Annotated in this window: 106 protein-coding genes (2 of these 106 cut by a window edge); 47 read left to right on the top strand and 59 right to left on the bottom strand. The window is 59.6% G+C overall.

Annotation, left to right across the window (positions count from 1 at the left end; all coding sequences use genetic code 11):
• Positions 1-1359: the 3' portion of a transketolase gene (gene tkt, locus HEP89_RS28115; protein WP_168693641.1), read on the top strand. 657 nt of this gene lie to the left of the window's left edge; 1359 of the gene's 2016 nt are visible here — the last part of the coding sequence; its start codon lies beyond the left edge, outside the window; its stop codon occupies positions 1357-1359.
• A 26-nt stretch (positions 1360-1385) separates the two neighbouring features.
• Here tkt and HEP89_RS28110 read toward each other — a convergent pair whose 3' ends face one another.
• From HEP89_RS28110 to HEP89_RS28095, 4 genes are all read right to left on the bottom strand, one after another.
• On the bottom strand, positions 1386-2321 hold the full coding sequence (locus tag HEP89_RS28110) for a sugar-binding transcriptional regulator (protein WP_055661105.1): 936 nt from the start codon (positions 2319-2321) through the stop codon (positions 1386-1388).
• Between the two features lie 146 nt (positions 2322-2467).
• Entirely contained in the window at positions 2468-3400 is a 933-nt protein-coding gene (locus HEP89_RS28105) for a TIM barrel protein (protein ID WP_055660940.1), read from the bottom strand.
• A 46-nt stretch (positions 3401-3446) separates the two neighbouring features.
• A complete protein-coding gene (locus HEP89_RS28100) occupies positions 3447-4964 on the bottom strand; it encodes a glycerol-3-phosphate dehydrogenase (RefSeq protein WP_168693640.1) in 1518 nt (505 codons plus the stop codon).
• 1 nt (position 4965) lies between these two features.
• Entirely contained in the window at positions 4966-6570 is a 1605-nt protein-coding gene (locus HEP89_RS28095) for an FGGY-family carbohydrate kinase (RefSeq protein WP_353622322.1), read from the bottom strand.
• 540 nt (positions 6571-7110) lie between these two features.
• Between HEP89_RS28095 and HEP89_RS28090 the strand changes: the two genes are divergently transcribed.
• The 6 genes from HEP89_RS28090 to HEP89_RS28065 all read left to right on the top strand — a co-directional run bounded on the left by HEP89_RS28090 (position 7111) and on the right by HEP89_RS28065 (position 13541).
• Positions 7111-7785, top strand: coding sequence for a DUF2291 domain-containing protein (locus tag HEP89_RS28090; protein WP_286201087.1), 675 nt, complete (start codon positions 7111-7113; stop codon positions 7783-7785).
• Entirely contained in the window at positions 7782-9323 is a 1542-nt protein-coding gene (locus HEP89_RS28085; RefSeq protein ID WP_023001435.1) for a sugar ABC transporter ATP-binding protein, read from the top strand. Before HEP89_RS28090 ends, HEP89_RS28085 begins: the two co-directional genes overlap by 4 nt.
• A gap of 13 nt (positions 9324-9336) precedes the next feature.
• Positions 9337-10386 (top strand): ABC transporter permease, encoded by a 1050-nt coding sequence (locus HEP89_RS28080; protein ID WP_075281775.1) that lies wholly within the window; start codon positions 9337-9339, stop codon positions 10384-10386.
• Between the two features lie 98 nt (positions 10387-10484).
• Positions 10485-11432 carry a D-ribose ABC transporter substrate-binding protein gene (locus HEP89_RS28075; RefSeq protein WP_023001437.1) on the top strand — a complete coding sequence of 316 codons (948 nt, stop codon included), beginning with the start codon at positions 10485-10487 and terminating at the stop codon, positions 11430-11432.
• A 101-nt stretch (positions 11433-11533) separates the two neighbouring features.
• Positions 11534-12391, top strand: a complete 858-nt coding sequence (locus tag HEP89_RS28070) for a DeoR/GlpR family DNA-binding transcription regulator (RefSeq protein ID WP_168693638.1) — start codon at positions 11534-11536, stop codon at positions 12389-12391.
• 169 nt (positions 12392-12560) lie between these two features.
• Complete coding sequence (locus HEP89_RS28065; protein ID WP_023014444.1) at positions 12561-13541, top strand: sugar-binding transcriptional regulator; 981 nt, start codon at positions 12561-12563, stop codon at positions 13539-13541.
• Between the two features lie 19 nt (positions 13542-13560).
• On the opposite strand, the gene HEP89_RS28060 is transcribed toward HEP89_RS28065, so the two are convergent.
• The 12 genes from HEP89_RS28060 to HEP89_RS28005 form a co-directional block, all read right to left on the bottom strand.
• A complete protein-coding gene (locus HEP89_RS28060) occupies positions 13561-14505 on the bottom strand; it encodes a sugar kinase (protein WP_168693637.1) in 945 nt (314 codons plus the stop codon).
• Positions 14506-14528: 23 nt separating this feature from the next.
• Positions 14529-15488, bottom strand: coding sequence for an ABC transporter permease (locus HEP89_RS28055; protein ID WP_228148166.1), 960 nt, complete (start codon positions 15486-15488; stop codon positions 14529-14531).
• Between the two features lie 56 nt (positions 15489-15544).
• Positions 15545-17149 (bottom strand): sugar ABC transporter ATP-binding protein, encoded by a 1605-nt coding sequence (locus HEP89_RS28050; protein WP_075281778.1) that lies wholly within the window; start codon positions 17147-17149, stop codon positions 15545-15547.
• A gap of 78 nt (positions 17150-17227) precedes the next feature.
• On the bottom strand, positions 17228-18229 hold the full coding sequence (locus HEP89_RS28045) for a substrate-binding domain-containing protein (protein ID WP_023001443.1): 1002 nt from the start codon (positions 18227-18229) through the stop codon (positions 17228-17230).
• A gap of 80 nt (positions 18230-18309) precedes the next feature.
• Positions 18310-19290, bottom strand: coding sequence for an ABC transporter permease (locus HEP89_RS28040; protein WP_077294620.1), 981 nt, complete (start codon positions 19288-19290; stop codon positions 18310-18312).
• A gap of 131 nt (positions 19291-19421) precedes the next feature.
• On the bottom strand, positions 19422-21509 hold the full coding sequence (locus tag HEP89_RS28035; protein ID WP_168693636.1) for a bifunctional sugar-binding transcriptional regulator/dihydroxyacetone kinase subunit DhaK: 2088 nt from the start codon (positions 21507-21509) through the stop codon (positions 19422-19424).
• Positions 21509-22171 (bottom strand): dihydroxyacetone kinase subunit DhaL, encoded by a 663-nt coding sequence (dhaL, locus tag HEP89_RS28030; protein ID WP_023014445.1) that lies wholly within the window; start codon positions 22169-22171, stop codon positions 21509-21511. The genes HEP89_RS28035 and dhaL (HEP89_RS28030) overlap by 1 nt, the downstream gene beginning before the upstream one ends.
• A 19-nt stretch (positions 22172-22190) precedes the next feature.
• Positions 22191-23927 carry a dihydroxyacetone kinase subunit DhaL gene (gene dhaL, locus HEP89_RS28025; protein WP_168693635.1) on the bottom strand — a complete coding sequence of 579 codons (1737 nt, stop codon included), beginning with the start codon at positions 23925-23927 and terminating at the stop codon, positions 22191-22193.
• A 585-nt stretch (positions 23928-24512) separates the two neighbouring features.
• Positions 24513-26894 (bottom strand): ferrous iron transport protein B, encoded by a 2382-nt coding sequence (gene feoB / locus HEP89_RS28020; protein WP_168693634.1) that lies wholly within the window; start codon positions 26892-26894, stop codon positions 24513-24515.
• Entirely contained in the window at positions 26894-27262 is a 369-nt protein-coding gene (locus HEP89_RS28015; protein ID WP_168693633.1) for a ferrous iron transport protein A, read from the bottom strand. Before HEP89_RS28015 ends, feoB begins: the two co-directional genes overlap by 1 nt.
• A 139-nt stretch (positions 27263-27401) precedes the next feature.
• Complete coding sequence (locus HEP89_RS28010) at positions 27402-27983, bottom strand: UbiX family flavin prenyltransferase (RefSeq protein ID WP_077294252.1); 582 nt, start codon at positions 27981-27983, stop codon at positions 27402-27404.
• Positions 27980-29494 carry a UbiD family decarboxylase gene (locus tag HEP89_RS28005; RefSeq protein WP_228148151.1) on the bottom strand — a complete coding sequence of 505 codons (1515 nt, stop codon included), beginning with the start codon at positions 29492-29494 and terminating at the stop codon, positions 27980-27982. The genes HEP89_RS28010 and HEP89_RS28005 overlap by 4 nt, the downstream gene beginning before the upstream one ends.
• Before the next feature lie 149 nt (positions 29495-29643).
• Between HEP89_RS28005 and HEP89_RS28000 the strand changes: the two genes are divergently transcribed.
• Genes HEP89_RS28000 through HEP89_RS27985 form a run of 4 tightly spaced genes read left to right on the top strand, consistent with a single transcriptional unit; the run spans position 29644 to position 32482 of the window.
• A complete protein-coding gene (locus HEP89_RS28000) occupies positions 29644-30201 on the top strand; it encodes an SCP2 sterol-binding domain-containing protein (RefSeq protein WP_075281785.1) in 558 nt (185 codons plus the stop codon).
• Positions 30198-31208 (top strand): peptidase U32 family protein, encoded by a 1011-nt coding sequence (locus HEP89_RS27995; RefSeq protein WP_077294246.1) that lies wholly within the window; start codon positions 30198-30200, stop codon positions 31206-31208. Before HEP89_RS28000 ends, HEP89_RS27995 begins: the two co-directional genes overlap by 4 nt.
• Positions 31209-32123, top strand: a complete 915-nt coding sequence (locus HEP89_RS27990) for a U32 family peptidase (protein ID WP_322853569.1) — start codon at positions 31209-31211, stop codon at positions 32121-32123. It abuts the gene before it with no gap.
• The gene (locus HEP89_RS27985; RefSeq protein WP_077294243.1) at positions 32096-32482 is read left to right on the top strand and encodes a hypothetical protein; all 387 of its coding nucleotides are present in this window, start codon (positions 32096-32098) and stop codon (positions 32480-32482) included. Before HEP89_RS27990 ends, HEP89_RS27985 begins: the two co-directional genes overlap by 28 nt.
• An 11-nt stretch (positions 32483-32493) precedes the next feature.
• Here the strand turns inward: HEP89_RS27985 and HEP89_RS27980 are convergent, their stop codons facing one another.
• Positions 32494-33255 carry an NnrU family protein gene (locus HEP89_RS27980; protein ID WP_228148150.1) on the bottom strand — a complete coding sequence of 254 codons (762 nt, stop codon included), beginning with the start codon at positions 33253-33255 and terminating at the stop codon, positions 32494-32496.
• A gap of 136 nt (positions 33256-33391) precedes the next feature.
• Between HEP89_RS27980 and HEP89_RS27975 the strand changes: the two genes are divergently transcribed.
• From HEP89_RS27975 to HEP89_RS27940, 8 genes are all read left to right on the top strand, one after another.
• Positions 33392-34612 (top strand): NnrS family protein, encoded by a 1221-nt coding sequence (locus tag HEP89_RS27975; protein WP_353622321.1) that lies wholly within the window; start codon positions 33392-33394, stop codon positions 34610-34612.
• Between the two features lie 154 nt (positions 34613-34766).
• Positions 34767-36980: a NosR/NirI family protein gene (locus HEP89_RS27970; RefSeq protein WP_168693632.1), complete on the top strand. Its 2214-nt coding sequence runs from the start codon at positions 34767-34769 to the stop codon at positions 36978-36980.
• Positions 36981-37010: 30 nt separating this feature from the next.
• Complete coding sequence (gene nosZ / locus HEP89_RS27965; RefSeq protein WP_055660829.1) at positions 37011-38921, top strand: TAT-dependent nitrous-oxide reductase; 1911 nt, start codon at positions 37011-37013, stop codon at positions 38919-38921.
• 3 nt (positions 38922-38924) lie between these two features.
• Entirely contained in the window at positions 38925-40208 is a 1284-nt protein-coding gene (locus HEP89_RS27960; protein ID WP_197923319.1) for a nitrous oxide reductase family maturation protein NosD, read from the top strand.
• Entirely contained in the window at positions 40205-41125 is a 921-nt protein-coding gene (locus HEP89_RS27955) for an ABC transporter ATP-binding protein (RefSeq protein WP_168693631.1), read from the top strand. The genes HEP89_RS27960 and HEP89_RS27955 overlap by 4 nt, the downstream gene beginning before the upstream one ends.
• Before the next feature lie 3 nt (positions 41126-41128).
• Positions 41129-41959, top strand: coding sequence for an ABC transporter permease subunit (locus HEP89_RS27950; RefSeq protein ID WP_168693630.1), 831 nt, complete (start codon positions 41129-41131; stop codon positions 41957-41959).
• Entirely contained in the window at positions 41956-42504 is a 549-nt protein-coding gene (locus tag HEP89_RS27945) for a nitrous oxide reductase accessory protein NosL (RefSeq protein WP_168693629.1), read from the top strand. Before HEP89_RS27950 ends, HEP89_RS27945 begins: the two co-directional genes overlap by 4 nt.
• The gene (locus tag HEP89_RS27940; RefSeq protein WP_286201086.1) at positions 42501-43526 is read left to right on the top strand and encodes an FAD:protein FMN transferase; all 1026 of its coding nucleotides are present in this window, start codon (positions 42501-42503) and stop codon (positions 43524-43526) included. Before HEP89_RS27945 ends, HEP89_RS27940 begins: the two co-directional genes overlap by 4 nt.
• 12 nt (positions 43527-43538) lie before the next feature.
• Here the strand turns inward: HEP89_RS27940 and HEP89_RS27935 are convergent, their stop codons facing one another.
• The 12 genes from HEP89_RS27935 to HEP89_RS27880 all read right to left on the bottom strand — a co-directional run bounded on the left by HEP89_RS27935 (position 43539) and on the right by HEP89_RS27880 (position 53634).
• Positions 43539-43940, bottom strand: a complete 402-nt coding sequence (locus HEP89_RS27935) for a hypothetical protein (RefSeq protein ID WP_286201085.1) — start codon at positions 43938-43940, stop codon at positions 43539-43541.
• Between the two features lie 25 nt (positions 43941-43965).
• Entirely contained in the window at positions 43966-44217 is a 252-nt protein-coding gene (locus HEP89_RS27930) for a hypothetical protein (RefSeq protein ID WP_023001466.1), read from the bottom strand.
• Complete coding sequence (locus HEP89_RS27925) at positions 44214-44957, bottom strand: CbiX/SirB N-terminal domain-containing protein (protein WP_168693627.1); 744 nt, start codon at positions 44955-44957, stop codon at positions 44214-44216. Before HEP89_RS27925 ends, HEP89_RS27930 begins: the two co-directional genes overlap by 4 nt.
• On the bottom strand, positions 44914-46461 hold the full coding sequence (locus HEP89_RS27920) for a nitrite reductase (RefSeq protein WP_168693626.1): 1548 nt from the start codon (positions 46459-46461) through the stop codon (positions 44914-44916). The genes HEP89_RS27925 and HEP89_RS27920 overlap by 44 nt, the downstream gene beginning before the upstream one ends.
• Positions 46436-47656 carry a heme d1 biosynthesis radical SAM protein NirJ gene (gene nirJ / locus HEP89_RS27915; RefSeq protein ID WP_168693625.1) on the bottom strand — a complete coding sequence of 407 codons (1221 nt, stop codon included), beginning with the start codon at positions 47654-47656 and terminating at the stop codon, positions 46436-46438. The genes HEP89_RS27920 and nirJ overlap by 26 nt, the downstream gene beginning before the upstream one ends.
• Positions 47657-47659: 3 nt before the next feature.
• Positions 47660-48148 (bottom strand): Lrp/AsnC family transcriptional regulator, encoded by a 489-nt coding sequence (locus tag HEP89_RS27910; RefSeq protein ID WP_023001470.1) that lies wholly within the window; start codon positions 48146-48148, stop codon positions 47660-47662.
• A complete protein-coding gene (locus HEP89_RS27905; RefSeq protein WP_023001471.1) occupies positions 48145-48600 on the bottom strand; it encodes an Lrp/AsnC family transcriptional regulator in 456 nt (151 codons plus the stop codon). The genes HEP89_RS27910 and HEP89_RS27905 overlap by 4 nt, the downstream gene beginning before the upstream one ends.
• A complete protein-coding gene (locus tag HEP89_RS27900) occupies positions 48597-49586 on the bottom strand; it encodes an Lrp/AsnC family transcriptional regulator (RefSeq protein ID WP_168693624.1) in 990 nt (329 codons plus the stop codon). The genes HEP89_RS27905 and HEP89_RS27900 overlap by 4 nt, the downstream gene beginning before the upstream one ends.
• Positions 49587-49589: 3 nt before the next feature.
• Positions 49590-50705, bottom strand: coding sequence for a cytochrome D1 domain-containing protein (locus tag HEP89_RS27895; protein ID WP_286201096.1), 1116 nt, complete (start codon positions 50703-50705; stop codon positions 49590-49592).
• 29 nt (positions 50706-50734) lie between these two features.
• Positions 50735-51052, bottom strand: a complete 318-nt coding sequence (locus HEP89_RS27890; protein WP_023001474.1) for a cytochrome c — start codon at positions 51050-51052, stop codon at positions 50735-50737.
• Positions 51045-51848 (bottom strand): uroporphyrinogen-III C-methyltransferase, encoded by an 804-nt coding sequence (gene cobA, locus HEP89_RS27885; RefSeq protein WP_168693622.1) that lies wholly within the window; start codon positions 51846-51848, stop codon positions 51045-51047. Before cobA ends, HEP89_RS27890 begins: the two co-directional genes overlap by 8 nt.
• A 70-nt stretch (positions 51849-51918) precedes the next feature.
• Complete coding sequence (locus HEP89_RS27880; protein ID WP_023001476.1) at positions 51919-53634, bottom strand: nitrite reductase; 1716 nt, start codon at positions 53632-53634, stop codon at positions 51919-51921.
• Between the two features lie 409 nt (positions 53635-54043).
• On the opposite strand from HEP89_RS27880, the gene HEP89_RS27875 reads away from it, so the two are divergent.
• The 6 genes from HEP89_RS27875 to HEP89_RS27850 are packed head-to-tail and all read left to right on the top strand — an operon-like array spanning position 54044 to position 59520.
• Positions 54044-54496: a cytochrome c gene (locus tag HEP89_RS27875; RefSeq protein WP_023001477.1), complete on the top strand. Its 453-nt coding sequence runs from the start codon at positions 54044-54046 to the stop codon at positions 54494-54496.
• A 24-nt stretch (positions 54497-54520) separates the two neighbouring features.
• Positions 54521-55891 carry a cbb3-type cytochrome c oxidase subunit I gene (locus HEP89_RS27870; RefSeq protein ID WP_168693621.1) on the top strand — a complete coding sequence of 457 codons (1371 nt, stop codon included), beginning with the start codon at positions 54521-54523 and terminating at the stop codon, positions 55889-55891.
• On the top strand, positions 55891-56706 hold the full coding sequence (locus HEP89_RS27865; RefSeq protein WP_077294195.1) for a CbbQ/NirQ/NorQ/GpvN family protein: 816 nt from the start codon (positions 55891-55893) through the stop codon (positions 56704-56706). Before HEP89_RS27870 ends, HEP89_RS27865 begins: the two co-directional genes overlap by 1 nt.
• A gap of 10 nt (positions 56707-56716) precedes the next feature.
• Positions 56717-58654, top strand: coding sequence for a VWA domain-containing protein (locus tag HEP89_RS27860; RefSeq protein WP_168693620.1), 1938 nt, complete (start codon positions 56717-56719; stop codon positions 58652-58654).
• 8 nt (positions 58655-58662) lie between these two features.
• Positions 58663-59241, top strand: coding sequence for a cytochrome c oxidase subunit 3 family protein (locus tag HEP89_RS27855; RefSeq protein ID WP_077294189.1), 579 nt, complete (start codon positions 58663-58665; stop codon positions 59239-59241).
• A 6-nt stretch (positions 59242-59247) separates the two neighbouring features.
• Positions 59248-59520, top strand: coding sequence for a hypothetical protein (locus HEP89_RS27850; RefSeq protein WP_077294186.1), 273 nt, complete (start codon positions 59248-59250; stop codon positions 59518-59520).
• Here HEP89_RS27850 and HEP89_RS27845 read toward each other — a convergent pair.
• Positions 59510-60067, bottom strand: coding sequence for a DUF4202 domain-containing protein (locus tag HEP89_RS27845; protein ID WP_077294599.1), 558 nt, complete (start codon positions 60065-60067; stop codon positions 59510-59512). The genes HEP89_RS27850 and HEP89_RS27845 overlap by 11 nt on opposite strands.
• A gap of 5 nt (positions 60068-60072) precedes the next feature.
• Entirely contained in the window at positions 60073-60777 is a 705-nt protein-coding gene (locus HEP89_RS27840) for a Crp/Fnr family transcriptional regulator (protein ID WP_023001484.1), read from the bottom strand.
• 171 nt (positions 60778-60948) lie between these two features.
• Between HEP89_RS27840 and hemA the strand changes: the two genes are divergently transcribed.
• Both hemA and HEP89_RS27830 read left to right on the top strand, forming a co-directional pair.
• On the top strand, positions 60949-62172 hold the full coding sequence (hemA, locus tag HEP89_RS27835; RefSeq protein ID WP_152507807.1) for a 5-aminolevulinate synthase: 1224 nt from the start codon (positions 60949-60951) through the stop codon (positions 62170-62172).
• 216 nt (positions 62173-62388) lie between these two features.
• The gene (locus HEP89_RS27830) at positions 62389-62772 is read left to right on the top strand and encodes a cytochrome c family protein (RefSeq protein WP_023001486.1); all 384 of its coding nucleotides are present in this window, start codon (positions 62389-62391) and stop codon (positions 62770-62772) included.
• A gap of 83 nt (positions 62773-62855) precedes the next feature.
• Here HEP89_RS27830 and HEP89_RS27825 read toward each other — a convergent pair whose 3' ends face one another.
• Both HEP89_RS27825 and HEP89_RS27820 read right to left on the bottom strand, forming a co-directional pair.
• Positions 62856-63476, bottom strand: coding sequence for a gamma carbonic anhydrase family protein (locus HEP89_RS27825; protein WP_168693619.1), 621 nt, complete (start codon positions 63474-63476; stop codon positions 62856-62858).
• Positions 63473-63991 (bottom strand): MarR family transcriptional regulator, encoded by a 519-nt coding sequence (locus HEP89_RS27820; RefSeq protein WP_168693618.1) that lies wholly within the window; start codon positions 63989-63991, stop codon positions 63473-63475. Before HEP89_RS27820 ends, HEP89_RS27825 begins: the two co-directional genes overlap by 4 nt.
• A 1610-nt stretch (positions 63992-65601) precedes the next feature.
• Between HEP89_RS27820 and HEP89_RS27815 the strand changes: the two genes are divergently transcribed.
• Positions 65602-66708, top strand: coding sequence for a glycosyltransferase family 4 protein (locus tag HEP89_RS27815; RefSeq protein ID WP_077294174.1), 1107 nt, complete (start codon positions 65602-65604; stop codon positions 66706-66708).
• Between the two features lie 135 nt (positions 66709-66843).
• Here the strand turns inward: HEP89_RS27815 and HEP89_RS27810 are convergent, their stop codons facing one another.
• Entirely contained in the window at positions 66844-67416 is a 573-nt protein-coding gene (locus tag HEP89_RS27810) for a TetR/AcrR family transcriptional regulator (protein WP_168693617.1), read from the bottom strand.
• A 111-nt stretch (positions 67417-67527) separates the two neighbouring features.
• Between HEP89_RS27810 and HEP89_RS27805 the strand changes: the two genes are divergently transcribed.
• Complete coding sequence (locus HEP89_RS27805; protein WP_168693616.1) at positions 67528-68718, top strand: acetyl-CoA C-acyltransferase; 1191 nt, start codon at positions 67528-67530, stop codon at positions 68716-68718.
• A gap of 69 nt (positions 68719-68787) precedes the next feature.
• Positions 68788-69360, top strand: a complete 573-nt coding sequence (locus HEP89_RS27800; RefSeq protein ID WP_168693615.1) for a carboxymuconolactone decarboxylase family protein — start codon at positions 68788-68790, stop codon at positions 69358-69360.
• Between the two features lie 73 nt (positions 69361-69433).
• Here HEP89_RS27800 and HEP89_RS27795 read toward each other — a convergent pair whose 3' ends face one another.
• The 7 genes from HEP89_RS27795 to HEP89_RS27765 all read right to left on the bottom strand — a co-directional run bounded on the left by HEP89_RS27795 (position 69434) and on the right by HEP89_RS27765 (position 76257).
• On the bottom strand, positions 69434-69952 hold the full coding sequence (locus HEP89_RS27795; RefSeq protein ID WP_168693614.1) for a nucleoside-diphosphate kinase: 519 nt from the start codon (positions 69950-69952) through the stop codon (positions 69434-69436).
• A gap of 183 nt (positions 69953-70135) precedes the next feature.
• Positions 70136-70582, bottom strand: coding sequence for a nucleoside diphosphate kinase regulator (rnk, locus tag HEP89_RS27790; protein ID WP_168693613.1), 447 nt, complete (start codon positions 70580-70582; stop codon positions 70136-70138).
• A gap of 352 nt (positions 70583-70934) precedes the next feature.
• Positions 70935-71615, bottom strand: a complete 681-nt coding sequence (locus tag HEP89_RS27785) for an SGNH/GDSL hydrolase family protein (protein WP_168693612.1) — start codon at positions 71613-71615, stop codon at positions 70935-70937.
• Positions 71616-71644: 29 nt separating this feature from the next.
• Positions 71645-72601, bottom strand: coding sequence for an ABC transporter permease (locus tag HEP89_RS27780; RefSeq protein ID WP_168693611.1), 957 nt, complete (start codon positions 72599-72601; stop codon positions 71645-71647).
• Positions 72602-72603: 2 nt separating this feature from the next.
• Positions 72604-73566: an ABC transporter permease gene (locus HEP89_RS27775; protein WP_168693610.1), complete on the bottom strand. Its 963-nt coding sequence runs from the start codon at positions 73564-73566 to the stop codon at positions 72604-72606.
• 25 nt (positions 73567-73591) lie between these two features.
• Positions 73592-75085, bottom strand: a complete 1494-nt coding sequence (locus HEP89_RS27770) for a sugar ABC transporter ATP-binding protein (protein WP_168693609.1) — start codon at positions 75083-75085, stop codon at positions 73592-73594.
• A 98-nt stretch (positions 75086-75183) separates the two neighbouring features.
• A complete protein-coding gene (locus HEP89_RS27765) occupies positions 75184-76257 on the bottom strand; it encodes a substrate-binding domain-containing protein (RefSeq protein WP_168693608.1) in 1074 nt (357 codons plus the stop codon).
• 377 nt (positions 76258-76634) lie between these two features.
• Between HEP89_RS27765 and HEP89_RS27760 the strand changes: the two genes are divergently transcribed.
• The 4 genes from HEP89_RS27760 (at position 76635) to HEP89_RS27745 (ending at position 80667) form a co-directional block, all read left to right on the top strand.
• On the top strand, positions 76635-77276 hold the full coding sequence (locus tag HEP89_RS27760) for an SGNH/GDSL hydrolase family protein (protein ID WP_023001501.1): 642 nt from the start codon (positions 76635-76637) through the stop codon (positions 77274-77276).
• Positions 77277-77336: 60 nt separating this feature from the next.
• On the top strand, positions 77337-78434 hold the full coding sequence (locus HEP89_RS27755; protein ID WP_145903866.1) for an ROK family transcriptional regulator: 1098 nt from the start codon (positions 77337-77339) through the stop codon (positions 78432-78434).
• Between the two features lie 113 nt (positions 78435-78547).
• Entirely contained in the window at positions 78548-79669 is a 1122-nt protein-coding gene (locus HEP89_RS27750; protein ID WP_168693607.1) for a mannitol dehydrogenase family protein, read from the top strand.
• Entirely contained in the window at positions 79666-80667 is a 1002-nt protein-coding gene (locus HEP89_RS27745; protein WP_168693606.1) for an aldo/keto reductase, read from the top strand. The genes HEP89_RS27750 and HEP89_RS27745 overlap by 4 nt, the downstream gene beginning before the upstream one ends.
• Here HEP89_RS27745 and HEP89_RS27740 read toward each other — a convergent pair.
• Entirely contained in the window at positions 80652-81554 is a 903-nt protein-coding gene (locus tag HEP89_RS27740) for a GntR family transcriptional regulator (protein WP_209018140.1), read from the bottom strand. The genes HEP89_RS27745 and HEP89_RS27740 overlap by 16 nt on opposite strands.
• A 138-nt stretch (positions 81555-81692) precedes the next feature.
• On the opposite strand from HEP89_RS27740, the gene HEP89_RS27735 reads away from it, so the two are divergent.
• The 4 genes from HEP89_RS27735 to HEP89_RS27720 all read left to right on the top strand — a co-directional run bounded on the left by HEP89_RS27735 (position 81693) and on the right by HEP89_RS27720 (position 85604).
• The gene (locus tag HEP89_RS27735; protein WP_152507791.1) at positions 81693-82715 is read left to right on the top strand and encodes an ABC transporter permease; all 1023 of its coding nucleotides are present in this window, start codon (positions 81693-81695) and stop codon (positions 82713-82715) included.
• Positions 82716-82761: 46 nt separating this feature from the next.
• Complete coding sequence (locus tag HEP89_RS27730; protein WP_152507790.1) at positions 82762-83703, top strand: ABC transporter substrate-binding protein; 942 nt, start codon at positions 82762-82764, stop codon at positions 83701-83703.
• A 75-nt stretch (positions 83704-83778) separates the two neighbouring features.
• Positions 83779-84570: an ATP-binding cassette domain-containing protein gene (locus HEP89_RS27725; protein ID WP_152512199.1), complete on the top strand. Its 792-nt coding sequence runs from the start codon at positions 83779-83781 to the stop codon at positions 84568-84570.
• Between the two features lie 38 nt (positions 84571-84608).
• Positions 84609-85604, top strand: a complete 996-nt coding sequence (locus tag HEP89_RS27720; protein WP_286201095.1) for a zinc-binding alcohol dehydrogenase family protein — start codon at positions 84609-84611, stop codon at positions 85602-85604.
• 74 nt (positions 85605-85678) lie between these two features.
• Here HEP89_RS27720 and HEP89_RS27715 read toward each other — a convergent pair whose 3' ends face one another.
• From HEP89_RS27715 to HEP89_RS27695, 5 genes are all read right to left on the bottom strand, one after another.
• Entirely contained in the window at positions 85679-86689 is a 1011-nt protein-coding gene (locus tag HEP89_RS27715; RefSeq protein WP_055660753.1) for an ABC transporter permease, read from the bottom strand.
• Positions 86690-86707: 18 nt separating this feature from the next.
• On the bottom strand, positions 86708-88210 hold the full coding sequence (locus tag HEP89_RS27710) for a sugar ABC transporter ATP-binding protein (RefSeq protein WP_168693604.1): 1503 nt from the start codon (positions 88208-88210) through the stop codon (positions 86708-86710).
• A 93-nt stretch (positions 88211-88303) separates the two neighbouring features.
• A complete protein-coding gene (locus HEP89_RS27705; protein ID WP_077294132.1) occupies positions 88304-89251 on the bottom strand; it encodes a sugar-binding protein in 948 nt (315 codons plus the stop codon).
• A gap of 269 nt (positions 89252-89520) precedes the next feature.
• Positions 89521-90513: a substrate-binding domain-containing protein gene (locus tag HEP89_RS27700; RefSeq protein WP_075281822.1), complete on the bottom strand. Its 993-nt coding sequence runs from the start codon at positions 90511-90513 to the stop codon at positions 89521-89523.
• Between the two features lie 39 nt (positions 90514-90552).
• Positions 90553-91533, bottom strand: a complete 981-nt coding sequence (locus HEP89_RS27695; protein WP_168693603.1) for an NAD(P)-dependent oxidoreductase — start codon at positions 91531-91533, stop codon at positions 90553-90555.
• A gap of 180 nt (positions 91534-91713) precedes the next feature.
• Between HEP89_RS27695 and HEP89_RS27690 the strand changes: the two genes are divergently transcribed.
• The 3 genes from HEP89_RS27690 to HEP89_RS27680 all read left to right on the top strand — a co-directional run bounded on the left by HEP89_RS27690 (position 91714) and on the right by HEP89_RS27680 (position 94663).
• Entirely contained in the window at positions 91714-92454 is a 741-nt protein-coding gene (locus HEP89_RS27690) for an ATP-binding cassette domain-containing protein (RefSeq protein WP_168693602.1), read from the top strand.
• 13 nt (positions 92455-92467) lie between these two features.
• Positions 92468-93463 (top strand): ABC transporter permease, encoded by a 996-nt coding sequence (locus HEP89_RS27685; protein ID WP_168693601.1) that lies wholly within the window; start codon positions 92468-92470, stop codon positions 93461-93463.
• A gap of 189 nt (positions 93464-93652) precedes the next feature.
• Positions 93653-94663, top strand: coding sequence for a LacI family DNA-binding transcriptional regulator (locus HEP89_RS27680; RefSeq protein ID WP_230057685.1), 1011 nt, complete (start codon positions 93653-93655; stop codon positions 94661-94663).
• A gap of 101 nt (positions 94664-94764) precedes the next feature.
• On the opposite strand, the gene HEP89_RS27675 is transcribed toward HEP89_RS27680, so the two are convergent.
• From HEP89_RS27675 to HEP89_RS27655, 5 genes are read right to left on the bottom strand one after another with little or no spacing between them, the layout of a single operon-like run.
• Positions 94765-95676: an SMP-30/gluconolactonase/LRE family protein gene (locus tag HEP89_RS27675; RefSeq protein WP_152507788.1), complete on the bottom strand. Its 912-nt coding sequence runs from the start codon at positions 95674-95676 to the stop codon at positions 94765-94767.
• Entirely contained in the window at positions 95673-96635 is a 963-nt protein-coding gene (locus HEP89_RS27670) for an ABC transporter permease (protein ID WP_168693600.1), read from the bottom strand. Before HEP89_RS27670 ends, HEP89_RS27675 begins: the two co-directional genes overlap by 4 nt.
• The gene (locus HEP89_RS27665; protein ID WP_168693599.1) at positions 96628-97569 is read right to left on the bottom strand and encodes an ABC transporter permease; all 942 of its coding nucleotides are present in this window, start codon (positions 97567-97569) and stop codon (positions 96628-96630) included. Before HEP89_RS27665 ends, HEP89_RS27670 begins: the two co-directional genes overlap by 8 nt.
• Positions 97566-99047, bottom strand: a complete 1482-nt coding sequence (locus HEP89_RS27660; protein WP_286201084.1) for a sugar ABC transporter ATP-binding protein — start codon at positions 99045-99047, stop codon at positions 97566-97568. Before HEP89_RS27660 ends, HEP89_RS27665 begins: the two co-directional genes overlap by 4 nt.
• Before the next feature lie 13 nt (positions 99048-99060).
• Complete coding sequence (locus HEP89_RS27655; RefSeq protein WP_075281827.1) at positions 99061-100077, bottom strand: ABC transporter substrate-binding protein; 1017 nt, start codon at positions 100075-100077, stop codon at positions 99061-99063.
• Between the two features lie 227 nt (positions 100078-100304).
• Here HEP89_RS27655 and HEP89_RS27650 point away from each other — a divergent pair, with 227 nt between their 5' ends.
• Complete coding sequence (locus HEP89_RS27650) at positions 100305-101573, top strand: sensor histidine kinase (RefSeq protein WP_286201083.1); 1269 nt, start codon at positions 100305-100307, stop codon at positions 101571-101573.
• Entirely contained in the window at positions 101570-102313 is a 744-nt protein-coding gene (locus HEP89_RS27645; protein ID WP_055660733.1) for a response regulator transcription factor, read from the top strand. Before HEP89_RS27650 ends, HEP89_RS27645 begins: the two co-directional genes overlap by 4 nt.
• Positions 102314-102356: 43 nt before the next feature.
• Here HEP89_RS27645 and HEP89_RS27640 read toward each other — a convergent pair whose 3' ends face one another.
• Complete coding sequence (locus tag HEP89_RS27640) at positions 102357-102839, bottom strand: GNAT family N-acetyltransferase (protein ID WP_168693597.1); 483 nt, start codon at positions 102837-102839, stop codon at positions 102357-102359.
• Between the two features lie 290 nt (positions 102840-103129).
• Positions 103130-104062: a LysR family transcriptional regulator gene (locus tag HEP89_RS27635; protein WP_168693596.1), complete on the bottom strand. Its 933-nt coding sequence runs from the start codon at positions 104060-104062 to the stop codon at positions 103130-103132.
• An 85-nt stretch (positions 104063-104147) separates the two neighbouring features.
• On the opposite strand from HEP89_RS27635, the gene HEP89_RS27630 reads away from it, so the two are divergent.
• Positions 104148-105062: a PhzF family phenazine biosynthesis protein gene (locus tag HEP89_RS27630; RefSeq protein WP_168693595.1), complete on the top strand. Its 915-nt coding sequence runs from the start codon at positions 104148-104150 to the stop codon at positions 105060-105062.
• A gap of 68 nt (positions 105063-105130) precedes the next feature.
• Here the strand turns inward: HEP89_RS27630 and HEP89_RS27625 are convergent, their stop codons facing one another.
• From HEP89_RS27625 to HEP89_RS27615, 3 genes are all read right to left on the bottom strand, one after another.
• Complete coding sequence (locus tag HEP89_RS27625) at positions 105131-106309, bottom strand: PAS domain-containing protein (RefSeq protein ID WP_081713180.1); 1179 nt, start codon at positions 106307-106309, stop codon at positions 105131-105133.
• 163 nt (positions 106310-106472) lie between these two features.
• Positions 106473-106814, bottom strand: coding sequence for a GNAT family N-acetyltransferase (locus HEP89_RS27620; protein WP_168693594.1), 342 nt, complete (start codon positions 106812-106814; stop codon positions 106473-106475).
• 825 nt (positions 106815-107639) lie between these two features.
• On the bottom strand, positions 107640-108017 hold the full coding sequence (locus tag HEP89_RS27615; protein WP_168693593.1) for a metalloregulator ArsR/SmtB family transcription factor: 378 nt from the start codon (positions 108015-108017) through the stop codon (positions 107640-107642).
• A 49-nt stretch (positions 108018-108066) separates the two neighbouring features.
• Here HEP89_RS27615 and HEP89_RS27610 point away from each other — a divergent pair, with 49 nt between their 5' ends.
• Together HEP89_RS27610 and HEP89_RS27605 are read left to right on the top strand one after the other, a co-directional pair.
• A complete protein-coding gene (locus HEP89_RS27610) occupies positions 108067-108513 on the top strand; it encodes an SRPBCC family protein (RefSeq protein WP_075281832.1) in 447 nt (148 codons plus the stop codon).
• 27 nt (positions 108514-108540) lie between these two features.
• Positions 108541-108873 (top strand): VOC family protein, encoded by a 333-nt coding sequence (locus tag HEP89_RS27605; RefSeq protein ID WP_023001524.1) that lies wholly within the window; start codon positions 108541-108543, stop codon positions 108871-108873.
• Positions 108874-108947: 74 nt separating this feature from the next.
• On the opposite strand, the gene HEP89_RS27600 is transcribed toward HEP89_RS27605, so the two are convergent.
• Positions 108948-109694 carry a LytTR family DNA-binding domain-containing protein gene (locus tag HEP89_RS27600; protein WP_168693592.1) on the bottom strand — a complete coding sequence of 249 codons (747 nt, stop codon included), beginning with the start codon at positions 109692-109694 and terminating at the stop codon, positions 108948-108950.
• The gene (locus HEP89_RS27595; protein WP_168693591.1) at positions 109682-110824 is read right to left on the bottom strand and encodes a histidine kinase; all 1143 of its coding nucleotides are present in this window, start codon (positions 110822-110824) and stop codon (positions 109682-109684) included. Before HEP89_RS27595 ends, HEP89_RS27600 begins: the two co-directional genes overlap by 13 nt.
• A gap of 204 nt (positions 110825-111028) precedes the next feature.
• Here HEP89_RS27595 and HEP89_RS27590 point away from each other — a divergent pair, with 204 nt between their 5' ends.
• Positions 111029-115343 carry the 5' portion of an autotransporter outer membrane beta-barrel domain-containing protein gene (locus tag HEP89_RS27590; RefSeq protein WP_168693590.1) on the top strand. The gene runs 2402 nt beyond the window's last position, so only the first 4315 of its 6717 coding nucleotides appear in the window; the start codon lies at positions 111029-111031; its stop codon lies off the right edge, out of view.

The raw sequence follows: 115343 nt of genomic DNA, 5'->3' as shown, positions 1-115343 counted from the left end.
GGCTGGCATGTGCAAACGTGCGACGGACATGACGGTTCTGCAGTCGACGCCGCACTGACCGCCGCCAAGGCAGCCACCGACAAACCCTCGATGATCGCCCTGAAAACGGTGATCGGCTTTGGCTCCCCCAACAAGGCAGGCACTGCCGGCGTACATGGCGCGGCACTTGGCAAGGACGAAGCGGACGCGACCAAGAAGGCTCTCGGATGGACGGCCCCTGCTTTCACCATTCCGGATGAACTCGCAGAAAGCTGGAAGAAGATCGGGACAGTTGGCCAGGACAGCCGAAAGGCCTGGGAAGACCGGCTGGCAGCTGCGCCTGAAGACAAGCGCCGCGAATTCGAACGACGCGTGAGCGGCACCTTGCCGGCAGGCTATGAGGCAGCAGTCTCCAGCGCGCGTGACAGCCTCTTTTCAGAGCCCAGGTCCGCGGCCACCCGCAAGGCAAGCCAGATGGCCCTGGAAGCCCTTGCCCCGGCTCTGCCGGAAATGATCGGGGGATCAGCCGATCTGACAGGATCGAACTTGACCCGCGTTCCTGCGGTCAACAGCCAGTTTTCGCGCGAAGCGTCCGGCCGTTATATCGGTTACGGAGTTCGTGAATTTGCCATGGCGGCAGCCATGAACGGCCTCGCGCTGCATGGTGGCTTTCTGCCCTACGGCGGCACTTTCCTTGTCTTTTCCGACTATGCAAGGAACGCCATTCGCCTCTCGGCCCTGATGGGGCTGCGCTCCATCTATGTCATGACACATGATTCCATCGGTCTTGGCGAAGACGGCCCGACCCATCAGCCGGTCGAACATCTCCTCTCGCTGAGGGCAATCCCCAACCTGAAGGTGTTCCGACCGGCAGACACGGTTGAAACGCTGGAAGCCTGGGACTGTGCCATTCGCTCCAAGAATGCACCGAGCCTTCTGGCCCTTTCCCGTCAGGCTGTCCCGCAACTGCGCCTGGAGCGGACAGAGGAAAACCTGACGGCACGCGGTGCCTATGTCATCCGCCAGTTCGGAGAAGGCCGCGACATCACGCTGATCGCGACCGGAACCGAAGTCGCACTGGCGGTCGAGGCAGCGGAAGGCCTGGCAGCCGATGGATTGGCCGTTGCGGTCGTATCGATGCCGTCGTGGGAACTGTTCGACGCCCAGCCGGACGCCTACCGCGCCGACGTTCTCGGCACCGCCCCGCGCATTGCCATCGAGGCCGCGGGAAAACTTGGCTGGGCCCGTTATGTCGGCAGTGAAGACAATGTCATCGGCCTGAGTGGTTTCGGAGCTTCTGCGCCGGCAGAACGTCTCTACGAGGAATTCGGCATTACGAAAGAGGGGATTGCCCGCAAGGCGAAGTCTCTGGCCGGCTGATCAAGCCGTCTGCGCATCCTGACCGGTCACGCTCCGGTCAGGGCATGCGCGGTGGTCTCGTCGGTGATGAGGCCACGCAGGCGTCCGCTGCGCAAGATGGCGCGAATGGCCTCGATCTTTTCAGGGCCACCTGCAATCGCGATGATCTGACTGTCGGCCCGTTCGTCCAGCGTGGCCGCAAGCGTGCGGGCAGTCAGGGTCGTTTCGAGTGTCCGTCCACTGGCATCGAAGAAGTGGCCGAGCATTTCACCGACGCCGCCACCGGCCTTGATTTCCTGGATCTCACTGAGTTCGATCATGCCGGACGAGACCAGCTGCGCCTGCGGCTCGACGGTGCCAATCCCGACGAGCTTGATATCGGCTGCGTTCGCCATGTCGAACACGTCCTGAACCCCGCGCTGCGCGAGCAGCACCTCCCGGTCTTCCGACGAATTGGCAAAGAAGGGCACCGGCATGACAAAGGCGCTCGCCGCCGTCTTTTCGGCCAGGCGATGCATGACGTCGTATGGATTGGCGGAAAAGTTGCGGGTCAATCCGCCGAGCAGGGACACGAACTGGACACCGCCTGCGTCCATGCGGCTCATCAGACGAACAGCGTTGGAAAGCGTCCTGCCATGGCCAAGGCCAATGACCTTGTGCTCCTTGCGCTCGATTTCCCGGCGGATGAAATCCGCACCGGCCTGGCCCAGAGCCCGCAGCGGCATGCCGGGCTCGCCCAGATCCGGTGCGACATCACAGAATTCGAGGCCAAAACGGTCGCAGAGGCTGTCCTCCAACTCGACGCATTCGATGATCGCACCATCAATGGAGACCTTCACCACCCCTTCGGCAGCCGCCTTTGCGATCAGCCGGTGCGCCTTGACCGAGGCAACCCCGAGCCGCTTTGCCACGGCCGCCTGTGTCAGTCCACCGGCGTAATGCAGCCAGGCAGCCCGCGTCGCGAGCGATTCCTCCGGGTCGATATCCCTCACCTTGCGTACCTTCCCAATATTTCGCAATGCCGCTTGCCGCCGCCAGCCGAGCCGCGACGGTCACCTGATTTCAATAGCTTAGATATCGGGGCCTTGCTACCGCAAGCCCGTTGGCAAATAGCCGAAGACCCGATCAGCTAGATGTTGAGATCCTGCTGGCCCGTATCGATATGAGGTGCCCAGAAGGCAACACTCTCGGCAATCTGCGGAATGACCTGGCGGTCATTTGGCTCGCGCTCCTTGAAGCTGAGTTCCAGGCAGATCTCATTGTCCTCGGCGCCGCCTTTCGCCAAAGCTTCCAGGAGCGGCTCCGGATGGATCTGGCCACGGGCGTTGAATTCCGCCGTGAAAGGCCGATGGCCGCTCTTGTCCAGAAGGCTCTGCTTGATGTGAATGATCGGCGATACCCGGGGAACGGCTTCGGCCCAGGCAAAGGGGTTGAAATCGTCCGGATTTGAGCTGGTCACGTCACCGTGGTCGATATCGGCCATCATCCACATCGGAATGGCCATCGGCGTGGCTGAAATTCGCTCCTGAAGGGCAAGGCAGGTCGCTATGGTCTCACCGAATTCCCGGCCAATGCTCATCGGCTCCCAGAAAACATATTCCAGGCCCGCCCCCTTCGCGTGTTCGGCAACCTCCGCCCAGCAATCGATGGCGATCCTGATCAGGTCGTCCCGCCGGACCGGATCGTCGTAATCCTTGTAGGTGAAAATCGCGAACTGGGTGCCGACGGAAACGCCTCCGAGATCGCCGATGATGTCGGCGAAGGTCTTGAACCAGTCTACATAATAACGCCGCACATCGGCATCTGGATGACCGAAATGATTGAGACGGCCGTAGGGGCCCGTCATACCGCTGGTCACCCGCACACCTGTCCTGGCAAGTGACGCCGACATCTCGCGCGTCAACCTCCGGATAAGGGGCGCCGGCCAGCTGGGGTTGATGAACTCGTGCGTCAACTGCAGGTCGCGGATCTTCAGGTCGCGTGCGACCGTCTCGATCAGATCCGCGGGATCCGCGTAGCGATTGACCAGCGGGTTTGTGTTGAGCGAAAGCGTCAGGGGCATGAAGTGTCCAGTCGTCGGGGGAAATGGCAGGCGTCCGAGCCGGATATCAGGCGGCGCGTGCGGCGTATTCGGCGTTAAACCAGTTCGAGAAGGCCGCTTTTTCATCCGCGCTCAGGTGCAAGCCGTGTTTGGTCCGCCGGGTCAGGATGTCATCGGCGGTCTGCGCCCATTCCTCATTGACGAGATGGCGCACCTCGGCCTCATAGAGTTGCGCTCCGAAGTGTCTGCCAAGCCCGTCCAGTGCGGTGGCCGAGCCGACTATCCGGCTGGTTCTTGCTCCGTAGCAGCGCCCGTAGTGTTTCAAAAGGGCGCGCGGCATCCACGGATAGGCCTGCCGCATCGTTTCCGAAAAGCTCTCGAAATCCGCATTCGGAATTTCGCCGCCAGGCAACGTGGCGGTTTCCGTCCAGTCGCCGCCCATCTGCGGGAAGATCCGGTCCAGCTTGTGCATCGCGCGTTCTGCAAGCTCGCGGAATGTCGTGATCTTGCCGCCGAAGACATTCAAAAGCGGGACATTGTCCGTCATGTCGAGATCGAACACATAGTCGCGCGTTACGGCGGACGGATTGCCCTTGCCGTCGTCGAACAATGGACGCACACCCGAGAAGGAGGTCAGGACATCCGACCGGCGCAGCTTTGCCTTGAAGTACCTGTTCACGGCCTTGATCAGGTATTCGATCTCGAATTCTTCGGCCTGCACGTCCTCGGCCCGGCCTTCATAAGCGATATCCGTGGTTCCGATCAGGGCCTTGTCGCCCTCATAGGGGTTGATGAAGATCACCCGTTTGTCGTCGTTCTGAACCAGATAGGCCTGTTGCCCCTGCCAGAACTTCGGCACAACGATATGGCTTCCCTTGACCAGCCGCACGTTCCGGCTGGAATTCGATCCGGCTACGTTCAAGATGACATCGGATACCCAGGGACCTGCCGCATTGACGATGCATCTGGCCCGAACTGTTGACGTTTCGCCGGTTTCGCTGTTGCGCAATGTTGCCAGCCAGACGCCGTTGTCGCGGCGCGCGCTGGCAACAGCCGTACGCGTGAGAACCCGAGCCCCTTTCTCGAAGGCATCCAATGCGTTGATGACAACAAGGCGGGCATCGTCGACCCAGCAGTCGGAATATTCGAAACCGCGTTTGTAACTGTCGAGGATCGGCGCACCTTCCGGATCCCTGTGCAGATCGAGCGTCCGGGTGCCCGGCAGCTTCTTGCGGCCTCCCAGGTGATCGTAGAGAAACAAGCCGAGACGCACGAGCCAGGCCGGGCGGTCTGCCGGGCTGTGTGGCAGCACGAAGCGCATGGGCCAGATGATATGGCTGGCGGAATTCATGAGCACTTCCCGCTCGATCAGCGCTTCGCGCACCAGCCGGAATTCATAATATTCCAGATACCGCAGACCACCGTGAACCAGTTTGCCCGACCGGGATGACGTTCCTTGCGCAAGGTCGTCCTTTTCGCAGAGCCAGACGGACAGTCCCCGGCCGGCAGCGTCGCGCGCAATGCCGGCGCCATTGATGCCGGCACCAATCACCAAAAGATCGATCGTCTGCGTTTTGCTCGTCATTTCATGCTCCTGTGGTGACACTGCTGGCAGGTTCCGTCTCGTCGCGGCTCTCGGTGCGCAGTTTCGCAAGCAGGTCCCATGTGCCTGCAAGATCCCTGCGAAGACCTGCAAAGACCGGGAAAATAGTCTCGTAGGACCGGACCAGGCCGGGATCGGGTGCTTCCGCCTGTCCAAGCAAGGGCGTGACCCACTCGCTGATGCAGCTGCGCATGTCCGGATAAACGCCGGTAGCAACCGCCGCCATCATTGCGGCACCCGCCGCTCCGGCCTCGTCCCGCGCCGAGACGCGAACCGGTGCGTTCACCGCGGCTGCCAGTATCTGGCGCAGTGCCGGGGAGCGTGCCGCGCCTCCGGTCAACCGAAGTTCGGAAGGAAGTGCTCCCATTGCGGCGTAGCAATCACGGGCGGCCATACCGAGACCTTCCGCCACCGCACGCACCAGATCCGCGTAGCCATTTGCGGCGGAAAGCCCGGTAAATCCGGCGCGGGCGTTGGCATTGACGAAGGGACCACGTTCGCCGGCTTCAGAGATGTAGGGGTGATAGAGGATGGCGCCCGGCTTGCCGGCGGCAAGCCAGCCCTCGATGTGGGACACCAGATCGCGGTGAGAGACATCCTGTCCCATGCCGCGCATCACGTCCGCGGCAATGTTGAGAACCCAGTCGAGATTGAGCGTGGCCGCCATGTTGGTCTGCACCTGGGTGACGATGCCCGGCACCGGCAACGCAATCACATAACCTGTGCCTTCAGCATTGAGGTGCACTTCTTCGGCTGGCTTGGCATGCATGTGCACACCGGTGGAGCCAATCGTCGAACAGGCGGCATCCGCTTCGCCCGTGTAGACACCGGCGCCAAGTGCCGTCATCACCATGTCGACGTAGCCGAGCGAAACCGGTGTCCCTGTCCGAAGGCCTGTCGCCTGCGCGGCCGCATCGCTCAAGCCGTGGGTTGTTTCCGTTCCCTCGACGATCTCCGGCAGCAGATGCCGCCGGTGCCTGAGGCCGAGCGCTTCGATAGCCACATCATTATATTGCCGGGTCCGGAAGTTGCCGAAGGTGAAACTTGCCTCGGACGGGTCCGTTGCCCGGACGCCCGTGAGGTTCAGGTAGAGCCAGTCCTTGCAATGAAGCGCGACTTCCGCGCGGTCCAGGCTTGCCGGATCAAACCGGTCCATATGTGCAAGCTGGGCGCCTTGCTGACAGGTATTCAGCCCTGTTCCCGTTGCCTCGAACCGGGCCCGGTTCAGCGCATTTCCTTCCAGCCGGCTGACAGTAGGTGCGGCACGGGCATCAAGCCAAAGCCAGGCGTCACCGACCGGAACATTGTCCCGCCCCACCAGCCAGGTTCCGTCTCCCTGCGCGGTCACGCCGATCGCGACAGTGCGCCCGCTCAGGCCATCGACCAGATTACCAAGCTGTTTCAGGGCTGTGACACAGTCCTGCCAGGTTCGGCTCATGCACTGGGTCGCGGCACCTCCGGCGCCGGTGTCATAGGCATTCGTGACCGAAGCCACCGCAATCTGGGTGCCTGAAAGGTCGAACGCCACCGCTTTCACCACGGACGTGCCGGAGTCGATTCCGATAAGAATGTCGCCCTTATGCATGATGGCGTCCACCGCCCAAGCCATGCTGAAGAGCCGCTATTTCGGCTTGCATTTCATTCCTCCCAGAAAGCTTCAACTGACCGGACTCTCGCAGATCCTGACTGTTTGCACAGCCCTGCATGCGCCGTTCGGGACGAAGCTTCTGCAGTCTATATATAACACTATTATCTCATATGCATGTATTTTTTTACTGACAAAGTAATTTATTTCATCTAGGGTGATTGTCATTGGGAGGCATGCAGCAGGCATTTCTCCCGGTGCGAGGGTGGGAGCAACGTTCGCAGGAACGGGACCCTCAAACGAAAAAGCCGCGCAAGCGCGGACTGGGAGGAGAACAATGGTTTTCACGTTAGAAATGACGGTCACCCGGAAGCGCATCGCGGATCAATGCCGCACTCGGCACCGGGCATTTGCGCATCCAGTTGCGCATAGCCGCTAAGAACGTGCTGAACGGGCGCGATTAACGGGCGCCCGACACATCCAGCTCCTGACACGAGAAGAACATGCCGGCCGCAAGCCTTGTCGCGGCCGAACGAGAATTGCATGCCGGAGGAAGATATGGCCAAGGTCGAAACAGCAGTCGGCGGCGCATCATTCGTGAAGCCCAGCTATGGAAAGTGGATCGCGGTCGCGATCGCCGCTGTAGTGGTCGGCGCCATAGTCCTGGACACCAAGGTCGTGCGTGTCGGCTCCGAGAGCGACATTCGGCAACAGGCTTTTTCACCTGACGTCTACGGCGTGGACACTTTCCCGCGTATTCGCGACTTCGTTGCGCAGAAGGCTGTCGAAGCTAGCGAGATCGGAGCCCTGGCGCTTTCCGACCAAGCAAAGCTGGCCGAAACCTACGGCACGGCTTCGTCTACCGGCTCGATCATTCCGGTGAAGTTCGAAGGTGTCGTCGGCGAAGGAAAGTCGGGACTTTACAACGTCACGATTGACGGTGTGCCGTCGGAAATCCGGGTTCGCGTCCAGACAGGTCCTGCCATCAACGGCACGGATCTTCGCGATGTCCCGGGGGATATCGCCTTCGGCGATTTCAAGAACCAGATCGAGTATCAGAACGCCGCTTCAGCCATCAACCGGGCAATGAAGCAGGTGGTGCTTGAAGACATCGACACGAGCGCCCTCACCGGCAAGACCATTCAGGTCACCGGCGCGTTCCGCCTGATCAATCCCAAGAACTGGCTGGTAACACCGACGGAGGTCACCGTTCGATGAACGCGATCCATCCCGTTGCCGCAGTTGAAGACGAAGTCGTGCTCGCCGCGCGTAATGTCGCCAAGTCCTACGGTGCGATCCAGGCTCTGAAGGGCGTCAACTTCGACATTCACCGTGGCCAGGTCACCACCCTTTTCGGTGAAAACGGCGCCGGCAAGTCGACCTTGATGCGCATCCTGTCCGGCATCACGACGCCGACGACGGGTGAAATCATCCTGGATGGCGCACCGATCACCTTTGCCTCGGCCACCGAAGCCCGGGACAGAGGCATCTCCATCATCCACCAGGAGCTGAGCCTGGCGCCGAACCTTTCCGTGCGGGACAACATCTTCATGGGCCGTGAAATTCGCGGGCCGATGGGGGTCGACTTCGCGGAGGAAGAACGCCAGACGCGAGCGCTGATGGTGGAGCTGGAAGAGGATATCGACCCGCTGACACCGGTTGAGGATCTGCGCCTCGGCCAGCAGCAAATCGTCGAAATTGCCCGTGCGCTTTCATATGACAGCCGCATCCTGATCATGGATGAGCCAACCTCTGCCCTTTCTGCCTCGGAAGTGGAAGTGCTGTTCAAGGTCATTCGCGATCTGACGAGCCGCGGCGTTTCCATCGTCTATATTTCCCATCACCTGGAAGAAGCGCTCCAGATCACCGATCATGCGGTTGTCCTGCGGGACGGCGTTATGACCGCCTATGCGCCACGCAGCGACATCGATCTGGAATGGATCGTCCGCAACATGGTGGGCGAGAACTATGATCTCGGCTCACCACCGACCGGTTACGAGTTTGGCGAAACCGCCCTTTCCATTCGCAATCTGACCGTCGCCGACCCGTCAGGCGCGGATTACAACGTGGTCGACGACCTGTCGCTTGACGTGAAAGCCGGCGAGATCGTCTGCATCTACGGATTGATGGGCGCCGGACGCACCGAACTTCTGGAAACCGTCGCCGGGCGGTTGAAGCAGGAGACGGGAGACATCCTCCTGAACGGCGGCAATGTCTCGCCACTCTCGATCGGCCAGAGAATTGCCAACGGTCTCGCGCTTGTTCCCGAGGACCGGCAGAAGGACGGCCTCGTCCAGACAATGACGGTCGGGCAGAACCTGTCGCTTGCCTCCATCATGGATTTCACGCGCGGCATCTTCACGTCCAGAAAGCTGGAATCCGATCTCATCGAAACCAGCATCCGCAAGGTCACGGTCAAGACCTCCGGACCGGACGCGGCGATTGGCTCGTTGTCTGGCGGCAACCAGCAGAAGGTCGTGATCGGCAAGATCCTGGCCACCGAGCCGAAGGTGATCATGCTCGACGAGCCAAGCCGCGGCATCGATATCGGCGCCAAGGCGGAAGTGTTCCGGCTCCTGGCCGAACGTGCCCGCGAAGGTCTGGCTGTCATCTACTCGACCTCGGAAGTCGGCGAATGCCTGTCCATCGCCCACCGCATCATCGTCATGCACCGGGGCCGGATCTCGGCGGAATTCGATTCAACCATCAGCAAGGAAAAGATCATGGCCGCCTCCGGCGAAGCCGTGGTCGCCTGACGGAGATCAGATCATGAGCGTTACGAGCGCCAACACGCAACCGGTCGCCAAGAACCGCCAGTCCCGCGAGCACAATATAGGACGGCTGCTTCTCGAAGGCCGCGCTTTCTTCGCCCTTATCGCGATCATTGCCGTTTTCTCGTTCCTGTCGCCGCATTATTTCACGGTCGGGAACTTCCTGATCATGTCCTCGCATGTGGCGATCTACGGCATTCTGGCCATCGGCATGCTGCTGGTGATCCTGAACGGCGGCATCGACCTTTCGGTCGGCTCCATTCTGGCCCTGTCCGGTGTCATTGCCGGCTTCCAGATGCAGGGCATCGTTCTGGATGCCTTCGGCGTCATCGTCTATCCGCCGGTCTGGGCGGTGGTCGTCATTACTTGTGTCGTCGGGGCGCTGGTTGGCGCGGTCAACGGGATCCTGATCGCCTGGTTCCGCGTTCCGGCTTTCGTGGCAACGCTCGGCGTCATGTATGTCGCCCGCGGCATCGCCCTGTTGATGACCAACGGCCTCACCTACAACAACCTGTCAGGCGATCCTTCGCTTGGAAACACCGGTTTCGACTGGCTTGGTTTCAACCGTCTGTTCGGCGTGCCGATCAGTGTTCTGGTGCTGGCGGCACTTGCGATCGTTGCCGGCCTGATGCTCAGCCGTTCCGCCTTCGGTCGCTGGCTCTACGCTTCCGGCGGCAATGCCCACGCGGCCGATCTTTCCGGCGTTCCTGTCAAGAAGGTGCAAGTTGCGGTCTATACGCTCTCCGGCATTCTTGCGGCCATCGCAGGTCTAGTTCTCTCGTCCCAGCTGACATCCGCTGGCCCGACCGCGGGAACGACCTACGAGCTGACCGCAATTGCTGCTGTGGTGATCGGCGGTGCAGCCCTGACCGGTGGCCGAGGCACCGTCCGAGGCACCATGCTGGGTGCCTTCGTCATCGGCTTCCTGTCCGACGGCCTCGTGATCATCGGCGTCTCGTCCTACTGGCAGACCGTCTTCACCGGTGCCGTGATCGTGCTCGCCGTCCTGATGAACTCCATCCAATACGGCAGCGCGCGGAAGAAATAGCCACTGCTTCGAACAGATTTCGCCGCTCCCGGAGGACTTAGGGAGCGGGAATACCCGCCAATTGGCGACCCCCATTCACGCTAAGGGAGGAATACTCGATGTTGAAATTTACCAGACGGACCCTGCTTGCCGCTGCCGCCGTCCTGCCGATGATTGCAAGCCCGGCTCTTGCCGACGGCCTGATCTCGATCATCGTCAACGATCCGGCCAACCCCTACTGGTACACCGAAGGCCATGTGGCAAAGGCGACTGCGGAAGAGCTCGGTTACGAGGCCCAGGTCAGCGCCCATAAGGGTGACACCAACACCGAAAGCACCCTGATCGACACCGCGATCACCAACCAGTCCAAGGCAATCATTCTCGACCCGGCCAATGCAGACGGTTCTGTCGGCGCGGTGAAGAAGGCCGTGGCCGCCGGCATTCCGGTGTTCCTCATCAACGCTGAAATCAACCAGGAAGGCCTTGCCCAGGCACAGCTCGTTTCCAACAACGCCCAAGGCGCTGCAATCGGTGCGCAGCAGTGGGTGGAAGCCGTTGGTGAAGAGGGCAAATACGTCGAGCTTTTCGGTGCGCCCTCCGACAACAACGCAGCAACCCGTTCCAACGGTTTCGAAACCGTGCTGACCCAGTACCCGGATCTGGAAAAGGCAGCACAGGAAGTCGCCAACTGGGACCGTACCCAAGGCTATCAGAAGATGCAGTCCATGCTTCAGGCCAATCCGGACATCATCGGCGTCATTTCCGGCAACGATGAAATGGCTCTCGGCGCCATCGCCGCCTTGAAGGAAGCCGGCAAGCTTGACCAGGTGAAGGTCGGCGGCTTTGACGGTTCGCCGGACGCTGTTGCTGCCATCCGTGCTGGCGAACTTCAGTACACAGTACTGCAGCCGGTTGCTGTCTTCTCCGCTGAAGCAATCCGCCAGGCCGACAAGTACATCAAGACCGGCTCCACCGGCGCGGAAAGCGAAAAGCAGCTCTTCGATTGCGTGCTGATCACGGCCGACAACGTCGACAAGGTCACGGCAGCCTTCACCCTGACCCAATAATACCTCCCCACCTGACGGAGGCATCGCAAGGTGCCTCCGCTTTTTTCCGGGCAACCGGACCGCAACGCTGCCACTTTGCCAAATTCAGACTTTGACGTTAAGTGAAGCTGATCGAGCAGCAGCAGAAGCGACACAGCGTGGCATCGGACAACACCAGTTCCCCCGGAAACCGGCCCCACCTTCCCACCGACAGCCGACAGGCGCGCCAGATTGCGCGCAGGCGTTTGATCGCCGACTACGTCAACAGCCGCCAGAGTGCGCGCATCGACGAGATTTCGAAACGCTTCGGCATCAGCCTGATGACGGTCCATCGCGATATCGACACGCTGGTCGAGGACGGGCTTGTCTCGAAGTCCCGCGGTGTGATCACCTCCAGAACCAGCGCTGCTGGTTTAGCTGAACCGGCTGATACCGCGGCAACTGACGCCGGAGACTATCAGGCGATCGCAGCGGCCGCTGCGGATCTGATCCAGCCCGGCCAGACCGTTTTTCTCGCAGGTTCCCCGATCCTGAGGCACGCAGCCAGGTACCTCGCCAGCAAGGTGCCGCTCACAATCGTGACCAACTCCCTCGATCTGATGAACGATTTCCGCGAACTTCCCGATATTTCTCTCATCGGGCTCGGCGGGACTTTCAAATCCTGGTCTGGCTGTTTCCATGGTCCGCAAACGATCCGGGAAATCAAAGACATCGATGCGGATGCGGCGATTGTCTCTGCGGATGCGATCTTCGAGGAAAAGACCTTCTACGACACCGAAGAAGACCTGGCCTTTCGGAATGCGATGCAGGAAAAGGCCAAAAGGAACATCCTGGTTGCCAGCCATGGGATGTTCGACAAGAAGGCCTTTTACGGTGGCAACGATCTTCATGACTACGACGCGGTTGTCGTGAATTCCGCCGTTCCCCCGCTGCTTGTCGACCGAATGCTGTCCAGAAAAATCGACGTCCGACTTGCCTGAGATCCTCTCGACAATTCTTGTCTCCAGACAATCGTGACATTGTCGTCTTTTGTTGCAACGAAATGACAAATGTTACTTAATGTTGCCAAAAGTCAGATTCACTAATCGGCGGATTGGACTATCGGCCGAAATCGTGCAATTCAGATCGGCAACAAAGGGGGGAGCGGTCATGACAATGGAACCGTCTCGAGAGGTCAATCGCCGCGTACCTGCGGAGTTTGACGATGTCGTCGTCTGGGCAGCCTGGCTCTATTACGAAGAATCGCTCAACCAGAGCGACATTGCCGGCATCATCGGTGTCTCGCGCGCGACCATCGTGAACTATCTTCAAGAAGCACGAGAGCGGGGTGTCGTTCGCATCGCCATGGATGCGGGCGTCATGGCACGTTCCGATCTCTCACGGGAGATATGCGAACGCTTTGGCCTCAGCGAAACGCTGGTGGTGCAGCATCAACCCGGCGCGGATGCCCAGACACGGCTATTGACCCTTGGTGCAGCCGGTGCGCGCCAGCTGGAGCGGATGATCGACCCCGGTGAGATCCTCTGTGTTTCCTGGGGCAAGACTGTTCTTGCGGTTGCCGACGCGTTGAAACCCATGAGCGACGTCGACGGGGTCACGGTGGTTCAGGTGACAGGAGCCGCTACCAGCAAGCGCGACTTTTCCGCCGAACTCTGCACCGCAATCATGGCCCGTAAGCTTGGTGCGATCAGCATGAATCTGAATGCACCGGCTGTTCTGTCGAGCGCAGACCTGTGCCAGGCGCTGCGACGTGAACCTGCCCTCGAACGCCAGTTCGACATGATCCGGCAAGCCCGTACGATCGTTTTCGGGCTCGGTGGCCTTGGTCCGGAAAGCACCATCCGCTTTGCCGACATCGCGACGGACGAGGAAATCGACGCTTACGGTGAAGACGGCGCGAAAGCCGTTCTGATCTGCCGGTTCCTTGATGAGGAGGGCAATCAGATCACGCGGGAATTCGACAAGCGCATGATGGGGATCGAACTCGATGAGCTGCGCGCCATTCCACGCCGGCTTTGCGTGGCAGGCGGATTGTCAAAGCTCGAGGCAATTCGCGCAACGCTGAAGGGTGGCTATGCAACCCATTTTGTCACCGACCTGGAAACGGCGCGGGCTCTCCTCAAGGGCTGAGGCCCGCGCGTACCGTCGGTCAGGCAAGAACCTTTGCCGAATTCATGAAGTTGACGGTGTCCTCGAAGCTCTTGATGCCCGCGTCAGACCCGAGCCCCGTCGCCACAAGCGCCGCCGAGGCCTGCGCAAAGTTCAGCGCAGTCTTCAGATCCATCTTGTGATGAAGGGCCGTGATGAACCCGGCATCGAAGGCGTCGCCGCAGCCGGTCGTATCCACGACGGAAATTTCGAACGCTGGCTGGCGGACAAACTCACCCTGGTGATCCATGAAGCAGACACCGTCACCACCAAGCGTGAAGACACACTGCTTGACGCCGCGATCCAGGAAAAAACGTCCTGCTTCCCGGATGTCGCCTGCACCGGAAATCAGACGGGCTTCTTCGATCGACGGCATGAAATAATCGACATGAGGAAGCAGCGGCAGGAGCAGGTCGATTGTGTTTTCGTTGGCTCCCAGCAAATCGAAGGTGACCGTGCGGCCACGTTTCTTGGCTTCCGCCAGAAGTCTCGCGCTCGGCTCGCCGTCCAGTTTGGCCAGCAGTCCGGTTCCACCCAGGTGAATGATTGACGGCGCCAGCACGGCATCAAGCATGTCGGCGGGGACATCGAAATGATCGGACGCGCCGCGCTGGTGCAGGGCCGGACGGTCACCGTTGCGGCGCACGTTCAGGATGGTTGCCGAAGTCGGTACGCCCTCGAGCCGCTGCATCAGGCTGGTGTCGACCTTGAACCGGTTGAGCGTCGACAGCACGAAGTCGGCCTTTTCATCGTCGCCTACGGCTCCCACGGCCAGACAGTTCAGTCCGAGTTTCGCCAGATCGATCACAGTACCGCCCGCGGTACCGGCAACGGTCAACCGAATTTCGTCGATGAACTCGACGTTGCCGCCCTCGGGGATCGCATCGACTGGCCGACCGAGAACGTCAAGAATGTAAAGGCCTATGACAGCAGCATCGTGGCTCATTTTTCCTCCCGGGAAAGTATGTTTCAGGCGCGGTTGCGCAATGCGAAGATCGTGCCCGCCAGCAGGATGAAGGCGCCGATGATGGCGAGCTGAAGCGTGCTGGGGATACCGATGAAGACAAGAACGTTGCTGACCAGCGTGATCAGGACGACGCCGAGCAGTGTGCCGACCACGGTTCCCGAACCGCCGGTGATCTTGGCGCCGCCGAGCACCACTGCCGCGATGATTTCCAGTTCCATGCCTGCAAGGTCGAACGGGTTGGCAAGCCGGTTCGAAGCGACATGCACGATACCAGCGACACCAGCCAGAAGGCCGGCCCAGCCGAAGACGAACAACCTGACATAGAACAGATTGAACCCGAGGCGCTCGGCAATGCCCGGATTGCCGCCAGCTGCAAAGATCGCCCGTCCCATGAGCGTTCTTTCGAGGATGAACCAGGTCGCAAAAGCCGCGGCCACCAGCACCAGCACTGTTGCCGGCAGGGTCGAGATGACACCATTGGTGCCATGCCACGTGATCAGCGAGGCTTTCCCGAAGCCATCCATTGCGGCCGGAATATTCATGAACAGGGCCGTTCCGATGAAAGTCAGCAGGAAACTGCGAATGAAGTACTGGGTGCCAATGGTGACGATCAGCGAAGGCGTGCGCAGCGCATGGACCAGAAGCCCGTTGACCACGCCGAAAGCAGCCCCTCCGGCGGCCGCCAGCGGCAGGATCACCCAGATCGGCATGCCCGGAAACACATTCGTGACCAGCATGGTCAGCGCGTACATGACGAAGGCTGCTATCGCGGTAAACGATACATCGATCCCGCCGGCGGCAAGAACGGCAAGCACGCCCATCGCAAAGATGCCGCGGACCACCGAGGCTCGCAGAATGTCGAAGAGGTTGTTGACCGCCAGAAAGTCCGGATTGGCAATCGCAACGCCGATCACCGTCAGGATGACGAGTGCAAGCGTGAACAGCTCCGGTCTGCGGCCCATCAGATCCCAGATGCGCTTGAACACGCCGGGTCTGCTGTTGGTAAGGGTCATGTCGGTCACTGTGCGGCTTCCTCGTCCATGTTCGCCGGCGCTTCCGTCGCCGGGCCTGCAGCCATTGTCTGGTAGATCCCGTCTTCATCGACCTCTTCGGCCGCATAATCTGCGACGATCCCCCCCTGTCGCATGACGAGAATGCGGTCGCAGTTCTGCAGCAGCTCGGGAAGGTCATCGGAAATGATCACGACAGCCATGCCGTCGTCCGCCAGACGCTGAATGATGCGGAAGATCGTGTCCTTCGAGCCGACATCGACGCCGACAGTCGGGCCGTGCAGTACCAGAAGGCGTGGTTCGATGGTGAGCCAGCGTCCGATCAGAACCCGTTGCTGGTTACCGCCCGAAAGCGACTGCACCGGCACCGTGACATCGGGCGCGACCACCTGAAGATCAGTGATCTGGTCTTCGGAGAGCTTGCGCGCCTTGCGCTGGCTGATCATTCCGAAGAAATTGCGAAGCCTGTTCAGCACGGGCAACGTGACGTTGTCCTGAATGGATTTCTCCAGGAACAGGCCTTCAGTCAGGCGGTCTTCGGGAACATAGCCGACGCCTTCCCTGATGGCTTCGGCCGGTGAGCGCAGGGCAACCGACCGGCCGTCCAGACGGATCGTGCCGCGCTCTGCCGGGACGACACCGGACAGCGCAAGGGCCAGCTCGTTGCGGCCGGAATCCAGAAGGCCGGTCACACCCAGAATTTCCCCCTTGCGCACCGTGAACGAGAGGTTCTTGAAGGCACGTCCCTGGCTCAGTCCTTCGACCTGAAGCAGTGTGTCGCCGATTTTCGGTTCGGTCCGATACCGGGCCTCGGAAATCTCGCGACCGGTCATCAGATGACCGATTTCGGCCTTGTTGGTGGTGGTCACGTCGCGCTCGGCAACCTTCTGACCGTCACGCATGATGATGGCGTGTCCACCAAGCGACTTCACCTCGTCGAGCTTGTGCGTCACAAACAGGACCGTCACGCCCTTGTCCAAAAGCTTCCGGACGACGGAAAGCAGGTAGTTCACTTCCTGCCGAGTGAGCGAAGTGGTCGGCTCATCCATGATGACGAGCCGTGCCTCTGCGGCAATGGCGCGAGCAATCGCGACCAGCTGCCGGGTTGCAAGAGGAAGCGTGTCAATTCTGCGCGTCAGGAAGGCACGGTCCGTCGGCAGATGAACCTGCTCAAGAGCCTTGGCCGCAGTTTCGTAAAGCGCGCCCAACTTCAGCCTCCGGGCGAGACTGCCGTCTGCCTCCACGAGCTGACCTGTGAGGGCGACATTTTCGGCAACCGACAGATTGGGGAGTAGGGAAAGGTCCTGATAGACGGTCTCGATGCCCGCACGCAGGGCACCGATGGCACCGAGATCGCCTGCGACCTCGCCTTCGGTCTGCACGCCATCGATGAAGATCTGTCCCGATGTCGCCGGTTGGGCGCCAGAGATGATCTTAATCAACGTGGACTTGCCGCAGCCGTTTTCACCCATGAGATGGTAGATCTGTCCGGCATGAAGCGTGACGCTGACATCCTTCAGCGCCTGCACGCCGCCGAACGACTTGCGCACATTGCGGATCTCTAGAAAAGGCGCCGTGCCTGTCTTTTGAGACTGAGCGGGCTGGGGCTGCATGGTGACGTCCTGTGAATTCGATAGGTTCGGGGACGCGGTGTTCCCGCGCCCCCTGTTTTGCAGTCGTGTGTCAGAGGATCAGAACGGGTATTCGCCGTAGTTTTCCTTGCCGACATCAACCCAGGCCTGACCCTGAATGATGATGCCCTTGCCCGGACCCTGGCTCACCTTGACCGAGTTGTAGCCCTGCACGCCGAGGTCAGCGCCATCGGTGATTTCTTCGCCGTTGAGGATCTTTTCCGAAACGACGTTCATCACGTAGCCGGCATCCTTCGGATCCCAGAAGTAGATCCGGTCGACAGCGCCGGTCTCCAGGTAAGGTCCGGTGTCCTTGGGCAGACCCAGGCCGAAGACGCAGGTCTGATCAGACCGGCCAGCTTCCTCGATCGCACGGCCGATGCCGATGACGTCGATTGCGGAGGAACCCTGGAAACCCTTGATGTCCGGATAGGCGCGCAGGATTTCCTTGGCCTTCTCATACGCCTTGTTGGCGTCGTTGAAGGATTCGTTTTTCGCAGCAACCAGTTCCATGCCCGGATACTTTGCTTCCGCGTTGGCCGCACCGGCATCAACCCACTGGTTGTGCGTCAGGCTGCCGAGCGAGCCGACGAAGGTCGTCCACTTGCCTTCACCGCCCATGCATTCAGCCAGACCTTCGTTGATCTTGGTGCCGAACGCCGCGTTGTCGAAAGCTTCGATGTCGGCATCCGCGTTGACGATGCTGTCACCTTCATGGGCGATGACCTTGATGCCACGGCCTTGTGCACGGCGCAGCACGCCTTCCAGTGCGGACGGATCCATCGGCACTACCGCGATCGCGGATACGCCCTTGGCAACCAGATCCTCGATGATGCGCGCCTGCTGAGCGGCATCGGCCTGTGCCGGGCCGATCTGGGTGGCGTCGATAGCCTCCTTGTCCGCATTGAAGGCATCGACGCCTTCGTTCATGCGGATGAACCAGTTTTCGCCGGTAACCTTCACGACCGTCGTGATGGTCTGCTCGTCTGCAGCCAAAGCCGGGCCGGCAAGTATAGTGCTCAGGACGAGCGCGCTTCCAGCCAGTTTCTTGACTGATTTCATAGTCTTTCCTCCACGGTTTTTTAAAAGGGCTGTTCATTCTTGCGCCGCCCGGGATGCCCTCAGGCCCGCGGCGCATCCGTTCATTGCCTTGATGGCAACCAGATGCTGAAGTTCACGCGAGCCGAGGCCAGCAGGGCGAGCAGAAGGACACCCCAGGCAAGGTCGCGGAAGAAGTTCGAGATTCCGAGAAAGTTGAACAGGCTCGACAGGATCTGCAGCGCCGTTGCCGCAAGAAGAACGCACAGCACCTTGCCGTATCCGCCTTCCGGCTTCACGCCACCCAAAACCGCAATCAGGATCGCGATGAGGACATAGGAGCTGCCGTAATCCCATTTGACGGACAGATTGCGTGAAGCGATGACGACACCCGCGATAGAGGCCAGAATTCCGCAGATCGTATAGGTGATCACGATCATGCGGCGGGCCGGAATACCGCCATAGTGAGCGGCCTTCGCATTCGACCCGAGCAGCATCAGCTTCACACCGAAGGGCGTATAGCGCAGGACATAGGCAATCAGCGCGGCCACCACGACAAACAGCGTGAAGCACAGGGGAACGCCGAGAACGGGCAGGTTTCCAAAGCTGTCGAGCGGCGGAATATATCCGAGGCTGAGTGCCGATCCGTTGGTCAGCCAGACGGCGACACCGGTGAACAGCAGCTGGGTGCCGAGTGTCGCGATCAGCGGCGTCAGACCGGCAAAGGCGATGACTATTCCATTCAGAAGACCACCGACGAGACCGACCGCAATTGCAACGCCGGCGAACGTCCAGGAGAACAGCAGCGGATCGTCACCCGGCACGACAAGTGCACGAACGACCAGAAACGAAACGATGCCGGAAAGATTGGCCAGGGCGATACCGGAAAGATCAATACCGCCGTTCCCGGAGATCATGGCCAGGGTCACGCCAAGCGCCAGCAGGCCGAGCTCCGGTACCTGGGCAGCCATGATCTGCAGGTTATAGCTGTCGATAAAATTGGCACCTGCAAGCAGGGCACCGGTGACCAGCACGATCACATTGATCAGCGCCAAAAACACCGTCTGTCGGTCAGCTCTAGGCAACAATCTTTCCTCCCAGGGGCCGGAGCGTTTGCACTCCGGATCGTTAATTGTATTTAGACAAGGGTATCTGACAAATGTCAATCACTCTGATTCAAGGTTTGACAATTCACCTTTAACCCATTGTCTTTTCGTCATTTTCCACCCTTCTGCTCACCGAGTTCCGTCAGTGCAGGAGTGTGGCAGGGATGGTCGAGAAGGGTGATAAGCTCGTCGTCCAGCTTCATCAGCGAGAGCGACACTCCCTTCATGTCCAGCGAGGTGAAATACGGTCCGACGAAGGTGCGGTGAACGCCGATGCCATGCGCCTTCAGACGCTGGCGAACACGGCGTGCCAGAATGTAGAGTTCCATCGTCTGGGTGCCGCCGAGCGAGTTGATGAGCAGCGCCACGCGATCGCCGCGCACCGGTGCCATCTCGCTCAGAATGCGGTCCAGAAGCAGATCCGCGGCATCATCCGCCTTGACGATCTTCTGCCGCATCACACCGGGTTCACCGTGGATGCCGACCCCGATCTCCATCTCGTCCGGACCGACCTCGTAACTCGGCTGACGGGTATCGGGCAGCCTTACCGGCTCCAGGGCCAGACCCATCGTGTAGGTACAGTCGGCCGCGCGCCGCGCAACGATTTCGCAGGCCTCGAGCGAGGCATTGAGATCTGCCGCAGCCCCCGCGATCTTGAAAACGAAGACGTTGCCGGCAACACCCCGGCGCGACCCGCGGGCATCCGGTGGTGACGAGGCGATGTCGTCTGTCGTCACAACCTGACGAACACGAATTCCCTCCGCGGCCGCCATTTCGGCAGCCATGTCGAAGTTCATGACGTCACCGGAGAAGTTTCCGTAGATATAAAGAAGCCCGGCATCGCCATGAACTGCACGGCTCGCAGCCAGAATCGGATCAGGCGGCGGCGCGGCAAAGATGTTGCCCATGACGGCAGCATCAGCGCAGCCCTGGCCGACATAACCCCAGAACCCGGGGTCATGGCCCGAACCGCCCCCTATGACGATGCCGACCTTGCCGGACCTCGGCCCGTGCCGCACCATCACGGCACGATGGGTCCCCGGCACCTTGGCAAGCAAGGGTTCATGCGCCAGCAGAAGACCGTCGATACTCTCGTCGACAATGTCCCGTGCTTCGTTGATCAGTTTCTTGTCGCCGCCGTGATGGACGCGCGGTGCAGCCCCGTCGACAACAGGGGCCGGGACTTGCGAACGCCGCTTCGGCTCCTGCCAGCCATCCGCCGTGAGCACACCTCTTGCACTGGCCGCATCGGTGATCAGCACGTTGACGTATCCGCCACGCAGCGCAGCAAGGATCGCCGAAACCTTTTCAATGCCGCCGGCAACGGCAATGCGCTGCGGGATTGCCCGCAACGCTGCAAGATCAAGGCCGATCGTCCGATCGTTGACCGGACCGATGACCGGTTCCCCACGTGCCGAGATGAAGCGCCCGCTGACGCTGCCGACCGCGTCCTGATAATGCGCTTGCTGGTCGACCCCGTCGAGAAAGCCGCTTGTGTGAATTGTGCTTTCCGGGCGCATCGACGAAATGCCCATCACGATGCGATTGGCTTCCGAAAGAACGACCATCTGCTCGGACAAGACGGTTTCGGCCAGCAGCCGTTCGCGCATTTCCGGCGAGGATACGATGGCAGGTGCCGACAGGGGCACCCAACGAGCCCCGAGCGCTTCGGCAAGGCGCGCGGCGCAAGCCTCCGGGGTCCAGGGTATACGCGCCGTCGTGCTGCCGGACGCCTGAACAACGCGAATGTCGGCAAGGCCCGGATGGTGCATTTCCTCGGCAAGGGACAGAACAGACCGGCCCCAGGCCACTGCAATCGTATCGCCGGCGCGCACCAGCCTCTTGAGCACCTGCGCACCTGCAGCGCCAAGCCGTTCGAACAGAGAGCGATCACCGCCTTCGCTGGGGATGACCAGGCAATCCTGCAGGTTGAAGCGGTCCTTCATGGCCTTTGCGATCATGACCGAACGGAAGCGATCCGGTTCGATCTCGATATTGACCAGCCCCCGCGTGCGCGCATCGGCCAGATAGGTATTCACCGACGCCCGGGAAAGCCCCATGAGGTTGGCGATATCCGCCTGGGTCATGCCGTCTTCGTAATAGAGCCAGGCAGCCCACAGCAGCGGATCGTCGCCGAACCGCATCGGCATTTCACTCAGGACGGCCTTGTCGGATTTCCCGCCGGAACGCTTCACCATCAGCTTGCCTCCCCTTGCAGGAGGTTCGCGAGACCCTCGCGCAATGCGGCAATGATGATGACTGCGGAGGCGGCTCCCGGGTCGACATGCCCGAGGGATCTTTCACCCAGTCTTGCGGCCCGGCCGACGGAGGCGACCATGGCGCGCGTGGCTTCTCGCCCTTCGCTCGCCGCCTCCAGCGCGGCATCGAGGCAAGCAACCGGGCCTGCCCCGTTCTGTTGTGCTTCTGTTACGGCACGCGCAGCCGGCCCCCAGGCGTCCAGCATGGTCTTGTCGCCAGGGGTCGCCTTGCCCCGTTGTGCAATCCCGTCGCAGAAGCAGACAACCATCTCCGGGAGACGATCGACCGGAATATCCTGCTGCGCATCAAAGGCCTGACCAGCCCGAAGGAAGGCGCTGGCATAGAGCGGGCCGGTCGTTGCACCGACGGCATTCAGGAACGAGCGTCCTGCAATCGGCAACAGGGCACCGGCCTTCACGTCCTGGTTTGCAGCCTCAACGCATGCGGTAACGACCGCGGCAAATCCGCGTGCCATGGTGTTCCCATGGTCGGCATCACCGATGGCGCCATCCAGGGCGCCAAGTTCGGCACTTGCTTCGTCGATCCGCATCGAGACGATGCGGAGCAATTCGGTCATTTGCGTTGCGTTGAGGTTTGTCATGGTTCGTCTGCTGCTCCGTTTAGCCCAGCCTCTTTTCAAGTGAGTCGGCCAGTGCCACCAGGATAAGGCAGCAGGATGTCGCGCCTGCGTCCAGCACACCGCGCGATCGTTCGCCCAGACGGCTGGCACGTCCGATCTTCGCGACCAGATCGATCGTGCTGTCACGTCCCTGTTCTGCGGCCTTGCGCATGGCGGCAAGGGCAGCAACGAACCCTTGCGATTTCGCACCGTCAAAGGCTTCGACCGCCGGAACAAGCGTGTCGATCAGTGTCTTGTCGCCGACCTTTGCCGAACCGGTCCGGCGGACGCCTTCAAGCGCGGCATTGAGAACGGCCGAGAACCCGACGGCATCGATGGCGGGGCGCCCCTGAACGGTCGTTGCCATTTCCTGGAACATGAAGCCGTACAATGGCCCCATGGATCCGCCGATCTCGCTCATCAGGACATCGGACAGAACGCTCATTGCCTCATCAAGTGAAAGGGACTTGCCGGAAATACGCTCCGCGGCACGACCAAACCCCTTGGCCATGTTGATCCCGTGATCACCGTCCCCGATCAGACCGTCGATTTCGGAAAGATAGGCCTTGTTCGCGACGATCACCTCGGCAATTTCCGCCACGATCTCCTGAGATCCCGCAACAGGCACAGAAGGTCCTTCTATGGTGACATCCTTTGCGACGGTGGACCGCGCTTCTTTTCGGCTTCCCCGTGACCTGTGGGTCTGAGCGCCTTCGGTAACTTCCGGTGCTTCGACCTTCCCGGTCGACATGCCCGGTGCCTCGGCGGCCATGTCCAGCAGCTCTTTCAGCTCACTGTCGAGCGCCATGACCGTCAAGGTCGCACCAATCATTTCCAGGGAGGTGAAGTAGTTGCCGACAAACGCCTTGTGCACACGAATGCCCTGCGCCTGGAGACGTGTCTCGATGCGGTTGTAGAGGACATAAAGCTCGTTCACGGGCGTGGCACCGAGACCTGAAACAAGCACGGCGACTTCCGCTCCGTCCTCAAGTCCGTGATCATCGAGAACGATCTTCAGCATGTCGTCGGCCACGGCATCGGCAGAAGCGAGCTTTTCGACACGAACTCCGGGTTCGCCGTGGTGACCTATGCCGACTTCCATCGTACCGGCTTCGATCGAAAAATTGGGATGACCCACAGCGGGCAAGGTGCAGGGCCCGAGACCCACACCAACGGACCGGCAGGCATCGATTGCCTTTTGCGCGGCCGCCTGCACTTCCGTCAATGATCCGCCGAGCGCAGCCTTCGCTCCGCCGATCTTCCACATGAAGATTTCTCCGGCGACACCCCGGCGCTTTTCCCGCTCGGCAAGCGGCGCAGAGCAGACGTCGTCGTTGGCAACCACCGTAACGACCTCGATGCCGTCGGGAGCCACCATTTCCTTGGCCATTTTCACGTTCATGTTGTCGCCGGCATAATTGCCATAAAGGACGGCAACACCCTTGCCGCCATCGGCGGCGCGGATCGCATCGGCAAAGCTCTTGGCGGTCGGTGAGGAGAACAGCTCGCCAACAGCGGTGGCGTCGACAAGGTTCCGGCCGGTATAGCCGATAAAGGCCGGCTCGTGACCCGATCCACCACCAGTGACGATACCCACACGACCTGGCCGCGGCGCTGTGGTGGACACGACAACACGGTCGTTTTCCGGATCCAGCCGGACAAGGTCGCTATGCGCCCTCACGAAGCCGGCAACGGTCTCGTCCACGAGGTTGTCTGGGTCGTTGATAAATCTCTGCATTCTCTTTCCGCTTGAAAAAACGTCACAGAAGGGCTCAGCCCCGGAAGCCATGCGCGAGACGCCTTTGAACAAAGGTCCGCGCTCGGCCAACCGAAGTTTCCGAGACAAGAGTGACGCTGATTAGCTCCTCCCTGAGCCGCCCTGAACGTGCAGGTCCGGTCTTGATGGGCTCTATGCTTCATCCGTATTTTGTCATTTGTCAAGCAAGAGTCGAATAATATCAAAAAATGACATTTTCCATGTCGAAACGCTGTCCGTCAGCGACTCTACAGCATTGCAGCCGCAATCCCGGCCAGGACCGGAACTGCGTTCCCACTACCTAAGGTTTCGGTATCTGCACTTGTTTGGAGAACGAATTTCGATGCCATCACCTTGACCTGGCTCCGTCCAAATCGGCAGAACGGCGGGTAATGACCCACGGACCTAAGGCACTGATCTAAATGAGCATTCAGACATGTCTTTTGGCTGCTCTTATCGACGCAGGGAAGCGAAGGCCTTGCAGATGCCCACAGCATCGATCGCCCTTTGCCACCCCTCGAACGCCCGACGGCACAAATTGGCACTTTCTAGTTATGAGGGTAAAATTCACCCGGATGCGGAAGGTCGAAAATCCGCCTTGGACGGACCACTTCTTCCAAGGGTGCGGCTAATGAAGAAGGTCAGTCCGATCAGTCCCGTCATCAGCGCCAGCCAGAAAAGGGAGCGTTCAGGGTGGCTGCCGATCTGGCTGAGCTGATAGGCGATCGTGGCGCCGGAATAGGCGACGAACGTTGTCCATGCCGCAGCAAAGACGGCCCAACCGGCGCCGATCTCCCGAGCAATCGCAGAAAGGGTTGCAACGCAGGGGATGTAGAGCAATACGGCCAGCATATAGGCAAATGCAGCGCTCTGGCTGCCGAAGTACCTGGACATTTCGGCAAAGACGGCTGGCTGGACGTTCTGTTCGCCTGCGGCGGCTTCGAAACTGGAAATGTCACCGACATCCAGACCAAGCGGATCAAGCAGGGCATCCGCCAGGCCGAGCAGGGATTCGCCCAGGGCAAGCACCGTGGCTTGTGCGGTTTCCATCGGATTTGGAACCACTTCACCTGCCGTTTCGCCTGAAGCGTAGAGAGCCTGCAGGGTCCCCACCACGGTTTCCTTGGCAAACATGCCGGTGAAAAGACCGACCGCTGCCGGCCAGTTGTCGGCTCTGACGCCCATGGGTTCAAGAACGGGCGTAACCTGCCGGGCTGTGAGCGCCAGTATGGAGGTGCCATTGTCCTCATTGCCGAAGCTGCCATCGGGGCCGACGGAATTCAGAAACGACAGCAGCGCAACCACGATCACGATGGTCTTCCCGGCCTCGGCAACAAATTGCCGGATCCGGGCCCAGCAGAGGCGCAGGACCCTTGAAAGCGGTGGCATCTGGTAGATCGGGAGTTCGATTGCCAGAGGCCGGGGTCGCTGCAAGGTCAGCCTGGGAGCCAGCATCCAGCCGGTGAATAGCGCTGCCGCGATGCCGATCAGATACAGCGCGAAAACAACATTCTGGCCCCCAACCGGGAAGAAAGCAGCGGCGAACAGCGCATAGACCGGAAGGCGCGCCCCGCAAGACATGAAGGGCGCCATCATCGAGGTCAATATGCGCTCGGCGCGCGTGTCGAGTGTCCGCGTTGCCAGCACGGCCGGAATTGTGCATCCGAAGCCCAGCACAAGCGGCAGGAAGGCGCGGCCCGACAGTCCCAGACGACGCATCACACGGTCCGCGACCACGGCTGCGCGGGTCATGTATCCGCTTTCCTCCAGAAAGATCTGGCACAGGAACAGGAACCCGACCACCGGCACGAAGGTCCCAACCGTCTGAATGCCGGTACCGATTGCGCCGACGGCAATGTCGAGGACCGTGCCAGACAGCCCCAGCTGATGGAAAACGAGCGCTGGTGTATCGACAAAGGCGGCCTGACCGAGGCCGTCGAACAGATCGATGAAGACGCCGGACACATTGATCGTCAGGAAGAACAGGAGATACATAACGCCAAGAAACAGCACCGGGCCGAACCATGGCGAAAGGGCGATCCGGTCGAACCTGTCAGACAGAAATCTGCGACCTGCAGGGGGCGGCATATCAATGCGGCGCGCCAGAAGGGTTGCCTGTGCGAGGGGCGCGTCCGCCAGATACTGGTCAAGCAGCACGCCTTCCACAGGTCCAGTCTCCTCGATCAAACGGTCACGGATTTCAAGAAGGTCTTGTCTCGCGCGTTTTTCCGTCAGCCAGTCCCGTTCCATCAACCGGCGCGATGCGGCAACGGTGTTGGCGTTTTCATATTCGGGCCTGCCGTCCAGAACCTGTTGCAACGCCTCCAAGGCATCGCAGACCTTGCCGGGCAAGGATGTCTGCTGAGGAGAGGAAACGTGCTGCCGATCTTGCAGGCAACGTGCAAGCTGGTCATGGAGCTGATCGAGCCCTGAAAGGGTTCTGCCGGAAACCGCAACCACTGGAACATTCAATTGTTCGCTCAGAACCCGCGCGGCTGCGTCCACGGCAGCCGACGTCCAGCAGTCGGCCTTCGTCAGAACCGCCACAACCGGCACGCCGTTGCCACGGGCCTGCAGCAACATGGACAATCCGCGATGCGGCGCGGACAGATCCACCGCAACAATCAGGGCATCATGCGCCACGTTGACGAGCGCGTCTCTGGCAACCCTTTCATCTATCCGTTCCGCCTGGGGAGCGGACAGGCTCGAGATTCCCGGCAGATCGACGAATTCAACGGTCAGACCCTTGATGACAGCCGTTCCGCTCTTTCGATCGACTGTCACGCCGGGCCAGTTGCCGATCGTTTGCCGGGCGCCGGTGAGCATGTTGAACAGCGTGGACTTGCCCGAATTGGCAGGGCCGAGCAGGAAAACCCGGTACTGTGCCGGCGCACAGGGCAGAAGATCCCGCCGAACGCAACCGGGTGCGGCACAACTGGAACAGCCCATCAGACGTCCCTCCCCCGGTAAACGTGTTCTTGTCCCTGTTTCTTCTGGCGATTGCTGTCGCAACCGCAGCCACAGTCACAAGGAGAGAGATGGACCGACAAGGCCAGATCCACGCCGATCGCGGCGCGAATGTCGCCACATGCCACGATGCGCGGCCGCAAACCGTTGCCGCGAAGAAGATTGATGACCGTGTCGGGTGCAAGCCCGGCCGCAAGAAGTTCCATGCGCGAGTGGCGTGTCTCGCCCAGGCAGACAACATGATACGCCTTGCCCGGCACGGCATGCGCAAGCGTCAGAACATCCGCGCCATTGGCCGTCGGCGGCGGCGTTATTTGTCCACTCTCGGTTTGAAGGATTGTTTCAGACATTGGCGAAGCCCTTCTTGTTCCGAATAAGGGCGTAGCACCGGGGGAACCCGACCCAATTGACCATAGTCAAGTCTGACAGGGGCCCGGCCGCGGCGAAAGATCACAGATCAACCGGCAAAGGGCTGCCGGAGATCTAATTTCAGGCTGGTTCACCAGTCCATCGCCGCAGGCTGTCTCCCGGATCGATCCCCGCCGTTGCGAGCGCGCGGGCAGCAATCTGCTGGGTCATTTCCTCCATCGTTGAAAGGCCCAGATAAAACGGAGGCACCGGCGGTGCGACGATCGCACCCATGCGGGTGACCTTGAGCATTGCCTCCAGGTGCCCTTCGTGGAGCGGGGCTTCACGAGCCAGCAGGACAAGCTGCCTGCGTTCCTTCAGAGTGACATCTGCAGCGCGCGCCAGCAGTCCCTCCCCCGTGCCGTAGGCGATGGCAGCGAGGCTGCGCATGGAACAGGGCGCGACGATCATGGCATCCATCTGAAAGGATCCGCTGGATATGGGTGCGGCGACATCCGAAGCGGCATATTCCTGCGTCGCGAGATCGTGGATTTCCCGGCGGGCCGCATCGCCCAACTCAAGCTGTATCGTCCGTTCCGCCGCAGCGCTCACCGTGGTGAAGGTGTCGAGCCTGAGTGCCTTGCACAACCGCAGAATTTCAAGTGCAATTGCCGCACCCGACGCCCCGGAAATGCCGATTACAAGTCGTTTGCGCCGGCTCATGGGTGCACCTCGGCCGCAGGTGTCCGGCACAGCTGCGCGAAGAGGCTGTCAGCACGCGTTTCCATCTCCGCCGGCATGGTCAGTTTCTCCGCAAACCTCCGTGCCGTCTCTGCGCCAATCTTGATCGTCGCATCAATGCCGAGCTTGCCTCCCAGTCCCTCGCGCGGGCTGGAAAAGTCCAGTTGATCGACCGGTGTTCCGGTCAGGACGAGCAGGTCGCGCTCCGGGTCGGACCGTGTCGCGACAGCCCACATGACATCGTCCCAGTTCCGGATGTCGATGTCCTGATCGACAACGATCACGTATTTGGTCATCGAGAACTGCGGCAAGAGTGACCAGAAGCCCATCATCGCCCTCCGTGCCTGACCGGGATAGGTCTTGGCGATCTGAAGGACCGCCACTCTGTAGGAGCAGGTCGCAGGGGGCAGATGGACATCGATAATTTCCGGAATTGCCTGTTGCAGCAGCGGGCGGAAGAGACCCGTCATGGCCTCGCCGATAACAGAGGGTTCGTCGGGCGCCCTGCCGGTGAAGGTCGACAGATAGACGCAGTCCCGGTGCATCTTCATGGCCTTCAGCCGGAACACAGGATAATCGGCGGCTTCGTTGTAGTAACCGGTGTGATCGCCAAAAGGTCCTTCCAGCGCCGTCTCTCCCGGCTGGACCTCTCCCTCCAGGACAATCTCGGAACTCGCCGGGACATGAAGATCGATCGTATCGCAGGGAGCAAGCTTTGATGGCGTGCCGTTGAAGATGCCGGCCAGCGCCAGTTCACTCACGTTTGCCGGAGCCGGGATAACGGACGCCAGCAAGGTTGCCGGATCGCAGCCGATTACCACGGCAACAGGCATTGCCTCGCCTGACTGCTGCCACTGGCGGTAATGCTGTGCACCGCCGCGAAACGGCAGCCAACGCAAGATTGCCCTGTCCTTGTCCAGCACCTGGATCCGGTAGATGCCGAGATTATAATTCCTGGGATCGTCCTTGCTGGGACGACGGGTAACGACCATTCCCCAGGTGATCAGCGGTCCCGCATCGCCCGGCCAGCAGGTCTGGACCGGAAGCTGCGAGAGATCCGGCTCAACCCGGTGAAGATCCTTGGGAACGCCAGTCATCTTCGGCCTTGAGTTAAGCCCTGCCTTTGCCATCGGGATCAGGGTTCCAGCCTCCCGCCAGGAAGCTGGCGGTTGTGGACTGCGCAAGCTGGCCAGAAACTGTCCGAGGTCGGGCAGGTTTTCGGGGTGAAGACCCAGTCCGTTCGCAACGCGCTTCGAGGTGCCGAAGAGATTGATCAGAAGGGGTGCGGCAAAACCGCCCCGGTCTGCCCGGACTGGATTGGAAACGAGGACCGCGGGACCGGCACTCCCGATCACCTTCTGATGCAACGCGGTCGCTTCAAGATGAACATCCACGGGGGTGCTCAGGGTCTTCAGATCGTCTTCACGATCCAGAAAATCCAGGAATTTCCGCAAGTTGGGAAAGGGAGGCAGGTCGCGACCGGTCTTTTGCATCGTGGTTCCAGCAAGACATGCGCGTGTGGCAACACGCTGCTCAGAGTGTCCGGCGATATCGGCAGAACGACCGATGCCTGCCTTGATAATTGTCAAGTTGGCAAGGGGCGATGCCGGTCTAGGCTCCGCTCACAGAAAGTGAGATCCGGATGCAAACACACCCCTCTTCGGAAAGCCTGCCACCACTCGTTTCCTCCCTTGTTTCGCCCCTGCCGAAACCTCCAATGGAAGCGCTGCTCTCGACCCTCACGAAACGCCTCGTCGCACGCCGTCCGGATCTGATCCGCAGGCTCGGCGACGTTGTCCAGGTGCCGATCGCGATCGTCCCGGACGATTTGCCCCACGCCTTTCTTCTGTCACTAGATCCGGACAACTCCAGGGTCCGAATCTGTGACAAGAGCCGGATCGGCGATGCCAGGGCGATCGTGCGCGCTCCCTTTCTGGTACTGCTGGGACTGCTGGACGGCACCTATGATGGCGACGCCCTCTTCTTCAGCCGTGATCTTCGTATCGAAGGCAGGACAGAGCACGTGTTGGCCCTGCGCAACACGCTGGAAGAGGCAGATCTCACCCCGGGCGAATTCTTCGGCCTGAGCGGACAATCGGCCGACTGGGTCAACACCATCAGCGACAAGCTGCTGGGCCAGGTTCGTGCCTTTGCGCAAAAATCCGCCCAGGCTGACTGTTCCCGGCAGAAACTCTCATGACATCACCTGAAGCAAAGCCGTTGGAACTGGTTTGCCCGGCAGGAACCCCTGCCGCGTTACGCGCAGCAGCGGAAGCCGGTGCCGACGCGATCTATTGCGGCCTTGCAAACGAGACCAACGCGCGCAACTTTCCCGGACTGAACTTCTCGCCGGAAGAGCTGGCGGAGGGCGTTGCCTTTGCCCACCGCAAGGGGTCCAGGGTGCTGGTCGCGATCAACACGTTTGCCCGGGCCGGAGATGTCGGTTTGTGGCGAGAGGCCGTTGATACGGCTGTGCAATGCAGGGCCGACGCCGTCATTGCCGCAGATCTTGCCGTTCTCGATCATGCGGCAAGCAACCATCCGGAACTGAGGCTTCATCTATCCGTGCAGGCGGCCGCCAACACGCCCGAGGCGATCCGGTTCTATGCGGACACTTTCGGGGTGAAGCGCGTCGTCCTGCCCAGGGTGCTGTCGGTGCCTGAAATCGCAAGTCTGAACAAGGAAATCGACGTTGAAACCGAGGTCTTCGTTTTCGGCGGGCTCTGCGTGATGACAGAGGGCAGATGCTCGCTTTCCTCCTACGCCACGGGCAAGTCGCCGAACCTGACCGGCGTGTGTTCGCCGCCGGAACATGTCGACTACACCGAAGACGCCGATGGCAAACTTCAGGCCCGGCTCGGCGGGTTCACAATCGACAGTTTCGAGCAAGGCCAGGCAGCCGGTTATCCGACGCTCTGCAAGGGCCAGTTCACCGCGGAAGGCAAGACCGGCTACCTGTTCGAGGACCCGGTTTCCCTCAATGCCTTCGAGCTTCTCGGAGACCTTTCCAAGGCGGGTGTCACAGCGCTGAAAATCGAAGGTCGCCAACGCGGCAAGGCCTATATCGCGGGCGTCGTCGGCGCGTTCCGGAAGGCGGTCGACAGTCTTTCAGACGGCGGCGACCCCGGCCCGGCCATCGGCGCCTTGAAAGCCTTTTCGGAAGGCGGTCGTCAGACCGCAGGCTCCTACAAGAAAACATGGCGATAGATGATGCCGGACCATCCGAAAATTGAACTTGCGCTCGGGCCCTGTTTCTTCAACTGGTCTGCGGAGCGGCTTGTCGACTTCTACCGCGGCATCGCCGAGGAAGCGGACATCGACCGCGTGTATCTGGGTGAAGTTGTGTGCGGCAAGCGCATGCCGTTCACCGATGCACTCTGGCCGGACATCATGGAGATGCTGACCAAGGCCGGTAAACAGGTGGTCCTGTCGGGGCTTGCGCAACCCGTCAACAAGCGGGAACGGGAGATCCTGCGCCAGCAGGCCGGTTATGACATGCCGATAGAGATCAACGATCTGTCGATGGTCCCGGGTCGCGCTGGCCAGGAATTCACGGCAGGCCCGTTTCTGAATGTCTATAACGAAGCCAGCCTCAGACTGCTTGCCGACAGAGGAGCCACGGCCTGGTGTCCTCCGGTCGAGCTGCCTCTTGATTCGATCCAGAAAATCGCCGCGCTCGTGCCGGAGGTGGACATTGAACTCTTTGCGTTCGGCAGGCTTCCACTCGCACTCTCCTCCCGTTGTTATCATGCAAGGGCACATGGGCTGCGCAAGGATGCCTGTCAGTTCGTCTGTGATCGCGACCCGGACGGAATGAACATCGCCACACTGGACGATCGCAGGTTCCTGGCGGCAAACGGAATTCAGACCCTGTCGGATGCCGTTCATGTTGCTGGCGTAACCAGCGGACAATTGCAGGCAACGGGTATCCGCCGGCTACGACTGTCTCCTCATTCGCTGGACATGGTGAAGGTCGCCGGCACATTCAGGCGTTTTCTGGATGGCGAGCTGACATGTGAAGACTTGAATGCAGAGCTCGCAGGCCAAGGCCTGCCCGGCCCTGTCTGCAACGCCTATCTCGCAGGAGATGCAGGATGGAAGACAGCAACACTCCCGGCCTGAGACCGGGTACCGAAGCGCGAAGCGAACCATTTCCGGATGTCATCGAGCAGATCCACCGTGAACTGCAACGCCTGGACATGCCCTGTACGTGCAAGGAACAACTGGACCGGACGATCGTCGCCATAGAAACCTGGAGAACCCTCAAGCTGCAGAGGGACCTGACCGGCAATATCGAGACCGAGTATGCCCAGATGGCGTCCGGCATATCCTTTCTGAGCGACCTGGCGCTCCTCAGCCGCAAGCCGCTGACACCGCAGGAGATGGTCGATCATGCCGAAAGCCTCAAGTTTCTGGCGGACATGGCGGATCGGTGTGCCCGGCGGCTGACGGAATTGGCCAGAATTTCCGGCAAGACCTGACGACTGCTGCCTTACGGCATCAGCGTTGCCACGGGATCGACACCTGCAAACAAGGGGTGCGCAACAGCCAGGACAATGTAGAGCACAAGCCCTGCCGTTGCCCTGAAAAGGATTGCTTGCCAGTTGACCGGAGCCACGCTGGACGAACGCTTCATGTCGGCAAGCAGGCAAATCCAGGTATTGCCCATTTCCCTTTGTTTGCGCCGATCGATCAGTTTCATGCCCGCCAGGGAGAAAACCGCAAACGTTCCGAACAGGATGACGTGTGCCAGATCTCCGTTCGGAACAACATGCGCCACTGACCACAGAAACGCAGCCACCAGGATCGGGTGACGGGTCAGGCCGACGATGCCTGGACGCTCGGGATCGAACCGGTTGTTGTGCCGCCCGCCGAAGGAGAACGGGTTTGGTGCACCGATCCCGAAGGCGAGGATCAGACAGACGGGCAGCATCATCAATACGGGTACATAGGTCTGCCAAGTCTCCCAGGGCCAAAGCGCAACGTATGGCGCATCACGGGCTGCCACAATCAGCCACCACAGGATCCCCAGCGAAAGCAGCGAATAGCAGAGTGAAAACCCGCGCGGTGAGAGGAAGGCGACCAGAAGCGGACGAATCGGCGGCCTGACCAGAACCATGTGGGAGGCGAAGAAGACCAGGAAGGCCGCGATAAAATTGAGCCAGTTGAGGCTGGGCATGGCAGGGGCGCTCTCTACAGGAACACGTTTCCGGAGCCTGGCAGCCCCGTCGATATACATGACTCTTATAGTCATGAATCCAATCCGACTTGACGATGGTCAAGACACTTGCAGACCCGTCTTGGGATCATGAGCCAAGGGCCCTTCGGCCTGTTTCATCTTCAGCTGCATTTGCCGGCCTGCCGGCAGAAACACCCTGAAAGGCAAGCTCATGATGGCAACTCATCGTTTTGGGGCATTGGGCAGCCCTACCCGGATCCCGACAGTGTTGACCGCCGGGTTCAGGTTCTTTTTCCTCTCCGCAGGCATTTTTTCGGTATTTGCCATGCTCGCCTGGACAGTCTGGCTCGGTGTGCACGCCGCCGGAGGCACCTTTATCTCCACACCCATGGCCATGGCACCGCACCTCTGGCACGCGCATGAAATGGTTTTCGGCTATACGGCTGCCGTGATTGCAGGGTTCTTCGTGACAGCAGTGCCCAACTGGACCGGAACGAAGGAAGCCGGTTCGCTGTTTGTCATTGCCAGTGGCACGGTCTGGCTTGCCGGACGGTTTGCGATCTGGTTTTCCAACAGCATCGACCCGGTGATCGTTGCCGCGGTAGACCTTGCCTTTGTCCCGGTCCTCTCCACCGCCGTACTCGGGCGCCTTGCTCGCAAATCCCAGGCCCGCAACATGGTGTTTCTGGCCCTGCTGACGGCTCTCCTCACCGGCAATCTGATGATGCATCTGGAGTGGATCGGCTGGACGGACGACACCGCCCAGGCTGGTGTTCGGATGGGAATATTCACCAGTACGGCCATGATCGCGATTATCGGTGGCCGGGTCGTGCCGGCGTTCACGCGCAACGCCCTGCTTCGGGTGGGCTATCAAGGGTCCCTGCCCGTGTCGCGTGTCTGGCTGGACCGGGCAGGTATCCTGCTTGTGCTGCTGACAGCTCTCGCATTCCTGCCGTTTGTGCCTGAGGTGTTGCGTGGTGGGCTTTGCCTGGCGGCCGGGCTGGTCACGCTATTACGTCTTGCCGGTTGGCAAGGCTGGGCGGCGCGAAGGGAACCGATCCTCTGGATCCTGCATGCCGCCTATCTGCTGCTTGGGTCCGGGTACCTGGTTTACGGTGTGACTTTACTGACCGGCGAATACTCCGAAACGGCTGCCCTGCATCTGCTTGCTGCCGGAGCAATCGGCAGCATGACACTTGCAATGATGACGCGCGCCTCGCTCGGTCACGCGGGTTTGCCGTTGAAGGTGTCGAGGCCGATCGTGCTCGCCTATGTGCTTCTGATCGCCGCCGCGTTGGTGCGAAGTTTCGGGCTCAGCGCCCTCGGCTATTTCGAAACCATGCTGCTGTCGGGCAGTTTGTGGATCGTGGCCTTCGCTTTGTATGTCGGGGTCTATTTCCCGATCCTGACAACACCTCGAATACGTAAATAAACATATTTATCAAGGCGTTCACCAAAGGTGGGCGCCTTTTTTTTGATGTCCCCAAAATCATTTCCACACACTTGACTATCGTCAATGTCCCGACCACCGCAAAGGCCGACAACGAACCCCAAGAGAAAACACACGACTTCTTGGAGCGCGTCTCGTGGGTCATCCCCGTCACATTTTTCTGTTCGCCTTCCTGAGCATCGCTGTTGCCCTGGGTCTGGTGGGAATCGCACCCGTCAAGGCAGATGAAGCGCTGGTCCAGCATTACCTCGACAAGGTAGCGCCGGGCGAACTCGTGCCGGGGGCCGAAACTTTCGGCCCGCTGAAGAACGATGTTCCGGTCGTGCCTGCCCTGAAAGGCAAAGACACGCTCGGCTGGGTTTACCTGACTTCGGATTTCGTCTCCACAACGGGCTATTCCGGCAAACCGATCCACACTCTTGTCGGGGTCGACAAGGACGCCGTCATCACGGGTGTCCGACTGGTCAAACACTCCGAACCGATTGTCCTGATCGGAATTCCGGACAAGAAAATCCGTGCGGTCACGGAAGGATATGCAGGTCTCGACCTGAAGGCGGAAGCCGCCAGTGGTGGCTCGGCACACGATCTCGACATCATTTCCGGCGCGACCGTGACCATCATGGTCATCGACGATTCCATCATCCGTTCGGGCCTGAAGGTTGCACGGACCCTGGGTCTGGGTGGTCTTGCTTCCGAAGTTGCGGAGAGTGGCCCGCAAAGGGAAGTCGATACCGGCAAGAAAGACATCAGTGACTGGATGACGTTGACCGGTGATGGCTCGGTACGGCGCCTCTCCCTGGATGTCGCGCAGATCAACGAATCCTTTGTGAGCCAGGGCGACAAACGTGCGGTCGACAGGCCTGAAAAAGGCCCGGAAACCGACACTTTCATCGACCTCTACCTCGCTCTTGCAGATGTACCTTCAATCGGCCTGTCGCTGTTGGGCGAAGCGGAATATGCCAACCTGATGGCACGGCTGAACGACGGCGACCACGCCATTCTTGTGGCCGGCCGGGGACGCTATTCCTTCAAGGGGTCCGGTTATGTGCGGGGCGGGATCTTCGACCGGATCCAGCTCATCCAGGACGATATCTCGGTTCGTTTCCATGATCGCCAGCACAACCGCGTCGGCACGATCGCCGCGGAAGGTGCCCCGGCCTTTTCCGAAATGGACCTCTTCATCATTCCGGCGGACTCAGGTTTCGATCCTGCCAAGGAATTCCGGCTGCAGCTGCTCGTGCAGCGCCCGGTCGGGCCGATCGAAAAGGTGTTCCTGACGTTCGACCTCGGCTACCGGCTGCCCGACAGCTATCTGAAGACCGCTGCACCAGCCGCAACATCTGTCGCAGCTTCAGGTCAATCCAGTGCAGCCGCCGCGGAAAAGGACACAGGTGTCCAGGCCCTCTGGAAACGGATCTGGAATGACCGCAAGACGGACGTTCTGATCCTTGGCGCTGCCATCGCCGTGCTCACGCTGGTGTTCTTCTTCCAGATGCAGGTAACCCGCAACGAGCGTTTCACCTTCTGGTTCCGCATCGGCTTCCTCACCTTCACGCTGGTCTGGCTCGGCTGGATGGAAAACGCCCAGCTGTCGGTGGTCAACGTGCTGGCCTTCTTCTCCGCCCTCACAAGCGACTTCAGCTGGGACGCCTTCCTGATGGATCCGCTGGTGTTCCTGCTGTGGTTCTCCGTGGCTGCTGCCCTTCTGTTCTGGGGACGCGGCGCCTATTGCGGCTGGCTGTGCCCCTTCGGCGCCCTGCAGGAGCTGACCAACCGTATCGCCAAGCTGTGCCGTATCCCGCAGATCGAAGTGCCGTGGGGTCTGCATGAGCGCCTGTGGCCGGTGAAATACATCATCTTCCTGGGTCTGTTCGGACTGTCGCTCTATTCACTCGATGTGGCCGAACACTATGCCGAGGTCGAACCCTTCAAGACGGCCATCATCCTGAAGTTCCAGCGCGCCTGGCCCTTCGTCCTGTTCGCGGTGGCCCTGCTGGCAGCAGGCCTGTTCATCGAGCGGTTCTACTGCCGGTATCTGTGCCCGCTCGGCGCGGCCCTTGCGATCCCGGCACGGCTGCGGATGTTCGACTGGCTGAAGCGGTACCGCGAGTGCGGCAACCCCTGCAACCGCTGCGCCAAGGAGTGCATGGTCCAGGCCATCCATCCCGAAGGCCACATCAACCCCAACGAGTGCCTGAACTGCCTGCACTGCCAGGTTCTGTATCAGCACGACCAGAAATGTCCCGTTTGCATCAAGAAGCTCGCGAAAAGACGGCGGTTCGAGGTGCAGACCGGTCTCGTCAAGCCGGACACAAAAGCCAAGGCGGAAACGCCGGTGCCGGCCAAATAACCTTCAAAAGGCAACCTAAGGAGATCAGCCATGAAGGACACTCAAGAACAGCGCGGCGTATCCCGCCGGGATCTGTTGGGCGGATCAGCCAAGACCGCCATCGTCGCCGGTATGGGCGCAGTCGCCCTCAGCGGTGCAGACCTTGCATATGCGCAGGGAGACGGACAGAAGTTCGAACTCGCACCGGGTGAACTCGACGAATACTACGGCTTCTGGTCGTCCGGCCAAAGCGGCGAGTTACGCATTCTCGGTTTCCCGTCCATGCGCGAACTGATGCGTGTTCCGGTGTTCAACCGCTGCTCGGCAACCGGCTGGGGTCAGACCAACGAGTCCCTCAAGATCCTGACGGAAGGTCTGCTGCCGGAAACCAAGGCGTATCTCGCGGCACAGGGCAAGGTCACCTATGACAACGGCGATCTGCACCATCCGCACATGTCCTTCACCGACGGCACCTACGACGGTCGTTACATCTTCGCCAACGACAAGGCGAACACGCGCGTGGCCCGCATCGATTGCACCACGATGAAGTGCGACAAGATCATCGAGATCCCGAACGCACACGACATCCACGGCATGCGGCCGCAGAAATATCCGCGCACGGGCTATGTCTTCGCAAATGGCGAGCATGAAGCACCGCTGGTCAACGACGGCAAGATTCTTGACGATCCGTCCCAGTATTCCTGCCTGTTCACCGCCATCGACGGTGACGAGATGAAGGTCGCCTGGCAGGTGATCGTATCGGGCAACCTCGATAACTGCGACGCCGACTACCAGGGCAAATACGCCTTTTCGACCAGCTACAACTCGGAAATGGGCATGAACCTTGCCGAAATGACCGAGAGCGAACTGGACCATTGCGTCGTCTTCAACATCAAGGCGATCGAGGAAGCCGTCGCTGCGGGCAACTACCGGGAACTCAACGGTGTGCCGATCGTCGACGGCCGCAAGGAAGCCAACTCCCAGTTCACCCGCTATATCCCGGTTCCGAACAGCCCGCACGGCTGCAACGCGGCACCGGACAAGAAGCACATCGTCATCAACGGCAAGCTGTCGCCCACCTGCACGGTGATCGACGTGACCAAGGTCGACGCGCTCTTCTCTGACAATGCCGATCCACGCTCGGCTGTTGTCGCCGAACCTCAGCTCGGCCTTGGCCCGCTCCACACGGCTTTCGACGGCAAGGGCAACGCATTCACGACCCTGTTCCTCGACAGCCAGATCGTGAAATGGAACGTCGACAAGGCCATCCGTGCCTATGCGGGCGAAGAAGTCGATCCGATCATCTCGAAGGTCGATGTGCATTATCAGCCGGGCCACAACTCCACCTCCATGGGTGAAACCGCGGAAGCGGACGGCAAATGGCTGATCTCGATGAACAAGTTCTCCAAGGACCGGTTCCTGAACGTCGGTCCGCTGAAACCGGAGAATGAACAGCTCATCGACATTTCCACCGACGACATGAAAGTCGTTCACGACGGGCCGACGTTCGCCGAGCCGCATGACAGCATCATCGTGCATGCGTCGAAGCTGAATCCGGCAACTGTCTGGGATCGCAACCATCCCTGGTTTGACGATGCCAAGAAACAGGCAGCCGCCGACGGCGTCGAGCTGGAATATGCCGCGGACGTCATCCGCGACGGCAACAAGGTGCGTGTCTACATGCACTCGGTCGCGCCGACATTCAGCCTCGAGAAGTTCACGGTAAAGCAGGGCGACGAAGTCACCATCTACGTCACCAACATCGATGATATCGATGACCTGACCCATGGCTTCTGCCTGTCCAACTATGGCATCGCCATGGAAGTTGGTCCGCAGGCGACTGCGTCGGTCACCTTTGTTGCCGAACGCCCGGGCGTCCATTGGTACTATTGCCAGTGGTTCTGCCATGCGCTGCACATGGAAATGCGCGGCCGGATGTTCGTGGAACCGAGGAACGCCTGAGCCATGCACCGCGCCTTTTTCAGATCACTGGCCCTTTCCACCGCTGCTGTGGCGAGCCTGACCGTCTGCGGTCCGCTACAGGCGGAAGAATGGCAGGTACCAGCCGAAAAGGGCGCTTTGCAGCAGGTTCTTCAACAAGCGCAGGCCGGGGACATTCTCCGGCTTGCACCCGGCAAGCATGAGGGCCCCGTGGTTCTCGACAAACCCTTGACGCTGAATGGAGCGGGCAAGGCTGGCATTGCCGGCAACGGCACAGGTAGCGTTGTCACCATCAACGCACCGGACAGTGTCGTGGAAGGGTTGGAACTGACCGGTTCCGGCCTGTCTCAGGAAACGCTGGATGCAGGCGTCAAGCTGTCCAAGACCGCGCATCGCGCCATCGTGCGTGACAACCGGATCCTCGACAACCTGACAGGTGTCGATGTTCATGGTGCGCGCAACGCAACAGTTTCGAACAATCTCATCGAAGGCCGCCAGGACCTGCGCATGAACGAGCGCGGCAACGGCATCTACGTCTGGAACGCGCCTGATCTTCTGGCTGAATACAACACGATCCGCTACGGCCGCGACGGCATCTTCGTCAACACCAGTCCCAAGGACACCTTCCGCAACAACCGGTTCGAAGACCTGCGTTTTGCCGTTCATTACATGCACGGCAACAACGGTGTCATCGAGAACAACGTTTCTGAAGGCAACGACATCGGCTACGCGCTGATGTTTTCCGACCGGCTGAAGGTACGCAACAACGTCTCGATCGGCGACCGCAATCACGGCCTCATGCTGAACTATGCCAATCACGCCGAGATTTCCGGCAACCAGGTTGAAGGCGGCGGCGAGAAGTGCCTGTTCATGTACAACGCCAACAAGAACACGGTGACAGACAACAGCTTCGAAGGCTGCCCCATCGGTGTTCACTTCACCGCGGGTTCTGCGAATAACGCCTTCAAGGGCAATGCCTTCATCGCCAACAAGACCCAGGTGAAATATGTCGGCAGCCGTCAGCTTGACTGGAGCACGGACGGGCGCGGCAACTACTGGAGCGACCACCCGGCCTTCGACATGAACGGCGACGGCATTGCCGACACCGCTTACCGGCCCAACGACATGGTCGACCAGGTCCTCTGGACCCAACCTTCCGCCAAGCTTCTGGTCGGCAGTCCGGCTGTTCAGCTGCTGCGGTGGACCCAATCTCAATTTCCGGCGCTGCTGCCAGGCGGCATCGTCGACAACGCCCCATTGATGCATCCGCCGGTGCGGGCGACACCGAATTCGGGAGTTCAAGGATGACCGAAACGTCCCACACTGCACCGACCCTCCGCGTGGACGGCGTCTGCAAGACCTTTTCCGGGCACAAGGCCGTCGATGACGTGTCTTTTTCGCTGAACGCAGGTGAACGGGTTGCCATGCTCGGGCACAACGGCGCCGGCAAGACCACACTGTTCAAGATCGTGCTCGGGTTTCTGAAGCGCGACCATGGAGACGTCGCCGTCATGGGAGCTGCCCCCGGCAGTCATGATGCCCGTGTCGGCACGGCCTATCTGCCGGAATCGGTCGCCTTTCCCGCCTCGCTCACCGGCAAGGAAGTGCTGACCTTCTACGCGAGACTGAAAGGCGAAAGCCCGGCCAGGGCCTTGCCGCTGCTCGAAAGGGTCGGCCTGGCGGAGGCTGCAAAACGGCGGGTCGGCACCTATTCCAAGGGCATGCGTCAACGCCTTGGTCTTGCCCAGGCTCTTGTCGGGAGACCTCGGTTGATCCTGCTCGACGAACCGACGACAGGCCTTGACCCCATTTCCCGGCAGACTGTCTATGAACTGATCGGTGAAATCGCCGGTCAGGGAACGACGGTGCTGCTGTCGTCTCACGCCCTCACCGAACTGGAGGCCCGGACAGACCGGATCCTGATCCTGTCGAAAGGCCGGCTCGTTGCGGACGATGTGCTGAGCCGCCTGCGCGCCCAGGCCGGGCTGCCGATCAGGCTGAAGGTCTGGACCAGGCCCGAAGATCTTGCCCATGTCTCCGAAAGCCTCGGCGGCGGGCAGATGAACGGACGTTCGGTCGAATTCAACTGCAACGCGGACGATAAGGTCAAAGCCCTTTCGGCAATCAGCGCACTCGGCAACCTGGTTGAGGATGTCGATGTGCACGCGCCGAGCCTCGACGACGTTTACCGGTATTTTTCCAGCTCCGCTGGCAAGGAGGCCTGAACCATGTTCTCCAGAATCCTCACCGTAGCAGGCCAAGAAATCCGCATCGGTATCCGCAACAGGTGGATCCTGCTTGCAGCGATGATCCTCGCCGTGTTCTCGCTGGCGCTTGCCCTGCTCGGCTCGGCACCAGCCGGAACGCTCGGCGTCGACCGCCTGACCATTACCGTTGCCTCTCTGGCCAGTCTGTCGGTCTATCTCGTGCCGCTCATCGCCCTGCTGCTCGCCTTCGACGCCATCTGCGGCGAGATCGAGCGTGGCACACTGCTGATGACGCTGTCCTGCCCGATCTCCCGTGTCGAATTCCTGATCGGCAAGGCCGTCGGCCACACGCTGGTTCTGGCGTTCGCACTGGTTGTCGGCTACGGCCTGACCGCCGGGTTGCTTGTGGCAGCGGGTTTCGGCTCCCTCTCGGGCCTTGTGGATTTTGCGCGTCTGATCGCAACGTCGATCCTGCTCGGCGTCTGCTTTCTCGCCACGGGCTACGTTCTGAGTTCACTGACACGCCAGTCGCGCACTGCGGCGGCGGCTTCGGTTGCCGTGTGGCTTATGCTGGTCGTCCTGTATGACCTTGCGCTGCTTGGCGCGCTGGTCGCAAACCCAAGCGGTGTCTTCGCGTCCGACGTTTTCCCCTACGCCATCCTGCTCAATCCGGCCGACGCCTTCCGTCTGTTCAACCTGGCCGCCCTCGGCGCAAGCGATCTGGTGGGCGGCATGGCCGGTGTGGCAGACACGCTGCCCTTCGACCCCTTGCTCGCCCTTGGCTCCCTGGCCGCATTTGCCGGCCTGACCATGGCCGGCTCCGCTCTTCTGATAAAAAGGATTGCGCCATGAAACGCGCGCTCATTTCGATATTCATGCTCGGGGTCCTGGCTGCCTGCCAGGAAGAGGTTCAGATTGCCAAACCCGATGCCGTGCATCTGACACCGGAGGCGGCTGGTCACTACTGCCAGATGACCGTTCTGGAACATGACGGCCCCAAGGCGCAGATCCATCTGGCAGGAAATCTCAATCCGCTCTGGTTCACACAAGTCCGCGATGCAGTTGCCTTCCTGCGTTCTCCCGAAGAGCCGAAGGATATTGCTGCCGTTTATGTCAATGACATGGAGCAGGCAGAAAGCTGGACCCAGCCGGGTACCGACAACTGGATCGATCTGGATGGGGCCTGGTTTGTCATCGGCAGCGACGTGGAAGGCGGCATGGGAGCCCCGGAAGCAATTCCCTTTGGTACGCAGGCCGGAGCGGACGCCTTCGCACGGGACAACAAGGGCCGCGTCGTCCGCGCTGAAGACATCCCGACCGACTACGTTCTGGGAGCCGTCGATGTATCCGCCGCCACCTCGGTCCCCATGTCTGCAAAACACGGGGCTGCGCAATGACACATGCAACCATCAATCAACCACCCATGAACCGCAGGCGTTTCCTGCGGATCTGCGCCGCCGGTGTTACTGGTCTTGCTTTGCCGGCGGGTGCCGCAATGGCAGGTGCACAGGCCCAATTGTACCGCTGGCGCGGCATTGCGCTCGGGGCTGGGGCCGAGATCGATATCCTGCATGAAAGCGGAAGCGAAGCGAAACGCCTGTTCACCAAGGTGGAAGCGGAAATCCGCAGGCTGGAAGCGATCTTCAGTCTCTACCAACCGGACAGCGAGCTGGTCCGGCTGAATGCCAACGGACGGCTTTCGGCGCCTTCTCTGGAAATGGTCGATCTGCTCGGCCTGTGCGACAGGCTACACGCCGCGACTGAAGGAGCCTTCGACCCGACCATTCAACCTTTGTGGGCCTATTACGCCAGGCAGGCGTCCGGCGACACCGGAGAAGATCTTGCAACTGCCCGAAGCCGCACAGGCTTCAGACACGTCGTTTATGGCCCGGGCGAGATCCGCTTTGCGCAAAAAGGCATGTCCATGTCCTTCAACGGCATTGCCCAAGGCTACATCACGGACAGGGTGACGGCCCTGCTAGCCGCGAAGGGATGCACGAACATGGTGGTCGACCTCGGTGAGATCGTCACCAGAGGCGGGCCGGATGAAGAACCTGCACTTGACGCAGGCGCTCACCGTGGCTGGCCAGTGACGTTGCAGCCAGTGGCCGAACGCGCAGAGGCGAAGACCAGGATCAGATTGACGAACGCCGCAGTCGCCAGTTCCGCGCGGCTCGGAACGACCTTCGATCAGGCCGGCCGGCGCTCGCACATCATCGATCCGCGAACCGGCCTGCCGGTTGCGGGTGCAGTAGATGGCGCCAGCGTCATAGCTCCGGCCGCAGCTCTTGCCGATGGCCTATCCACGGCCGCATTGGTACTTGGAGAGAACCGACTTGGCAGAGCCCTTACCGACTTTACGGCAACCAGCGCCTTCGTGGTGCGCCGCGATGGTTCGACAGGGTGGCTGAGGGCTTGAGGAGAGCGTCTGTCAGCGGATTACGGCGCGCAGGGCGGTCGAGGTAACGATCGCCCAGAAGCCCGTTCTGAAGATCAATGCCACGAGAGTGCGCGTTTCATGAGGCCCACCTTGGGACACATACACAAGGAATGCACATAAAACGACCGCGGTCCCGATCAGAATCGCGATGGCCATCCAGCGAGCCCACCCTCTGGCGAACCAGAGCCCGATGCCGGTCGTTACATATGCAAAGCCCGCCAGGAAATTGAACCACAGGACAAACGAGACGACGTTGCCAGCCAGTCTGTATAGCTGATCGCCACCAAAGAGAACCGTTCCACCACTCACGACTGTCATGACACCGAAAACAGCGGCGGCGGCACCAGCCATGCGCAGGCCAGACCCTCGACGCAGGTCCCTTTGTATCAACATGGTCTGTTTCCCGTTTACGAGGGTGTCAATCTGCCGGTGGCAGTTTTCCATCTGCTTCGTCCATCAGTCGCCGCACCCACTTTGCTGCAAGCCATGTGGCCGGGATGCCGAGTGGCAAGCTGATCCAGATCGACACGATCGGCGACAGGGCCGGCAAGCCGATGGCCTGCCCCATCAGGCTGAGCATGAAGAGATTGATGGCAACGGCAGCGGCCGTGAACGGGTAAAGCACGATCGCAAGTTTGCGCACCGGCCAGCCGGTTTCGATCCGGGTCACGCCGCCAGTTCCTTCCGATTGGCGCTCTCCAGCGCGCAGGCAATGAGTTTGGGTACGAAAGGCGCCTCGATCAGCGGAGCAAGGCGCAGTCCCTCGAACCCGGCCTTGTCGAGAGCTTCCGGAATGTCCTGGGTCACATGGTGCCCGTTTCCGGCAAACAGGGGCAACAAGACCGTTCTCATGCCGCAACTTGTAGCCGTTTGTTCCAGGAAGGGTGCTTCTTCCAGGAAGCCCAGCCGGATCGGTCTTTCCGGCAACCATTCGGCAAGACCAGCGGCAAAGCGGACGGTGCTTTGCGCGGTCGACCGGCAGGTTGCCGACCCATGGGCTGCCAGCAGCAGTTCGTAGCCGGACGCATTCCAGTGAGTTCTTTCAGCTGTCATTTCCAGAAAATGCGCCGTCAACCGTGGCAACTCGGGATGAATACCGAGGGCAGGCAGCTGCCGGGCGCCCGTCCCTTTCAGCCTGCCTGTCAGAGCGGTCTGCGTGAACCAGCCTTCGGCCATGAAAACCGGAAAAACAAGCGGTTCAGGCCCGGCAAGGCCCAGAGTCCGTTCAAGAGCGCCAGGCGCGGCCAGCGTGGCCGAGCGAATGGACCAGCCGGGCAGGAATTCGCGGACCTGCTGCGCAAGTGCGCGCAAATACGCTTCACCTGCCTGCGGGTGCGACGGCTGGCCGTGCGAGACGAGGATCGCCTCAATGGCTCGTTCCTTCCGAAAAGGTGATCTTGTTCCAGACATTGTACTTCCCCGAAGGTTTTCGCATGGGCAGGCGCCGGATTTCTTCCAGCGTGCTGGCGTCGTAGACAATCACCGCGCCGTCGTCCTCCCAGACGGAGACAAGGGCATAGCGGCCATCTTTCGTGAATTCGACATGGGCAACCGTCGCGCCTTCGACGGGCTTCAAGGTCTTGACGATTTCCAGGCTTTCCTTGTCGATCACATGAATTTCGTCCTTGTTCGGACCGAAGAAGACATCGGCCCAGAAATAGGGCGTGTTCTCGTGACTGCGCAGGAAGAAGCCGGGACCGTCGGTCTTGATCGTCGCGATCTGCTTCCAGGTTTCGGTGTCGATGACCGACAGCTTGCCTTCTTTCAGATGCGGGGTCGCCATGACCCTGCGGCCATCCCGCTCCCAGCTGATACCGGACCCGAGATGTGGCATGCCTTCCAGCGGCAGTTCAGCAATTTCACGGCCGACATTCAGGTTGACCACGACACCGCGTGCGCCGTCGCGCGACGCTCCGACGAGATGCCGGTAGTCGTCATCGAAAAAGAAATCGTCAAGCGGTTCTGCCGTCAGGATCCGGCGGCGGGCGAAGAGACCGACGGACGAAGGCAAAGCTTCGACCATGCCTTTTTCCCGGCTGTGCACGAAGCCTTCGTAGACCGGGTCGGCTTCCGGATCGGTCGCTACTTCCCAGATTTCCGGAGCATCCTTCAAGGCAAGGATGAAGCTCTTGCGGTTGGGAGCCTGATAGACCGCCGAAACGCGACTGGCCGTACCGTCCTTGGCCGTCACATCTATCACGGTTGCGACCGAAAGGTCCTCGGTCGACAGGATCGTCAGCGTCATCGGCAGATAGTTGGCAACCGCCAGCCACTTGCCGTCATGGCTCATGGCAATGTTGCGGCTGTTGAGCCCTGCCCGCACCCGGCCGACTTCCTGAAGCGCGTAGAGATCGTATTTCTGGACCCAGCCGTCGCGCGACATGATGAAGACATAGCGCCCGTCCGGCGAGAATTTCGGCCCGCCATGGACCGCAAACGGCGTTGCGAACCTGTCGAGTGTCTCGAAGGTATCGCCGTCAAGAACACTCACGTGATGATCACCAGTTTCGACGACAAGGGTGATGTTCATCGGATCGGACTGCCAGACCGGTTTTTCGACCGGCTGATAGTCCTCGTTGATCATCTGGCTGGCGGCAATATCCGTTTCGGTCCAGTCCGGAACGTCACTCAGTGGTTCCTTCAGGAAAGCGGCCAGGGCCTCGATCTGATCGGCACTTAGAATATCGGCGAATGCCGGCATCTGCGTCGCCTTGCGGCCGTCGCGAATGACAGCGTCCAGATCCGGTCCGCGCATGCGGCCGAAGGTCTCCGGGATCAGTGCCGGTCCGACACCACCAAGACGGCCTGCTCCATGGCAGTCCTGGCAGTTGTCTGCATAGTCCTGCGCGGGGCCTGCAACCGAAAGCGAGGTCATCAGAAGGAGTGCGCTAAGCGAAGCGGTGAGCCGGATCATGGCGTTTTCCTCGGAACGGGGTCACGGCCAGGCGCTCGCCGCCAGGGCCGGCAAGCCCGATTTCGTCGTCATTGAGATAACAGGCAGGGTCTTCGGCCCAGGGATCGCCAGTCAGTTGCAGTGCGCGGATACGGGTATTGCCGCCGCACACGTCCTTGAAGGCACAGGCGCCACACCGCCCCTTGAGCGGACGCGGCCTTGTTCTGAGCCGGGCCAGCATGGGGTCTTCACCGGTCCAGAGTTCGGAAAACGGAACGGATTTCACGCTGCCGATGGTGTAGTCGGACCAGTAGGTATCCGGATGCACGTTGCCGAGGGTGTCGATGTTGGCCACACCGAGACCGGAGGAATTGCCGCCCCATGCGGCGAGATGACCGCGCACATGGGCTGCCGTTTCCGGACCAAAGATCCGCTGTACCCATTCCAGAAAGTAAACCGCGTCGGCATCATTGTTGCCGGTGACGATATCGAGTGGCCGGCCACCGCTGACACCTTGCCATGCGCGGTCCATCAGAATGTCCATTGCCCATCTGGAGCGCTTGTGCTCGGCATCTTCGCCGCGGTGCTTGTCTCCCCTGCCGGCATAGACGAGATGGGACAGGTAGAACTTGTCGACGCCCTCATCGTCGCAAAGACGCAGAAGATCAGGCAGGCTTTCGTGGTTGCCCTCGGTCAGCGTGAAGCGCAATCCGACCTTGATGCCGCGTGCCTTGCATTCGCGAACGCCCCGCAGGGCAGATTGGAAAGCGCCCTCGACGCCACGAAACCAGTCGTTCGTAGACCCGATCCCGTCAATGGAAATGCCCACATAATCGAAACCGATCTCGGCCACCTTGTCGGCAGTCTCGCCATGCAGCCTGGTGCCGTTGGTGGACAGAGCCAGCATGCGCACAAGGCTTCTGGCGCGCCCGGCAATCTCAAAGAGGTCTTTCCGGTCCAACGGTTCGCCCCCGGACAGGATCAGGGCGGGAATGCCGAAGTGTCCAAGATCCTCCAGGGTCGCCATGGCCTGGTCGTGGGTCAGCTCGCCCGGAAAATCGACGTCCGCCGACACAGTGTAGCAATGCCGGCATTTCAGGTTACAGCGCCGGGTCAGGTTCCAGATCACCACCGGTTTGACCGCACCGGTGCCGCGGCGTGTCCTGACAGGTGTCGGCTCCACGATCTGGTGCATGTATTCCGAGAGGCGGAACATCGTTCAGCCCTCCTTGCCGCGTAGGCGCATACCGGTCTTTTTCAGGATGCGCGTTGAAAACAGGATGTCGCCGGCACGGCAGGCCTTGCCCAGCAGACTGGAAATCTCCGCCCGCTTTGCAATAACTTCCTCGCGGGTTTCTCCATGAACCATGGCAAAGAGGTTGTAAGGCCAGTCGGGCAGCGCCCGCGGACGGCGGTAACAATGCGTGACGAACGGCAGGGCACCGACCTTTTCGCCGAGACTGTCGACCACTGCGTCATCCACATCCCAGACGGTCATGCCATTCGCGGTCATGCCGAGCCGGTAATGATTTGGGGCGGCCCCGATACGCCGGATGACACCTTGCGCCTTCAGCTGCTTCAGGCGGTCGATCAGCTCCGCTTCGCTCAGTCCCAGGCTTTCCGCAACCACGGCAAAGGGTCTGGTGACCAGAGGCAATCCGGCCTGTGTGGCTTCGACGATCGTTCGATCCTGTGGGGTCAAGGTCATGCGTTCACCCGAAAGCCTATGAAAAACTCGCGTTCCTTCGGAAACAGCAGCACCGGCAAGCCTGTGTCGCGTTCGATTGCTTCGGCAGTTGCCGAAATTGCGGCCTGACTTTCCGTTGCCAGGACGAACCACATGTTGAGCTTGTGGTCCCGTTCATAGTTATGGGCGACTTCGGGGTAGGCATTGACTTTGGTTAAGACGTCTTCGAAACGCTCTGGCGGTACCGCGATGGCGCAAAGGCAAAAGGCACCGCCAAGGGCTTCCGCATCGAAGAAGGGTCCGAACCGCGTCAGCAGGCCGTCGTCGCGCAAGGTCCGGATGTGCCCCGCAACCTCTTCTTCACTCAGGCCCAGTTCCTGCGCCAATTCCTGAAAGGGATGCGGAACCAGCGGCAGATCGTCCTGCAGACGATTGATCAAGGTCCGTTCAAGAGGAGACAGTTTCCGGGTCATGCCGCAACTCCCTGACGAGAGATCAGCGCCCCGGTCTGCTTGAAGCAACGGGTGGAAAAGAGAACGTCGTGTCTGACGCCCGCCACTTCCGGCAGGCGCGATGCCTGAATGAGAACATCCAGTGCCTGCGACCGGCTCCGGCCGTGAATCATGCAGTAAAGCCGATAGGGCCACACGCCTGCCACGGGCCTGCGTTCGTAACACAGGGTCACCCCCGGATGCGCAGCAAGCGCCGGGCCCGCCGAGGCGATCCTTTCCGGTTCGATATCCCAGACAACCATGGCGTTCGCGCGCCAGCCAAGGGCGCGATGACGTACAATCACGCCGAAGCGGGAAATGATACCGGCGTCAAGCAGCCTTCCAATCCGTTCCAGAACGTCCTCTTCCGTTCGGCCGAGGTGTTCCGCAATTCGCAGGTAGGGACGCTGTATGATCGGGAGTCCTGTGGTCAGAGCCTGCAGGAGGTCATCGTCTCCCTCCTGCAGTCGCTCCAACCGGACCGGCCGGGGCACTGGTGGCCGGCCCAGGCCGCCGTTCAAGCTGAAGCCTAGGTCTATATTGAACGGACGGATGATCGGGAGATCCAGTACGGCAAGCTGCGTCTGGTCCCGAATGGTGTCCAGAATCCCGTTGACATGCTCCCGGTCCGGGCCGGTGGCAACGAACCAGAGGTTCCGGTAATTCTCCCGTAGATAGGAATGATTGATACCCGGCTGAGCACCGACGATCCCGGCAACGGCCTCGATGCGATCGTGTGGCACTGACATGGCCGCCAATGTGCTTGCCGAAACCGTGTTGGGTGCACAGGTGGCACCAACACGCGTGATCCGGCCGGTCGCAGCCATATCCTGCAGCCGCCCGATAACGTCACCTTCGGAGCAGTTCGTTCCCGCTGCAATGATTTCGAAAGGTCTCGGCACCAACGGGAAGTCCCGTTGCCAGTTGTCGAGCAGGGTCAGGTCAATGGGATCGATGAGGCTTGTCATGGCTCACAACCCCGTCCTGTGTGCCCGGGCTGTAAAGAAGATGCCGGATGGGCTTTCGGCGTCGATTTCGCCTGTCTTCTCGAAGGTCCGGGTGTCGTAGATCATGACCTTGCCGGCATCGCGCACGGAAACCCAGACCTCGTTACCGCGTGGCGTGAATTCCATGTGCAGTACGGCAGGGCCGGGTTTGAATTCGTGAACGACCTGCTTTGTGATCGTATCGATCACCTGGATGGTGTCATTGAGCGGATGTGCGAAGTTTACCCAGACCTGGCGGCCATCGGGTCTCGCCATGGCAAAGACCGGTTGACCATGGGTACTGGTGCGCCCGGTTTCGGCGAGCGTTTCACCATCGACCCACAGAACCTCGTGGTGCCCGACGGCAGGCAGGACAAACTCCTGGCCCGCGCGTGCCCAACCTTCCAGATGCGGCATCTTGTAGACCGGCAGCTCCGCTTCCCCGCGGCCATATCCGGGCAAAACGCGAATTGGTTCGGGATCTTCCTGCCACAGGTCGAGCGCGGTCAAACCGTCTTCGCCAAACAGGCCTGTGATGTAGAGACGGCCGTCACCGGTGATCAGGGCGTCATAGGGGTTGGTGCCCATGCCGGTAACCCTGGTGATCTTCGGTTCCTCCGAATTGAGGTCCGCGATCCAGGTTTCGCCTGCATCCCACAAAGTGAAGACAAAGCGTTTGCCGGGCGCATCGACAAGACCGATTGTCTTCGACCCGGTCGGAATATCTGCAACCATCTCCAGCGTCAGAGCGTCGAAGATACGCACACCGCCGGGCTCATAGTTGGAAACCGCGACCAGTGAGCCGTCGTCCGAGATGGCCCCACCGATGGCGTTTCCGGATTGAATCACCCGCTTGGCTATCCGTTTCTCGACAAGATCGACCTTGGAAAGGCCGCCATCGCGCCCGAAGACATAGGCGAAACGTTCGTCCGGTGAATAGACCAGACTTGCATGGGAAAGGTCGCCAAGCCCTTCTATCCGTGCCAGGGAGGCACGGTCGGACTGATCGACCAGCAACAGCGACCCGCTCGCCCGTTCAACCACAAGACCGAGATCGCCGGTGGCAACGACCGACTGCGCCTGGACAGCGCCGGTCAACATGGCTGCCAGAACGGCTCCATATAGCCACTTCATTTCGTGTCTCCCTTCAAAAGATATTCGGCAATTTTCCTCGCGTCGGCCTCGCTCAGGATCGGACGCCAGGGAGGCATTGCCGTTTTCGGGATGCCGTCCAGAACCACCGTGGACAGGGTGTCGATGTCGTAATGGCCAAGTGCATCCGGCCGGATGTCCGGTCCAAGGCCACCTTTCAGTGTCATGCCGTGACACGAGCCGCAGTCCTGTCGCACCAGGTTGACCAATGCCGCAGGCGTTTCCTGTTCCTCGGCAAGCGCGAGGCTTGTGATGGCCAGAAGACAGAAGGCAATGGTGAGCAGCGTCTTAAGCATGGACCAGCCTTCCGGCTGCGCCGCTGTCCACGGTACTGAGCATGGCGTCAAAGGTTGTTGCCGGCCATTCGGCACTCAGGGTCACGACCTTGCCGACAACAAACAGCACCGGCGCCTTGAACCTGGCGTCGCGGATATCGATCGCGATCCTGTCGAGTTCGGAATAGAGCCTGGTTTCACGCGGTGTCGTCGCGTTTGCGATGGCAAGTACAGGGGTTGTCCCGCTCAGTCCTTCGGCAATCAGGCGCAGGGCAATCTGCCCGATGTTGGCAACCCCCATGTAGACGACCAGCGTGGTGTCCTCGCAGGCGAGACTTTTCCAATCGAGGTCGAGAACGCCGTTTGCCTGCCGGTGTCCGGTCACATAGCGGACGCCGGTTGCCAGACCACGATGGGTGAGCGGCACACCTGTTACGCAGGCAGCCCCCTGGGCAGCGGTAATGCCGGGCGCATATTCGACCGCGATGCCGCGTGACAAAAGATGTTCGGCTTCTTCCGAACCGCGACCGAAGATCAGCGGATCGCCGCCTTTCAGGCGGGCGACGGTCAAGCCTTCCAGCGCCAGTTCTTCAAGGATCTCGTTGATCCTCTCCTGAGGAACGGGATGATTGTCGGGCGATTTTCCAACAGGCACCTGCAGGGCACCGGACGGAGCCAACGACAGGATTTCAGGTGAAACCAGACGATCGAAAACGACCGCATCCGCTTCCTGGAGCATTCGCAGGGCCTTGAGCGTCAGAAGCTCCGGGTCACCGGGCCCCGCACCGATCAGATAGACCTTCCCTGGCTGTTTCATCGTTTGCTCCTGCAGGCGGCATGGAAGAAAGAAACGGGAGAGGCGGAATTCCGCCTCTCCCGGCGGGACGTCAGTAGACGTCAGCGCGCGTGTTGAAGACGTTGAACTTGCCGGTCGGAGTGATCAGCCGTTCGTCCTTGATGACGTGCTTCAGCTCGAGCGTCTTGTCGTCAACGACGACGATCGCGCTTTCCTTGTCCTTGGCGTTCCAGACGGAGAACCAGATTTCCTCACCCGCCTGGTCGAATTCGCCCTGAACGACACGCGGCTGGCCCTCGCCGACATCCGCCCATTCGACAATCGGCAGAACCTTGTATTCAGGCTCTTCCTGGGTCAGGTCGTCGACGTTGAACACAGCAATCGCGCCCGAGACTTCCGCGTCCGGGTTCAAGGGTGCATCCACGTAGAGATGGTTCGACTTCGGATGGGACTTGACGAAGAGCGAGCCCCCGCCGAGACCATAGAGGGTCTGCACGACCTTCCAGGCACTGTCCGGATGGCCTTCCGGATCCGTCCCGATCAGGGCGACGGTTTCGTCGCCGAGGTGCGAAGTGACCCAGACCGGTCCGTATTTCGGGTGGATCAGGTTGGCACCACGCCCCGGATGAGGTGTCTGACCACCCGTTTCAAGCAAGGCAGTCAGCTTGCCTTCCTTGGTGTCGACGACCGCGACCTTGCCGCGGGCATTGGCAGCCACGAGGAAGTAACGCTTGGTGCTGTCGAACCCGCCATCATGCAGGAAGCGTTCGGCTTCGATCTCGGTCGTCTTCAGGTTCTTGATGTCCGAGTAGTCGACCAGCAGGATCTTGCCGGTTTCCTTCACATTGACGATGAATTCCGGATTGTAGTGCGATGCCACGATGGAGGCGACGCGCGGCTCGGGATGATAGGTCTGGTCGTCGTAGACCATGCCACGGGTCGACTTGATCTTGAGCGGCTCCAGCGTGTCGCCATCCATGATCACATATTGCGGCGGCCAGTAGGAGCCGGCGATCGCATACTTGTCTTCCCAACCCTTCATCTTCGATGTTTCGATGGAGCGGGCCTCGGTGCCGACCTTGATCTGCGCCACTGTTGCCGGTTCTTCCATCCAAAGGTCGATCATGTTCACAAGCGCATCGCGCCCGATCACGTAAAGATAGCGGCCGGAGGCGGAAATACGCGAAATGTGAACCGCGTAACCGGTGTTGATCACTGCATGGATGGCATAGGTTTCACCGTCGATAAGGGCGACCTGGCCACTGTCGCGCAGGGTGACCGAGAAGAGGTTGTCGATGTCGATATCGTTCAACTTTTCTTTCGGGCGGTCTTCCGGTGCAACCAGCACCTTCCAGCTCTTGCGCATTTCGTCCATGCCGAACTCTGGCGGTGACGCCGGTTCCAGCAGGATATAGCGCGCCATCATGTCGACCTGTTCCTCGGTCAATTCACCCGAGGTCCCCCAGTTCGGCATGCCGGCGGGCGATCCGTAGGTGATGAAGTCGCGCAGATATTCGTAGCCGTTTTCCCGGGTGATATCCGTGGTCAGCGGCTTGCCGGTCGCACCCTTGCGCAGCACGCCGTGGCAACCGGCGCAGCGTTCGAAATAGATCTGGTTTGCATTTTGATATTCTTCAGGCGTCATCACGGGATCGCCTTCCTTGCGCCCCGGAATCTCGACCTTCAGCTGGCCGAGAGTTGACATGCTAGGCTCATAGGCAGCTGAAGGACCACTGCCGTGGTCCGCCGGCTTGTCTTGGGCAGAAACGCCAACTGCCGACAATCCGAGTGTGAAAGCCACACTCATCAGCAGCGCATTTCTCCGAATGGCTCGTGTCGAGATCATGATTAGTCTCCGTTCGACTGGTGAGGCAATCGGACGGTGCGCGCAGGCAGGGTCTGCTTCCTTGACTTTCGTTAACTTGAAATTTTCAGGCAGGTTTGTTCAGCCATGTCCGGCGGGAAAACCGGCAAGACACGTTCTTCCTAAGCTCCTGTCTTTATTGAGATAATTACGAGTTTACCGCCTGCAAAACGACACAATTGTCGCAGGGGAGCATGCACTTCACGGCAATATCGGCGAACGCGTCGATCCCATTGCAATGAATTTCACTGTCTTCGGCACCGCTTTCCGGTCCACTTGACTTTGGTTAAGGAAATGCGGCTGCGCGCTGGCACCCTCCCGGCAGGATCAACTCCGGGGAAAGGAGCGCGCTATGCGCGAAGTCATGACCAAAAGCATGGCCCGAAACATATTCTATGGCGGGTCGCTTTTTTTCATCATCATCTTTGTGGGGCTGTCGGCGCACAGCCACCTTTACATCACCAGCACATCGACGAATGCGGAAACGCTGACCGAAAGCGTTGCCGCAGGCAAACGGGTCTGGGAGGACAAGGCCTGCATCAACTGTCACACGATCCTCGGCGAGGGTGCGTATTTCGCCCCCGAAGTCGGCAACGTGATGACCCGTTGGGGTGTGCTGGACGATCCTGACCTGGCATTCGAGACCCTCAAGGGCTGGATGGAATCCCAACCCTCCGGCATCGAAGGTCGCCGACAGATGCCGCAGTTCCACCTGACGGACGAAGAGATCCGCGATCTCTCGAACTTCCTGATCTGGACAGACAAGATCGACGCCCAGGACTGGCCGCCGAACGACGCCGGCTGATTTTGAACGCTGAGGAAACCCAAGATGAAATACCAATCTCAAAAGGTTGCGCTGGCGTATTTCGCCGTGGCGCTCGGCCTGTTCGCCGTCCAGGTTCTGGGCGGGTTGCTCGCCGGCTACATCTATGTGGCGCCGAACTTTCTGTCGGAGCTGCTTCCCTTCAACATCGTGCGGATGCTGCACACAAACAGCCTGATCGTCTGGCTGCTGCTCGGCTTCATGGGCTCCGCCTACTTCCTGATCCCGGAAGAAGCGGAACGGGAAATCCATTCCACCAAGCTCGCCTATCTGCAGCTCATCATTCTGGTGGTCGGCACATTGGGTGTGGTTCTCACCTATGTCTTCAACCTGTTTGAAGGCAACTGGCTGCTGGGCAAGGAAGGCCGCGAGTTCATCGAACAGCCCAAATGGGTCAAGGTGGGCATCGTTGTTGCCGCCCTCATCTTCCTGTTCAACATCACCATGACAGTGCTGAAGGGCAAGAAGACCGCGATCACCAACATCCTGCTTCTGGGCCTGTGGGGCCTGGCGCTCCTGTTCCTGTTCAGCTTCTACAATCCAAGCAACCTCTCGCTCGACAAGCAGTACTGGTGGAACGTCGTGCACCTGTGGGTCGAAGGCGTCTGGGAACTGATCATGGCCTCGGTCCTCGCCTACCTGATGCTGAAGCTGACCGGCGTCGACCGCGAAGTCATCGAGAAATGGCTCTATGTCATCGTTGCCGCCGCACTGTTCTCCGGAATCCTGGGCACCGGCCACCATTACTACTGGATCGGGACACCCGGATACTGGCAGTGGATCGGCTCGATCTTCTCCTCGCTGGAGGTGATCCCCTTCTTCGCCATGATGGCCTTTGCCTTCGTGATGGTGTGGAAAGGCCGGCGGGACCACCCCAACAAGGCCGCGCTGCTGTGGTCGCTCGGTTGCGCAACGCTTGCCTTCTTCGGTGCCGGAGTCTGGGGCTTCCTGCATACCCTTCATGGCGTGAACTACTACACCCACGGCACGCAGATCACCGCTGCCCACGGACACCTGGCCTTCTTCGGCGCCTATGTTTCCCTGAACCTGGCGATCATCACCTACGCCATGCCGCTTCTGCGCGGCCGGGATCCCTACAACCAGGTGCTCAACATGGCGTCCTTCTGGCTGATGGCCGGTGGCATGTCCTTCATGACCTTCGTGCTGACGTTCGCTGGAACGGTGCAAACCCACCTGCAGCGTGTCATGGGCGAATACTACATGGACGTTCAGGACCAGCTGGCCGTGTTCTACTGGATGCGCTTCGGCGCCGGTGCTGCCTTCGTCCTCGGCGCCATCCTGTTCATCTACGCAGTTGCAATGCCACGCCGCGAAGTCATCCAGCCCGGTGAAGCAGCCGGCACCCCCGCGGAGTGATGGATATGGACGCTACAGTCTCCATGGAAAAGGGGGCGGCATCTGCCCCCTTCTACCTCTCGCAAGGCGACGAATGCGATGTCTTCGAAGCCGCGCACCGGAACGGCCTGCCGGTTCTGCTGAAAGGGCCGACCGGCTGCGGCAAGACCCGGTTCGTCGCCCATATGGCAGCAAGGCTCGGCCGCAAGCTCTACACGGTCGCCTGTCATGACGACCTTGCCGCCGCCGACCTGATCGGCCGGTATCTTCTCAAGGGCGGCGAGACGGTCTGGGTGGACGGACCGCTGACACGGGCCGTCAGGGAAGGCGCAATCTGCTATCTCGACGAGGTTGTGGAAGCGCGCAAGGATGTGACGGTCGTCCTTCATCCCCTCACGGATGATCGCAGGACCCTGCCGATCGACAGAACCGGAGAAGAGCTGATGGCCGCACCCGGCTTCATGCTCGTCGCATCCTACAACCCCGGTTACCAGAACATCCTGAAGACCCTGAAACCATCCACCCGCCAGCGGTTCCTGTCACTTGAATTCGATTTCCCGCCGGCGGATCTGGAAACGGAAGTGGTTTGCGAGGAAAGCGGCCTTGATCACGGCCGGACCGCCTCGCTGGTACGTCTGGCCGGGAAACTCAGGGCGCTGAAAGGCCAGGATCTCGAAGAAGGCGTGTCGACCCGTCTGGTCGTCTATGCGGCAACGCTGATTGCCCAGGGCATGCCTGTCGGACGGGCGATCGAAGCTGCAATGATCGAACCGCTGACCGATGATGAAGACGTGAAACGCGGGCTCCTTGATCTTGTCACGGCCGTGTTTGGGTGAGGCCAGACCGATGGGCAAGATCGACATCGAGCCATGGGAACCCGAGGAAACTGTCGGGAAACTGTGGCACGCGTTTGCAAGCCGCCTGGGTGCACCCGAGGTGCATCATGGAGCCGCGGTCGGCCTCGATGAGGTCGGCGGGCGGCTTGCTGTCCTTTTCCGGGGATTGGGCGGAGCTCACAGTGTCGAGCTCCGTCCGGTCGCCCAGGAGGTTTCCCGCCATCGCCTCGGATTTCTGAGGCGGCTCGGCACGGAAGCCGAAACCGTGACACGGACCAGCTTCGACGGCGAAATCCTGAGATTGCCGGCCAGTCTTGCGGTGTTCCCACTGCGGGAGGCAAATGCAGCGCTCTATGTCTGGCTGACGGCCCTTGCGGCCCATGCACCAACCCATATCGCCGAAACGGATCCGCTCCGCGCCGATCTTCAAGCGCTCAGGGCGATTTCCGCGATGGTTCGAGACACGCTCGAACACGCTCCCGGCTTGCGGAATCTTTACAGCGCACTCTGCCAGCAGGTGCTGGCAGCAAGACCTCAGGCCCCGCTGCCAGACATGGAAGCAAGGGTCGACAGGCTTGTGCGTCAAATGCTGGGAGACCCCGCACTTCCTCCCCGCGATGTCCTGGAACTTCAGGAGCGGGTTGACCGGAATTCGTTCGAGGAAATAACTGCCCCGCGCGGGTACCGCCCTTTCCGGCCTGTGCCGCTTTGGCCGGATCTCAGGGAGGTCGTGTTTTCAGCGGGAGACGAAGTCGACAGCCGCGAGACAGACGGCCCACCCGAGGAAGCAACCGGCAAGACCGTGCGCGCCCGCAGACGCAAGGCAGATCAGGCGGAACGCAAGGACAGCCTGATCCTGCACAAGTTTGAAGCCATTCTGAGTTGGGCGGAGTTTCTCAATCTCAATCGGCGTGTCGATGACGACGACCACGACAGCGCCAAGAAAGCGGCAGACGATCAGGACGAGATCGGCCTTGGGCAAATCTCCAAGGCACCGGCAACCCGTCTGAAGCTGCATCTTGATCTCGCCCCGGAGGATGTGGACCGCGAAAGACTGTCCGGACGGCATCTCTACCCGGAATGGGACACGCGCAGCGGCCGCTATCTGGCAGACCACGTCTGCGTTTTGACCAGCACCGCGGAAGCGGATCCTGAAAAGGGATCTGCCGGCATGGATGAGAAGGCCAAACGGCGCATCCGCTCGGTGAAGAAGCAGTTCGAGGCCCTCCGCCCGGGCCGGGTGACAACACGTGGACACCTGGAAGGCGACGGACTGGATCTTGATGCAGCCGTGCGCTCTGAAGCCGAACGGATTGCAGGCGGCACCGGCTCGGAACGAATCTGGCTGCAGACCCGTCCGGAAGCGCGTGATCTCGCGGTTTCCATCCTGCTCGACGTTTCCCGCTCGACCGAGAGCGCCGTCACCGGACGTGCCGTGATCGATATCGAACGGGAAGCCCTGACAGCTTTGGCCTTGGGTCTGAACGCCTGCGGCGATGATTTCGCCATCACTGCGTTTTCATCCCTGAAACGGCAGCGGGTGTACCTGCAGTCCTGCAAGGGGTTCCATGAACCGATGAGTGCCCTTGTCGAACAGAGGATCGGAACGCTGCGTCCCGGCTTCTACACCCGTCTGGGCGCAGCCATTCGTCATGTATCCGCCGATCTGGCAGCGCAGTCGCGCAAGCGCAAGCTTCTTCTGGTGATCACGGACGGCAAGCCGAACGATCTCGATCACTACGAGGGGCGGCACGGCATCGAAGACACCAGGATGGCAGTTCGGGAAGCCCGGCGGGCAGGCCAATCCGTCTTTGGCGTCACCATCGACAAGTCGGCCAAGTCCTGGTTTCCGCGGTTGTTTGGTCAAGGCGGCTTTGCCGTTATCCCGCATCCCGATCGGCTGACACAGGCCTTGCCGCAGATCTACCGCCAGATTGTCGGAGGCTAGAGCCGCTGATGCACGCTCCGTCACCGAAGCCGGATCAAGACGGCGACGCCGGCATCCTCGACGAGTTGCCCGGGGAACTGATGATGTGGGTGCTCATCGTCAGTGAATTGCTGGTGTTCGGTGCCGGTCTTGCTGCCTTCATGGGCGTGCGAATATCCGATCCGGCTGGCTTTGCTGCCGCAAGAGCTCATCTCGACCCGGCGCTTGCGGGCATCAATACGATCGTTCTGATCACCAGTGGTTTTCTGGCGGCCAGAAGCCTGGAGCTTCGGCTTGCGATGAAACGCACCGCGGCGCGTTTGCACCTCACAGGTGCCATGGCCCTCGGCGGCGTGTTCCTCGCCATCAAGATACAGGAATATGCGGTCAAGGTAGAGCAAGGGATCTCCACGGAGACCCATCCCTTCTTCACCTTCTACTACCTGCTCACCGGGTTTCACGCGGCTCATGTGCTTGCCGGTATCGTCGTGCTGGGTCTGGTTGCCTGGAAAGACGAACCACGTACCATCGAAACAGGCACCGCCTTCTGGCATATGGTCGATCTCATCTGGGTTCTGCTGTTTCCGGTGATCTATGTCCTGGGATAGCGAACGATGACCCTTCCCTCCGTCACGCTTGCGTGGATTGCGCTATTGGGCCTGTCGGCCGCTACCGTTCTGGTGACTACAGGCGGAACCGGTCATTTCAGCCCGGCTCTTTTCGGCGGACTGCTGTTGCTGCTGGCCTTCATCAAGGCACGGATCATCCTGTCCCGATATCTCGGGTTGTGGCAGGCGCCTGCCTGGCTGTCAGGCTTCAGCTGGGTGATCGGGTTCTTTTGCCTGCTGTTGCTGGTGCTTTACGTGGCACCGGGGCTCAGTCTCTGAAAGCTTCGGCAAGCTGCTTTGGAAGATCGAATTCGGCAAGCACCCGGGCCCGTCCCTCCTCCGACATCTTCCGTGCCGTTTTCTGCACGATATCGAGCACCTTGCTGTCCTCGTGTTTGGCGGCAAATGGCGCGAAATACCATTTCAGGAACACAAAACAGATCACGTTTTCCAGCGCCTGCACGTCCGCGTCCCGCTTGAGGCCTTCCTTGCGCAGCATCTTCGCCGCCGCCTCGATCTCCTCCGGTGAATAGCCCGCGCCCGCCATGATTTCACCGACCCGGTCCGCGTGGTGACGGGCCTGATCCCGGCGCCAGGCGTGATAGCCGGCCTTGCCTTCCGGGTAGGACTGGCGCGGAGTGATCCAGCGCTCGATGTGCTGGCCCCTGGCCGCAATCTTCAACGGATCGGTCGCCTCCGGGTAGAGCCGTTCCAGCTCTTCGCTCATCCGTTGCCCATATAGAAGAGCCGCAGGCTTGCCGTCTTCCTGGTTGGGGTCGGCCGCGTTCGCGGTGTCGATGGCCGTCAAGGCAATGTCCAGTTTCATCATGGTCACCCCTTGGTCCAGGCATCCACCGGATCTTCTTCGGAGAAGGCCCGAAGCCGCTCGATATCCTTGATTTCCGCATGATTTCGATTGATGCGGACCCCAGCAGATTTCAACCGCGCAAAAGACCGCGACAGGCTTTCCGGCTTCATGCCGAGACGGCCGGCGATCAGGAACTTGTCGTAAGGCAGGGTTACCTCGCAGCTACCGCTTTCCTGCTCGCACAATTCCAGCAAGAACTCGGCAACCCTTTGCGGTCCGGTTTGCGCCTTCAACTGTTCCAGCTGCGAAACGAGAGAATGCAGGTGAATGAAGGTCGATGCCACAACCGACACGGCAATGTCCGGGTCCTTGCGCATGGCTTCCAGGATGGCCGTGCTGGGTATGCGCATCACTTCGCAGGCGGTTACCGCTTCCGCCGAAACCGGATAGGCAAGCCCGCGGAACGCGACCGCTTCACCGAAGCTTTCGCCCTTGGCAAAGACATTCACGACCGCTTCGCCTCCATTGGGCGCGATCCGGTAAAGCTTGACCCAGCCGTCCATGACGATGTGGATAGCCTGGGCTGTCTCACCATGCAGGAACAACGTCTCACCGCGGTCATATGTCCGCCAGCTCGACATGCCGAGCACCATGTCTCGGATCTCCTGCGGGAAGCTTTTCAGAAGCAGGGAGTTCTGGGCAATTTTCCGCTGGCGGTCGGTTGGCATCGATGAAGGTCCTAGGCAAGTGATGTGCAAGAACGTCTAGCCCGACCTGGTGACTTTGCACAATAGCAAGCGCGGACCATCGACGGATTCTTGCCTTTCTTGACTATTGTCATTCAGCCTGCCCCGGCCCGCAACTAGCGTCTACCGGACACTTGAGAAAGCGGGGACGTCATGGACTATCAAGCCTTTTTCAAAAGCCGTCTTGCAGACCTGAAGCATGACGGAAACTACCGCGTCTTCATCGACCTTCAGCGTAAACGCGGCAATTTTCCGGAAGCGAAGTGGACCAGCGGAGAGAGCACCAAAGATGTCGCCATCTGGTGCTCGAACGATTACCTCGGCATGGGGCAGCACCCTAAGGTTCTGGCAGCCCTGCACGAGGCGGTCGACCGCTGCGGAGCCGGGGCTGGCGGAACCAGAAACATTTCCGGCACGACACACGATCACGTGCTGCTGGAAGCCGAACTCGCCGATCTGCATGGCAAGGAAGCCGCGCTGGTGTTTACATCCGGTTACGTCTCCAACTGGGCGGCGCTCGGTACGCTCGCCTCGCAGATCCCCGACTGCATCGTTTTTTCCGACAGCCTGAACCACGCCTCGATGATCGAGGGAATACGCCACTCGCGCGCCGAAAAGGTGATCTGGAAACACAACGACCTGGAAGACCTGGAAGCCAAATTGCGGGCTGCCGACCCGGCAAAGCCGAAGCTGATCGCTTTTGAAAGCGTCTACTCCATGGATGGGGATATCGCGCCGATTTCGCAGATCTGCGATCTTGCAGACCGATTTGGCGCCATGACCTATCTGGACGAGGTCCATGCCGTTGGCCTTTATGGGCCGCGCGGAGGCGGTATTGCAGAACAGGAAGGGGTGATGGACCGCCTGACCGTCATCGAAGGCACCCTTGGCAAGGCCTTCGGCGTTGTCGGAGGATATATCGCAGCTTCTGTCGAACTTTGCGATTTCGTGCGCAGTTTTGCCAGCGGCTTCATCTTCACCACAGCCCTTCCCCCCGCCATCGCGGCCGCCGCAACGGCGTCCATCAGACATCTGAAGGAAAGTTCGGTGGAACGGGATGCCCACAAGGCCATCGTCGCCAAGGTTCGGCGGCGTCTCGATACGCTCGGTATTCCACATGTCGACAATCCCAGCCACATCATACCGGTGATCGTCGGTAATCCGGCCAAGTGCAAATTCCTGTCGGACACGCTCCTGGAGGAATTCGGCATCTACATCCAGCCGATCAATTACCCGACCGTTCCAAAGGGAACCGAGAGGCTGCGGATTACCCCGTCGCCGGTTCACACATCCGGGGATGTCGACCGACTGGTCTGCGCGCTTCATTCGCTTTGGTCGCAATGTCAGCTGGCAAGACAGCCCGTTGCCGCCGAATAGCCGGAGGCTCGCTTGACGGATGTCAAGGATGTGAAAGGCGATCACCGGCTTTCTGGCCTCGCACACTCACCATGACCTCGTCCGTCCGACAATGAGGCCTGGGGACGGACCGGTCAGGCCGGGCAAACAAGGTTTGCCCGGCCACCATGAAAACCCACCGCGGCCGTCCGCCGGCCGTATCGTCGGCAATGTGCCGGCAACAGGAAAGGAAACATCATGAGAAAGACACTCACCTGCCTTGTCACGCTTGCGGGTCTCTTCGCAGCGGCTCCTGCCTGGGCTGACGGCGACGCTGCTGCAGGCGAAAAGATCTTCAAGAAATGCCAGGCCTGCCATGCTGTCGGCGACGGCGCCAAGAACAAGGTTGGCCCGGCGCTCAACGGGATTGTCGGCGCGCCTGCAGGCCAGGTCGAAGGCTATAAATATTCCGCCAGCATGACCGAAAAGGCTGACGGCGGACTGGTCTGGGACGAAGAAACCCTGACGGCCTATCTGCACAAGCCAAAGGAAGTCGTCCCCAAGACAAAGATGTCCTTCGCCGGGCTGCGCAAGGACGAGGAAATTGAGAACGTCATCGCCTACCTGAAGACGTTTCAATAAGCGGACCGCAACGGGCACACCGGGCTCGCGCCGTAAACTCAGGCGCGGTCCGGTCGTGGCCTACCCGTCGGTAATTCCTGGGCTCAAAGGCCAGGCACGGTTGGTGCACCGGCCTCGGTTACCTGGCGTTCCCCCAGGCTTTCCGAAAGCCGTTGGGTGATGGTTTTCATCACGTCGGGAGCGTTTCTGTCGACGCCATAGACAAACCCCGGAAAGTCGAGCGGCTTCTGGATCGTCCAGATGGTTTCATGCTGGTCTGCCGAAAGGATCCGGGCCGGGTCACCGACAGCGACCCATCCGATCGGAACGGTCGATCCGGGTTCCAGCCGCGTGCGAAGGTGAACCGTGCCGTTGACGCGAACTTCCGATCCGTGCCCCACCTGCGCGCCATGGAAAACGGCAGCTCCGGTTGCGATGAAGACTTCATCCTCGATTTCCGCGCCGACAACATGAGTGTTCGGGCCGATCAGACAATGATCTCCGATTTTGCAATCGTGACGGGACGTTGCGCGGATCACGGCGTTTTCGAGCACGATACAGTTTCGGCCGATACGGATTGTGCTGCCACCTTCCGCCACCAGCCGGGCACCATTCATGATCCTGCTGCCGGCACAAATCCTGACATCGCCCGCAACCGTTGCGTCGGGCGCAACCCATGCATCCGGATCGATGAAAGGTGAGGCGTTTCCTTCAGACGTGCTCATAGCCGCTCCTGCGCTTTCTCGATTTCGCTTGCCTTGCAGCCAATCGGGCAAACATCGGCGCTGCACAGGTTATGCTCGCACAGCCGGCAAGTTGTTCTGGCAAAGGATCGCGATGTCGTCGCCTCTTCAAGAACCCTGTCCAGCAGCAAAACGAACCGGTTCCGGTCTGTCTCGGGCAAGGCGCCAAGCAAACCGTCCAAAGCGGCCAGCCGGCGCCGCTGCAACGCTTCGGCCTCATCGTGACCGGCCTTTGTCAGGCTGAGCGGGGTTACGCGTCCTATCTGCTCGCCGCGCTTGATCAACGCCTGTCGTTCCAGCCCGTCTATCAACCTGACGGCAGTCGGTTGACTGACGCCGACGACCGTTGCGATTTCGCTCGTCGTCAACCCGGGCTTGAAGTGAAGCATCGACAGAACGGCCGCAGCGCTTGGCGACAATGGTCCCAGCGCCGCATCTGTCCGGTCGCGGATCAAAGTGCCGAGGGCACCCAGTTTGTTGGCGTCCAATAATTGCATAGCCTATGCATATATTAATTTCTCTCCTTGTCAACGTCCATGTCCGCCTCCGTCAATACAAACTCTTCGCGCTCATTACGCTACGCAAGATCCGATGCGCTGGAACAAGAAACGCCTGAAGGGTGCCCGCAAAAAATCTTCTCATTTCGAAGAATTCAAAAAGGCAATACCTCGGAAGCTTCTTCTTGTGTCCACTCCGAAGGAATGTCGGACAGTTTGAAACGCAAACCTTGGATGCAATTTCGTGCCGAATGGAGTGTCAGCTGGCTGCTGTGACGTTTCGATAAAAACAGGGCCTTCCCGCTTTGTCTGTATTCGACGAACGAGTTGCGAATACACTTTCCGGGAAATTCTGAAACCTGACTATTCAGTACGTGTCTTGTTTCACAAGCCTGACAAAGTCTAGCGCCTCGATAAATTGACCTAGGTATTGCGATATCTGATGTAAATCATTTTCTTCACCCAATTCACATCAATAATTATTCTTGAATTACTGCAAGCTTCGCATTGTCAAACTAAAGATTATTGCGTTCCTGGAGATCAATCGCGTTGACGAACTTTGCGATTAAAAGGTCTCAAGCCTCTCGGAAAAACTTTCGACATTCAAAGCTTTCCCTGCGTAGCGTTAATGGTGTATTATTTGTTAATATAGGGCGGATGGCTGATTATCATTTTTTTCTTCGCTCCTGTGCGGCTAGTTCAGGTAGTGGGTTGGGCAACCTGACAGCACATTGAGGGAAGTGGCATCGTCCGATCTGCGAGCATGGAGAGTGCTCGTAGAAATATGCGCAAGACCACGTTTGGAATGGCAGCTATTGCAATTTGATTTTGGAAAATTCCCTAAAGGAAAATGACATAAACACGGAAGGTTCTATTTCAATTTAGAAAATAAAAAAGCTTAGGCAACACAAAAAGATCCCAAAAGTAGTTGCTTCCTGATTGATAAGGAATGCCAACCATACGGTTGGTGGCAACGCTATATTTTTTTACAGTGTATTTCTCGGTGGATATTCTTTTTACAGCTCATCAAGGGCACGCGAAATCCACCTTCAGCGTAATACGTCCTGTAAATCTATAGCTATAGATACTTCATACAAGAATAAATTTCGCTTCCAATTGAATATGGTGGGGTGACATGGGCAAGCTACATAGTAAATTTATCGGTCAATTATCCGTTGAAACGTTCCCTTTAAGACGTCAAGCCAGAATTACGCGGACGAATGGAAGGGGACACACCAAAACTGCAGCGGAAGTCACGCTTGATACGGCCCGGCTTGATGGCTCCGCGTCGGCACTGACCCTCGGCAACGGCATTCACTGGGGTATCGCCGCCCTGCATGAGTGCGCGCGGAGACATGGTGCGACCTCCGAGATCCATAGTCCCGTCGAGCAAAACAGGACCTGCATTTCGGTCTTCCATTCTTCAAATCATCACTAAAAGCCGATCCGAAGGGAAGCGTTACAATGACGCCAAAGCTTACCCGTATGATCATCGTCGACGAGCATCAAGTGATGGTTGCTGGAGGCCGGGGCCACATCGCACAATCAGAGACTAATAGGCATCCGGCACCGAAAGGCTTCACCAGCCCCGCAGCGAGAAAGGATCCGTAATGCGTGTTGTGTTTGTTCTTGCGGGCCTCGGAGCAGGCGGTGCTGAAAAAGTCGTCAACCTGCTGGCGCACCACCGCCTTGCCGCTGGCGACGATGTACATGTGATCGCCCTGAATGCGACCGATTCCACCTCTTATTTTTCCTATGACCCCAGGATTCAGGTCGAAGGGCTAAGCCGCACCGGCAAAAATTCTCGGCATTTTGTCACCATGCAACGGGTAAAGGATCTGCGCAGGCGCTTTGCAAGGATCAGACCGGATATGGTCGTCTCCTTCCTGACCAAGATCAACGTCATCACGGTCCTTGCGACCGCAGGTACCGGTACGCCAACGATCATATCCGAACGCAACAATTTTGATGTTCAGCAAATGAGCCGCTTCTGGCGCTGGTCTCGGCCGATGGCGGCCTTTGCAGCGACCAGTGTCGTCGTCATGACGGAGCGCGCGCGTGCAAGACAACCCGCCCGCGTTCGCAAAAAAACCATCGTTATCCCAAATCCGGTCACGCCGCTGCCGCGCGCCTTGCCGCGGCCCGATGCGGGTCGCAGGGTGGTCGCGGTAGGACGGCTCGACCGGCAGAAAGGCTTTGATATCCTCATCGCCAGCTTTGCCCAGGTTGTGGAGCGCGTCCCTGATGCGGTGTTGACGATCTATGGCGAAGGGCCGGAGCGGTCCGCACTCGAAAAGCAGATTTCCGACCTCGGACTGCAGGAAGTCGTCCGTCTTTCGGGTGTCACGCAAGTTCCTGGCGAATGGGTATCACCCGGCGACGTATTTGCCCTGAGTTCACGCTTCGAAGGTTTCGCGAATGTCGTCCTCGAGGCAATGTCGAGCGGGATGGCCGTTGTGTCCGTCGACTGCCCGTGGGGTCCCAGCGAAATCGTGCAGGACGGAACCACCGGTCTGCTCGTGCCGATGGGTAGCAAGGAGGCACTTGCTACGGCGATCACTCGGGTCCTTACCGACCCTGAGCTGCGCGGATCTTTTTGCGAGGCCGGCCCACCTTCGCTGGACCGCTTTTCCACGGCAACCGTCCTGGCCAAATGGGACGAGACAATTTCTCAAGCCGCAGGCCGTCCTCCATTGACGGTTTTTGCCGATGCTTGACATGAGGCTCATTGGCACCAAAACGACCATGTATGCCAATTTCCGGTTTCACCTTATTGCCGCGCCGCCCTTGAGCGCAAAACAGGTCTCACACACCACAACGGTGAAAAGGCGCATGAGACGCCGGGGCATTGCCTATTTCAAGCGTCCAGGCGCTGGTTCCAGAATCGCGCAATCGAGAACTTCCTGGCTTAACGCCCCCTCCCCGACAGCCCGTGACAGGACAAGTGCCCCGACCATGCCGGTGATCAGCCGAATTGCCTCGCAGCGGGACTGGGCACTTTCGGCGCGGGTGTCGGTCAGCAGGGTGATGGATTTCTCAACGGCTTCACAAAACGCATCCTGAAGATCCTTGCCGTGACGCGGGGCTTCGGCCGCCAACGCGGCATAAGCGCAACCTGCGTCACGCCGGTCGACATGTTCCCGGGATAGATACCAGCAACGTAGAGCGTTCAAAGGGTCGTCCTGGTGTCCTTCAACAACGGATTGCCAGGCAACGAGATTTTCGTCCAGCGCCTGCTGCGTTGCTTCGGTGATGATGGCGTCCTTGTCGGCAAATTGCTTGTAGAAGCCACCCTGCGTCAGCCCGGCAGCTTTCATCAGTCCTGCGATACCGATCCCGTCGTAGCCGTATTCCCGAAACTGTCTGCTCGCGGTTTTCACGACGTTGTCGCGGTTTCTGGCTGCCGTTTCCCTGCTGACACGCATTTCTACCTCCGTTGGCTGTTGGAATCGTAATTCGGATTACGATCCAAATCTATTCTTGATTTTATAAATTATGATCATAATCTAATTCAAGACACCAACCAGGAGATACCCATGAGCGAACCCGATCCGATCGTTATCTGCGCCGCCAGACGCACACCGCTAGGTGCTTTCATGGGGGCCTTGAGCCCCGTAGCAGCTCCCAAGCTCGCCGCGGCAGCGATGGGAGCAGCACTTGAGGATGCGCAGACTGAACGAGACTCGATCAGTGAAGTTCTGATGGGCTGCGTTCTTCCTGCCGGTCAGGGACAGGCTCCGGCCCGGCAGGCGGCCCGTGCCGCCGGTCTTTCCGACCACACGGGCGCAACCACACTCAACAAGGTTTGCGGCTCCGGCATGAAGGCGATCATGCTCGCACACGATCTCCTGATTTCCCGATCGGCAGACATCGTCGTTGCAGGCGGCATGGAATCGATGTCGAACGCACCCTTCCTGTTGCCGCAAATGCGCGCGGGTCGAAAGTTCGGCAGCAGCGAGGTACTTGACCACATGATGCGCGACGGCCTGGAGGATGCCTATGAGGCCGGCCGGCCGATGGGGTCTTTCGGAGAAGCGGCCGCTGAAAAATACGGTTTCACTCGCGCCGACCAGGACGCCTTTGCCCAGGAAACGCTCGTCCGTGCGCAAAAGGCGGTGACCGGCGGTGCCTTCCGGGATGAAATCGTCCCTCTTGAGGTCGCAGGCCGCAAAAGCACCGTCACTATCGAGGACGATGAAATCCCGGGACGGGTCGATCCGGAAAAAATCCCGAGGCTTCGCCCGGCCTTTTCTGATAACGGCACCATCACAGCTGCCAGTGCTTCGGCCAACGCGGACGGTGCCGCAGCACTGATTCTGACCCGCAAGAGTTATGCGCAAGCCAACGGACTGCCGGTATTAGCAATCGTGTGTGGCCACGCAACCCATTCGCAAGACCCGGCCTGGTACACGACCGCGCCGATCCCGGCGATCCTCAAACTTCTGGATCGCACCGGCTGGACTGCCGATGACGTCGACCTCTGGGAAATCAACGAAGCCTTCGCGGTGGTCGCAATGGCTGCCGCACATGACATCGGCATTCCGCGCGAGAAGCTGAACGTCAACGGAGGCGCCTGCGCGCTCGGCCACCCGATCGGCGCGACCGGTGCCCGTCTGGTTGTCACGCTCATTCATGCCTTGAAAGCTCGTGGAGCCCAGCGCGGCGTTGCAGCGCTGTGCATCGGCGGCGGCGAAGCCACCGCGCTGGCCATCGAACTCTCCGCCTGAACACTTTTGAACGCGCAGGACTAACGGCAGCGCATTCCCCCGCTTTCAAACTGACAAGAGACAATCTTCATGACCGAATTTGAAATCCACACGGCACAAACGGCGCCGGATCGCAGCAAACCCTTGCTCGAACAAACAAAGGCTACGTTCGGCGTCGTGCCCAACCTCCATGCGGTCATGGCGGAAGCTCCGGGCCTGCTGGAAGGGTATCTGGTTCTTCACCGGCTTTTTCTGGAAAGCAGCTTCACGGACGAGGAAAAGACTGTTGTCTGGCAGTCGATAAACGTCGAACACGATTGCCACTACTGCGTCCCCTCCCACACCGGCATCGCAAAACGCATGGGTGTTGATGATGCGGTCTCGGACGCCTTGCGCAACGAAACGTCATTGCCGACGCCCAGGCTTGAGGCGCTTCACCGGTTCACGCTGCAGATGGTTCGCGAGCGTGGATCGGTCGGCGACCGGCATGTGGAGGCGTTTCTGGCTGCCGGTTTTACCAGCCGGCAGGTTCTCGAAGTCGTGCTTGCCATTTCCCAGAAGGTGATGAGCAATTACACCAACAAGCTGGCCGATACGCCGATCGAGCCGTACTTCGAGCAATTCGCCTGGCAACGCACACCATCAGCAGAGCTGGTCAGCTGAGAAGGTGACGAGCGAAACCTATTCCCCGCTGTCGCCTGGCGTATGGCGCCGGGTGACAGCGGGTCGTGCATATTTACCGGTGCAAGTGAACGAGATTGCTCTCGGGGTCTTCATCCGAGCTGTGAACAAGATGCAGAAATGGCCTGCCTTGCCGTCTGGCGGATATCGGACCTTGCGGTACATCCAAGCGAACACCACCCATGGCTTCGGGTTGGTAGGCAACCCCGATCACCGTCAGTGTCCTGCTCTGGCGGCCAAGGCCTGCAAGTTCCATGCTCTGCTTTTCCGACATGCCAAGCAGGGCCATTCCCGTTGTCGTCGTGATCGGCAAGGTCAGGCCGACAAGACTGTCGGTTTCATCGGGAATGACCACCCTCGTGTCGGGTGCATGATTGTCCACCTGGAAGGTCACGCGGCTGTTCATGGTGACGACATCCACCGGGACCTCCGATGAGCGCACTACGTGGGCTTGCGCCAATTTCCGGCGCAGCAGGGAAACAAACGGCGTATTGGTTCGCGGGCATTGCGACACCATTCTGGTCAGGGTCGCGTAGTCCTTGTTGGTGAAGATAAACTGCTTTGGTTCGCGCATGCGCTGTCTCCTTCGGCCCCGCTTTGGCGAAGGCCGGTGTTGGAACTGGTTTCAGCTTCAAGACTGTTCCCCCTGTCCGGCCGTCTCGGGTGCGAGAGACCGGCAGGGGCTAAGTTCCTGCGAGAAGACTGCCTGCGTGATCCAGGAAACGGGGTTTGTGAAACGGCGAGCCGGAAGTCATGACTAACCGCGATCCAGGCACTGCAGCTCCGAACCTCCACCGACGAGCGGCGGCTGGCTGACCGACACGACGGTTAGGCGATGCCGGCGTCCGTCGTTTGCACACCAGGCGATCGACTGGCCCGCGGAAAGGCCAATGAGGGCGGTGCCGATGGGTGTCAGGATGGAAATCCTGCCGTTTGCGATATCCGCGTCGCCCGGAAAGACCAGTTGCAGGATCTTTTCGTCCGTAGCGTCGGTTCGGAACCGGACGACGGAACCCATTCTCACACTATCGGCAGGCAACGCCCCATCAGGGACGAGTCTGGCCCGGCTCAATTCGGCCAGGAGATCCTCCGTGACACTTGGCAAACGTGTTTCAAACGAGGAAGCGAGGCCTTCCAGTCGTTCATAGTCGGTCGTGCCGATGATGATGTCAGGCTTCGAAGCAAAATCAGTCGGTTCGCGCATAAAGTCCCCCTTGCCGGGTGCCTTCAGGCACCAATGGACGGATCACGTCCGGGCGGCGGAGTTAAGTCTCAAGATGTGGTGATTTGTGCGCTTCGATGATTTCGGCCGGCAGGACCGGTTCCTGTTGCATCATCTCAAGTGTTTACCCCGAGGCTCGGGGCGCATGACAGCCGAGCCGGGGGCTACTCTCCCGCTTTGGGGATAGCTCTGAAATCTCGTTTGTAGCTGGTCGCGGCGGCTTTGTTCATGACAGGATAGTTGCGAAGAATTTCATGCAAAGTCAAGCCGCCCGCGCATGCTTTGGCTACACTGGCGGGCGGCAAGGAGAGTTGTCAGGTCTGAACCAGGAGTATCAAGCCGCTTCGGCCTGCTGCCGGTTAAGGATCTCCCGCACCTTACCGGCAATGGCCTTGCCCAGGTCGATGTTGTTCTGGGCCGTGAAATGAATGCCGTCGCAGCCGTCTGTGGTGATGTGGTCAGCTGCGCTGAGGAAATCGACCTTCATGAAATCGGCCATGTTCCGGTATTGCTCGGCCAGCGCCGCCGACTTTTCGTGGCCCCCGCCAAACATGCCCTGGAAATAGGGATGCGGCATAGGCGTCAGGGGCGGCGGTGCGACGACAAGGCACTTTGGCGCCGGATAAGGCGTGCCGATGCCGCCACCACTTGTCAGCACCTGTCCGACCAGCTTCGACATGCCATAGGCAATGTCATAGGGCGTGCGATTGAAGAACGGCTTGGTGTCGTTGGTTCCCAGGAGGATGATCGCCAGATCCAGCGGCAGGTGGCTGGCCAGGGCCGACGGCAGGTACTGGCTGCCGTTCAGACGGGGATCGTTGGGATCATCGGCGCTCGTCGTGCGGGCACTGAGGCCTTCTTCGATAATCCGGTACCCTTCGCCCAGCTCGGCGGCCATTGCCCCCGTCCAGCGCTGTTCATAAGGGTAGCGCATTGTCGGGGCGCCTTCGACGACGGGGATCCAGCCCCAGGTCAGCGAATCCCCAAAGCAAAGTATCGACTTTTCGTTTGCCATTGTTTCCTCCTCAAATTTTACGGAAAGGCTCAATTGGATCTGGACGTTCTGATGCCGTAGAAGATGGCGGCGAGCAGGATGATCAGCCCCTGGGCGATGAGCTTGCCCGGGTCATCGATGCCGAAGGTGGTCATCACCACGAACAGAAGGGCGAAGGACAGGACCCCGAAGAACGGGCCCCAGACCCCGCCTTCGCCCCGGCCGAAGACGACCCCGCCGAGAATGGTTGCAGCCACTGCCAGGATAGGCAGATCGAGACCAACCCGGACACTGCCGACCGCGATGGAGGCGGTTTGCACCAGGGCCGCAACCGCTGCGATGAAACCGGCCAGCGTATGGGCAAGAATGACGGTCCGCTCGACCGGTACACCTGAAAAATGTGCGGCTTCCGGGTTCTCGCCGACCGAAGTGACATATCTGCCGAACACCGTCTTTGAGAGAAACAACGCCATCACCACGGTCAGGGCGAACCAGAACAGCACCGGAACCGGGGCCGGGCCCCATTTGATGTTGTAGATGTCGTTCAGGTAGGACGGCACGTCTCCGGGTGGTTTGCCGCTTGAAAGATACTGCACGAACCCGACCAGGATGATGCTGACCGCCAGTGTGACGATAACCGCAGAAACCCGGCGCTTGCCGATCATCCAGCCGTTGAAGAGACCGATCGCGGTACCGGTTGCCAGACTAAGCCCGATGAAGAACGGCATCGACGCCCCGGGAAAGATCCCCGAGGAAATGAAGTAGTTGACCAACAGGATGATGCCACCGCCGGAAAGGTCGATGCTCTTCACGCGCATCACCAGCAACTGAGCCAGTACCAGCACGCCGAGCGGCGCCACCTGGCGAATGAAGATGCCCATGATATTGGCGTTGAGCATGTGAGGCCTGGCAATCCAGAGCGTGATCAGCAGGATGGCGAACACGTAGTACGCCGGCGGAACACGCAGCAGGCGCTGCAGGAAAGGATGCTTCACGATCGAAGACATGATCAAAGCCCTATCTTCTTGCGGGTCTGGAGCCCCACGACCAGGAGCAGGAGACCGCCCTTGATCGCGGTCTGGATGAAGGGCGACACGTTGGTGAGGTTCATGCCGTTGGACAGGAGCGCCAGGACCAGTGCCCCGATCACCGTGCCCTGCAGGCTGCCTATACCGCCGGAGAGCTGTGTTCCGCCGACGGCGACGGCGGTAATCGCATCCAGTTCGAACAAGAGACCGACATTGGGATCACCCGAAACAATCCGGCCGGCCAGGAAGACACCGGCAAGGGCCGCAAAACACGAACAGGCGACATAGGCGCGCAGGATGTTTCGACGATCCGGAACGCCGAAATTGCGTGCAGCATCCGGCGTGCCGTTTGCAACTCCGCCGCCGATCGCAAACAGATGCAGGCCGAAGCGCGATCCATGCAGCAACTTCCAGGCCACCAGAACCACCGCGACACCCCAGAACACCGGCATCGGCACTCCGAGAAACGTGCCGCCGACCGACTGGATGACGATATCGGGCACGGTGCCTCCGGAGACCGGACGCAGGATGCGCGTGATGCCCAGAATGACATACTGCATTGCCAGCGTTGCGATGATCGGGTGGACATTCAGCCGGGTGATCACAAGGCCGTTGCTGAGGCCAACCAATACGGCGAACAGGAAAACCGCCGGTATCGTCACGTAGCCCGGCGCATCAAGCGCCAGAATGGCCGTCGTGAAGCTGATGAGGGAACCCACCGACAGATCGAGGCCGCCCACCACAACCACAAACATCTGGCCAATGGCCGTGATGACCAGCGGCATCGCCTGGGCAATCAGGTTGAAGAGGTTTTCAGAACCGAGGAACTGGTCGGTGCGAAGACCGAGATAAACGCTGATGGCTATGGCGATCAGCATGGGCAGCATCCACAAACCCTGCCGGCCTTTCGGCTGCGTCAATCTCGCGAGAAATGCTTGTGTCATGATCACTTCAATCTTGTGGGCAGGGTCAGGCGCTCAAGGCAGCGTTCAGGATCTGGTGCTCCGTTGCGGTCTCGGCGGGGAGCTCCGCGACAATGGCCTTGCCATGGACGACATAGATGCGGTCGCACAGGCCGATGAGCTCAATTGTCTCGCGGGAAAGAACCAGAACCGCGCCACCCTCGTCCGCAAAGCTGCGCAACAACTTGTAGATTTCCGCCTTCGCCCCGATGTCGACACCCCGGGTCGGTTCTTCGATGAGCAGCAGATCAAGACCGGCCGCAAGGTAGCGCCCCAGGAGCACCTTCTGCTGGTTGCCACCCGAAAGCGTGCCGACCTGCGCGGATGGGCCGGACGCCTTGATGTTCATACTGGCCATCGTCTCGGCAATCGCCTTGCGATAGTCGTGCGCGATGGAGAGTTCGCTGTGCACGGAAGACAGACCGACGGCAATGTTGTGGGCGATGGAAAGCCCCAGGAAGAGCCCCTCTTCCTTCCGATCCTCTGGAACGAAACCGACTTTCCTTGCCTGAAGCTGCCGGATGCCGGATGCTTTCGGCGCGGGGAGCGGCAAGGTCTTGCCCTTGATGGAGGCGGTGCCTGTCGAAGCCGGGTAAAGCCCGGCGAGCGATCTCAGCAATTGCTGTTGCCCCTGCCCTTCCAGTCCAGCGAGGGCAACGATCTCGCCCTTGTTGACATGAAGGGACAGCGGTGTGCTGCCCGGATCGATCCTGAAGTCTTCAAGGCCGAGGACGGTTTCTGTTGACGCTTTTCCGCGTGCGGGAAAGAGGTCCTGCAGTTCGCGGCCGACCATCAGGGCAATGAGGCTGTCCGGCGTCATGCCGCTCAGGGGCCGCGTTGCGACCAGCTTGCCGTCCTTGAGAACCGTCACCGTATCGCAGATGCCGAATATCTCGTCCATGCGGTGCGAAATATAGACAATCGCCTTGCCTTCATCGCGCAAGCGCCTGATCTGCGCATTCATCACCTCGACATCGGCTGCATTCAGCGCGGCTGTCGGTTCGTCCAGAATGAACACCGAGGCATCCGCCTTGATGCCATGGGCAATTTCAACGAACTGGCGCTCCGCAATCGACAGCTCGGAAACCAGGATATCGGGGTTCAACTCCAGCCCCAACGCGGCAAGGGCCTTGCGGGTTTCGCGCCGCATCCTTGCCCTGTCGACCGTTCCGAATGCTGTTACCGGCTCGCGGCCAAGGAACATGTTTTCCGCAATCGTCAGGTTGGCGAGCAGAGACAGCTCCTGAAACACGGTCGATATGCCTGCTTCAAGAGCTTCCCTCGGCGTCTCGAAACCAGCTTCCCGCCCCTCGCGGAAGATTTCCCCGCTGTCCGGCTGGTGAACACCGGCCAGGATCTTCATCAGCGTCGACTTGCCGGCACCGTTCTCACCCATCAGGGCATGGACCGTGCCGGGCATGAGCTTGAGTGACACACCGTCAACTGCTTTGCTTCCGCCGAACGATTTGGAAATGTTCGACATTTCAACGAGGCAAGTCATTACCTTCTCCCCCGGATCATACTCTGGATCTTTGCTGTCGGTGACCAGCCGGTGCGCGGAACTGCAGCACCGGCTGGCCGTCCGGCCTCGGGAGGAGGCTATTTCTTGCCGTAGAGCTCCTGCAGCTTTTCCTCCGGCAGCTCGGTTGGCCACCAGACGTTGGCGGACAAGTCCTCGCGGTAATATTGCTTGGCCTTGTCGACGTCCCAGCCTGCCGGGTTGTAGTCGTAGTGCTTCTTCAGCTCCTTGCCTTCCAGCAGGGCGACAGCAGCACGCACACCGGCAGCCCCCTGGGCAGGCGCGTATTCCGCAGACACGGATTTAAATCCGTCCCGGATCCACTGACCGAAAAAGCCGTTGTTGCCTTCGCCGGAAATCGGCGGAATTTCAGCGCCGAACTGCTTGAACACGTCAACACAGGCACGGGTCATGTCGGCACCGGAAGACCAGATCCCGTCGACAGACGGGTTGTTCAGATAAAGCGTCTCACACAGGTTCTTGGCCTTGTCGTACTGCCAGTCGCCATGTTCCTCGGCGATGACCTCGACATTCGTGCCTTCAAGAGACTGCAGCAAGCCGTTGTAACGGTTGGTGTCTTCCGGGTGTCCGGCGAGACCGCGCAGAACCCAGATCTTGCCGTCGGCGCCAACCTCGTTGACGAGCCAGTCGCCCATCACCTTGCCGAAGTGTTCGGCGCCGCCCTGGATCTCGGTCGTATAGGCATCGCTCTCGATACGGCCAGTATGCAGGACAACCGGAATGCCGGCTGCCACGGCCTTGGCGATCGACGCATCAGCAGACGTTGACGTCACAGGCTGAACGATGATCGCATCGACGTTCTGTGCAACCAGATCCTCGATATCGGCCACCTGCTTTTTCTGGTCGAAACCGGCGTCGAGCAGGATGAACTTGGTGATGCAGTCGTTCTTGGCAGCAGCCGCTTCGGACTCATGTGCCACCTGAACGGTCCAGGTATTGGCGTTCACCCCAAAGTGGCTCATGCCGATGGTCCAGGGGCAATCCTTCTTGTATTTGTCCGCTTCGACAACCGGATTGTCGCCTTCTCTGGCCGTAACACCATCCATCAGAAACGTGTCTTCCGCGAATGCAGGGTATGACGAGATGGCGACCGCCAGACAGCCCGCCAGCGTGGCAGGTTTGAAATATGTCATCGAAATTCCTCCTCCAAGGTCAGGCCTTTGATCTGCTTGCAGGAAGGCTGCCGAGCGCCTGACCTCGGCGAACAGCCTTCCTTTACGCACAGGTCAGCCGTTCCGGCAGCGACAACGGGTGCCGGCCGGCAGACAAGGCGATGCCGTTCGCCGAAACGCATTCCGGCGGCGGGTGAACGCAACTGCGATGGGTGGGACCTCCTCCCAGGTCCGTTAAAAATCACGGCAGGACTTGCCTGTCAATAGTTATTCATATTGAATGATTAATTGGAAAGCTTGTCAGATCCCGCGAGCGATGCAATGTATGGCAACAGAGATTTCGGCCAACCTTCGGGACAACCGACTGTTTTCAATAACTAAATCAGGACGCTGCCAGCATGCGCACGATCTTGTGTTACGGCGACTCGAACACGCACGGACAAATTCCAGGGGGGACACCACTGGATCGCTACACTCTGCTGCAGCGGTGGCCGGGTGTGCTTGCGCGTGAACTCGGCAAGGGCTGGCACATCATCGAGGAAGGCCTCAGCGGTCGGACAACGGTGCATGACGACCCCATCGAAGGCGCGCTGAAGAATGGCCGCACCTATCTGCGCCCCTGCCTCATGAGCCATGCTCCGCTGGACCTTGTCATCATTATGCTGGGCACGAACGACCTGAAGGCCCGGTTTGGCCAGCCGGCGTCGGAGGTGGCAATGGGCATCGGCTGCCTGATCCACGACATCAAGGAACTCTCGCCCGGCCCTGACGGAACGGTGCCCGAGATCATGGTGGTCTCGCCGCCGCCGATGCTGGACGACATCAAGGAATGGGAGAACATCTTCAAGGCCGCCCAGCAGAAGTCCCATGAACTTGCCCTTCAGTTCGAGATCATGTCGGATTCGCTTGAAGTGCATTTCTTCGACGCTGGGTCCGTCTCGACCTGTGATCCGCTGGACGGGTTCCACATCAATGCTCAGGCACATGAGAATCTCGGTGTCGCCCTGGCGCGGGAAGTGGAGGCGATCGGGTGGAAATGAGTTCGCTGCGCGCACAGCTGCCGGCAGGAATTTATCCGGCACGGCAACGGAGGGCCTTCCATGCCTGACATGAGATTTGCTCCGCCCAATCCGCTGCGTATAGCCGACCGTGCGTCAGGCCTGAATGCCGTCAGTGTGCGAAGCTACAACGAGCGCCTGGTGCTTTCGCTGCTTCTGCAGAACTCCTCGACGACACGGCTGGAGATCGGCGAACAGACAGGCCTTTCGGCGCAGACCGTGTCCGTACTCGTCAGGTCGCTGGAGCAGGAAGGACTGGTGGCGAAGGGGGAAGCGCAAAAGGGCCGTGTCGGCCCGCCAACCGTGCCGTTGACCCTCAACCCCGAAGGGGCCTATTCCATCGGGATCAGCGTCGGCAACCGGCACACCGATATCGTTCTCATCGATTTTGTCGGCAAGATCCGCTTTCACAAGACCTTGCCCAATCCACAGCTTGCCCATGGCAGCAACCATTCGGAATTTCTGGAGACGATTGCGAGCGCGGTGAAGCTGCTGCCGGATGCGGAACGCGAACGCCTGGCTGGCGTCGGTCTTGCCCTGCCCCGCCGACTGTCGGGCGGCATGGACGAAGAAGCCTATTTCAAGGCCTTGCAGGCGGAGATCGAGGAACAGCTCGGCATTGCCGTTTTTGTCCAGAACGACATCACTGCAGCTGCCAGCGGTGAGAGCATGTTCGGCGCCGCCAAGACGCTTTCGGACTATATGTTCTTTTACCTCGGCGCCGACCTGCACGGCCGCCTTGTCCTCAATCACCAGATCTACAACGGCAATTCCGAAGTCAGCTTCGATGTCGGCATTGCGGCATTGGAGAGGGACCTGTCGGCACAGGGCAAGGAAGTCGACCCGCTCTGGGACCGGTCCGGATCCTGGCCAGACTACGGTGCTCTGGTGAGTGATTGGGAAGAACGGCTGATTGCCCAGATGCGCGCCTCCCTGCATGGTGTCGGCCAATTCGTGGAAATCGAAACAGTCATCCTGTCGTCTTATGCGCCTGAAAGCATTTGCCAGGACATCTGCCGGAAGCTGGAAGCAGCAGCCCCGCAGATCAAGGCAATCGCCGGCAACATCGTGCCGGCACCGAAGGCGATCGGTGCTGCCAGTCTGCCGTTCAGTTCCAGGTTCATGGTCAGCGGAAACTGACCCGCTGAGGTCAGTACTCCCCGACAACCCGCCTAATCTTTTCCGCGGTCGGAAATTGCTTGATTTAAAATGTTTGTAATAATAATAAACATAAAATCATTCGGGAGAGAGCCATGTCGACGTCAGCGATCGTTCAATTCGGGACCAGCCGCTTCCTGCAAGCGCATGCGGATCTATTCGTCTCCGAAGCCATTGCCGAAGGGCAGGACGCCGGACCGATCACAGTGGTTCAAACCAGTGGCGACGCGTCCCGGGCACATCGCCTGAAGGCGCTTGCAGACCCTTCCGGCTACGAAGTCCGGATCAAGGGCATCGACAACGGCACCCTGGTGGACACAAGCAAGACCGTCAGCAGCATCAAACGTGCCTTGTCCTTGCCGGAAGACCTTGCCGAGGTTGCGAAAGCCGTGGCCGGCGAGGCAAGGATTATCCTCTCCAACACCGCTGATGCGGGCTATCGGCCAAGTGAGGCAGACAAGAGCACCGACTTTTCCATCGACATGTCCTATCCGGCCAAGTTGACGTGGTTCCTGTTCCAAAGGTTCGGCATGGGCGGCGCTCCGGTGCAGGTCATGCCGGCCGAACTCATTCCCGAAAACGGCAATGTTCTGAGAGATCTCGTCCTTTCCATTGCAGCTCTTTACCCGCCTGAATTTGCAGACTGGCTCCGCTCAAACGTGACCTGGGTGAATTCCCTGGTCGACAGGATCGTCTCCGAACCGCTGGAACCCGCCGGAGCTGTTGCCGAACCCTATGCGCTTTGGGCAATAGAGAAACAACCCGGCCTCATTCTACCCTGCGTGCACCCATGCGTGCAGGTGGTCGGGGATCTGGAACAGGTCGAGACCCTGAAGCTTTTCATCTTGAACCTTGGACACACTTATCTGGTGTCACGATGGCTGGCTGCAGGCGGTTCGTCCCTGCAGTTTGTCCGGGAACTGATTGACAGTCCCGACTATGGCCCCGACCTTACAGATCTCTATCGACGCGAAGTCATCCCTGCCTTCGAGGCTCATGGCCGCAAGAACGAAGCGGAAGCCTATGCCGCCACGACAATCGACAGGTTCAAGAACCCGTTTCTGGACCACAAGCTTGCCGACATCGCACAGAACCACGGGGAAAAGATAGACCGACGTATTTCATCTTTCCTGTCCTGGGCACGGAAAGCCGACGCGTCACTTCAAATGCCCCGGCTGGATGCAGTGGCGGCCGGTGCCGAGGCAGCACGCGGATGAGGGCACGCAGACAGATAGGCAACACAGGTGTTCTGGTAACGGATATCTCCTTCGGAGCCTCCGCCATCGGAAACATGGGTCGGGTAGTGCCGGAACCAGAGGCAAACGAAGTTCTCCAGTCTGCCTGGGACGCCGGGATCCGGTACTTCGACACCGCACCTCATTATGGCCGTGGCCGGTCGGAAGAGCGGCTAGGCCGGTTCCTGAAATCCAGGCGACGTGAAGACTACGTCCTGTCCACCAAGGTTGGGCGCGTTCTGTCACCAGGAACTCCTCTGAAGGAGGCCGACGGTTTTTTCGACCCGCTTCCGAACGCTGTTCGCTACGACTATTCCGGTGACGGCATTGAAGCGTCATTGGAAGGCAGTTTTGAGCGGCTGCAGACGCGCCATGTCGATATTGTCTACATCCACGACATCGGCACCTACACACATGGTGCTTCAAACGAAACACATATGCAGGACTTGCTGGCGACCGGGCTCGACCGGTTGCAAAGGTTGAAAGACAAGGGAAAAATCCGCGCCTTCGGCCTCGGCGTGAATGAAAGCCGGGTTTGTCTCGACCTTCTGAATGAGACCGACCTGGACGCCATCCTGCTTGCAGGACGCTTGACCCTGCTCGACCGGGAAGCCGAAGACCAACTCGTCGGGCGGTGCCGGGAAAAAGGCACAAGCCTGGTTCTCGGCGGGATCTTCAATTCCGGAATTCTGGCAACGGGACCGGTTGAGGGCGCCTGGTTCGATTACGCACCCGCGCCAGCGGAAATCCTGGCAAAGGTGACCGCGCTCAAGGAACAGGCAGAAACACTGGAACTTCCGCTTGCCAGCGCGGCCCTTCACTTCGCCCACAGCTATCCCGGTGTCGCCTCTGTTCTGCTCGGCACATCGAAGGCCTCATCCTTGAAGCGCAATCTCGACTGCCTCGCCGAAGCACCGCCTGCCAGCTTTTCAAGAGTGTTTGGCACCCCTGCGCAAGAGGGCCTTCAGGCGAACTTGTGAACCCGCAGCGACTGCAGAAGCGTTTCCTTCGATCTCCGCAGATGCTTTAGCGCTGCGGCTTCCGACCTTGCGCCGTCCTTGTCGAGCATCGCGTCGATCCATTCGAGATGCTCCTCGATCGCGGCCGCATTGCGTTCCAGCTCGTCGCGTTTGTCCCACATGTAGTGGTAGTTGAAGATCAGCTTGATGAGCTTCTGTGCCTCGAGAACAAACCGGTTTTTGACCACGCTGTTGACGGCTGAATGAAACTTTTCGTCCAGCAGGGAAAAGTCGTGATACCGCTCCTCAAGGACCGACTTCAGGTCCTCATGTTCGCGCTTCAAGGCCTTGAGCTTTTTCCAGATCTCGTGCTCGGGCGGAAGGGTCAGCAGCTGCCGCACAGCATTCAGCTCGAGCACCATTCGAAACTCTGACAGTTCAACCGCAAATTCCGACGTGAACCCAAGGAGCGACCAGCCTCCTCTTGGACGGCGTTCCACAAGACCGAGACGGCTCAGTCCGGCCAGAAATTCCTGAAGGTTGTGGACGGGAACACCGAATTGCCGCGACAATTGCGCCACATTGAGCGACGTCCCCGCCGGAACGTCGAAACGCAGGATCCATTCAAAGAACCTGTGCTCCAGTTCCTCCGTGGACAGGGAACTTTCGGCAGGAACCAGGCGGTGCTCCGCCTGAGGTTTCCGGATCAGCGTCTTGGTACGGCCTTCCCAGCGAATGAGATTGTCGCTGTCCAGCTTTTGCAATGCGGTACGTACGATGGTTCTGCTGACTTCCATCTTGTCCGCAAGCGTGGTCTCGGCGGGCAACTCGTCGCCAATCGCCATGGTGCTGCAGATGTCCAGCAACCTGTTGTATGCGCGCCTGAATCGTTCGTCCGTTCTTGCCATGGCAGCAACCTAACATATCCAAAACGCTGAACAATTCCGATTGTTTGTATTAAAAAATAAAAAACTGTTGACGCGTCGCATTGCCTGACCTCATATTGTTTTTAATAATTTTATTCAATATCCGGCCCGGGAGGATTTATGGCGGATCTTGATCGAGGCGCAGAGCCTGCTTCCTGGACCTTCAAACTGTCTGCCGGTTCCTTTCACAAGTTATCGGCGCTCCTGACCCTTGCCCTGCTGATCTTCGCGTTCTCGTTTGGAAACGCGGCCTTTTTCTCCATCAACAACGGCCTGACTGTGCTGCTGCAGACGTCCGTCATCGGCTTGCTGGGCATCGGGATGACGATGGTCATCATTACCGGCGGCATCGACCTGAGCGTCGGCTCCGTACTTGCCCTTTCGGGAACCATCACCGGATTGAGCATCAAGGCAGGCGTGCCGGTCGGTCCCGCCATGGCGATCGGCGTGATGGCCGGCGCCGCTTGCGGTTTCGTCAACGGCTTCGTCATTACGAAAATGCGGATCACCCCGTTCGTGGCAACGCTCGGCATGATGCTGATCGCCCGCGGCGTTGCCCTCCAGCTGACAGGCGCAGCGCCGATTTCGCGCTTGGGCGAAAGTTTCGGTCTTCTGGGCAATGGCTCCTTGTTCCGCATCGTGGAGAAAACCGGCGGCATCTTCCCGAAAGTCGTCTTCCCCGGAATTCCCTATCCGGTCATTCTGCTCGCGGTTGTCGCACTTGCCGCAGCCTATCTTCTCAGGCGCCGCCAGATCGGCCGGCATATCTATGCCACAGGTTCGAACGAGGAAGCCGCGCGTCTCTCCGGTGTCCTGGTCGATCGCACCAAGATCTTTGCCTACGTCCTTTCAGGAGCGCTTGCCGGGCTCGCGGGCAACGTCCTGATGTCCCGTCTCGTGACGGTGCAGCCGAACGAAGGCGTCATGTACGAGCTCGACGCGATCGCCGCGGCCGTCATCGGCGGGGCTTCGCTCATGGGCGGCGTCGGCAATATTTCCGGAACGATGATCGGCGCAGCCATCATCGGCGTTCTGCGGAACGGCCTCAACATGGCCGGCGTGTCCGCATTCATCCAGCAAATCGTGATCGGGGTCATCGTCATTCTGGCGGTCTACGTCGATCAGATCAGAAACCGGCGCTGAGAAAGCCGGACGATTTCCAGAGCAACTTCAGACGGAGGAGAATGAAATGAAGAAGCTTTTGACAACAGCGATGATGGCAAGTGCCCTTGCGCTGTCCGCAGCAGCCGCGCAGGCCGGAGAAATTGCGGTCATCGTCAAGACGACGAATTCCAACTTCTGGCAGAACGTGAACAAGGGCGCCAGCGCAGCCATCGAAGGCCAGTCGAACCACACAATGACTTTCAACGGTCCGGCCTCGGAATCGGCCGTTGCCGATCAGGTCAGCCTTGTCGAGAACGCCATCAACCGCGGCGTATCCGGAATTGTCCTGGCACCATCCGATCCGGAAGCCCTGATCCCGGCGGTGAAGAAAGCGTATGAATCCGAAATTCCCGTCGTCATCATCGACTCCGGCCTCGCCGACAACGGCAAGGAATTTTACCAGTCATTCCTGTCGACCGATAACTGTGCTGCCGGTCAACTGGTTGCCGACAAGATGATTTCGGAAGTCGGGACAGAGGGCAAGGTTGCCGTGATGTCCTATGTCGCGGGTGTCGGCTCCGAACTTGGCCGCGTCGGCTGCTTCGTCAAGCGGATCGAGGATCAGTCCAAGATCGAGATCGTCGGCCCCTATTACTCCCAGTCCCAGATGGCAACCGCCTTGAACCAGACCACCGACGTTCTGGCGGCAAATCCGGATCTTGTCGGCATTTTTGGCGCCAATGAACCGACGGCCATCGGCATGGGCCGGGCACTGGCACAAGCCGGAAAGGCGGGCAAGGTCACGGCGATCGGCTTTGACGGCAACACAGACCTTCAGGATTTCGTCCGCGATGGAACTTTGGCCGCGACTGCCGTTCAGGGCTCGTTCCAGATGGGCGAGATCGGCGTTCAGACCATTCTGAAGCTCTTGAACGGTGAACAGGTGCCGAACTTCATCGACACCGGCGTCGTGCTGGCCACCAAGGACAACATCGATCATCCGAGCGTTCAGAACGTCCTTTACTAACGCACCACAACGCGGCCGGAAGCCTTGCTGCTCAAAGGCTTTCGGTCTTTTCAATCGTCGATCGGGACACGGAATATGAAACCAGATGCACAATCCGCGGCACCGCTGGTGCAGATGGAGGCAATCGAAAAGCACTTTGGCGGCATCAGGGCGGTGAATGGTGTTTCTCTGGAGCTTTATCCAGGTGAAGTCGTTGGCGTTCTCGGCCACAACGGCGCCGGCAAATCGTGTCTGATGCGCATCCTGTCCGGAGCCATGATCCCCAATGAGGGGACGATCAAGGTCAACGGCGAAATCGCCGACATTCAATCGCCCCACGACGCCCGCGATCTGGGCATCGAAACCATTTACCAGACGCTTGCCCTGGCAGACCACCTGAACGCACCCGCCAACCTGTTTCTCGGCCGGGAACTGAAAACAAGGTTCGGCAATCTGGACGACAACAGAATGATGGCCGAGGCGGTCCGTGTTCTGAAAAGGCTCAACCCGAACTTCAAGAACCTGAACGATCCGGTGTCGAGCCTCTCGGGCGGTCAGCGCCAGGTTGTTGCCATTGCCAGAGCGATCTATTTTGACGTCAAGATCCTGATCATGGACGAGCCGACAGCCGCTCTCGGCCCTTCGGAAACGGCCATGGTCGGTGCCTTGATCAGACAATTGCGCGAAGAAGGAATAGGCATTCTCCTGGTGAGCCACGACATGCATGACGTGTTCGAACTCTGCGATCGTGTCATAGTGATGAACAAGGGCCGTAAAGTCGGCTCGCACCGGATTGAAGACGTCACCAAGGATGATGTTCTCAGCCTTATCATCAAGGGCGACCTTCCTCACGACTGGGCTCCCCGGAGCCGGAAAGCCGTTCAATGAATATTGAAAAGACCAAATCACCGGCAGTGGCCCGATCAATGGAATGCGGTACCGTCATCGAACCGGGTGTCTTCAGGCTCGAAACGCGGGCCTTGCCAGAAGACGCGCCGGACGGCTGGGTGCTTGTGGACATCGAGGCCGTCGGCATTTGCGGCACCGACTATCACATTCTGGAAGGCAAGCACCCTTTCCTGAACTACCCGCGTGTCATTGGTCATGAACTTAGCGGCAGGGTCGCGGAAAGTGTCGGCCCGTGGACTGCCGGGGAACTGGTGGTGGTCAACCCGTATCTTTCGTGCAACGCCTGCCGGGCCTGCATGAAGGGCAAACCGAACTGCTGCAGCAGCATCGAGGTTCTCGGTGTTCACCGGGATGGCGGAATGTGTTCCCGCATCGCCGTCCCCCAGCAAAATCTCTATCCGGCGACCGGCTTGACGGAACTTCAGGCGGCGATGGTGGAGTTTCTTGCAATCGGGGCCCATGCCGTTCGCCGGGCGGCGCTATCTGCCGATGATAGGGTTCTGGTCACCGGGGCCGGTCCCATCGGCATCGGCACAGCTCTCTTTGCCCGGCTTTCGGGAGCCGAAGTCCATCTTCTGGACATGAGCCAAACGCGGCTGGCCCAGGCGACGGAAAAATTCAGCTTCAAGAACACGCATCTCGTCGGAACCGACATTCTGTCAGGTTCGCTTCAAGACGGCTTCGACGTGATTTTCGATGCAACAGGCAATGCGGCCGCCATCGAAGCCGGCTTTCCTCTTCTTGCGCATGGCAGCCGCTATGTACTGGTGAGCGTCGTGAAGGAAACCATCAGCTTCAGCGACCCGGAGTTTCACAAGCGCGAAACCCAGATCATCGGCAGCAGAAACGCCACGAGAGAAGACTTCGAGACCGTCATGTCGGCAATTCGCTCAGACCGGATCGACACGGATGCGCTGTGCACGCTGACCGTGCGCCTCGAGGACCTTCCGACGAAGATCAAGGAACTGGCGACAGACAGGGAAGCCTTGATCAAGGCCATCGTCACTCTCTAAGCCCCCTTGTCGAATCAGGCAGCCCACCAGCAGGCCTGCCCGATCCATGCTCGCTCAAGATTGAAAAAGCGACTTCATACCGTTTCCGAACGCGGCTCCCGGCTGGCCGGTGCAATGGTCGCAAGGGCGCTTGCCTGGCGCCGGGAGTTCCTGTGTTTGGCGATCTGATTGTCTGCGATGACACCGATCAGGATTACGCTGCCCATAACCGCAAAGTTGAGCGATGAGGGAATGCCGAGCAGATTGACGAGATTCTGAAGCATCTGCAGCAGAACGACACCCAACACGACGCCGACAACGGACCCCTCCCCTCCTCTTAGGGAAAATCCTCCCAGCACGGCGGCTGCAATTGCATAGAGTTCATAAAAGTTGCCGTGGGATGCGGGGTGGATGGAGCGGGTATACATGGCAAAGAAGATGGCCGAGAGACCGGTTAGAACAGCGCAGATGACATAGGCCAGAACAATGACCCGTCTCGTGTTGATTCCGGTGTAGCGGGCTGCTTCCTCGTTCTTGCCCACAGCGAAAAGATGCCTGCCGAACACGGTGCGATGAAGCACGAACCAGGCGATCACCGCTATAATGGTGAAGGCGATGATCGAGTGGGGGACACCGCCGCTCCGCCCCGAAATCAGCCACTCCAGAACCGGAAAACTGTCTCCGAACGAAAAGCCTGCCGTCCCGTCCTTGGTGTAGAACCGCGCGACCCCGCGATAGATCAGGAGGCCGCACAAGGTGACGATGAAGGGCTGGAGCTTCAACCGGGTGATCAGCCAGCCGTGGATGAAACCGAAACAGGCTCCCAGCAGAAGAACGATCAGGCAGGCAACAGGCCAGGGAACGCCCTGCTGAACGATCAGATCGACGAAGATGACACCAAGGAGCGCGATAAGAGAACCGACGGACAACTCGATACCCGCCGTCACGATCACGAAAGCTTCTGCAAGGGAAAACAGACCGAAAAGGCCAATGAGGTTGGCTGTGTTTGCCAGGTTGATCGGCGACAAGAACCGGGGATTGATCAGGGCGACAACTGCCCCGACCACCAGAACAAGTACCGCCAGTCCGATATCCTTCTTTTGCATTCTGTCTCCCCAACTCCCTTACCCGACCGCCAGCCGGAGTATGTTTTCTTCCGTCAGTTCGTCACGACCCAGGATCCCCGACACGTGCCCCCTGCGCATGACGGCCACACGATCCGACACCCCGATGACTTCCTCCATGTCGCTCGAGATCATCAGGATACCGACGCCTTCGTCCGCGAGCGCCTGCATGAGGTGATAGACTTCCGCCTTCGCGCCCACATCGATGCCTCTGGTCGGTTCGTCGAAAATGAGAACCTTCGGCTTCATCGCCAGCCACTTCGCCAGCACCACCTTCTGCTGGTTTCCGCCGGACAACTCAGCAGCGGCCCGTGTGATGGCGCTGGTCTTGATGGAAAGCCGGTCGCGCGAGCTTTCCGCCAGCGTTGCCTCGCGCGCCCGGTCAACGACACCGCGGCGGCTCAGCTTGTTGAGACAGGGCAAGGAAATGTTCGCGCAGATCGCAAAATCTAGAAGAAGGCCCTGCTCTTTTCTGTTTTCCGGCACCAACGACAGCCCTGCGGCAATCGCTTCTGGAACTGAATGAGTTTGCAATTCCCGGCCGTTGAGCCGGATGGTGCCATCAACCAGCGGCTCCACACCGAAGACAGCGCGTGCAAGTTCCGTTCGGCCCGCACCTACCAAACCGGCAACTCCGAGGATCTCACCGGCATGAAGTGTCAGGTCGACGTCTGAGCCGGGAAAGGTCGAGGTCCGCACACCCTGCAGCTCAAGCACCGGCTCGCGCAATTGATGGGGCTTTTTTTCATAGAACTGACCGACATCCCTGCCGATCATCATCCGCACCATTCTGTCCTTGCGGATGCCGGCGCCCACCAGTGCGCCTGCGTTTCTGCCATCGCGCAGGCACACAACCCTGTCCGCGACGTCTTCCACTTCACTCAGACGATGGCTGATAAACAGGATTGCAACGCCCTGATCCTTCAGCTGCCGCATGACCTGAAGCAGCCTGTCGGTTTCCGACAAGGTGAGACTTGACGTCGGCTCATCAAGGATGACCAGGCGTGCATTCATCGACAATGCGCGGGCAATTTCGAGCAATTGCTGATCTGCGAGCGAAAGGTCCGCAACGGAATCGCTGGCACCGAAACGCGTACCGAGCATCTCGAGAATAGGTTCCACCTTGGCCACCATGGCGCGCCGGTCGAGCAATCGTAGCGGACCGGATGTGATTTCGCGGCCCAGAAGCACGTTTGCGGTCACGTCAAGATTTGAAAACGGATTGAGCTCCTGATGGACGAAGGCAATGCCGAGCGCAGAAGCTTCGGCCGGGGTCAGTCCACCGGTCCGGACGCCGTCTATGATGATATCGCCCCCGTCAGGGGAGATCGCGCCACCCAGCACTTTCATCAAGGTGGACTTGCCGGCGCCGTTTTCGCCGATCAGGCCAACGATTTCTCCGCCCTTGATGCTCAAATCGACATCCTGAAGGGCAACGACACCCGGATAGACTTTCGTTACCCGTGTGAGTTCGAGGGAAATCTTCTCAAATCCGGGGATCAAGGTTTTGGCTCCGCCATAATGATCAGCTTCGGCTGCACGGGCCGGCAATAATCCGGTCCGCGCAGCCTCAGGGTCCGCCTGGGAGGGCCCGACCTAGCCTTTGATGCGCTCTTTCAGCTGCTGTTCGAACGGATCGACATTTTCCGCATCGATGATCTTCGTCGGTACGATGATCAGACCATCAGCCGGAATTCCGGATTTGTCGCCTTCCAGAAAGTCGGCCATCAGGTGCATGCCCTGGTAGCCCCACTGATAAGGATCCTGCACCACCGTTCCGGCGAAGCTGCCTTCACGGATAGCACCGAGAGTGATCGGGTCCTCGTCGAAGGCAATGACGGTGATTTCACGCAGTTTGCCAGCCGCCTGAAGCGCTTCGTAGATCTTCGGGGGATTGTATGAGTAGAAGCCGACCATGCAGTCGATTTCCGGATTGGCAGCGAGAACGTCATCGACGTTCGACCGGGCCTTGGCGAAGTCGACGTCGTCACCTCGGACGTCGACCAGCTCGATGCCCTTGTCTTTCACGGTTTCGCGGAAACCGGCGATGCGTTCCTTGGCGTTATCGGCACCGAGAAAGCCGACAAAACCCATGCAGGTTCCCCCGTCCGGCAAGGCCTTGATTGCAATTTCGCCAGCCTGATTTCCAGCAAGCGTGTTCGAAGACCCCAGATAGGCAATCCGGTCGCTTTCCGGCGCATCGCTGTCGGTCGTGAACAGCGGCACCTGTGCGGCAACACGATTGAAGGCGTCGGTCGATGTCTTGGGATCCACAGACGAAATCATGATGGCGTCAGTCCCGGCAGCCACCAGGTCGTCCATGAGGGCATTCTGAAGCGCTGCCGTTCCCTGAGCGGGATACCGGAACTGCAGCTCGTAGCCGGGCAGTTCCGCCTGCGCGGCGTTCACGCCGGCTTCAGCCAGTTTCCAGAAGTCGGAGGCCGCGTTCACAACGAATGCCAGTTGCGGCTTTTCCTGCGAATGCGCCGCCGTGGCGGCGAGTGTGGCAATGGCTGCCACGCAAAGGGTTTTCCGAAGTTTCAATTTTTCCTCCCTGTCTCTGGGCAACGATACATTGCCCGCAACAAATTATTACTAATATTAATTAATTGAATTTTTCAAGTATTAATTAGCAGGCCGTCCCTTGCAGCTAATCGAGGGTAATATTTCGAACCTTGGCACCCTTCGCGAAAAAGATCTGATGGGCGCACGCACGCGCGCCGGCGGGAAAGCGCCATGTGAAAGCCATGGCCCCGCCAGGAAAAAGCGCCGCCGAACCAATGCGCCAGTTCGGCGGCCAGTGGAGAAGTTGTCTAGTTGTCTGCGCAGAAACCAGGATCTTCCTGGTTACAGACATCCAGCCCCGTATAGAGCGGATCGTCTACGCTATCTCCGTTGATGAGCTGCATCATCACATCCGGTGCACGATAGCCCATTTCAAACGGCCTCTGGCCGACCTGAGCATGGCTCCTGCCATCGCGGAAGGCTTTCGTCTGAGGTGGCAAGGTATCGCCGGCGATGATGATCAGATCCTTGGACTTCAGCTTGTCCATCACCTGATCCGTCACCTGCGTATACGCCTGCGGCGCGAACTGAGCCCACCCACCGATCAGGATGAACGCATCAAGATCGGGATTGGCGATGAACGTGTCAGCCATCTGCTGGTTTGCAAGATCAGCCTGGTCATTGGTGAAAACGGGACATCCATCGATCTCGGTCCAGCCGTTCTGGCCAGTCAGGCGATCGATACCTTTTTCTCCAGCGGCCGTATCACGGAACCCCTGAGCCCGGGCATTGATATTGTCGGCAGCAACGTTTCCAAGTTGCAGGCACACCGTTCCGCCATCCGCCTTGAGCTTCGCGGCCTCCTCGGCCATCTTGACGCCCATCAGATAATTGTCGGTGCCAAGATAGGTCTTGCGAAGGTCGCGGTCGTCAGCCAGGAAATCCGCATCAATGGTCATGACCGGCACGCTTGGCGCGATCTGACGGATGCGGTTTGCCATGGCAGGTGCGTTGGACGGCGAAATGGCGATTGCGGCAACGCCGCGGGTAAGCAGATCATCCACGATCTGGACCTCGCCAGCCTCGTCGGCGGATGATGCGGGGCCGGTATAAAGACATTCATATTCGCTGTCCGCGTTTTCGGACATCCACTTCTGACAACCCAGATTGATCTGTTCGAAGAAAGGGTTATCAAGCCCCTTCACCACGATTGCGAGGGTTTTCTTGTCTTGTGCAAGGCTCGATCCGACTGAAATTGCCAAAACGGCAGCGGCGCCAAGCAACAGTAAATTCCGTCTCATGCGTGTCACTCCCTTCTGTCCAGCAGGTCCCGGAGCGATTTACCCCGGGTACCAGATTTTACGGGGATCTTTGATGTCCCTTCTGTAGTTCCAGGCCCCTTCAACAAGAGCCTCCAGGTCTACCGACGGTTCCCAGCCCAGCCTCTGGCGCGCCTTGGAATTGTCGAGCCAGTTGCTGTGGAGAGAGGTCGGAATTTCCGCGATTTCGTAGGATCTTGTGGCCGCGAGATAATTGGCGACGCACCGGTAGTCGACCGGTTCGTTCATGGAGATATTGAAAAGCTGGCCAGCCGCCTTCGGACTGTCCAATGCCGCAAGGATCGCGGAAACCAGATCATCCACGTGCACGAAATTGCGCTTGAGCGGCACACCTTCCCGATCCAGCAGCAACGGAGCAAATCGGCCGCCGGCAAGGCGCTGGATTTCATCGGCGGCAAGAAAGTCCGACCACAAGGGGCCACCGAACTGGTCCGGACCAAAGCTCAGCGCAAACTTGAAGTCGTCCTTTTCCATGATCCAGGGCGCGCGCAATATGCAGCCGTTCAGACCATATTGATGCCGGTATTGCTCCAGCATTACCTCTTCCAGAACCTTGGTCAGGGCATAACAACCCGGATAAGCCTTGCGTTCCGAAGTTTCCGTAACCGGCTCCGAATATGGCTGGAAGGCATGACCAACGGCACAGTCCCCGCTGATCAGAACAAATTGCCTTGCATTTGCCAGTTTCCGGAACTCTTCGAGCAGGACAAACACTCCTTTCACGGAAACGTCGATTGCAAGTTCGGGAGATTCCTTGACGGCTGCCATGTGAAGCACATGCGTAACACCGGCCATGGCTTTCGACACACAAGCGGGATCGGCAATTGAGCCGCGGATGACCTCCACGCGATCGCCGGGATCGATCGTCCGGTTGTTGCACAGAGCCACAACGCCCCACCCGCTGAACATGTCCTCAGACAGAAAGCGCGGCAGGAAGTTTTTCCCGACCTTGCCCGTGGCACCTGTAAGCAGAAGCTTCATTTATCTCCCCTTGCCTTTATTAAATAATATTTACTAATATTAATTAGTCAAGAATTGAAAAACGACACCAAAACGTGTGTCATGCGGTAAGCTGAAACCGGCCTGTCACGGGGACATGACCGGGAGGACTTCCCAAGTGGCGACGTCCATCTGGCCGGGTGTTTGGGGAGGAAAATCAGAATGTCGAGGCTGAAGCTGAGCGGAATCTCAAAAAGCTTTGGAGCCATTCAGGCTTTGAACGACGTATCCCTGGAAGTGGCTCCGGGCGAGGTTCTGGGCCTGATGGGGGACAACGGTGCCGGTAAATCAACCCTGGTAAAGATCGTTGCTGGCAACTTCAGGCCCACCCACGGTTCGATTTCCATTGATGACACCAGCGTGGATTTTCATCGTCCGCTCGACGCGCAGGTAGAAGGTATTGAAGTCGTTTATCAGGACCTGGCGCTTTGCGATAACCTGTCGGCGGCGTCCAATGTCTTTCTTGGCAGAGAGCCGCGGCGGTCCTTCGGCGGGATCAAGCTGCTGGACTATGCCACCATGTACAAGCGCTCAGCGGATCTATTCGCGGTCCTCAAATCCGAAACCCGCCCTCGAGACCTTGTCAGGCGTATGTCCGGCGGGCAGCGGCAGGCTGTGGCCATTGCAAGAACGCTTCTTTCCAACGCCAAAATCGTCCTCATGGATGAGCCGACCGCCGCCATTTCGGTACGCCAGGTTGCCGAGGTCCTGGACCTGATCCATCGGCTGAGTGACCAGGGTATCAGCGTTGTCCTGATCAGCCACAGAATGCCGGATGTGTTTGCGGTCTGCAGCCGCATCGCCGTGCTGCGAAGAGGACAACTCGTGGCTTGCAAGCCGGCAAACGAAAGTTCTCCGGAAGAGGTGACCGGTTTGATTACCGGCGCCATTGAAACGGCTTGAGGGGGATCGCACCATGACAACTCTTGAGCAAGCCATTGGGCACAGCCAGCACGGATCGCCCTTCTCCAGGATATTCAACTCCCAGATTTTCTGGGTCTTTCTGGCAGCCCTTCTCGCCTGTGTCGCCTTGTCTTTGCTGACTGATTCCTTCGCAACCCAGCGGAATCTGTTCAATGTGACACGCAACTTTGCATTTGTCGGCCTGATCGCGATCGGCATGACGACCGTAATTGCGTCGGGAGGGATTGATCTGTCGGTCGGATCGACGGTCGTCCTGTCCGCGATGGTCATCAGTGTCCTGATGTCGTCGGGAACCCCGTTCTGGATATCAGCGATCGCGGCACTTGTCGCAGCGGGTATTGTCGGAGCGATCAACGGTACATTGATTGCTTACGTGGGCATGCCGGCGTTTGTGGTGACGCTCGGGATGCTGTCGGCCGCCAGATCTCTGGCAATGGTCCTGTCCAACAACAAGATGATCTGGGAATTCGGCCCCGATCACGACCTGTTGTTATGGGTCGGTGGTGGCTCGACACTGGGTTTGCCGCATCCGATCTACGTACTCGGTCTTCTGGCCACCGTGATGAGCGTGGTGTTTCGGTGGACGAGATGGGGGCAATACGTGTTTGCCATTGGCGGAAACGAGCAGGCAGCGACGCTGACAGGCATTCCGGTGAAGCGAATCAAGGTCTCGATCTATGTGTTTTCGGCCATGACCGCAGGGGTCGCCGGCATCCTGATGGCCGGCTGGCTCGGCAGCGTGACGACAAATCTGGGACAGGCGATGGAACTGACGGTGATTGCCGCGGCGGTGATCGGAGGTGCCAATCTTGCCGGAGGCCAGGGAACGGCCCTTGGAGCGGTCATCGGGGCTCTCTTGATCGAAGTGATCAGGAACTCTCTGATTCTTCTTGGCATCTCGACGTTCTGGCAAGGCATGTTCATCGGCTGCTTCATTGTCATTGCAGTTGCATTCGACCGCGTCCGCAATTTGCGTTCACTCGACTAAAGCGTGAGGAGAAACAGACACCTGTGCAGATATCGACGGTGCAGAAACGTTGCGTTTGACCGTCTTTCCCGATAGTCATTCGCCGGTTCAGACACCTAATCCGTCCATTGCGAGGAGACCGGAACGAAGATGGCGAAAAAAGCCCGGCTTGGCAAAGATAGACGTCCTACAATGATGGATGTTGCGGCAATGGCCGGAGTTTCGCAGGCAACGGTATCGCTCGTCCTGAACGGAAGCCGCGGCGCGAAGTTGAGCGACGCGACGCGCAAGCGCGTGCACGAAGCCGCCAGAGAACTGGGGTACAATCTGATACGCCGGGGCGCGCGGACCGTGCCCGACGACCGGTCGAACATTGTTTTCATTGCGGACGAAATCACAACCGATCCGTGGATGGCGCTGGCTTTCGAAGGTGTTCGGGACAAGGCGTACGAATACGGCATCAACGTCAGCCTGGCAGTCAGCCACGGAGACGAAGAAACCGAGCAGATGATCGTCAACCAGATGAGCCGCCTGCCTCTTCTGGGCATGATCTACGGCACGATCCTGACCCGGCGCGTCGAACTGTCTTCCGCCTTTGACGGCCAGCACACCGTGCTCCTGAACTGTTACAACGCCGATCGCTCCCTTCCCTCAGTCGTACCTGGCGACGTTCTGGGAGGGCGGACGGCAACCGATCATCTGATCAAGGCGGGCTACAAACGCATTGCCCTGATCAACGGCCAGTCGGGCGTGGAAGCGACGCGGGACAGGCTCAAAGGCTACCGGCAAGCCCTCTCGAGCCACGACATTCCTTTCGACGGCGACCTCGTCAAACCGGGCAACTGGGAGCCGCTGTCCGGTTACGAGCACACCCATGCGCTCATGGATCTCGAGATGCCACCGGATGCAATTTTCTGCGCGAACGATCTGATGGCCCTTGGGTGTTTCGACGCCCTGAAGGAACGCGGCCTGCGCATACCGGAAGACATTGCGGTGATCGGATTTGACAATCGGGAAATTTCCGAAAGCACGCATCCGCCGCTTTCAACGCTCGTATTGCCACAATACGAGATGGGAGAAATCGCCTTCGAACTGCTGCTCGACAACGCGAATGGCCGCCAGTCCGGACCGGCCCAGATCAAGGTCGAATGCCCGCTCATCGAGCGGGCGTCCGTAAGGGCTGCAAGACCGGTTCTCGGACAGGAAGCCGAAATGCTGTAGTGGGCCCAGACGGCGCTCCAGGATTAACCAACGAACCGTCCCTCAGGGGCTTTTAAAGAACTTTCTCATCGCCGAGAATGCTTCCTCACAAGCCAGATTTGTCAGATCGCCGATCTTGCGTTGACCGCAATCTCATAAACCGACGTGGTTGCGGTAATCAGCAACCGATTGCCGCGCACGCCACCGAAACACAGGTTGGAGACCACTTCCGGCACCAGGATCTTCCCGAGCCGGGTCCCGTCGGGGTGGAAACAGTGAATGCCGTCGGACGCCGAACTCCAAAGATTGCCGGCGATATCAACCCGCATTCCATCGGGAAGGCCCCGGTCAATCGTGGCAAAAACATCGTCCGACAGGATCCTGCCGGTGTCGTCCAGTTTGAAGGAGCGGATGACGGAGGGAACCCCGGCATCATGACTGGAGCCGGATTCCGCCACGTAGAGAACGCTCTCGTCCGCTGAAAAGGCCAGACCGTTCGGCTGGGTGAAGTCGGTGATCATTGCCTCGACCTCCCCAGTCGCCGGATCAACGCGGAAGACATTGCGGGCCGCCTGCTCCGGCTCTGCCGTGTAGCCTTCATAATCGCTCAGGATGCCGTAGGTCGGATCGGAGAACCAGATCGCACCGGTCGACTGGACGATCACGTCATTCGGTGAATTGAGACGTTTTCCCTGGTAGCTGTCTGCAATCACGGTGCGGGTGCCGTCCAACTCGGTCCGGGTAACAGAGCGGGTGCCATGCTGACAGGACACCAGCCTGCCCTGACGATCCCGGGTGTTGCCGTTGGAATAATCCGAAGGCTGGCGGTAGGTGCTGACCTGGCCATCGAGTGTCAGCCGCATCATCCGGTTTGCGGGAATATCGGAAAAAAACAGGTGCTGGTGATCGGCAAACCAGACGGGCCCTTCTGTCCATTCAAAGCCGGTCGCAAGTTGGCGCAGCCTGGCGTTCTTCTGGATCAGGTTCCTGAACCGGGGATCGTCGATCTGATAGGGAGAAGAGAAACTGTTCATGTGGGTCTGCCCTTTCCGGATGCGGCAGCGACGATGCCAATGATGATGGCGCCGGTCATGATCAGGCGCACGCCTGCGCCGAAGCCGTAGGAATTCAACATCGAGACGACCAGGAACATCAGCAGCGCCCCACCCCAGATGCCCGGAACATTCGAATTGCCGCCTGCAATGGAGCAGCCTCCGATCACGACGACGGCGATGGAAATCAGGAGATATTCCGTGCCCATGTTCAGCGCGGCACCTCCTGAAAAGCTCGCCAGAAGGTATCCGGTGAACGCGGCCAGGACGGCGGACGCGATATAGGTGACCGCGCGGACCGTCTCTACCGGGATCCCGCTCAGCCGGGCCGCGCGCGTGTTCTGCCCGAAGGCGGACACCCAGCGTCCGAAGATCGAGCGTTCCAGAACCACCCAGCTCAACAGCGCAATCAACACGCCAATGATCGTCAGGTTTGGCAGGCCGGCGATGGCACCGGTCGAAAAATCCGCGAGCGCCTCGGGCGGTTTGATCCTGAGGCCGCGGTTCCACCAAATCGCCAGCGACTGATAAAGGAACGACGCTGAAAGGGTCGCAATGATTGGCGGGATCCGCAAAAGCCGGATCAGCAGGTAATTGAATGTGCCCGCGCCGATACCGACGGCAAGCGCAACCGCGAGCCCCGGCAAGATGAGATTTGCAGCACCATCCATGAACTTGAGCGACAGCGTGCCGGCCAGGGTCATGGTCGCAGGGATAGACAGATCGACATTGCCCGGCCCCAGCGTAATGACGAACATCTGGCCAAGCCCGACAATGGCCGAGAAGGAGGCAAAGGTCAGCGCTGCGGAAAGAAGCTCCCCTCCGCCGCGCCCTTCCGTCAGCGAAAGGGTCGCGAAATAGGCGATAGCACTGGCCGCGCATGCCCAGAACCAGGGTCTTCTGGGGATGGCGAGAACTGTCGAAAGACGGGAGTTATCCATTTTCGGCTCCCTTCCATTTCCGGCTGCGGCGCGAAAAGATCAGCCGCACCGCCAGCACAAGGATGAGGATCGCGCCCTGGGCGCCTATCTGCCAGTCCGGCGACAGGCGCATGAACGAGAGGAAGCTTCCAGCGAGCGCGAGTGTCAACGCACCGAGAACCGCACCGACAGGCGAGACCCGGCCGCCGGTGAACTCTCCTCCCCCCAGGATCACTCCGGCGATGGAGAGCAACGTGTAGCGCAGCGCGATATTGGCATCGGCCGACGTTGTCAGTCCGACGAGGCAGATACCGGCCAGGACACCGAAGAAGCCGGCAAGCGCATAGGCGCCCGCCTTCAGTTTCGTGACCGACCAGCCGGAGCGGGCGACCGCCTGGGCGTTGCCGCCGACTGCGCGCAACAGCGTGCCCGTCGAAGACCGCATGATCAAAAGGTGCGTCAGACCGGCGATGAGGATGCAGGCCACCACCGCCATCGGCACCAGCGGAGGCTTGACGGTCATCACCGTCCGGATCCATGTCGGCGCCGCACCACCCGGCGATGGCAGCAGCAGAACCGCCAGGCCTCCCCAGACGAATGACATGCCGAGCGTGACCACAATCGCCGGAAGCTGGCGAATGTGAATGAGCGCGCCGATGGCCGCATACGCGAGGATCGATGCCAGCAGGATAGCCGCACCGACAAGCGGCGCATCGTTCAGGAAGGTTGCCGTAACACAGGCGACGAAGCTGACGAACGTCCCGACCGACAGGTCGATGTCGTTGACCATGATGATCATCATCTGCGCGATGGTTGCCAATGCGATCGGCACCGCGAGATTGAAGAGCAGGTTCAGGCCGAAGTAGCTCATTGCCCGGGGTTGAAGGTAAAAGACGGCCACCAGCAGCACAGTCAGGGACAGGACCGGAAGCAGAATGCGGTACTTTCCGTTCATGCGCCGGCCCCCTGCATCTGGAAGGATGCGGCCAGAATGTTTTCTTCCGTGATGCCGTCCCCGGTCAACACCGCTGATATCTGCCCGTTCCGGAACACAAACACCCGGTCACACTGGCAGACTTCATCCGTTTCCGTCGAGTACCACAGGAAGGTGCGCCCGTTGGCGGCTTCCGTTCGGATCATGTCGTAAGCTTCCTGTTTGGTGCCGACATCGACACCGCGCATCGGGTCGTCCATCACCACGATCGGGGCGGATGAGGCCAGTGCGCGGGCGAAAAGAACTTTCTGCTGATTGCCGCCGGACAGGGACAGGATGAGATTTCCCAGATTGTCGGTCCGAATACCGATGCGTTTCTTCCAGTCTGCGCCCAGCGCCTGTTCAGCAATCCTGTCGACCAACCCTCGCCGGGTCAGGCTTGGCAGATGTGTCAGCGTGAGATTTCGAAGGATCGACCAGAGCGGCATGACCCCGTCCCGGCCGCGGTCACCGGCAACGAAGGCCGCTTCAGGATCCTTCACCCGCGTGAGTTTCCCCGACCGGGACATGAAGAACCGGGCCAAAGCTTCTGCCTGCCCATGCCCGGCAAGACCCGCCAGGCCAACGATTTCCCCTTTGCGGGCACTGAGCCCTTCCGGCGTCTTCAGCACTTCTTCGCCGATGCGTTGGCTGCTTTCGACCGCCGCCCGGGCGGCGACCTTCTCGTTTGCCACATGTCCCATGGCATCGATCAGGCCCTGCTGGGTAAATTCGGACGCAGGTCTGCTGGCAATGATCTTGCCGTCCTTCATCACGTCGATCCGTGAAGCGACTTCGAAAACCTCGCCCAGCATGTGCGAAATGAAAATGACCGCACCGCCCTTGGCGCAGAAACGGCGGACATGTTCGAGCAGTTGCCGGGCGATCGAGGCATCAAGGGACGATGTCGGCTCGTCAAGGATGACGAGACGCGGCGGTGTAGGGCCACCTGCAAATCCGGCAGCGATCTCGACCATCTGACGTTCCGCCAGGGTCAGGTCGCCGACGATCATGCCCGGTTCGATCCTGTGTCCGGGAAAGATTTCGTCGAGAGCACCGGCAATCCGCCCAGCAGCCGATTTGCGCCAGCCAAATCCTGTCAGATCACGATGTGGAACCCTCAGATTTTCCAGTACGGACAGGTTAGGGCATAAGGAGAGTTCCTGAAAAACACTGCGGATACCGCAGGCACGCGCACGTGCCGCCCCCGTTCCTTTTCTGCCGTCCTCATGCCCGTAACGGACTTGTCCGTCCGTTGGCGTCAGTCCGCCGTTGATCACGTTGACGGCTGTCGATTTGCCCGCACCGTTGTGACCCATCAGACCGACACATTCGCCGGGACTGACGGTCAGACTGACCCCGTCGAGCGCGCGCACTGCACCGAAGTGAACACACGCGCCCGAAAGGGCAACCAACGGGACATCCGGCTTCGGCCTGCCGGCGCCAGTTGCCACTTCCAATTCCGTCTCTCCCTTAGTTGGCAGCTGCAATGACGGACTTGGCGTCTTCCTGACTGTATTCGACGTTCGCCACCGAACCGGCAGGTGTTGCGGCAAGCGTCTCGTCAAGCGTTTCCTGGGTGACTTTCAGGAAAGGGACCGTGAGATCCTTGGGCACTTCGGCACCATCTAGCACCTGCTGGGCGACCCAGAAGGCAAGCGTGCCAACACCCGGGGCGATGGAAAGAGACAGGGTCTCGTAGCCGTTTTCGTCACGCGCTTCGGCCCACCATTTCATTTCGTCCTGGCGGTTGCCCATCACGATGATCGGCATATCGCGGCCGGCCGCCTTGATCGCCTGCGCTGCCCCGTAGCCATCGCCGCCCTGGGTCACGACCCCGACGATCTCCGGCAAGCTCGGCAAGACGCCTGCAACTGCCTTCTGGGCAACGTCCTGCGCCCAGTCGCCGTGGACCGACCCGACTATCTTGAACTTCGGGAATTCCGTCACGCCCTGCTCGATACCTGCGTGGATTTCATCGTCCACGAAAACCCCGGCCAGACCGCGTATTTCAAGAAGGTTGCCGCCATCCGGAAGGCGTCCGGCGAGATACTCGACCTGCTGACGGCCCATTTCCTTGAAATCGACCGCAATGCGCCATGCGCAGGGCTCGGTGACGATACCGTCGAACGAGACGACCGTGATGCCGGCGTCGCAGGCTTCCTTGATCGCGCCGTTGAGGGCGGTTGGCGAAGCTGCGTTGACCACAATCGCGTCGTAGCCCTGCAGGATCATGTTCTGAATCTGGGCGGCCTGTTCGGTTGCCTGGTTTTCGGACGTGGTGAATGCATCGGCCGAGGCGACCAAGCCGTCTTCAACAGCCTTGTCACCGACCTTTGCCCAGCTTTCAAGCATGGCCTGACGCCAGGAATTGCCGGCATAATTGTTGGAAAGGGCAATACGTTTATCTGCGGTATCCGCTACAGCGTGACCCGGCAGGGTGACCGCAACAAGTGCGACCGCCCCCAAGAGCTTGGCTTTGGTGTTCATGTTTCCTCCCTGACGCCAGCAGGCGTCTTTGATAACGGGACACAGTTCTCCCAACGCATCCCGCACTCAGATTGCTGACGTTAAGGAAATGCGTAAAGCGGAAGAAACGCATCACGGTTGCGGGTTCCCGCAACCGTGATGCACTGAAGCGCCCAACAGATGGGTTGCCGACGCAAGCCCTGTACCGCACACTGGTATGCAATAAACGGGAGGAGCTTGTTGTTGCCATGCGACAGGAAGCCAATGAAAACCAGGAGGTGTCAGAGCCGACGGCTCTCGTCTCTCTCTTGCGCATTTCCAGTCATCTGGCCGGCCAGGTCGAAATCCGGGCCGCCCTGAGATCGGTGAAGGCCGAGATCGAGAACCTGCTTCCGATCGATCACCTCGACGTCTGCCTGGTGGACGACAAGGTTACCTGGAACACCAGTTACGAAGTCGGGATAAAGACGCGCTGGAGCCTGTCACGCACGCCTGTCGCCATCTCGCCCGTTCGCAGCATTCTGCTCGGCGAGACGGATTACATGCTCACCGGCAACGCCATGGAAGACGAGCGCTACACCTATGAGGGTGCGCTGGCCCAACCGATCATCAAGCACAAGCTGCGCAGCCGGGTGAATGTCGCCATGAAGGTGCTTGGCCGCACCATCGGCGCGCTGAACTGTTCCTCCTGCGCAGCGGACATCTATGACGAGGCAACAGTTGTACGCGTCAGGCAGATTGCCGATGTGCTTGCCCCCTATTTCTATTCCCTGCGTGCCAATGAAAAGGCCAAGCGCGCAGCCGTCGTCCGCGCGGAAGCCCAGGCTCGCGAAGAAGGCCTGCGGCAAGGCGCACTGGAACTGACCCGGGTTCTGGAACAGGAACGCCAGCGCATCGGCATGGATCTGCATGACCAGACCCTTGCCGATCTGACCCGGATCATGCGCGATGTCGAGAAGATGGATACGGCCTCCGACAAAGCCCGGGTGATCGGCAGCATACAGCACTGCATCGGCGACCTTCGCCGGATCATCGATACTGCCGTACCAACGATCCTGGACCTGTTCGGCTTTGCACACGCCTTGCGAATTCATCTGGAGCGCGCGGTGGAGGACGTTTCGTCCACCTTCCTTGAAGCTGCGGACGAGACGGACGGATTGATCGATACCCTGGATCCCACCATCCGGATTGCCCTGTTTCGCATTGCCCAGGAAGCCATCAACAATGCCGCTCGCCACTCCGGAGCCGACCAGATAAGTGTCTCCGTGAAGCGTGTGAAATCCGGCCTGCAAATGACAATCAGGGACAATGGCAAAGGGCTTCCCGGTTCCCGTCTCGGCCGGCACACCAGCAAGGCAACAGGAGGCATTGCCCATATGCGCACACGGGCAAGGTTGATTGCCGCGGACTTCGGCATGTCGAGCAAGGAAGGCACGACCATCACGGTGAAATTGCCGATGACCTGCGCCCCGTGCCAGGAAACCGCACCACACACGGGTGAGGAAGAGCTGGCATGAAGGTGCTTCTGGTAGAAGACGATCAATTCCATGCCGGGTATCTGAGCGAGGCCCTTCAGCTGGCCTTGCCGGATGTAGAGGATATCCTCCACGCGACCAACGGCCTGGAGGGCGAGCAGTTGGCACGCAGGCATTCCATCCAGTCGGTGGTGATGGATCTTCAGATGAAGGAACGCAACGGCATCGACGCTGCCCGGACGATCTGGCGCGAACGCCCCCAGACCCGCATCCTGTTCTGGTCAAACTATTCGGACGAGGCTTACCTGCGCGGCATTGCCCGGATCGTGCCCCAGGAAACCTCCTACGGATATGTTCTGAAGACGGCAACACAGGAGCGGCTTCACCTGGCGCTGCGCGGTGTTTTTCTGGAATCCCAGATCGTGGTGGACCAGGAAATCCACCGGGTTCAGCAGCGCCACATCCGGACGCACGACACGCTTACGGACAGCGAATATGCCGTTCTCCTGGACATGGCTCTCGGCCTGTCGGACAAGGTCATTGCCGTTCGGCAGGGACTGTCGCTTCGCACCGTCCAGAACCGCCTGCTCTCGCTTTATGACAAGCTGGGCGTGGACAATCTCGAAACGGTACCTGCCGATTTTGCGATCAACAAACGGACACGTGCCATTACACGCGCCTTGAACCTGCGTGCCATAAACGCCGAAAGCCTGGAAAGCGCCGAGCGCGACCTGCAGAAGTGGCTGGACAGCCATACCGAGCAGATCGAAAAGGCCCGTTGACGCTTCGGCCCGATTGCCACAAACGACCCGGAATCCAGATCCGTCAAAGACGCTTCTCGACACTGTAATTATGTATGTCGACATCGCCGATCTTCAGGTCGCGACGATGCAGACGTTCAAAGCCCTGCTTCAAAAATACCGGCAGTGCCGTCTCGCTTGCCTCCGAATAAAGGCGGCCCAGACCCCGTTGCCTCGCCGCGCCTTCAAGCGCCCTGATCAGGCTTGAACCAACACCACGGCCAGCCGCACCGGGATCAACATAGAGGAACTGGATATGACCATCCTCTTCGAGGTCGGAAAATCCGATAACCCGCGCTTCGTGATCTACCGCCACAAGCGCGAGCCTTCCATCCCCATAGGCGGTTTCCATGATTTCACCCGTCGGTGCAATGGAGAGCCAGGCAGACCGCTGGACTTCCGAGTAGTCGGCCCTGGCAATCTGATCGACCGCACCTCGATAGATGGCGGCAAGGGCATCACCGTCGCCCGGCGCAAATGCCCTGATCTGGTAGGTGTTGTCAGTCATGGGTCCAGTGGATCTTTCGAGGTTGGCGGAAGGCGTCAATCAGCGAGCGAAAAACGTTATGGCCATTGCATAAAGCAGCAGGCCATCCGTTTGATCGATCAGCCACGAGCAGTCAACAAAGCGGCCTTCGCCACTGCAATCATGTTCTGGATAATTTAGCCCTGCATTTCCTGACCTCGTCGAACCTCGATTACCTCGGCCTTTCCAGCCAGCACAAGCTTGACCTTATGATCCAGTGGCTGAAGGCTCCTGGTGACACTTGAAAGGCCGCGTACGGAACCAATGACTGTTCATGGCTGGACGGCAAGCAGCCTTCGGTTCTGGTCGCGTGCGATCTCGATTTCGGTGCCGATCCAGGCCAGCAGATCGCGATATCCTTCTGTGTCTGCATAGGCAGCCGTCGTCACCAGCCAGTATTTTGCCTTCGAGGCGATCGGTTTGCCGACGACTTCCAGAAACCCTGCCTCGATGTCGTTTTCGATCAGTAGTGTCCTGCCGAGCGCTACACCCATGCCACTGATGGCGGCCTGGATCGCGAGGTCGGCTCTTGCAAAGGAAGCCGCTGGTCTTGAAGGTGGCTCGAGCCAGTTGCAGCCCTTGAAATAGTCGGTCCAGCTGAAGCCCGTTCCGTCTGTCCCGCCGGACCTGTCTGCAAGCAGAGCCGGTGCCCCCCTGCCGGGAACCATTTGCCCCTTCAACAAGCCGGGCCGCGCAACGGGCACAAGTTGCGCAGTCATGAGCGCTTCGGCGTGGAACCCCGGATAAGGGCCGGTCCCGTAGCGGATCGCCGCCTGGGCCTCACCGGCGTGAAGGTCGACAAGCCTGTCTTCCACATCGACCACAAGATCAAGGCCGGCCTCCTGCGCGCGCTGCAGCGCCGGAACGATCCATTTCATGGCAACAGAGGACGACACGGACAGACGTATGGTCCTGGACGTCTTCACATCCACTATCCGCGACAATGCACTGCCCCAGATCTCTCGACAGCGCTGCGCGGCATCACAAACGATCCGTCCCGCTTCCGTCGGAACGATGCGCCGGGTCGTTCGCTCGAAAAGCCGAATTCCGAGCGCGGCCTCCAGAGACTTGATGCGATGGCTGACCGCCGACTGCTCCAGCCCGACCGCGACGGCTGCCCGGGAGAAGTTCCCTTCTTCTGCAATAGCGTGCAGCAGCTGTGCGTTCAGCAAAAGACGGTTTTGCAGTTCGTCTCGCTCATTCATGAAATTGACTCATGTATTCAGGCGTTGAACGATCAATAAGACGACATCATTCTTGTGTCCAGTTAATGATTGAGAGGTGCACGGAATGAGTGAAACGAAAGAAATTGTCGCCCGCATCGTGAACGGGTTCGTTACGCGCCGGAACGGTTCGGAAGCCTTTGGCGGAAATCCGGCCGGCGTCATCCTCGATGCCGATGGCTTGTCAGAAGCGGACATGTTGACCGTTGCGGGAAAGATCGGACTCTCAGAGACAGCCTTCGTGTCGAAATCAGCGAAAGAAGGGTTCAAGCTGGACTTCTTCACGCCAAACAGGCGGATAGCCCATTGTGGCCATGCAACGATAGCGACCTTCAGCTACATGGCAGAACTGGGCCGGGTTCGGGAGGGTGTCACTTCAAAGGAAACCGTCGATGGTCCGCGCAAGGTCGTCATCAAGAACGGCGCGGCATACATGGAACAGCTTGCCCCGACTTATGAACGGAGCCCAGCCTGGGCCGAGCGCGGTGTCAGCGAAGCCGACGTGCTGGCTTCGCTCGGTCTGAAGGCAGACCAGCTGGATGAACGCCTGCGCCCTGTCCTCGTGAACACGGGCAACAGTTTCGTCGTCGTCGCTGTGCGCGATGCAGAAGTCCTGAAGCAGCTCGTGCCAGACCAGTCGAGGATCAACGACATCAGCAACAAGCTGGACCTGATCGGCTACTACGTTTTCACGACCGATCGAAATGCCACGCAGGCCGATGCCACCACCCGCATGTTCGCACCGCGCTATGCAATTGACGAGGAATCCGCCACTGGCATGGCGGCTGGCCCCCTCGCCTGTGTGCTGCACGACCTGCTTCACGAAAGGAAATCGCGGTTCGTCATTGAACAGGGCCACTTCATGACCCCGGCTTCCCCCAGTGTCATTACCGTGGATCTTGACCTTGAAGATGGCAGGATTACCGGCCTGATGGCGGGTGGTTATGGATCCGTCATGGAGGAAATGACCGTCACGATCTGACGGCATGAAACTCAAAAGCCTGGAGGTCTGCGTAGGCGGGCCTCCAGAGACATACAGTGATGGCAGGATCAGTTGAAGCTCATGTCCAGCAGGCGCGAAAAGAAATTCTGGGCTTTTTCGTTGCCGGGTTTGTCCTTTTCAAGCCGGACAGGCAGAAATTCGAGCACGATCTGCCGCGAAGACTGTTTGCCGATGAAGCAGGTGCGAATGCGGTAGTGCCTCTTGAGTCCGATGTGACTTTGAACCTGCCACACACGGCCAGCGTCCCAGCCGACCTTGTCTAGAACAAGGGTCAGATCACGAACGTCATTCGCGCTCATGAGCGTGTCGGATAGCCGTTCGGTTCCTATTTGTTTTGCGGACAACCCTAACTCGCCGCGCCCGGCCTTGTTGGCGTATTTGATGCGGCGAGTATCCAGATCGGCAACCAGAATTGGCGTTGGAACCGCATCCAGAACTTCATTGGCAGATATTTCCACTGAATTGGCAGCAAGTTCCCCTGCAAAGATGATACCGCCGTTCGGATCATCGAGCGCCATCGGATGCAGATCGTAAAGAACTTCAACCGGATCGCCTACTGTCTGAGGCAGCTTGAGCGTTCCTTTGGACGCAAGGCGGCTTCGCAACATCTCGGCAAATGAGCCGGCGAGCTTCTTGCCTATGTAATTGGGGATCGTTCTTGCATCGCGGCCGACAACCTGTTTGGCGTTACTTATGCCGAACAGCTTCAGAAACTGGCGATTGGCCGACTGAACCACCCCCTTGTTGTCCGTAATGAGGACAGCACTGGCGTTCGAGATAAAGACGTTGGACAGGTTTTGCAGAATGTCCGGCAATTCCGCGTTGACCGGCGCTTCCGGCGCACACTCCTTCATCAGCCCTATGATCAGAAACGCCGGTTTGCCGGAAATGCGAGAAGCCACCAGATCGTAGGACTTGTGACCGCCATCCGTTTTCATGGTGACACGAGTGGTCTGCGACAGACCGTGTTCCACCGCATTGGAAATCACCTTGAGGAAGCGGGTTCTGTCACGCTGGATGTAGTATTGAAGCGCCCTTTGAATGGACAGCTTTGCGAGGCGATAACCTCTGACAGAGGTCGGATCCGACCTTTGCCAGCACAACTCTTCAGCAACCGGATCGTAAGCCCAGTAGGAAACACCCATCGCAGTCAGGATCGCGCTTGTTTCCGGATTGGGAACCAGCTGACGCATGGACCGAATAAGAATGTTGACTTCTGTAGACATGCTGCGTCTTCGTCATTAGCGCCAACTTGCACTCAAGTATTGAGCACGGCAAAGCTGAAAAAAGCCTGAATCCGCATTTCTAAACCGGGTCTATTTAATCGAAAAAGTTCTGCACTCGTGAAGATTTAATCCAGTACGACCAGGCTGTCAGTTCTACCCCCCTCTACCCATCGTCAAGCTGCAGGACAAAGCGGGTTTTCGACAAACATTCAGCGCCATTTCTTCTGTAGAACTCAGTTGCCTGACAGTTCCAGTCCGGCGTCTGCCATTCAAGCCGAACGCACCCGGCAGAGTGCGCTTCTTCACGCACCTTCAGGAACAGTATCTGGCCGACGCCCCTGCCGCGATATTCCTTCGCAACGAAAAGGCAGTCGAGATGCCCGTAGCGCGCTCCGGACCAGAGCGAATAGTCTGTCGTCAACGCGGCATATCCCGCGATCTGATCTGATTCAGCGACAAGGATCCGAACCGGCGGCTCCTCGACCTGAAGCAGTCGTTCCAACACGCACTTGTCGATAGTGGCTCTCCCGCCCTCATACTGCGCATGATCTCGGATCAACCGGAGAAGTTGCGGGGTATCCTCCAACCGCGCGGTCCGAACCATCATTGCCCAGCTCGCAGCATGCCCACGGCAATTCTGTAAGGGCGTTTGGCAACGAAGGCCTGTTTTGAAACTGGGGGCATTTGAAGTTCCGCGTTCAATGTTGGCCCGCAGATGTGGCGGAAACCCCGTCTGGGAAGCAATCGGGTTCCAGGACTAAATACGTAAAAATCCTGCCATGATTTCCCGCCGCCCGGGGCCACCGGGATGCCCCCTCAAATACTACTTAAGTACTCCCACGAATTGAGAACGTTTCCAATCGCCGGTAAAAAAGCTCCAAGTTTCAAATGCCCCATCGCCCGAAACGAATAAACGCCCCTGGAGCTGCTTGGACAATAAAAACGGTGAGCCAAAAATGTCTTTAAACGTAAGAATTCTTGAGCCATTGGAAACTAGCAGCTGCACAACGCTCGAAGACTTGCAGGAAAAAGGATACTCACTTTCCAGCTATTGCAAGTCATGTAACGATCTTAATTCTCTGGAAATTGATTACTGGATTCAGGCGCTCGGAAGAGCGTTCCCGCTATACCTCATCGATACCAAAATCGAATTGTTCGGAATGGACCAATGCCATCCTGAAACCAGGATTTGCTGTTTGTCTAGAAGCGCGGAAGATACCTGGATGCAAGGCGCGCCCGGCTGCGGATGACTGCCCCGCCGGCAGGACCTCACGCTTGCATGAGAACATCCGCCCCAAACGCTCTGCTCCAAACGCCACTTCCACAATCTTCAGGAATGTGAGGCGTCGTCGCTTTCAGCTTCTGCGGGCACCTCAGTTTCCCCACTCTGTTCAACGCTCTTCTTGAGAGCACCCAGCATATTCGCTGCGTAGGCAGCGTAGGGACCGATCCAGCGCTCGTGAACTGCTTGAATTGGCAGTGCGTCCAGGTGGTTCCACCGTTCCCGCCCACGGCGTTCGACCACCACCAGCCCGGCTTTTTCCAGAACCTTCAGATGCTGCATGACTGTGCAGCGGTCTATCTGCGGCAGCGCCTCGCAAAGGTGGCCTGTGGTTAGCGGCCCCTTTTTCAAAAGGTCAAGCATATGCCTGCGCGCCCTGTGGCCAAGCGCCTTGAAAAGCGCGTCATCCTGATCATCTGTTGACATGTTATATTTTTATAACATAATAGCTCGCAAGGCAACAAGGAACAGGGCCATGGAACTGAAATTCACAGTCGGCGGGAGGATTTCTAAACCCGTCGCGGAGGTGTTTGAGGCTGTCGTCGACCCGGCACAGCTTTCGGAATTCTTCACGACCGGAGGAGCTCGAGGCCGCATCGAAGCGGGTGCGGAGGTGACCTGGGACTTTCATGACTTTCCCGGTGCATTCCCTGTTCTGGTGCAGGAAGTGGTGCCGAACGAAAAAGTCGTTCTGCAGTGGGAGGCAGGAGATGACGCCCGCACCTGGACGACCGTGACCATCACGTTTCAGGAGCTGGAAGACGGGCGCACCTATGTCCGCATCAACGAATTTGGCTGGCCCGGAACCGAAACGGGTCTGAAGTCCTGTCTCGGCAACTGCGAAGGCTGGACGGGTATGCTCTGCGCCATGAAGGTCTGGCTCGAAAACGGCATCAGGCTACGCGACGGATTTTACAAATAGGCAACACGCATCGAAAGGGAATTGGAAATGGAACCGGGCAAGAACATCGCGATCAAGGTGCCGCTGTATCGGTGGGACGAAACCGTAGCCTTCTACCGGGACAAGATCGGATTGAAGGTGACGCGTGAACTGAAGGACAGCACAGGCTTTTCGTTCGGCCCCATGACATTGTGGATCGACCGCGTGCCGCATCAAAGCCAGACGGACGTCTGGATAGAACTGTTCGATGAGGATCCCACGAATGCCCTGGCGGCATTGGGATCTCCCAAACGCGATGAACTGGAGCCGCTGACAGATGTCACCGGCCATTGGACATGCGATCCGGCAGGAACCGTCATATTGCTTCGGAAAGGTTCCTGAGTTGCTTGGCGTTCCTTGTCGGACGTTCCAGGATTGGCAACAGCGACCAGAGCCAGGAGGCCAATCGCCGGTTTTCAGCCTCCGCTCAGCTGCAAAATGGAGCGCAATCTCTTTGATGCAGGGCGCCCAATCTCAACGACATTGCTCCCATTAGAGAAATGAATGCTGCTGCGTCCGCTAGCGTGCCAATTGACGCGCTGGATCTGTGCGCAGTTCACGATAGTGGAACGATCCAGCCGGTGAAAAGGCGGTGCTGGAAGCCTGGTTTCGAAAACGCGCAGGAGGCCATTGGCGAGGTGTTGCTGACCGTTTTCCAGATAGACGCGGGTATAGTCCCCTTCGGCCCGCAGAAAGGCAACTGCATCGTGGGACACCAGGATCGACGCTGAACTGGTCTTGAATTGAAGACGACCCTGCGCTGTGACCAAGGTTGGGGACACATTGTTATCCGGAGTGGACGGGACCGGCGGCAGTCTTTCTCGCAGACGACCAATCGCTGTTTCCAGCCGCTCCGGCTTGACCGGTTTCACAAGGAAATCGAGTGCGGCAACATCAAAGGCGTCGATCGCGTATAGATCGTATGCACTGACGACGATCACGAAGGTTTCGGGCGGCAGGTCCGTTGCAAGGTCAAGCCCCTTGCCGTTGGTCAGTTCCACATCAAGGAAAACCGCATCCGGGCGGACCTCATGCATCACTTGCCGGGCAGACTCGAGGTCCCCCGCTTCACCAGTCACAGCAATGTCGGGAAATTCGGCAAGCATTCGCCTGAGGCCGCGCCTGGCGGAAGGTTCGTCGTCAACCAGAACTACACGGAGCATGCCGGACCTTTCAGCAAGATGCGTGCAACGACCATGCCTTGCCCCTCACGCAGGCTGAACTCGTGCATTTCCGGATAGTAGAGCTGCAGGCGTTTTCTGAGGTTGGCATGACCGATCGATTTCCGTGTCGGGTCCGTTTCCGAAATCTTCCCTGAGTTAGTGACCGAAACCTCGACCTCATCCTTGCCGAGACGGCTGACAGAAACGTGAATGTCGATACGGTTCGACTGATGCTTCAACCCGTGCTTGACCGCATTTTCCACGAGCCCCTGCAGAATCATGTGGGGAACGATCATGTCCCTGACGGTTTCATCGACGCTGACGGTGCATTGTAGCTTGTCTTCAAACCGGATTTCCTGGATGCGCAGATAGGCGTTCATCGCCTCCACCTCTTCCGACAGCGGACAGAGGTCCCGGCGCTGTTGGTTCAGGCAATAGCGCAGGTAACCTGCAATTTCCCTCACCATTTCAAGCGCGGTGTCGGGTCGCTCGTGAATTTCCGAAGCGACGGAATTGAGCGCATTGAACAGGAAGTGAGGCGCCAGTTGCAGCCGCAGCTGTTCCAGTTCGGAACGCATGGCCTCCGCAAGCGCCTCGCTGCGCCGCAACCGCGCGATCCGCGCCTCGTAATCGGACCTCAGGCAAAAATAGGCCAGCATCCAGCCCAGCAGAACCGAAGTGTAATAAACGACCGGCGTCAGAGGCGTGTTGAAGGGCAGAGCTTCAGGAAAAAGCAGATCGCGCAGAAACCAGGCTAAATACATCTGCAAGGTGCCGCACGCGAGCGAAAACGCTGCCGCCCCCAGGAACACCGGAATCGTGATCAGCCGCTGGACGTTCCGGAGAACATAGTGATGGGCAGCGCTCGTCAGCAGAAAGCCGACCAAGTCCATCGAAAGGGTCAACGTGAACGCAAGCCGGAAGTCGGAGAACGTCACCACCCGGGCGAAAAAGCCATAAACGGCTATGAACAACCAGCCGCCGATCTGAAGTTTCCAGAAGAGATGCTCGGTCTCTGGCTGCAGGCGCTCCTCGTGATGAGACTTACTGACGGCGTGCACGCGGACGTCTTCTTCTGGAGTGGAGACAGTCCTGCGTGTCGTCGCCGGAACGGCTTCATCTGAAAGCATGTTACAAGCAATCTCGTACTGGAAAGGTAACTTTCAATATAGGACCGCTCCTGCGGCACGGCCCACAATTTCATCGATGATTTCAGCTGGTTCATCGAATTTGCAGTGAAACCCGCTGCCCTGCAACCATAGTTATTCCTGACGAGGAAGAGCAAAAAGTTCCGTCTCAAAACTTTTTAAGCCAATTGTTTCAGGGATAAGAAAATGGGCCTCGGCCTTACAACCGAAGGAAAAGACCAGGTCTCCCGTCCTTCGGTCAGAAAAAACATTCGCGTGAAATCGCTGCTGTTGTCCACCGCATCCGTTGCGAGCCTGTGCCTTTCATCCCCCGCCCTGGCGGATTCCCTGTGTGACGATTCCGGCGACCCGTGGGTTTGCACCTTCAATACCGGCACGGATGTCACCGACGTCAATCTGACTGCAACGGGTGCATCCGCTGGCGCCCAGGCCCCTGGCATCACGATCCAGAATTACGGCCAGCAGAATATGGTTATCCCGACCAGCAAGGGCATCTATGCAAACTGGTATGTCGAGTCCAGAGGGTCGGCAGGCGAGGACTCCGGCGCAGCCGGAGCTGGCGGAACAGTTACAATCGTCAATCAGTCAAATATCGATATCAGCGTGTCGGAAGTCAGCCAATTTGCAATGGGCATCTTCGCCCAATCCAGCGGCGGCGAAGGCGATCAATCCAACGGAGATAACAATTCGAACGGCGGCGCAGGCGGCAACGGTGGCTCGGTGCAGGTTACCAACAACGGCCTTGCAAGCTATACCGCCATTGGTTACGCCAATTTCGGATTTGCTATTTTCGTTGCCGAAAGCAACGGCGGAACAGGAGGCAACCAGAACAACAGCGTCCTGTCCGACCAATATGGCGGCAAGGGCGGTGACGGCGGCAGCGTGACCGTCAACAACACCGCCCCGAGCAGCTTCACCGTCGGTTCGAGCAGCAACCGTTTTCAGGGGCTTGGAGAAGGCGGCGGATTCATCGCCAGATCCTTTGGCGGCAGAGGCGGCGATAACAACGGCAATGCCGGTGCTGGTGGAACAGTCACGATCAACAACGCCATGAACGGCGACATCTACTGGGATGTCACCACGGCCGGGGGCGACGGCCTGTTCGTTCTCTATGGGTTAAGCGAAGGCGGCGCCGGGACCGCCTCGACTGACAACAGCGACGACGGCGGCGATGGCGGCAACGGCGGCAACGTCTCGATCACCAACTCAGCCAGGCTCGTCCTCGATGTTACCGGCGGCAGCTACGAACCGAGCGCAGCAATCGGCGCAAAAAGCCTCGGCGGCAAGGGTGGCACCGGCCCCACCAAGGATCATAGCGGCGGCGATGGCGGTACGGCAGGATCCGTGTCGGTATCTCTTCAAGACGGAAAATCCATCGAGACAAGTGGCGCTAATGTGTACGGCGTGCTGGCACAGAGTATCGGCGGTGAAGGCGGAGACGGCGGCGACGGCACGGCTCTCGCCGGCACCGGTGGCGGCGGCGGTTTCGGCGGCGATGCCGGCGCGGTTTCCGTCACTGTCTCAGGCGATACCAGTATTGAGACAAGCGGCGCTTTTTCCGCAGCCATCGCGCTGCACTCCATCGGCGGCGGCGGCGGAACGGGGAGCGATTTTCAGAGTGTTCTCGGCGGTCAGAGCGGCAACGGCGGCAATGGCGGCGATGCCGGAAACGTAACCCTTTCGCTTGGCAATGCGACAGTCTCAACGGCAGCAGACCATGCCTTCGGTGTCGTCGCGCAGTCGATCGCAGGAAGTGGCGGAACCGGCGGGATCGATGCCTCAACCCTGGTTGGACTGGGCGGCGATGGCGCCGGTGGAGGCGCAGCCGGTACCGTAACGGTCAACACAAGCGCGGACATCACGACCAACGGCTTCAACTCGCTCGGCATCATCGCCCAGTCCATTGGCGGTGGCGGCGGAGCCGCGGGATCTTCCAGCGGGTTTGTCAGCGTTGGCGGCAGCGCTGCCGGATCGACAACGTCCAACGGAAGTTACGTCGGCGTTTCGAACACGCAGAAGGTCACGACCAAAGGCGACTCCTCTACCGGAATCCTTGCGCAATCGATTGGCGGTGGCGGTGGCTCGGGTGGCGATGCCACCGGCACTGTCGGCGTAGGCGGCCAGGGCTCAGCGGGCGGAAAGGGCGGAACGGTCGCCATTCCGAACATCGGAACCATCGTCACCTCCGGCGGCTATTCTCCTGGAGCCATCTTCCAGTCTGTTGGCGGCGGTGGCGGCAACGGCGGCAGCGTGCAAACCCTGTCGACCATCGCCTCCATCGGCGTCGGCGGTTCCGCCGACCTCGGTGGTGACGGCGGCGAGGTCTGCGTCGACAACACCGGCGGATGCGTTTACTCCGACCTTCCCTCACTTCTGGCTGCCACAAGCAACGGCAACGCGCACATCACCACAACCGGCGTATTCGCACCTGGGCTGATCGCCCAGTCCATCGGCGGCGGCGGCGGCAACGGCGGCAGCGTCAAGAATTTCAGCGTCCTTTCGTTCCTCGCGTTCCAGATGGGTGGCAGCGGCGGCGATGGCGGTGACGGGGGAACCGTTTCCCTGACCCAGAACCAGTTTTACGCCGCGACTTCCAGCGCACAGTCAACAGCTGTCCTCGCACAGTCCATCGGTGGTGGTGGGGGCACGGGTGGCAGCGCCAATTACTTTGACGCGACCATCGGCTTCAACGCAGCCTTTGTCCTCGGCGGCAGCGGCGGCGACGGAGGCGACGGGGACGACGTCACAATCGATCTTTCAAGCGGCACCATCGCCACCGGACTTTCCGCGTCTTCCACCTCCAAATACGCCCCCAACAATGCCACCGGCATTCTGGCCCAGTCCATCGGTGGTGGTGGCGGCAATGGCGGCTCGACATCCGCCGGCGATTTTCTGGTTGCCGCTCCAACCGGCACCGGCGTTCCCCTCGCCTTCAACTACTTGGCAACCGTTGGCGGCAACGGTGGCAATGCGGGAGCCGGCGGCGACGTGACCGTCACCTATGACCAACCCTCCAGGCTCACGACAATCGGCGATGCCTCTCACGGTATCCTGGCCCAATCGGTTGGCGGCGGCGGCGGCAACGGCGGCGATGCCTCCGCGCTGACAGCCACGCTTGGCGACAAGGACACTGTGGAATCCACCGCTACCGTTGCTCTGGGGGGCGGCACCGGCAATGCTCTGAGCGATTTCAATTCGGATTATGCGTTCACGACATCCGGTGGCGGCAATGGCGGGGAAGTCAACGTAACTCTGGGAACCTACGGCTCGTCTTCCAATTCAGGCAGCACCACCGCAACGAAACTCACGAGTCTGGCCCCGGAAAGCACGCTTTTCACCTTCGGCGACGGTGCCCATGGCGTTCTGGCCCAATCGATTGGCGGAGGCGGCGGTAACGGCGGCCTGGGCAACAGCAACGCCTATTCGCAAGGCGGTATCGCGTCGCTGGAAGCGAAGATTTCCCTGGGTGGCCAGGGTGGTTCGGGCGGTGACGGCTCCTCCGTCGAGATCCATAACTTTGCCGGCTACACGGTCCAGACGCAGGGATCGGGTTCCAAGGGTCTGGTCGGGCAGTCCATCGGTGGCGGTGGCGGCAATTCGCAGGGTGGCACCGTCTACCTTGGCGTTGGCGCCAGCAGCGTCTCCGGCAGCATGTCTCTGGGTGTTGGAGCCATTGGCGGCAGCGGCGGCAACGGCGGTACCATCTACGCCGAACAATACGGCCGCATCGAAACCTTCGGCGGCGACTCGGACGGCGTCGTGCTGCAATCCATCGGCGGCGGCGGCGGCATCGGCGGATCGCTCGGCAATGACGCGTCGTCTCACAAGGTTCTTGACGCCATTGGGGCCTTGAAGAAACAGATCAAGCGCCTGTCGGATGCGGGAGCTTCCTATTCGTTCACGGTCGATGTCGGTGGTGGCGGCGGGTCTGGCGGTGACGGCAATCAGGTCAAATATTACCATGATGGCCAGATCATCACGCAAGGTGCCTGGGCGGACGGGGTCGTGCTGCAATCCATTGGCGGCGGCGGCGGTCAGGGCGGCTCGTCCACCGCCAGCGGCAGCGAAGTCAGTGCCTCCATCGAACTTGCCGTCGGCGGCAGGGGCGGCTCCGGCGGAGACGGCGGTGAAGTCGCCATCTGGCTGGCGGACGGTGACAACAATTTCATCAATACGGCAGGCTTTGCAGCCACCGGCATGACGATGCAATCCATCGGTGGCGGTGGCGGCCAGGGTGGCGATGGTTCTGACAACCAGACCGGCACGCTGGCGATCGGCGGGGATGGCGGCGGCACAGGCGGCGCGGGCGGCGATGGCGGCGAGGTCCTCACCTACGACACCAGCGCGGTAACCATCACGACAAGCGGCAATGATGCCACCGCCCTGGTCGCCCAGTCCATCGGCGGCGGCGGCGGCACCGGCGGGGTCGGCAGCAGCGCAGAGACAACCCGCGTCGACGGCAGTGAGCTGAGCGTCTCTGTTGGCGGTTCTGGCGGTGTGG

The organism is Labrenzia sp. 5N (genome assembly GCF_012395805.1).
GTDB classification, from domain to species: Bacteria; Pseudomonadota; Alphaproteobacteria; order Rhizobiales; family Stappiaceae; genus Roseibium; species Roseibium algicola.
The sequence above is the reverse complement of the archived record's forward strand: the minus strand, read 5'-3'. Positions and strand labels throughout refer to the sequence as shown.

Excerpts from the sequence above, each read along its gene's own strand:
- HEP89_RS28105 (WP_055660940.1), bottom strand. The coding sequence starts at position 3,400 with ATGCCCCTGACGCTTTCGCTCAACACAAACCCGCTGGTCAATCGCTAC.
- HEP89_RS28100 (WP_168693640.1), bottom strand. The coding sequence starts at position 4,964 with ATGACGAGCAAAACGCAGACGATCGATCTTTTGGTGATTGGTGCCGGC.
- HEP89_RS28090 (WP_286201087.1), top strand. The coding sequence starts at position 7,111 with ATGCCGGAGGAAGATATGGCCAAGGTCGAAACAGCAGTCGGCGGCGCA.
- HEP89_RS28085 (WP_023001435.1), top strand. The coding sequence starts at position 7,782 with ATGAACGCGATCCATCCCGTTGCCGCAGTTGAAGACGAAGTCGTGCTC.
- HEP89_RS28080 (WP_075281775.1), top strand. The coding sequence starts at position 9,337 with ATGAGCGTTACGAGCGCCAACACGCAACCGGTCGCCAAGAACCGCCAG.
- HEP89_RS28075 (WP_023001437.1), top strand. The coding sequence starts at position 10,485 with ATGTTGAAATTTACCAGACGGACCCTGCTTGCCGCTGCCGCCGTCCTG.
- HEP89_RS28065 (WP_023014444.1), top strand. The coding sequence starts at position 12,561 with ATGACAATGGAACCGTCTCGAGAGGTCAATCGCCGCGTACCTGCGGAG.
- HEP89_RS28060 (WP_168693637.1), bottom strand. The coding sequence starts at position 14,505 with ATGAGCCACGATGCTGCTGTCATAGGCCTTTACATTCTTGACGTTCTC.
- HEP89_RS28055 (WP_228148166.1), bottom strand. The coding sequence starts at position 15,488 with ATGGGCCGCAGACCGGAGCTGTTCACGCTTGCACTCGTCATCCTGACG.
- HEP89_RS28050 (WP_075281778.1), bottom strand. The coding sequence starts at position 17,149 with ATGCAGCCCCAGCCCGCTCAGTCTCAAAAGACAGGCACGGCGCCTTTT.
- HEP89_RS28045 (WP_023001443.1), bottom strand. The coding sequence starts at position 18,229 with ATGAAATCAGTCAAGAAACTGGCTGGAAGCGCGCTCGTCCTGAGCACT.
- HEP89_RS28035 (WP_168693636.1), bottom strand. The coding sequence starts at position 21,509 with ATGGTGAAGCGTTCCGGCGGGAAATCCGACAAGGCCGTCCTGAGTGAA.
- dhaL (WP_023014445.1), bottom strand. The coding sequence starts at position 22,171 with ATGACAAACCTCAACGCAACGCAAATGACCGAATTGCTCCGCATCGTC.
- dhaL (WP_168693635.1), bottom strand. The coding sequence starts at position 23,927 with ATGCAGAGATTTATCAACGACCCAGACAACCTCGTGGACGAGACCGTT.
- feoB (WP_168693634.1), bottom strand. The coding sequence starts at position 26,894 with ATGGGCTGTTCCAGTTGTGCCGCACCCGGTTGCGTTCGGCGGGATCTT.
- HEP89_RS28015 (WP_168693633.1), bottom strand. The coding sequence starts at position 27,262 with ATGTCTGAAACAATCCTTCAAACCGAGAGTGGACAAATAACGCCGCCG.
- HEP89_RS28010 (WP_077294252.1), bottom strand. The coding sequence starts at position 27,983 with ATGAGCCGGCGCAAACGACTTGTAATCGGCATTTCCGGGGCGTCGGGT.
- HEP89_RS28005 (WP_228148151.1), bottom strand. The coding sequence starts at position 29,494 with ATGCAAAAGACCGGTCGCGACCTGCCTCCCTTTCCCAACTTGCGGAAA.
- HEP89_RS28000 (WP_075281785.1), top strand. The coding sequence starts at position 29,644 with ATGCAAACACACCCCTCTTCGGAAAGCCTGCCACCACTCGTTTCCTCC.
- HEP89_RS27995 (WP_077294246.1), top strand. The coding sequence starts at position 30,198 with ATGACATCACCTGAAGCAAAGCCGTTGGAACTGGTTTGCCCGGCAGGA.
- HEP89_RS27990 (WP_322853569.1), top strand. The coding sequence starts at position 31,209 with ATGATGCCGGACCATCCGAAAATTGAACTTGCGCTCGGGCCCTGTTTC.
- HEP89_RS27985 (WP_077294243.1), top strand. The coding sequence starts at position 32,096 with ATGGAAGACAGCAACACTCCCGGCCTGAGACCGGGTACCGAAGCGCGA.
- HEP89_RS27980 (WP_228148150.1), bottom strand. The coding sequence starts at position 33,255 with ATGACTATAAGAGTCATGTATATCGACGGGGCTGCCAGGCTCCGGAAA.
- HEP89_RS27975 (WP_353622321.1), top strand. The coding sequence starts at position 33,392 with ATGATGGCAACTCATCGTTTTGGGGCATTGGGCAGCCCTACCCGGATC.
- nosZ (WP_055660829.1), top strand. The coding sequence starts at position 37,011 with ATGAAGGACACTCAAGAACAGCGCGGCGTATCCCGCCGGGATCTGTTG.
- HEP89_RS27960 (WP_197923319.1), top strand. The coding sequence starts at position 38,925 with ATGCACCGCGCCTTTTTCAGATCACTGGCCCTTTCCACCGCTGCTGTG.
- HEP89_RS27955 (WP_168693631.1), top strand. The coding sequence starts at position 40,205 with ATGACCGAAACGTCCCACACTGCACCGACCCTCCGCGTGGACGGCGTC.
- HEP89_RS27950 (WP_168693630.1), top strand. The coding sequence starts at position 41,129 with ATGTTCTCCAGAATCCTCACCGTAGCAGGCCAAGAAATCCGCATCGGT.
- HEP89_RS27945 (WP_168693629.1), top strand. The coding sequence starts at position 41,956 with ATGAAACGCGCGCTCATTTCGATATTCATGCTCGGGGTCCTGGCTGCC.
- HEP89_RS27940 (WP_286201086.1), top strand. The coding sequence starts at position 42,501 with ATGACACATGCAACCATCAATCAACCACCCATGAACCGCAGGCGTTTC.
- HEP89_RS27935 (WP_286201085.1), bottom strand. The coding sequence starts at position 43,940 with ATGTTGATACAAAGGGACCTGCGTCGAGGGTCTGGCCTGCGCATGGCT.
- HEP89_RS27925 (WP_168693627.1), bottom strand. The coding sequence starts at position 44,957 with ATGTCTGGAACAAGATCACCTTTTCGGAAGGAACGAGCCATTGAGGCG.
- HEP89_RS27920 (WP_168693626.1), bottom strand. The coding sequence starts at position 46,461 with ATGATCCGGCTCACCGCTTCGCTTAGCGCACTCCTTCTGATGACCTCG.
- nirJ (WP_168693625.1), bottom strand. The coding sequence starts at position 47,656 with ATGTTCCGCCTCTCGGAATACATGCACCAGATCGTGGAGCCGACACCT.
- HEP89_RS27910 (WP_023001470.1), bottom strand. The coding sequence starts at position 48,148 with ATGACCTTGACCCCACAGGATCGAACGATCGTCGAAGCCACACAGGCC.
- HEP89_RS27905 (WP_023001471.1), bottom strand. The coding sequence starts at position 48,600 with ATGACCCGGAAACTGTCTCCTCTTGAACGGACCTTGATCAATCGTCTG.
- HEP89_RS27900 (WP_168693624.1), bottom strand. The coding sequence starts at position 49,586 with ATGACAAGCCTCATCGATCCCATTGACCTGACCCTGCTCGACAACTGG.
- HEP89_RS27895 (WP_286201096.1), bottom strand. The coding sequence starts at position 50,705 with ATGTTGACCGGCGCTGTCCAGGCGCAGTCGGTCGTTGCCACCGGCGAT.
- HEP89_RS27890 (WP_023001474.1), bottom strand. The coding sequence starts at position 51,052 with ATGCTTAAGACGCTGCTCACCATTGCCTTCTGTCTTCTGGCCATCACA.
- cobA (WP_168693622.1), bottom strand. The coding sequence starts at position 51,848 with ATGAAACAGCCAGGGAAGGTCTATCTGATCGGTGCGGGGCCCGGTGAC.
- HEP89_RS27880 (WP_023001476.1), bottom strand. The coding sequence starts at position 53,634 with ATGAGTGTGGCTTTCACACTCGGATTGTCGGCAGTTGGCGTTTCTGCC.
- HEP89_RS27875 (WP_023001477.1), top strand. The coding sequence starts at position 54,044 with ATGCGCGAAGTCATGACCAAAAGCATGGCCCGAAACATATTCTATGGC.
- HEP89_RS27870 (WP_168693621.1), top strand. The coding sequence starts at position 54,521 with ATGAAATACCAATCTCAAAAGGTTGCGCTGGCGTATTTCGCCGTGGCG.
- HEP89_RS27865 (WP_077294195.1), top strand. The coding sequence starts at position 55,891 with ATGGATATGGACGCTACAGTCTCCATGGAAAAGGGGGCGGCATCTGCC.
- HEP89_RS27860 (WP_168693620.1), top strand. The coding sequence starts at position 56,717 with ATGGGCAAGATCGACATCGAGCCATGGGAACCCGAGGAAACTGTCGGG.
- HEP89_RS27855 (WP_077294189.1), top strand. The coding sequence starts at position 58,663 with ATGCACGCTCCGTCACCGAAGCCGGATCAAGACGGCGACGCCGGCATC.
- HEP89_RS27850 (WP_077294186.1), top strand. The coding sequence starts at position 59,248 with ATGACCCTTCCCTCCGTCACGCTTGCGTGGATTGCGCTATTGGGCCTG.
- HEP89_RS27845 (WP_077294599.1), bottom strand. The coding sequence starts at position 60,067 with ATGAAACTGGACATTGCCTTGACGGCCATCGACACCGCGAACGCGGCC.
- HEP89_RS27840 (WP_023001484.1), bottom strand. The coding sequence starts at position 60,777 with ATGCCAACCGACCGCCAGCGGAAAATTGCCCAGAACTCCCTGCTTCTG.
- hemA (WP_152507807.1), top strand. The coding sequence starts at position 60,949 with ATGGACTATCAAGCCTTTTTCAAAAGCCGTCTTGCAGACCTGAAGCAT.
- HEP89_RS27830 (WP_023001486.1), top strand. The coding sequence starts at position 62,389 with ATGAGAAAGACACTCACCTGCCTTGTCACGCTTGCGGGTCTCTTCGCA.
- HEP89_RS27825 (WP_168693619.1), bottom strand. The coding sequence starts at position 63,476 with ATGAGCACGTCTGAAGGAAACGCCTCACCTTTCATCGATCCGGATGCA.
- HEP89_RS27820 (WP_168693618.1), bottom strand. The coding sequence starts at position 63,991 with ATGCAATTATTGGACGCCAACAAACTGGGTGCCCTCGGCACTTTGATC.
- HEP89_RS27815 (WP_077294174.1), top strand. The coding sequence starts at position 65,602 with ATGCGTGTTGTGTTTGTTCTTGCGGGCCTCGGAGCAGGCGGTGCTGAA.
- HEP89_RS27810 (WP_168693617.1), bottom strand. The coding sequence starts at position 67,416 with ATGCGTGTCAGCAGGGAAACGGCAGCCAGAAACCGCGACAACGTCGTG.
- HEP89_RS27805 (WP_168693616.1), top strand. The coding sequence starts at position 67,528 with ATGAGCGAACCCGATCCGATCGTTATCTGCGCCGCCAGACGCACACCG.
- HEP89_RS27800 (WP_168693615.1), top strand. The coding sequence starts at position 68,788 with ATGACCGAATTTGAAATCCACACGGCACAAACGGCGCCGGATCGCAGC.
- HEP89_RS27795 (WP_168693614.1), bottom strand. The coding sequence starts at position 69,952 with ATGCGCGAACCAAAGCAGTTTATCTTCACCAACAAGGACTACGCGACC.
- rnk (WP_168693613.1), bottom strand. The coding sequence starts at position 70,582 with ATGCGCGAACCGACTGATTTTGCTTCGAAGCCTGACATCATCATCGGC.
- HEP89_RS27785 (WP_168693612.1), bottom strand. The coding sequence starts at position 71,615 with ATGGCAAACGAAAAGTCGATACTTTGCTTTGGGGATTCGCTGACCTGG.
- HEP89_RS27780 (WP_168693611.1), bottom strand. The coding sequence starts at position 72,601 with ATGTCTTCGATCGTGAAGCATCCTTTCCTGCAGCGCCTGCTGCGTGTT.
- HEP89_RS27775 (WP_168693610.1), bottom strand. The coding sequence starts at position 73,566 with ATGACACAAGCATTTCTCGCGAGATTGACGCAGCCGAAAGGCCGGCAG.
- HEP89_RS27770 (WP_168693609.1), bottom strand. The coding sequence starts at position 75,085 with ATGACTTGCCTCGTTGAAATGTCGAACATTTCCAAATCGTTCGGCGGA.
- HEP89_RS27765 (WP_168693608.1), bottom strand. The coding sequence starts at position 76,257 with ATGACATATTTCAAACCTGCCACGCTGGCGGGCTGTCTGGCGGTCGCC.
- HEP89_RS27760 (WP_023001501.1), top strand. The coding sequence starts at position 76,635 with ATGCGCACGATCTTGTGTTACGGCGACTCGAACACGCACGGACAAATT.
- HEP89_RS27755 (WP_145903866.1), top strand. The coding sequence starts at position 77,337 with ATGCCTGACATGAGATTTGCTCCGCCCAATCCGCTGCGTATAGCCGAC.
- HEP89_RS27750 (WP_168693607.1), top strand. The coding sequence starts at position 78,548 with ATGTCGACGTCAGCGATCGTTCAATTCGGGACCAGCCGCTTCCTGCAA.
- HEP89_RS27745 (WP_168693606.1), top strand. The coding sequence starts at position 79,666 with ATGAGGGCACGCAGACAGATAGGCAACACAGGTGTTCTGGTAACGGAT.
- HEP89_RS27740 (WP_209018140.1), bottom strand. The coding sequence starts at position 81,554 with ATGGCAAGAACGGACGAACGATTCAGGCGCGCATACAACAGGTTGCTG.
- HEP89_RS27735 (WP_152507791.1), top strand. The coding sequence starts at position 81,693 with ATGGCGGATCTTGATCGAGGCGCAGAGCCTGCTTCCTGGACCTTCAAA.
- HEP89_RS27730 (WP_152507790.1), top strand. The coding sequence starts at position 82,762 with ATGAAGAAGCTTTTGACAACAGCGATGATGGCAAGTGCCCTTGCGCTG.
- HEP89_RS27725 (WP_152512199.1), top strand. The coding sequence starts at position 83,779 with ATGAAACCAGATGCACAATCCGCGGCACCGCTGGTGCAGATGGAGGCA.
- HEP89_RS27720 (WP_286201095.1), top strand. The coding sequence starts at position 84,609 with ATGGAATGCGGTACCGTCATCGAACCGGGTGTCTTCAGGCTCGAAACG.
- HEP89_RS27715 (WP_055660753.1), bottom strand. The coding sequence starts at position 86,689 with ATGCAAAAGAAGGATATCGGACTGGCGGTACTTGTTCTGGTGGTCGGG.
- HEP89_RS27700 (WP_075281822.1), bottom strand. The coding sequence starts at position 90,513 with ATGAGACGGAATTTACTGTTGCTTGGCGCCGCTGCCGTTTTGGCAATT.
- HEP89_RS27695 (WP_168693603.1), bottom strand. The coding sequence starts at position 91,533 with ATGAAGCTTCTGCTTACAGGTGCCACGGGCAAGGTCGGGAAAAACTTC.
- HEP89_RS27690 (WP_168693602.1), top strand. The coding sequence starts at position 91,714 with ATGTCGAGGCTGAAGCTGAGCGGAATCTCAAAAAGCTTTGGAGCCATT.
- HEP89_RS27685 (WP_168693601.1), top strand. The coding sequence starts at position 92,468 with ATGACAACTCTTGAGCAAGCCATTGGGCACAGCCAGCACGGATCGCCC.
- HEP89_RS27680 (WP_230057685.1), top strand. The coding sequence starts at position 93,653 with ATGGCCGGAGTTTCGCAGGCAACGGTATCGCTCGTCCTGAACGGAAGC.
- HEP89_RS27675 (WP_152507788.1), bottom strand. The coding sequence starts at position 95,676 with ATGAACAGTTTCTCTTCTCCCTATCAGATCGACGATCCCCGGTTCAGG.
- HEP89_RS27670 (WP_168693600.1), bottom strand. The coding sequence starts at position 96,635 with ATGGATAACTCCCGTCTTTCGACAGTTCTCGCCATCCCCAGAAGACCC.
- HEP89_RS27665 (WP_168693599.1), bottom strand. The coding sequence starts at position 97,569 with ATGAACGGAAAGTACCGCATTCTGCTTCCGGTCCTGTCCCTGACTGTG.
- HEP89_RS27655 (WP_075281827.1), bottom strand. The coding sequence starts at position 100,077 with ATGAACACCAAAGCCAAGCTCTTGGGGGCGGTCGCACTTGTTGCGGTC.
- HEP89_RS27650 (WP_286201083.1), top strand. The coding sequence starts at position 100,305 with ATGCGACAGGAAGCCAATGAAAACCAGGAGGTGTCAGAGCCGACGGCT.
- HEP89_RS27645 (WP_055660733.1), top strand. The coding sequence starts at position 101,570 with ATGAAGGTGCTTCTGGTAGAAGACGATCAATTCCATGCCGGGTATCTG.
- HEP89_RS27640 (WP_168693597.1), bottom strand. The coding sequence starts at position 102,839 with ATGACTGACAACACCTACCAGATCAGGGCATTTGCGCCGGGCGACGGT.
- HEP89_RS27635 (WP_168693596.1), bottom strand. The coding sequence starts at position 104,062 with ATGAATGAGCGAGACGAACTGCAAAACCGTCTTTTGCTGAACGCACAG.
- HEP89_RS27630 (WP_168693595.1), top strand. The coding sequence starts at position 104,148 with ATGAGTGAAACGAAAGAAATTGTCGCCCGCATCGTGAACGGGTTCGTT.
- HEP89_RS27625 (WP_081713180.1), bottom strand. The coding sequence starts at position 106,309 with ATGTCTACAGAAGTCAACATTCTTATTCGGTCCATGCGTCAGCTGGTT.
- HEP89_RS27615 (WP_168693593.1), bottom strand. The coding sequence starts at position 108,017 with ATGTCAACAGATGATCAGGATGACGCGCTTTTCAAGGCGCTTGGCCAC.
- HEP89_RS27610 (WP_075281832.1), top strand. The coding sequence starts at position 108,067 with ATGGAACTGAAATTCACAGTCGGCGGGAGGATTTCTAAACCCGTCGCG.
- HEP89_RS27605 (WP_023001524.1), top strand. The coding sequence starts at position 108,541 with ATGGAACCGGGCAAGAACATCGCGATCAAGGTGCCGCTGTATCGGTGG.
- HEP89_RS27600 (WP_168693592.1), bottom strand. The coding sequence starts at position 109,694 with ATGCTCCGTGTAGTTCTGGTTGACGACGAACCTTCCGCCAGGCGCGGC.
- HEP89_RS27595 (WP_168693591.1), bottom strand. The coding sequence starts at position 110,824 with ATGCTTTCAGATGAAGCCGTTCCGGCGACGACACGCAGGACTGTCTCC.